A 112,122-nucleotide genomic window follows, 5' to 3' on the forward strand; every position below is an offset into this window, starting at 1 on the left:
TCACCTTCAAGTCCGCGCCGTCACGCAGGACGAGGGATGCGCTCGACGAGGAGGCATTCGTCAGCCGCACTTCTTCGAAGCCGGCGAACTGCGACAAGCCAGCGAGGTTGAAGCTTCCCGAGCCAGACAGCGACAACACATCGTAGCCTGAACCAGCATCGAGCGCATCTGAAGGGTTGAGGGAAAGCGATGTTGCACTGACAACGAGATCATCGACACTTGAAATAACGGTGTCTTCCCCCGATGTCAGGGCTCGGTTCGTTGCCATCGTTCGCGCTCTACACCGATTTTTATAGTTAATATTCCACCATTTTATACTCGCAAATTGCCGCGTGGCTGTAGCGTGGAGGCAACTACGCAATTTTTATGTAAGTCACTGCGGTCTATGGATGCTTCAAAATAAAATTGTCTGTCGTCAGATGATTTGAGAGGGTTCTTGACGCTCAGGATCAGAGGCTCAAGTCCATCTAAGTGGAGAGGTTAGGCGGTCTGTGCGTGATGGCGCAAGCGGCGATCGGCTAGGGCCTGACGCTTAGAACGTCTAACAAAACCATCGTTCGATGAAGCGCCAGACGATGAGGGCGGCCGCCAGCGTCGAGAAGGCGAGATGGATGTCGGCCCGTCGCTCGTAGCGGATGGCGAGGCGACGGAACTGGGCGAACCACGCCAGGGTCCGCGCGGCGACCCACCTGTGACGTCCCAGCCGCTGGCTGCTCTCGATCCCGCGCCGGGCGATGCGGGGCTGGATGCCGGCGGGTCAGCGCCTGACGACAGCGGCGGTGGTCGTAGGCCTTGTCGGCGTGCAGCTTCGAGGGCCGCTTGCGCGGCGGTCCCCAGCATGAGCAGATCGGCGGGACGGCATCCACGACCGCCTCCAGCATTCGGCTGTCATGAACGTTCGCGCCCGTCAGGTTCAGAGCAAGGGGGATGCCCTTCGCATCGGTGACGATGTGGCGCTTCGTGCTCGGCTTGCCCCGATCGGCCGGGTTCGAGCCTGTCGCTGGGCCCCCCTTTTGGCGGCGATCGAGGCGCTGTCGAGGGAAGCTCGACTGAAGTCGATGCCGTTCTGGCGGCCGAGCCGGTCGAGAAGCGCGTGCTGCAGTTGTTATCCAGGTGCTGAGCTATAGGAGAGCTGTTGCGCCAAGCGGCAGGGCGGCCTGATGTCGAGCTCGTCGCGGAATGCCAGTTCATCAATCCTAGCAAAGCTACTGCCGTGCATGGCGACGGACGTGCCTTCGACGATGGGATACAGATCCCCGAGGGTTCGCAGCGGATCGGCCCCTTCTCGCTTGGCAACATCGACGATTATCAGGCGGTTTACGCAGACATGGAGCGTGGGGTCTGGCACGCTCTCGGCCTTCGGGTTGCGAACACGATCTCCTTCGAGATGGACCGCTGGATGGCTGAACTGAGAGGCTCCTGACACGCCGAAGGGGGTGACGTGACCGGTCCCATCATTGACCCCTACGCCTATCCTGACGCTATCACGGCGTGATGCGAAGCCAATCGAGTTGGACGGGCCGACCGCAGAAAAGCTGCGCAACGAGCTGGACGCCTACGCGATGGTCACGGTGTGGAACGGCGTCGAATGATGTCCCCTCCCACAAGCCCACTTAAATCATTGCAGCATCATCTGAAATGCGCTGATAGGTGGGGTCACAATCGGCGCCGATCGTGACCCCACCCAAAATGCGATTTTTTGTGTTCTAACAACTCGTTAGCGAGACGTTTGCCGGGGTCATGGTTCGACGCCGATACACACCTAGGCCGCGTCTCCGCAAGCCAGGAGCCTGCTGCGCTTGCGGCGGCGAGGTCTCTCAGAACGACGAAGCCCGATGGCTCAATTCCTCAGTTTGTTCGCACCCTCCTGGGCGCACGCAATCTGAGACTCCCTGAAGGACAGCGGATCCGCCTACGGCTCAATTCCCCAGTTTTTGTGCACCCCGCGGGGCGCGACAAAAATTGGACCCTAACCCTTCCCCTCAAAGACGCCCGGCAAGCAGCTGAAATCACGCCGTCAGGCGCAAGCGCGCCCGTCGGATGAGCTCACCGCCGCCCCAAGCGCGACACGCTCCCCAGCCCGGATTTGCGCGCCCCGCAAGAACGATCCCTACCGCGCCATCCGGATGCCTGAGCATCGATGACATTGGAGAATCGATCATGCCTGCGCATAGGATCGAGCATGGAGAAAAAATCGAGATCTGAGCTTTAGCGATCTCTCGGCGCTCGCCCAAGGCAGCACGTGAGATGAAGCGAAAATAGGGAACGTCGGCTTTCAACGACAAACCCCACCAAGGACGGAACCAAGAGTTTGCGGCGAGTAAGTCGGCCCCCGCGATTTCAGGAAATGACGGTGAGCCCCGCCTTTCACCCTTACCCAACGTTTAAAAAATCCCAGAAGACCCAGACCTCCAATGAGACAGCACCTTTTCCAGCCCTACGCGTCGCTTTGGCGCAAAGGGCGTCAATCCCATGCGGCCGCGCCGCCGGGAATTTCACCTCCGCCGCCTGAGGCGGCTGCGGGCAAAGAGCGGGTGGACGAGTTGCAGGATGAAGATCGGCGCCGAATGATGGTTCTTCCGCACTTTCGGTGCTGAAGGTTTGGCATCCGATCAAGCTTCGCCGATCCCGGCTCATGCAGCATGCAGGACGCGTTGGTGCAGGAGATCGAAACCGGCGCGACCGTACATGCTCCGCTTGATCAGCTTGAGGCGGTTGACCTGCCCCAAGACGAGGCCGTTGCTCCAGGGCTCGATGATAGCGGCACGCACGGCTGGTTCGTCCTGCCGGAGCTCGATGACGAAGCCGCCGAGATCGATCGCGGCTGCAGCTTCCAGCCAGGGCGTCAGTCCGGTGGGATCGTTCTGGCGCAGGAGGTCGGTGAAGGCGCGTATATCCTTGGCGCCATGCTTTAGCTTCGGCGCGGCGCTGCAGAGCGCTTCGGTGAAGGCGCGATCCTCCCGAGACAGCGCGGTCGGGTCGGCGGTGAGCCAACGGGTGATGCGGCGCGTCGAGGGGACCCGGGCGGACGGTGATCGCGCGGGCGCATCCTGCCTCCGTCGTGAGGCCCCGCGCCGGACGATGTCGTAGCTGCCGATGAGGCCCTGCGCGTGCAACTCGTGGTGGAGGACAATGGCGCTGTGCTGGCCCTCCCGCCAACGTGCCTCGACGAAGGGGAGATAGCTATCGAGCAGGTTCGAACCCGGTGCGCGGCGGTAGGGCATGAACCGGCCCGCCCGCACCCAGCGGCGCACGGCGTTGCGAGATGCGCCGAGACGGCGAGCGATCTCCTTGGTCGGCAGACCTTCGCCGTAAAAGCACAGGGCCGCCTCGCAGCGGTCGCGTCGCCGGCTGCTCACGTTCGTCGGCGCTGTCTTCGCCAGATTAGGGGAGCCGGCGGGGTCGTGCACGGCGCGGTGCGCCACGTCTCGGATCTCGGACTGGTGCCGCTCGACGATGCCGCGTAGGGCCTCGGAAGCGTTGACGAGCAGGTGCCAGCGATCCGCGACCTGCGTCGCTGACGGTGCTCTGGTGCGCGCGGCCTCGGCGTAGGGTCCCGAACGGTCATGGCTGACGACGGTCACGCTCGGATGGGCGGTGAGCCAGTCCCGCACCGGTGCCGACGAGCGGCCGGGCAACAGATCGATGACGCGCCGCCGCTCCAAGTCGCGCACGATGGTGCCGTAGGACCGTCCCCGCCGCCAGGCCCAATCGTCGATGCCGATGACCCGCGGCGGCGGGGACGGTACGGTCCTGCGACGACGGATCAGGCGCAGGACGGTGCCGCCGCTGACAGGCATGGCCAGCCGCCACGACAACCTTGCGCCGGCCTCACCACTCAGCACCATGCCGATGTCGGTCTGCGCCGCGGCCAGCCGGTCGCTGCGGCGCGCCTTGCGCGCCCCCAGCTCCGGCACGCGTTCGGCAAATATCCGCCCCGGGCAATGGCCGTATCGGAAGCGGCGCACCTGCACCCGCCACGTCATTGACCGGTCCTGCCAGGGCAGGTCGTCGAACGTCCGCCAATACCTGCTGTGCACTCGCACTGACGCACGCCCTCAGACCCGACAGCAGGCTTGGGCTGCCGTGGTTCGGGCGGTGATCAGCAACCCGGACGTGTCCAGCGTCAGACCATCGACGTGCAGGCCGTCTAGGACCGACGGCAACGACAGGTTCGAGATCGGCATCGCACTGGCCTCGGGCCTATATGCGAATCAACGTCCAAACAACCGCTCAGCACCGAAAGTGCGGAAGAACCATGGTTCGACGCCGATACACACTAGTAAGTGACGGCGAGGATACTTGCGGACGAGATCCCTATGTTTGGCGGACGATAAGAAGGAAGATCAGCGGTCACTCGTCACGCGATAGCCGATGAAGGAGCATTAGAACGAAAAAGGGTGTCGATTATCCGACGCAAATCCCGAGAAGGACGAATCAGGGCGCCAACGCGCCAGGATCGCCGCGCTCGCTCCGCTCCCCCCATGTCAAGGAACACCATCATGACCATCATTGTGCCTGTCGGCGCGCAGGATCCCGCACTTCCATTAGCGTCCGAAGAAGGGCTGGAGGCGCTGCTACAGATCATGCCGGACCGGGCCAAGCCGGGCATCCGAGCTCTGCTGTCCGGAGTTGACCCTGGCGCTCCAAAATGGGCACACATCTTTCTCCGGGAAGACTGGCTCACATCCCTCGGCTGTCTGCTCGACCTCGCCCCGATCAACAACCGACCGGGTGAGCCCGTCCCGATCCGCATCGAGATCGATAACGATGCCCGGCTCGGGCCACGCCTCATCGTCTCGGCGAGTGACTGGCCAACCCCGGACCAAGCTGCAGCGGATGCGCAATTGCAGCAAGACCTCGAGCGCCAGGGCCTGTGGCGACGCGGCAGTATGCCAAACAAGCTGCGCCAGCTCGTCGCCGTTTTCCCCCGGGGCGGCGGGGTGCGCTGGGAAGCGCTGGCGCCGGGGCTCATGACACGCCACCAGAGCCGGATCACCCATCTCGCGGCGTATGAGGTTGATTTCGACGACCTTGATGCCGTCCAAGCTGCTCTGCGCGACGCTGCAGAGTATGTGACCTGGGCCGGCGCAGATGCCGTCCTGATCGTCACCGGCGACCGGCGGATCGGATCCCGCACATTCAGCGATCGCCGAGTTGTCGAGGCGGCATGCGCGATCGGCGCACCGCTGCTGACGCTGGCCGGCCCCGTGCCGACGCCGATCGATCGGCTCGCTTGGCGATCGTCGCCAATCCCTGGCGTCGTCGAATCCGCGATCATGGAGATCCTGCGCGGTGAACTCGAACGCGCCGACCGTCCCCGCCTCAATCGCATCGCTGCAGCCATCGTTCAGGGCCGCCCGGACGACGACGCCACCGCCGACGCGCCATTCTGATCGGTCTTGGCCCGGACGTCCGCGTCCGGGCGGACCTCGATGCAGTCATCCCATCCCGATTGTCTTTCCCTCAACTGATCCGACTTGTCTCATGCGCATCCATCTCTTCGACACCTCTCGACTCCCCCCGGCCGATCCCCCATCGGACCGACCGACGGACGACACCTCGCCACCACCCGATCGCGCCCCACCAATCCTCGATGTCCGCGAGGTCTGGGCGCGGGCTGGAAGTGCAGTGCGCACCAGCCTGCCGCGCTCCCTGCAACTCACCGCTACTGTTACGTGGATGCAGTTGCGCGGTCACAACAGCTGTGAGCTCGAACTCAGTCCAAGCCATGGTGTCGCCAGCAATCTCTCGCTGCGCCTGCGCGCTCACCTCAGCGTCGCAGCCTATGACGCGATCACCGTCAAACTCGGCCGTTTGCTGGATCTGACGCAGCTCGTTCACCGCGACATCACACTGACGTGCACCCCCGTCTGGTTACCCGACGGACGCATGCGCCTCACGGTGACAGACATTGGCCCCAACTGGCGGGTGAGCGCCGTTGAGCTACAACGTGCTCAGGGCTTGGACGCTCTGGCGCGAGCCGGTCTGCTCGACGCACAGCGTCGCTTGCCGCAGCCAACTCATCTCGAGAGGATCAGCGTCCTGCATCCCCCTGGCCAAGGCTGGGAAGATGTCGCCGGGACGCTGACCGCCCTCGAAGGAGCTGGCCTCCTGCATGTCGACAGCCTTCCCTGCCCATTTGACGGACAGGGGGCGGTCGCGCAGGTGGTGGAACGCCTCGATGCAGCCGATGCGCTGCACCGTGGGCGGGAGGATCGGGGCCTGGTCTTGATGGTGCGCGGTGGCGGAAGCCCGGCCCGAGCCCTCGATGCGAAGGAGGTCGCCGGGGCGATCGGTACCCTCACCGTCCCGGTCGCGGTCGCGGTTGGCCATCGGACCGATGCGCCGACACTGGCCGACCTGACCGCGTGGGCAAGCCTTCCGACGCCAAGCGAGGCCCGTCATCTCATCCTGACATTGCTGGAGGGATCGGCGATGCGCGCCGAGGAGGCTTGGAGGCGCCTGATGGCGTCCCTCGATGATCTCGACGCGAGACTCCGTCGGACGATGACCGACCGATGCGAGGCTGTCGCAGACGAAGCCGAGGCGTGTCTAGCGGCGGCCGAACGACGTGCAGAAACGGCGTCGCTCGGCCTCGAGCATGGCCTGGAACGAGCTTTGGCCGCACTCATGCCCGCGTGCAACTCGGGCGTCGTGCCGCCGGCACCGAGACCGGTGCAACCGATCCCGTCGCCGGATGGGCTTGTTCGGCTCACCGACCAAGCCGGCCGACCGGTCGCCGACGCCGCGACGGCATCCGGCCTTCTCACCCTCACCTTTGGCGACGGCCGGTCGATCTCGGTCCGCGTCGAACCTCTCGATCCCACCACCCTGCACTGACCCTGGAGAATGCGATGACCTCTGAGATTGAAACGACTGAACCGCTGTCATTCTGCGCGGCTCTGGTACGGCTGGACGAGCTTGCGCAGGACATGCGCTTGGGGAACCTCGACGAGCGCCTCGCCCGTCTGGCCGAGGATGTCGCTGAAGCGCATCGGCTCAAGCACATCTTGCTCGACCGGGCGGCCGAGGTCCGCGAAGCGGTCGCTTCCCTACGTGGTACCGCTCGGCCGCCGCGTCCGTCCTAAAGATTGTAACGGACTGCAGCGAAGCTTTCGGCCCTGCGGAGGAGCAGGACGCCGAAGGCGACGAGCTGCAGTCCGGACAAAGCGGCGGGCAAGCGTTCGTGGTACTGAGCCAACAGCGCCCATCCTTCATCACTGGCATTAAACGGAAAGGCGCAACGGGATTGCATCCATTAAAAACTGGCTCAGCCATACGTCCGTCGCAGCCTCCAACTTCGGAGGCGCCACCCTCTTAGCGAGACGTTTTCAGACTGCGAGAGAGCCAAGAAGCGAGCGCGCTCCCTGATCGCGCGCCGGTTGTTTACGCAAACAAACCCGAAAAGAAGCTCGGCATCCCAAGATCCGCACTCCCTTGGAGGGAATCTCGCTCAATCCCGCTTACTCTAAGGAATTGCGCGTCCTCCTGCTGCGAGCCAGCAAGCGTTGCTCGCACTCCGCGAGGTCGAAGCGAACGTCATTGCCGATGGCAATGCACGGATAGATGACGCCGTCGCGGTGATACCAATTTTTGACTGTCGAGCGTGACACCCCGAAATGAGCGGCGAGGTCGTCGATCGTCACAATTTTTGAGGTTTGAGACGCGCTGTTGTCACGCTTGGCCATATCCGTATCCGCGGGCGTGCGTCCACTGCCCACAAGAGCGAGCATCAGACGACAGGGTGCCAGCAGACTACGGGTGGCTGATACGATCCTGCCGGATCGCTCCGTAGAATAGCCTCGGGTCGCGGCTTAGGAATTTATCCGCAATACCGATTTTGTCTCGCACGCTACCAGGTGCCTTTTGCTGAGGCACCCCGAGAAACGGCCACATTGAGCAAGACATCATATGGCCTCCATCGCATATTACGATAGATAAGCTCTGTTGCCTTGATCGTGGTTCGTAACAGCAGGATTGAGGGCCGCCATGCCTCCAGTTCAGCGATTCCGCCGTATCACGTTCCCCGTTTGCCTAGCGGTCACGTGACACTGTAGTCACTTCCAATAGCTAGAGCTTATGGGAATTTGTTAACCAGTCAAGCTGCTGCCGGGCGAGAGCGCATGGCGGGGCCTATCGGACTTCTACGTAGGGTATCAGAGCGGTCGCCGGCTTCTGACCTCGTCCAGCACACTTTGTGGCACGACCTCGCCCTGGATGACGAACGGATTGCGCTGCGGGTTGATGCGACCTGCCAAGTAGTCCGCCCAATCCGTCATGAGACGCCGTCGCTTCTCTAGGAGATGGCCGCGGTTGTACGCTCTCACCGTTTCATCACCCACGAGATGGCCCAGGGCTTTTTCGGCCAGTGCCGCCTCGTGGAAGGTTACCGAATCCACCCACGTCCGGAACGTCGCACGGAAACCATGGGTCGTGACGTACACCCCCATGCGCTCACGGCAGTGCTCAAGCGCCGTCAGCGACAGCGGCCGGAGCCTCAGGCCGGGGAACAGAAGCTCATCGTCAGCCTTCGCGATTCTTAGGCCTTCGACCCGGTCAAGGATCTCAATGGCTCGGTCGCAAAGTGGAACGATGTGGTCTTCGCTGGTGTGTCGAGCGCCCTTACGCCCCTTCATTCGCTCCGCAGGGATCGTCCAGGTTCGCGCGCTTCGGTTCACCTCGCCCCACGTGGCGGTGACGCCGACGGTGGGGCGTAATGCGGTGAGGATGATCCACTCAAGTGCGAGGGCGCTCATCGAGTCCGTCGCGCGCAGGCGGGTCATGAACGAGGGGATCTCGGCATGATCCATCGCCTTGAAGTGCCCACGGACGAGCTTGGGCTTGGCGGGGAAGACGTTATCCAGATTATCCCGCCAGGCAGCAGGGTTCTCCCCTGTTCGGAAGCCGCGAGTCTTGGCCATGGACAGGATCGCCTCGATCCGCCCACGGACGCGCTTCAATGTTTCGGGCAGTTGATGCCAGATCGGATCAAGGACTGCGATCACCGCATTCGCATCGATGGCATCCACGCGCTGATCCATCAAGGAAGCCGCATGGGTCTTCAGGCTCGCGCGCCATTGCGGTGCGCTCTTGCGGCTCTTCCATAGCTCCTCAGTGCGAGCGATGTGGTCGTCCATCGCTTCTCGGAATGTCGGAATCCTAACCGCCTTGGCTGACGCCTCTCGCTGATCGAGCGGATCTAGCCCCTGTCGAAGTTGAGCGCGGACGCTTTCGGCCGAGGTACGAGCTGCGGCGAGGGAGAGGCCGTGGGGGCCGGCACCGCCCAGCCCGAGTTCACGCTGTCGGCCACCGAAGCGATAGCGCATGACCCATTGGCGCGATCCGCCTGTCCGGACGGAGAGATAGAGGTTGCCGCCATCGCTATGAAGGCCGACCGGCAGGGAGACGATCTGCTTGGCGGTCAGCTTATTGATCGCGGCCATGGCGGGGCTCCAGCGGACTGTGCCCAAGCGAATGCCCACGCACGACGCGTGTCCTTAGCGATCTCGTTGTGACCGCTCGTAACCGCGCTGCTGGAGAATATGGTGCTGTAACAAGGACTTCGGCAACGGGCGAAGCCGCGCGTGTCCCCACATGTTAGGGGAGTGGCGGAGACGGAGGGATTCGAACCCTCGATACCCGATTAAGGGTATGCTCATTTAGCAAACGAGTGCCTTCAGCCTCTCGGCCACGTCTCCGGCAGACCGGCTCTAGGACGTCCGGCCGGAGCGGTCAAGACGATCCCGGTGGCTCGCGAGGCGGCGGCGCTCGTAATGCTTGGCGATCCGTAAGTGACGCGAGATCGCGTAGTTCATCGCCGTCAGGAACCCGTAGGTGCCGCGGGCGAAATGGCGGCGGCCGAAATAGGCCTTCAGGAAGTTGCCCGGCAGCTCCACGAACACCCGCCAGCTCGGGATCACCACCCCCCGCGCCTCCAGGTCGTCCGCCTGCTGGTCGGAATAGCGGTTCAGCTTGTCGAGCTGGTCCCCCAGGGACCGCACCGAGAAATGGTGGATCTTGGTTTTGAGCCGCCCCGCCGTCGCGCCGGGCTCCAGGTCCACCCGGTCGAAGACGGGCGACGACGAGTAGCGGCCCCGGTCCTTCCGGTAGAGCCGCACCGGATGGAGCGTGTAGGCGAAGGGGTGCGGCTTCGCCTCGCCGGGGAAGATCTCCGCGATGCCGATGCGCCAAGCCGGATGGGCCGGCTCGCCCGTCGCGAACAAGGCGCGGAGCTCCGCCGCCAGCGTGTCCGGCACCACCTCGTCCGCGTCGAGGTTCAGGAGCCAGGGGTGGCGGCATTGCTCCTCGGCGAAGCGCTTCTGCGGGCCGTAGCCCGGCCAGTCGTGGTGGATCACCCGCGCGCCGAGGGAGTCGGCGAGCGCCTGCGTCCCGTCCGTCGAGCCCGAATCGACGACGATCAGGTCGTCGGTCAGGTCCCGCACGGCGCGGATCGTGGCGCCGAGCCGGTCCGCCTCGTTGCGGGCGATGATGAAGACGGAGAGCGGTAACACGCCGGTCGAGGCCCCGATGCCGCCGGGTCAGCCGAGCCAGGCGGGCATGCGGTCGAGGGCGATGATCGCCTCGACCTCCTGGCGCGGGCGCACCACGGCCGCCTCGGCCCCGCGCACCAGCACCTCCGGCACCAGGGCGCGGGTGTTGTAGGTGCCCGCCTGCACCGCCCCGTAGGCCCCCGCGCTCATCACGGCGATCAGGTCGCCGGGGGCGGGTTCGGGCATCTCGCGGCCCTTGGCGAAATAGTCGCCGCTCTCGCAGACCGGGCCGACCACGTCGGCCACGAGGCGCGGGGCCTCGGCCGCCGGCTCGGTGACGGGCCGCAGGGCGTGGAAGGCGTCGTAGAGGGTCGGGCGGATCAGATCGTTCATCGCCCCGTCGACGATCACGAAGGTCCGGCCCTCGCCGCGCTTCACGTAGAGCACCTTGGTCACGAGGATCCCGGCATTGCCCGCGATCATCCGGCCGATCTCGAAGACCGGGCGCAGGCCCAGCGGGGCGAAATGCGGGCGCAGGGTCGCGGCGAGCGCCGCCGGGTCCGGGGGAAGGGCGTTGTCGTCCCGGTAGGGGATGCCGAGGCCGCCGCCGAAGTCGATGTGCTTCAGGTCATGCCCGTCGGCCATCAGGTCGCGGGCGAGGCCGCAGAGCCGCGCGGCGGCGTCGGAGAACGGCGTCAGGTCGGTGATCTGGCTGCCGATATGCATGTCGATCCCGTGCACCGCGAGGCCCGGCAGGGCGGCGGCGCGGGCATAGACCTCGCGGGCGCGGGTGATCGGGATGCCGAACTTGTTCTCGTAGGTGCCGGTGGAAATCTTGGCGTGGGTCAGCGCGTCGACGTCGGGGTTCACCCGCACCGAGACCGGCGCCACCGCGCCGAGGCTCACGGCGACCTCGGAGAGTTGCGCCAGTTCGGGCTCGCTCTCGACATTGAAGCACAGGATGCCGGCCTTCAGCGCCGCCGCCATCTCCTCGCGGGTCTTGCCGACGCCGGAGAAGACGATGCGTTGCGGGTCGATGCCGGCGGCCAGCGCCCGGGCGAGTTCGCCGCCGGAGACGATGTCCATGCCCGCGCCGAGGCGGCCCAGGGTCGCCAGCACGGCCTGGTTCGAGTTCGCCTTCATGGCGAAGCAGACCAGCGCCCCGTCCTGCGCGAAGGCGTCGGCGAAGACGCGGTAATGCCGCTCCAGTGTGGCGGTGCTGTAGCAATAGAAGGGGGTGCCGACCTCGGCCGCGAGGCGCGCGAGATCGACCTCCTCCGCGTGGAGGCGGCCGCTGCGGTAGTGGAAGTGGTGCATCGCGCCTGTCGCCGTCGCTGCGTGTTCGGGGTCCGTCTACAGCAGCGGGTCGAGAATGAAAGGCTCCTTGGGGATCCGGTATCCGCGCTTGGCACCCTTCGAGGTCTGGATGGGGGCTTCGGTCCCGGCCGGCGGAACCGCGGAGGAGGGGAGTTCGTCCCCCGCCCGCACCGCCTCGGGCTCCGGCTCGGCCTGTCCGCCGCCGAGCCCGATGCTTTCGGGCAGGATACGCGCGGTCTTCACCGAGGAGGCGTTGTTCGTGGGCGCCACGGTCGAAGCCGGGGCGGCGGCCGTGGGCGGGGGCTCCAGGGAGCCCCGGCGGCCGCATCCGGCGAGCGCGAGGGCCGACAGGCCGGCGGCGAACAGGATCTGAAGGGCGGAACGGGGCAACATCACGCGCGGGTCCGGCGGTCCCCGGCGGGCACCGTGCCCGTCCGGAGCCTTACCTTAGCCGTTAGGCGGGCGCGGGGCGAGCGCCGATCGGCCACAGCCGCGACGCCCGCAACGCTGGGCGCGCGCCTCAGCCGCGCTTGCCGTCGCGCTTGGCGCCGCCCTGGCCGCCCTGGGCCTCGTAGGCGTCGATCGCCCGGCGGCAATTCTCGGAGAGCTGCTTCCAATTCTTCTGCATGCAGGCGTCGGTGGCCGGATCGTCGGGGGCGAGGTTGCCGCAGTAGGAGAGATAATCGCCGGTGCAGTACTTCTTCAGCGTCTCGTTGCCCCGCTTGGATTGCTGCGCGGCGGCCGGGAGCGTGAGGGCGAGCGCCGCGACCGCGGCGGGAACGATGTGCTTGAGGCGCATTGAGTACGCTTTCCGTGTGCTCGTCTTCAAAGGTGTGGCGCTGCGATGATGCCTCCGCGTGGTCGAAACATGGCGACCGCGAGAATTCAGCACTGCAGCCCCGTGGCGTCTGCCCTGCGAGGGAGGCGGGGGGCTTCAGACCCGCTCCGGCTCCGGCTCGGGCACCGCGAAGGCTCCGGCCCGCGGGAGGCGGGCTTGGCCGATCACGGCGTCGGCGACTTCGGTAATGCGGCGGCGCAGGTCCGCGTTCTCGCGCTCGGTCGCTTCGTCGCGTCCGGACCCTCCGGCCAGCGCCTGCTCGGCGGCCTCCAGGCTTGCCACCAGGGCGGCCGTGTCGGCGCCGCGCACGGCGAGAAGGCTGTCGAGGAGGTCGGCATGGGCCTCCTCCAGGGCGCGCAGGGTGGCGAGGCTCGCCGTGCCGTCCTCGTGGGATTGGGCGAGGGTGGCTTCGAGATTGCCGTTGGCGAGGCGGACATCCGCCAGCTGGCGCTCCAGCGCCTCCAGGTCGCGGCTCAGGCTCGCGACCTTCATCGTGCCCGCGCCGATCGCCGCCATGTCCGCGTGGCGCTTGGCCCGGGCCGCCTCGACGGCCCGTTCCAGCCGCCGCTCGCGGATGGCGAACTGGGCGCGCAGGAAATCCCGCTCGGCCGCGATCTCGCTGGGGGAAAGGGGAAGCCGGGCCTCCGCCTTGCGCCGGGCGAGGTGCGCGGCGCGCGCGTTCACCGCCGGCAGCATGAGGAGGGCCAGCAGGCTCGCGACCAGGAACCCCAGCGCGAAGATCATCGCCGTTTCGATCAAGAGGAACCGCTCGCGTCCCCGGCCGGACGGTCCGGCCCTGCTTCACATTGGGCTTCTAGCGCAACTCTCGAGCAAGTCCGAGCCCGTCTTGCGCGGAGCGGGGGCGCATCCGGCCTCAGAACGGGTTCCAGGTCGCCTGATGAGTGAACTTCAGATAGCCGACATTCACGCCGAGCCGCGCGCCGACGCCGCTGCGGATCGGCACCACCACGATGCCGCCGTCGGTCATCGCCGTGAAGCCGAAGCCGCCGATGAAATAGGCCGAGCCGTCGATGCCGCCGAAGCGGCGGAACAGCGCGCGCGTGCCGGGCAGGTTGTAGACGAGCATCATCGTCCGCGCCCCCTCGCCGCCCACGTCGAAGCCGAGGGAGGGGCCCTGCCAGTAGATCCGCTGCTGGCCGGTGTTGCGGGTGTAGAACGTGCCCTCGCCGTAGCGCAGGCCCGCGACGAAGGCGCCGGAGCCCTCCTGGCCGAGGATGTATCCGTTGGGCTGGCCCCAGCGGCGGCCCGCCTCCTCGACGGTGAGGGCGAGCCCGCGCGAGACCGTGCCGAAGAAGCGGTGGCCGGAATCGACCAGCTCCTCGGCGCGGAAGGTTTCGGGGTCGGCGTTCGAGGGCAGGTTGCCCGCCCAGGCCGAGACCGGGCCGCCGACCGCGAGGCCGAGCCCGGCGCGCAGGACCTGCCGCCGTGGAAGGCCGGAAGAGACAAATGACGTCATGGGCTTCCTCCGCCGATGAGCGTGGCCGCGCCCCGTGCATCGCGCCGGCCGCCCCGCCCGGCGCCCCTTGCGCATTCGGGCCGGATGTGCGGCAACGGCTCCCGCGCCGGGGCCGGGAGTGGGATCAGCATTGGGCCAAATTCGCAAGATGGGGTTAACGGGGCGTCACCGCGGCCGATCGCGGCGCTCGGTCGTCGCCGGGCTTCTGGCGGTCCTCGCCTCCGGTGCGCAGGCGGCGCCGACGCGGATCGCCCCCCTCGCCCTCAACGGCTACGACCCGGTGAGCTACTTCCTGCCGGAGGGGCCGCAGCCCGGCGCCGCGCGGTTCGAGGCGCAATGGGACGGGCGCGTGTGGCGATTCGCCCTCGACGGCAACCGGGCGGCTTTCCTGCAGGCCCCCACAATCTACGCGCCTCGCCTGGGGGGATACGACGCCGCCGGCATCCTCGACCAACGGATCGTGGATGCCGACCCGGCCCTCTTCGCGGTGCTCGATGGGCGGCTCTACCTGTTCCGGGACAACGAGCGCCGGGAGCGCTTCCTCGCGGATCCGGCCCTGGCGCGGCAGGCCGAGGCGATCTGGCCGAGCCTGACCCGGCTCCTCGACGACCCGGATGAGATCAGGGGCGCGGCGCGCTGATGGGCCGTTCGCAGGAGAAGCCCCGCGCCAGGACGATGTCGGCGGCGAGCGCCGGATCGCCCAGGGCCGCGAACGGCCCGTTGCGGTAGCCGTCGCCGAGGCGGCCGTAGCGGATCGGCCCGCCATCGGGGACGATGACGCAGCCGCCCGCCGCTGTCAGGATCGCGTCGCCCGCCGCCGTGTCCCATTCCATGGTCGGGCCGCAGCGGACGTAGACATCCGCCTCGCCGGAGGCGAGCAGGCCGAACTTCAGGGCCGAGCCGGTGGTGCGCACCTCCATGACGGGGAGGGCGGCGAGGCAGGCGGCGGTGTCCGGGTCGCCGTGGCGGCGGCTGCCGAGGGCGAGGAGGCCCGCCTCCGGCGCCCCCCGCGCCCGCACCGGCCGCGCCGGGCCGGGGCGGCCCTCGACGATGGGCGCCTCGTAGGCGTCCCGGCCGGAGAGCCAGACCCGTTCGAGCCCCGGCGCGGCGAGCGCCGCCGCCACCGGCCGCCCCTCCGCCACCAGGGCGATGTTGACCGAGTAATCGGGCGTGCCGGCCAGGAAGTCGCGGGTGCCGTCGAGGGGATCGACCAGAAAGAACAGGTCGCCGGCCGGCAGGTCGCGGGCGCTCTCCTCCGCGACGATGGGGATTCCGGGAAAGCGGGCCGTGAGGGCCTGGAGGATCAGCGCCTCGGCTTCGAGGTCGGCCGCGCTGGAGGGCGAGCCGTCCTCCTTCGTGACATGCGGACAGTCGGCGCGGTGCCATCGCCGCAGCACCGTTCCGGCGGCGCAGGCGATCTCGGCGAGCACGTCCGCGCTCTGCCGGGCCTCGGCTTCCGTCATCGTCGCCGCTCTGCCCATGAGGCCGCGATCCTCCCGCCATAGGGATGCCCCAGCCGGCAACGGATGTCGATTCCGCAAGTCCTGTCGCAAGTCTTGCCGAGCTCGAATCGGGTCTCCGCACAGCCGGTTAACGCTTTGCAAAGGGGCGTTGCGCGTCTATCCGTGCGCACCGTTTCGCCCCGGAGTTCCCGATGCCCACTCTCACTCTCGACGGCCTGGATCTCGCCGCCCTGCTCTGCTCGCGCGTCTGCCACGACGTGATCAGCCCGGTCGGCGCGATCGTGAACGGGCTTGAGGTGCTGGAGGACGATCAGGACGAATCGATGCGCGAATTCGCGCTGGAGCTGATCGGCAAGAGCGCCCGGCAGGCCTCCGCCCGGCTCAAGTTCGCCCGGATCGCCTTCGGTGCGGCGGGTTCGGCCGGGGCCTCCATCGATCTCGCCGACGCCGAGAGCGTGGCCAAGGGCATGTTCGCCGACGAGAAGACCAAGCTCGAATGGCGCGCGCCGCAGGCCCTGTTCCCGAAGAACAAGGTGAAGCTGATCCTCAACCTCGTGATGGTGACGACCTCCGCGATCCCGCGCGGCGGCCTCATCGACGTGACCGTGACGGGCGACGGCGAGGCGCCGACCTTCGTGTTGAAGGCCAAGGGCTCCCATGCCCGCATCCCCCCGCATGTGGTGGAGCTGATCGCGGGCGAGCCCGAGAGCGGCACCGTCGATGCCCACGGCATCCTGCCCTTCTATGCCGGCCTCGTGGCCCGCGCGGCGCGGATGGATGTAAAGTTCGCCATCGACGGTGATGAGGTCACCGTGACGGCAGAACCGTCCGTGATTGAACAGACGCCGGAGAGCGATGCTGGGAATTCAGGCACCGAAATCGCCTGATGCGCTTAAAATAGCACTGCGGAACCAAACGGGCGCAACTCTTCGATAACGCCCCATCGTCATCATCGCCGGTGCGAGACGTTTCGCACGTAACGAGTATCGGCGATGGACGACCTGCTGCGTGAGTTTCTGACCGAGAGCGCGGAGCATCTCGATACGGTCGACACGGAGCTCGTCCGTTTCGAGCAGGATCCGAACAACGAGACGATCCTGCGGAACATCTTCCGTCTGGTGCACACCATCAAGGGCACCTGCGGGTTCCTCGGCCTGCCGCGCCTCGAAGCCCTGGCGCACGCCGCCGAGACGCTGATGGGCCGCTTCCGCGACGGGATGCCGGTCTCCTCCGCGAGCGTCACGCTGATCCTCGCCACCCTGGACCGCCTCAAGGCGATCCTGGCCGACCTCGAAGCCACCGGCTCCGAGCCGACGGGCGCGGATTCGGATCTGATCGAAGCCCTGGAATACATGGCGGAGCACGGCACCGGCGCGGCTCCCGCACCGGCGGTGATCGTTCCCGAGATCGTCCTGCCCGAGCCCGTGGTGCGGGAACTGAAGCCCGGCGAAGTCACCCTCGACGATCTGGAGGCGGCGTTCCTGGCCGCGCCGGGTCCCGACGAGTTGGATTTCGGCTCCGTCCCGGCTCTGCCGGCCCCCGAGCCCATGAAGGCCGAAGCGCCCAAGGCCGAAGCGCCCAAGGCCGAGGTCCCCAAGGTCGAAGCCAAGGTTGAAGCGAAGCCCGAGGTGCATGCGCCCGTGGCCGCCGCCGAAGGCGAAACCAACCACAACAACAAGGTGCAGACGATCCGCGTGAACGTCGACACCCTCGAACACCTGATGACGATGGTCTCGGAACTGGTGCTGACCCGCAACCAGCTCCTCGAGATCGCCCGCCGTCACGAGGATTCCGCCTACAAGGTCCCGCTGCAGCGGCTGTCGCACGTCACGGCCGAGCTGCAGGAAGGCGTCATGAAGACGCGCATGCAACCCATCGGCAATGCGTGGCAGAAGTTGCCCCGCGTGGTCCGCGACCTGTCGGCCGAACTCGGCAAGCAGATCGAACTGGTGATGCAGGGCGCCGAGACCGAACTGGACCGGCAGGTTCTGGAGGTCATCAAGGACCCGCTGACCCACATGGTCCGCAACTCGGCGGATCACGGCCTCGAATCCACCGCCCAGCGCGTCGCCGCCGGCAAGCCGGCAAGGGGCTCGATCCGCCTGTCGGCTTTCCACGAGGGCGGCACGATCACCATCGAGATCGCCGACGACGGCAAGGGTCTCGACCTCACCGCCATCCGCCGCAAGGCGGTGGAGCGCGGCCTCGCCAGCCAGGCCGACGTCGATCGCATGACCGACGCGCAGGTCGCGAAGTTCATTTTCCACGCCGGCTTCTCCACCGCCGCCGCCGTCACCTCGGTCTCGGGCCGGGGCGTGGGCATGGACGTGGTGAAGACCAACATCGAGACCATCGGCGGCGTCATCGACATCGCCACCCAGGCGGGCAAGGGCACCGTCTTCACCATCAAGATCCCGCTCACCCTCGCCATCGTGGCGGCACTCATCGTCCGCGCCGGCGAGCAGCGCTTCGCCCTGCCGCAGGTGGCGGTGCTCGAACTGGTGCGGGTCGGCGCCAACGCGCAGCCCGTGGAGTACATCAACGGCTCGCCGGTCCTGCGCCTGCGCGAGCGGCTGCTGCCGATCGTGTCGCTCACCGGCCTGCTCGGGGCGGAGGCGGCGGCCGAGGCCACCGGCTTCGTCGTGGTGGCCCAGGTCGGCCGCCAGCGCTTCGGCATCCTCGTGGACGAGGTGTTCCACACCGAGGAAATCGTCGTGAAGCCGATGTCGGCGAAGCTGCGCCATATCCCGCTTTTCGCCGGCAACACCATCCTCGGCGACGGCGCCGTGGTGCTGATCGTGGATCCGAACGGCGTCGCCAACCAGGTGGCGCAGGGCGCCCAGGCCACCGCCGGCCAGGCCGAGGCCGAGGCCGAGGCGGCCGACGCCGCCGAGGCGACCACCACGCTCCTCGTGTTCAAGGGCGGCGGGGGCGGCTTCAAGGCCGTGCCGCTGTCGCTGGTCACGCGCCTCGAAGAGATCGAGGGCGACAAGGTCGAGTGGCTGGGTGGGCGTCCGCTCATCCAGTACCGCGGCCGCCTGATGCCGCTGGTGCCGGCCGACGACGGCATCGCGATCAAGAGCGAGGGCCGTCAGGCGCTCGTCGTGTTCTCCGATGGCGAGCGGGCCATGGGCCTCGTCGTGGACGAGATCGTGGACATCGTGGAGGAGCGCCTCGACATCGAGATCGCCGCCGACCGCTCCGACCTCATCGGCTCGGCGGTGCTGCGGGGCCGGGCGACCGACATCATCAACATCGCCCACTTCCTGCCCATGGCCTACGACGACTGGGCGCGGGGGCCGCGCAAGGCGCAGAAGCAGGCCTCGACCCTGCTCCTCGTCGACGACTCGGCGTTCTTCCGCGACATGCTCTCGCCGGTGCTCAAGGCGGCGGGCTTCCAGGTCGTCACCGCCGGCAGCGCGGACGAGGCCATGGCCACCCTCCAGGCCGACCCGCGCATCTCCGTGGTCGTCACCGACCTCGACATGCCCGGCCGCAGCGGGTTCGACCTCGTCGGCGCCATGCGCCACGGCGGCGAGCGCCTCGCCGGGATGCCGGTGGTCGGCCTCAGCGGCTCGGTCGGGGCCGAGGCGGTGGAGCGTGCCCGCACCCTCGCGATCACCGACCTCGTGGCGAAGTTCGACCGGAGCGGCCTGGTCGCCGCCCTGGGTGAGATCGGTGCCTCGGCCGAAGAGGCCGAGACGCAGAACGGCGTGGCCCGCGCGGCCTGATCGGAACGGTTGTAGCGTATTCCGGAGTGGGTGAGATGAAGGCTGCGAACGCCAACGGCGCCGAGACCGGCCCGACAGAAGACTTCGTGACGGTCCATGTCGACGGGGTCCTGTTCGGCCTCGCCATCGAGCGGGTGCACGACGTGTTCGTGCCCTCGGGTGTGACCCCCGTCCCCCTGGCGCCGCCGGAGATCGTCGGGCTCCTGAACCTGCGCGGGCGGGTGGTGACGGCCTTGTGCCTGCGCCGCCGGCTCGGCATGGCCCCGGCCGCCGCGCGGACCGAGGGCGAGGCCATCGGCACCGACCGGGGCATGGCCATCGGCCTGGAGCAGGGCGGCGAGACCTTCGCCCTCATCGTGGACGGGGTCGGCGAGGTGCTGAAGCTCGGCGCCGATACGCGGGAGAGCGTGCCGATCAACCTCGATGCCCGCTGGCGCGACCTGACGACCGGCGTCCACCGCCTGGAAGGGCGCCTGCTCGTCATCCTCGACGTGGATTCGCTCCTCGATTTCGGCGCCAAGGACTCGCGCGGCGCCCGTGGCGCCGAGGCGGCGTAAGGTTGGCCAACATGAGCCCGCGCGAGACGACCTGCCTCGTCGTCGACGATTCCGCCGTGATCCGTAAGGTCGCCCGGCGGATCATCGAGGATATCGGCTACGTGGTCGTGGAGGCCGAGGACGGCGACACCGCCCTCGAACTCTGTGCCGAATCGATGCCGGACGTGATCCTGCTCGATTGGAACATGCCCAACCGCGACGGCTACGCCTTCCTGCAGGAATTGCGGCAGAGCGAGGCGGGGCGGCAGCCGAAGGTCATCTTCTGCACCACCGAGAACGATGTCGGCGCCATCGCCCGCGCCCTTCACGCCGGCGCCGACGAATACATCATGAAGCCGTTTGATCGCGACATCTTGACCGCGAAGCTCGAACAGGTTGGCGTTTCGGCGAAAGCCGCCTCCAATCTTATTTAATCTCTTACGCTTAGTCTCGGATATTCACGCTGTACCGGCCCCGGGGTGGGCGCCGCCTCCTCCCCGCCAACACGGGTGAGGTGCGGCGCCTTCGGGGCCCGGATCGGGTCGGCGAGGGGAGAGGACAAGGTCATGGCTTCGAGTCCTGCGGCGGCGGCGCCGCGCATGCCTGCCTCAACGCCGAGCAGCCCGGTGCGCGTCTTGATCGCCGACGATTCGGCGGTGGTCCGGGGCCTCGTCGCCCGCTGGATCACCGAGGCCGGGTTCCAGCTCGTCGGCACCGCCTCGAACGGCAAGATCGCCCTGGAGATGATGTCGCGCCACGACCCGGACGTGGTGCTCCTCGACATCGACATGCCCGAACTGGACGGCACGGAGGCGCTGCCGCGCATGCTCGCGGCGAGCCCGACCCTCCAGGTCGTGATGATGTCGACGCTGACCACGCGCAACGCCGACATCTCCCTGAAATGCCTCGCGCTCGGCGCGGTGGACTACATCGCCAAGCCGGAGAGCAACCGGGGCGTCACCACCTCCGACGCCTTCCGCACCGACCTGATCGAGCGCGTCCGCGTCTTCGGCGCCGCCCGCGCCCGAGGCCGGCGCACCACCGCCGCGCCCACCACGCAGACCTCCACGCCGGTCCCGGCCGCGCCCGTCGCGGCGGCCAAGCCTGCCGCCCCCGTCGTCCTGCGGCCCCGCGCCCGCGTCGCCACCACCCCCCGCGTCCTGCTCATCGGCTCCTCGACCGGCGGCCCGCGCGCCGTGGGCGAGGCCCTGGCCGGAATCGGCGCGGCGGCCTTGAGGCGGGTGCCGACGCTCATCGTGCAGCACATGCCGCCGGTCTTCACGGCGGTGTTCGCCGAGCACCTCTCGGCGCGGGTCGGCCTGCCGGCCGCCGAGGGCAAGGCCGACGAGCGCATCGAGCCGGGCCGGATCTACGTCGCCCCCGGCGGGCGTCACATGGGCCTCGCGGCGGTGGCCGGCGGCACGGTGATCAAGCTCAACGACGGCGCCCCGGTGAATTTCTGCCGCCCGGCAGTGGACGTGCTGTTCAAGGACGCGGCGGCGATCTTCGGCGCGGCGACGGCCTCGGTGATCCTCACCGGCATGGGCTCGGACGGGACCAACGGGGCCCGCGCCCTCGTGGAGGCGGGCGGCCCGGTGCTCGCCCAGGACGAGGCCACCAGCACCGTCTGGGGCATGCCGGGCAGTGTCGCCCGTGCCGGCCTCGCCGAGGCCATCCTGCCCCTGCCCGAGATCGGCCCGGCGCTCCGGGCCATGATCACGGGTCAACCGGCATGACAGAGCTCGATTTCGAGTTCCTGCGCGCCTACCTCAAGCAGCGCTCCGGGCTCGCCCTCACCGCCGAGAAGCGGTACCTCGTCGAGAGCCGGCTCGCCCCGGTCTGCCGGCGCTTCAACTACGCCACCCTGCGCGACCTGATCGGAAGCCTGAAGATCGGCCACGACACCGCCATCGAGCGCGCCGTGGTCGAGGCCATGACGACGAACGAGACCTTCTTCTTCCGCGACCGGCTGCCCTTCGACCTCTTCCGGGACGTGGTGCTGCCGGAGGCGCTGGCCCGCAACGCCGCCCGGCGGCGGTTGCGAATCTGGTGCGCGGCGGCCTCGACGGGGCAGGAGCCCTATTCCATCGCCATGCTGCTGCAGGAGGCGGGCGTTAAGCTCGCCGGCTGGCAGGTGGACATCGTGGCCACCGACATCTCCAGCGAGGTGATCGATAAGGCCAAGCTCGGGCTCTACAGCCAGTTCGAGGTGCAACGCGGCCTGCCGGTGCAGTGGCTGCTGAAGTACTTCACGCAGATCGGAGAACAGTGGCAGATCGCGGCCTCGCTGCGGTCGATGGTCGAGTTCCGCCAGTTCAACCTGCTGCACGGCTACGAGGGGCTCGGCACGTTCGACGTCATCTTCTGCCGCAACGTGCTCATCTACTTCGATGCGCCGACCAAGTCGGAGATCCTGGCGCGGTTCGGCAACAGCCTCGTGCCCGGCGGCGCGCTGCTACTCGGCGCCGCCGAGACGGTGATCGGCCTTACCGACCGCCTTGCCCCCGATACCAAGCACCGGGGCCTGTACGGTCACGCGCCGGTGCCGACCCCGGCCCTGAGGGCGGCGGCGGGATAGGGTCCGCGGGCGGTGGCCCGTAACCCCAGTGCCAGCTCCTCACGGCGCCGTTCAGCGGCGGCGTGAGCCGGCTCGGCATGGGCTCGCGGCTCGCATGAATGTCCTTCCACCCGAGCTTGACCTCCGCCAGCTTGTAAAAGAACGCCTCCGCATCGAGCCAGGGCGACGTGAGGTCGAGGCCGTAGGGCCCGGCCGAGTGGAACTTGAAGGAATACCACCTCCGTCCCGTCGCGCAGACGATGATGGTGTGCCGATAGACTTGATTGACGGTCGCTTCATCGACGAGATTGAAAGACTTGTAGCCGTTCGCGCAGAGCAGGGCGAACACCTCGACGGAATGGCTCTCCGCCGAGAGGAAGGCGGGCCTGATGCCGGCTGCGAACAGGTTCCTCAGGACGTTCTGATCGAAGCCCTCGAGGTCGATCTTGATGTAGTGCGGCGTGCCGTGCCGGCGCACGATCGTGGCGGCCGGGATGCTGGGCAGCCGGACCCGATCGAACTCGTCCCTCTGGCCGGGGCGCGGAGCCGGGAACTGGCTCAGGACATGGTTCGTCTTGTGGATGTAGAAATCCACCTCGCCTTCGTCGTCGGCGTCGGTGATGACGGCGTTGAGGATGGTGAGCCGCCCGGATTGCAGCTCCACGGCGAAACGCGCCCCGCATTCTTCGCACAGGGCGGGATTCGCTTCGACGGCGACGACGTCGTGACCCTTCGCGAGATAGTACTCGACGTCGTCGCCCTGGTTCATGCCGAAATCGTAAACGATCGCTCTGGCCATCGCGGCGCCTTGAAGCTTGGGCTTTCAGTCCTGAGGCGACGGGTCTACCATGATCGTGTGTGATTTAGGCAGTGAATATCGCTGTATCCCACTGAATCAAGATAACTACTTTCGGTTGTCTCCGCAGATCAATATAGAGCGCCGCGCGAAGTGACGCGCGGGGTCAGCCCCGCTGGGAGGGCGGTGGCGCGTAGATCCGCAGGATCTTCGGCATCACCTTGAAGTGGGCCGGGGTGTGGGTGGTCAGCTCGCCATCGGTGTTGATCGGCCGGGGCTTGCGGGTCGTCAGGCGGATCTCCCGCGTCTTGAAGGCCCGCACGTCCGCCGCCTTGCCGTGCGTCCCCCGGCGCAGGGCCGGCAGCAGGGCCAGGAGGCGCCACCAATGGGCGACCTCCAGGCTGTAGAAATCGAGGTTGCCGTCATCGACGGCGGCTTCCTGCTCCACCGTCATGCCGCCGCCGTAATGGCGGCCGTTGCCGACGGAGACCTGGATGGTCGTGACCTTCTCCACCTTGCCGTCGTGCTCGATGGTGACGCCGAAGGGGCGCACCCGGCGCAGCACCCGCACGGCGGCGACCGCGTAGCCGAACACGCCGAAGCGCTTCTTCGCCTCCGAGGTGAGTTCGCCCGCGAGTTCGGCCGAGAATCCGATGCTCGCGACGTTGAAGTAGTAATGGCCGTTGACCCAGCCGAGATCGACCGGCTGCGGCTGCGCGCTCGGGATGAACTTCGCGGCGGCCAGCGGGTCGAGGGGAAGGCCGAGGGACCGCGCGAGGTCATTCGCGGTGCCGAGCGGCAGGATCGCCAGCGGCAGGCCGGTCTCCACCAGGGCCTCGGCGGCGGCGTTCATGGTGCCGTCGCCCCCGCCGAGGATGACGAGATCGACCTCGCCCGCCATCGACCGGATCGCGGCGCAGGCATCGCCGTCGCCCGGTGGATCGACGGGCTCGATGCCCCCGGCGCGCAGGACGGCGCGCACCTCGTCCAGCGAGAGGCTGCCGTTGCGGGCCTTGGCGTTGCAGCAGAGCAGCGCCCGACGGGTCTGCGCGGTCATCGGGAGACCGTCATGGGGTTGCGCATCGTTCTCCGCCGGCTGTCGCCACACGTGTTGCTTTTCGGCACTTGGTCGTCAGACGCGTGAACTCAACCCCATCATCCCCGGAATTCGCCACTGGTGAGTCGGGTCGGCACCTGCGATGCCTGTTCTTCGCCCGGAACCCATGCGGCACCCGGGTGCGTTTTTCTCCTAGAGCCTCCCCCCTCGCTTCGGTCGGGCCGGTCCCATGCGCGCCACCCCCATTCCCTTCCGCACCCTGGCCACGGCCCTCGGGCTCGTGCTGCCCCTGCTCGCGCTGCCGGCCTCGGCCGATCCACGCGCCTGGGTCGATCCGCCGAAATCCGCCCCGGTCGCGCCGAAGCCCGCTCCGGCGGCCGAGGCGCCCGCGAAGGCCGCCCCCGAGGCGCCGCCCACCAAGGCCGCCGCCGCGCCGGCTGCCCGTCCCAAGCGCCCGACGCGTCAGGCCGAGGTCGAGCGCCCGGCGCCGCGCCACCGGCACGCCCGCCGTGCGACCCGCCTCGCCGACACCCCCGCCGCAGGCCCGGTCGCCGCGCCGATGGCGCAGGCCCCCGCGCCCGCCGGCCGGGTCGAGGCCGCCCAGGCGCTCGCGATGGATTACCTCTCGGTGGTCTCCTCGTCGGGCGATGAGATGGTCGGGGCCACGCCGCGCTTCTACGGCACCCGCGTCCGCTTCTACGGGCGCCCGACCACGCTGGCCGGGCTCCTCGACGAGAAGCGCGGCTTCGTGCGGCGCTGGCCGGAGCGGCGCTACGCGGCCCGCGCCTTCAGCACCCGCTGCACCCCGGACGGGGCGACCTGCATCGTGCGGGCCATCGTCGATTTCCGGGCCGCCAACCCGCAGCGAGGCGCGGTGTCGCGGGGCGCGTCCGAACTGGTGCTCGAAGTGAGCTTCGCCGGTCAGCGCCCGGTCATCGTCGCCGAGAGCGGGCGGGTGCTGCACCGCGACGGCGCCGGACAGGCGCGGGCCGAGACCCTGGCCCCGTCCGCAGGCAGGGGCTAAGAGCCTCCCATCGTTCCCCGCCCGCCCTCCCGGCCGGCGGGAGCAGCAGGCAGGGGCGGATGACGGCTTCGACAGTCGCGGCGGATCAGGAGAAGGCGGCGGCGCATCCCCGGCTCGACGCGCCGGAGCGCGCCGCCCTGCGCGAGGTCGTCCTCGCCGAGATCCGCAAGGCGCGGCCGCATCCGGTGGCCGAGCGCACCCTGCTCCTGATCCTCCAGGCGGCCCTGGAACCGCGGGAGGGCACACCCGGCTATCGCGTCCTCGACCGCCACGGCGCCCCGCGCGTTCACGCGGCGGGGGAGGGGGCCGAGCCACGCCCCTTCACCCTGGCCGACCTCATCGCCGAGCAGCGCACCAAGCATCCCGGCCTGTTCCTGGCCCCCGAGCCGGAGCCGGCCCCCGAGCCCGAGGCCAAGCCGGCGGCGGAATCCGCCCTCGCGGCGCAGGCCTCCGAGATGCGGGCCGCCACGGCGCGCTTCATCGGCTCGCAATCGGAGCGGGCGCGCTCGCTTGCCGAACATTCCTCCGTGCAGGGCCGGGCCCTGGCCCGCTCGGCCGCCGGGGCGTTCGCGACCCTGAGGGGCCGCCTGCAGCGGGACGGCGAGGCGGGCGGCAGCGTCCGCGAGGCGCTGGGTGAGCGCGTCGGCTCCCTGCGCGACCGGATCACCGCCGGGGACGCGGACGGGCATCGCGGCCGGTTCTGGCTCGGCGCCGCCGCCGTGGCGACGGGCGCCATGGTGCTCCTGGCGGTGATCGTGAGCGCCCCCCGCTCGCCGGAGACGGCGCAGACCCCGGCCACCCGGCAGGCCCAGACTGCGCCTGCGCCCACCCCGGCGCCGGAGCCGACCCCCCAGCCGGCCCAGACCGCCCGTACCCCCTCGGTGCCGGACAACGTGACGCCGCCGCCGGAAGGCGACGGACGGGGCGATCCCGAGCCCGACGCCCCGCCCCCCGCCGCTAACGCCATCACCGGCACGGTGCAGGTGATCGACACCGCGACTTTGAAGGTCGGCGGCAAGCTGCTGCACCTGTTCGGCGTCGAATGGGTGCGCGGCGGGCAGGCGGACGAACTCGCCCGCTACATCGGCGGGCGGGCGGTGAGCTGCCAGCCCGCGCCGGGCAGCGAGAACATGAACTGCACCGTCGATGGCCGCGACCTCTCGGAGGTAGTGCTCTACAACGGCGGCGGCCGCGCCTCCCCCGAGGCGAGCCCCGAACTCGTGGCCGCCGAGGACCACGCCCGCAGCGAGCGCCTCGGGGTGTGGAAACGCTGACCGCGCGAGGCCACGCGGGGCGTTGACGCAGGCTGATTCTCCAGCCTAGTGAAGATCCATGCGCAGGCCCTCAGACCGATCGGCTCGATGCCGCGCGGTCATCACGGTGGCCGCGCTCTACGGCCTGCTGCTTCAGGTCTTCCTCGTCTCCATCCAGCCCGTTCCGACGTTCCTCAACGCCGATGGGGTGATCTGCGCCGCCCATGAGGGCGTACCGGCCGACGAGGGCACGCCTTGTCCGCAGCAGCTCTGCTGCCTCGCGGCCCATCTCGCCCAGCCCCTCGTTGCGCCGGTCCCGCAGGCCGTCGCCCTCGTCGTCCCTCCCCGTCGCCACGTGGCGCCGGTCTGGCGCGTCGCCGAGCGGCCGCCCGTGCGCGGCCCGCCGAACCGCGCCGTCTCGTCCCGAGGTCCGCCCGTCGTCTGACCGATCCGCCCCCGATCGCTCAGTCACGGACCCATTCCCATGTCGCTCTCGCTTTCCGGCAGCGCCCGCCCGCTCGGCGTCGCGCAGGCCGCGCGCGTCTCGCGTGATGCCGTCTATCGCGCCGTCTGGCGCTGGCACTTCTATGCCGGGCTGCTCTGCCTGCCCTTCCTCGTCACCCTCTCCGCGACGGGGGCGTTGTACCTCTTCAAGGATGAGATCAACGCCACCGTCTTCGCGGGCCGCAGCATCGTGGCGCCCAGTGCCACGCCGCTGGGGCCGGACCGGCTGATCTTCGAGGCGATGCAGGCGGTCCCCGGCGGCACGCCGCTCTCCTACACCGACCCCGCCCGGCCCGATGCCTCCGCCGTGGTGACGCTGGCCGAAGGGCCGCGCCGGATCCTCGTCTCCCTCGACCCAGCAGACGGCACCGTCCTCGACACGGTGGACCGGGATTCCGAGTTCTTCACGGTGGTGAAGCGGCTGCACAGCCTCGCCTATTTCGGGCCGCTGGCGAACGGGATCATCGAGATCGTCGCCGGCTTCGCGATCATCCTCGTGCTCACGGGCCTCTACCTGTGGTGGCCGCGCGGGCAGGAGGGCGGGGTCGTGACGATCCGCGCCACGCCCCGCCGCCGGGTGTGGTGGCGGGATCTCCACGCCGTCATCGGAATCGTCGCGGGGGGCGGGCTGCTCTTCCTGGCGCTGACGGGCCTGCCCTGGTCGGTCTGGTGGGGCGACCAGCTCCGCCACTGGTCGAACGCCGCCGGTCTCGGCCAGCCGACGATCCTCTGGGCGAGCAAGCCGGTCTCGACCGTCCCGATGGGACAGGTGCTCGACTCCACCGGTTGGACCATGCGGGACGCGCCGGTCCCGCGTTCCACCGCTGGGGGTAAGCCCATCGGCATCGACGAGGCCGCCGCGATCCTCGGCCGGCTCGGGATGCCGCGCGGCTACGAACTGTCCCTGCCGATGGGTCCGCAGGGGGTCTACGCGGCGGCGGTCTATCCGAAGGATGTCGCCCGCCAGCGGGTCATCTCCCTCGACCAATATTCCGGCAAGCCCCTGGTCGACGTGCCCTTCCAGGAACTCGGCCCCGTGGGGCGGCTGATCCAATACGGGATCGGCATCCATCTCGGCCAGTATTGGGGACGCGCGAACCAGTTCGCCATGCTGGCCTTCTGCCTCGCCACGATCCTGCTCTCCATTACGGCGGCCACGATGTGGTGGAAGCGGCGGCCGAAGGGCGGACTCGGCGCCCCGCCCTGGCCCCGCGACAGGCGGGTGATGGCGGGCGTCACCGCCCTCGTGATCGGGCTCGGCGCCCTGTTTCCGCTCACCGGCCTCGCGATCCTCGTGATGCTCGGCCTCGACCTCGCCCTCCGGCGCGTCGTGGCCCGCCGCGCCGCGCCGGCCGTGCTCCTCTGCGGCGCGTGCCTCGTCGGCGCCTCGCCCGCGCGGGCGCAGGAGGCGGTGACGCTGGACGAACTCTCCGTCACCGGCGAAGGCGGCCCGGCCACCGTCCGGTCCTTCGGCGTCGCCGCCCCGCCCAACAGCTCATCGGTCGTGATCGACCAGCCGGTGGGGCAGGTCGTCACCGCCATCGGCCGCGCGAACACCATCGCCGACCGGCCGGCGACGAGCATCGGCTCCGTGCTCATCAACAGCCCCGGCGTGACCGTGCGCCAGGGCAACGGCGCGCGGGACGTCATCGTCTCGATTCGCGGCAACAACGCCCGCTCGACCGGCGTCATCAAGAACATGGTCGTGCTGGAGGACGGGTTCATCGTCACCCAGCCGGACGGCGCCTCGCGGTTCGACATCACCGATCCACGCGCCTACAGCCGGATCGACGTGTTCCGGGGGCCGCAATCGGCCCTGTTCGGCAATTATGCCACGGGCGGCGCCATCGCCTTCCGCACCCGCACCGGCCGGGAGATCGACGGCTACGAGTATGGCGTCGATGCCGGCTCGTTCGGCTACCTGTCGAACTACTTCACGGTCGGCGGGGTGAGCGGCCCGTTCGAGATCAGCCTGTTCGCCAGCGACGTGCGCGGCAACGGCTATCAGGACCACTCCTCCTACGACACCCAGACCATCAACCTGCTGGCGAGCTACACCCCGACGCCGGACAACCGCTTCACCCTGAAGGTCATCAACAACGAGTTGCACGCCAACCTCGCGGCGCGCTCGTCCCTGGCGCAGTACGGCATCAACCCGTACCAGTTGGGCTGCGCCTCGGCGCTGAACGCGGCACCGGGCTGCACGACCTACAATTACTTCGTGAACGGCGCCTTCGGGCGCACCGTGGCGGTGACGGCGACCGAAGCCTCGCTTCAGCGCAACGACCGCCGCACCATCGTGGGCCTGCGCTACGAGCACGATTTCGACGCCAATACGACGTGGCGGACGCAACTCGGCTTCGATGAGCGCAACTTCGACCAGCCGTTCTACACGACCTCCTCGACCGGCTCGTACCCGTCGTGGAACTTCCTCACCGACCTGACCCGGCGCGGCGACCTCTTCGGACTGCCGGCGGTGGGGTACGTGGCGCTGGCCTACAACCGCATCGACAATCACATCGCGACCTACAATCGCGCGCCCTATAACGGCCCGAGCCTCGGGGGGCTGATCGGCGACCAGAGCGCCGTGCAGGACAATCTCGGCGGGCGGGCGCGGATGGAGCTGGCGCTCACCGACCGGCTGACGGCGGTGGCCGGGATCAGCGCGGAATCGACCCGCATCACCGGCCGCAACCTCGCCTACAGCTATGCGGCCAGCGGCATCACCCGCACCGTGGCCAATACGGACCGGCAGTTCCTGAACACGGCGCCGGAACTGGCCCTCGTCTACCGGGCGAGCGAGGCGTGGCAGCTGCGCGCCCGCGCGGCCACCGGCTACACCACGCCGGCCGCCTCGAACCTGTTCATCACCCCGGCGGGCCTGCCTGGCAACAACACCCAGTTGAAGACGCAGGAGAATCTGGGCTTCGACCTCGGTGCGGACTGGACCCCGCAGCCGGGCGTCACCGTGAGCCTCACCGGCTTCTACGAGTTCTTTCGCAACGAGCTGGTCTCGCAATCCCCCGGCGCGGGGCTGCTGGCCTACACGTTCAACGCGCCGGCCTCGGAGCATCGCGGTATCGAGTTCGGGGCGGATTGGGCCTTCGCCCCCGGCTGGCGGGCCTATGCCGCCTACGGGTTCAACGATCAGATCTACACGCGCTACGTCGAGCAGATCAGCGCCGGGAGCCTCACCCGGTTCTTCGACCGGGCCGGCAACACCATCCCCGGCGTGCCGGCGCACCAGCTTCTGGCGCGGATCGGCTACGACGTGCCAACCGGCTCGCTGGCCGGGCTCGGCGCCTTCGTGGAGACCGTCTTCCAGGACGATTTCTACATCGACAACGCGAACCTGCTGAAGGCGCCGGGCTATGCCATCGTCAACGCCAACGTCCATTACGAGACGGCGCTGACCGGCGGCTACGCCAAGCGGCTGAACCTCTATCTCGAAGTCCGCAACCTGTTCGACACGGTCTACGTCGCCTCGGCGCAGAACCTCGCGAACACGATCAGCGGGACGACCGGGTTCCAGAACGGGGCGGGGGTGCTCGCGACCACGACGGGCTCGGTCTATGCCGGCGCGCCGCGCACCATCACCGGGGGGATGAAGCTGTCCTTCTAAGGCCCACCCTCACGAGGGGCGGCAGGTTCCATCCGCCGCCCCGTCCCAGAGGCTGACGCCGCCGCCGGGATGGCATTGGCCGGGGAAGGCCAGGGTGATCAGCTTGGCGAGGGCGGAGGCCTCCTCCTCGTTGTAGCCGATCTCGCCAACGACCTTGCCCGTCCGGTCGAAGAGTTCGACGGCCGCGCTGTGCTCCAGCGTGTAATCGCCGTCCTTGCCGGCGATGCGCTTCACATGGACGTGGAAGAGGTCGGCCATCCGGTCGACCTCGGCCTGCGTTCCCGTGAGGGCGCGGATGCGCGGATCGAACGAGGTCAGATAGTCACGCACCACGTCCGGCGTGTCGCGGGTCGGGTCGAGGGTGACGAAGACGACGTTCAGCTTGTCGCCGTCCTTGCCCATTCGGCCAAGGGCGTTCGTCAGCGTCGAGAGGGTGGTGGGGCACACGTCCGGGCAACGGGTGAAGCCGAAGAACAGGGCGGTCGGCTTGCCCTTCAGGTCCGCCTCCGTCACCGGCTTGCCGTCGAGGTCGGCGAGGGTGAACGGCCCGCCGACCCGGCGCGGATGGCTGAAGGACGAACCCTGCTGCAGCATGATCGCGCCCGTGCCCGCCGCCACGAGGGCAAGCATCACACCGGAGGCGAGGACTGCGAGCGGGGTCGAGATCACGGGCGGCATCCGAAGGCGGCGCAGGAGCCTTCTTCAGATAAAGGCGCGGGCGCGGGTTTGCCACCGCCCCCCCTCATCCCATTCACTCCCCTCATCCTGAGGTGCGGCGCAAGCCGCCTCGAAGGAGGGCTCCAGAAGGCTCCGCGATCCCTGGAGCCCTCCTTCGAGGCCCGCTGGCGCGGGCACCTCAGGATGAGGTCGATTGCTGGAAAAGACGGCGTATTCCGTCCTAGCTCGCCGACACCTGCCGCTGCGGCACGAGGTCGTTGGCGATGATCTCGCCGAACGGACCGTCGTTGCGGGCCTTGCTCGCGGCGCGGCCGGTGGTCTCGCGTAAGGGGAGCTTGGGGAAGACCAGTTCCGCGAAGCGATAGGCCTCTTCCAGATGCGGGTAGCCGGAGAGGATGAACCGGTCGATCCCGAGGTCGATGTATTCCTTCATCCGGTCGGCGACCTGATCGGCCGAGCCGACGAGGGCCGTGCCAGCCCCGCCGCGCACCAGCCCGACGCCGGCCCAGAGGTTCGGCGAGACCACGAGCTTGTCGCGCTTGCCCCCGTGCAGGGCCATCATGCGGCTCTGCCCGACGCTATCCTGGCGCTTCAACGTCTCCTGCGCCTTGGCGATGGTGGCGTCGTCGAGGCGGGAGATCAGCCGCTCGGCGGCCTCCCAGGCCTCGGCCTCGGTCTCGCGGACGATGACGTGCAGGCGAATGCCGTAGGAGAAGGTCTTGCCCTTCGCGGCGGCGGCCTCCTTCGCGGCGGCGATCTTCTCCGCGACCTGCGTCGGGGGCTCGCCCCAGGTGAGGTAGACGTCGCAATGCTCGGCGGCCACCGTCATGCCGGCGGGCGACGAGCCGCCGAAATAGAGCGGCGGATAGGGCTTCTGGACGGAGGGGAAGATCACCCGCCCGTTCTCGACCCGCAGGTGCTTGCCCGCGAAGCTGACCGTCTCGCCGGAGACAAGGCCGCGCCAGATGTGCAGGAACTCGTCCGTCACCGCGTAGCGCTCGTCGTGCGAGAGGAACACGCCGTCCCCGGCCAGCTCCACCGGATCGCCGCCGGTCACGACGTTGATGAGCAGGCGCCCGTTCGAGATCCGGTCGAGGGTCGCGGCCATGCGCGCGGCGGCGGCGGGCTCCTGCAAACCGGGCCGCACCGCCACGAGGAAGCGCAGGTCCCGCGTCAGGGGGGCGAGGGCCGAGGCCACCACCCACGAATCCTCGCAGGAGCGTCCGGTCGGCAGCAGCACGCCGAAATAGCCGAGCTCGTCGGCGGCCTGGGCGATCTGCCGGAGATAGGGGAGGGACACCTCCCGCGCACCCTCGGCGGCGCCGAGATAGCGCCCGTCGCCGTGGGTCGGGAGGAACCAGAGGACGTCGGCGCGCCCGTCATGCGGTTGGGTCATTTTGCTTCGTCCTTTCTCAGGCAGCTTGGGGCGCGCCGAGGAGATGGTCGAGGATGCGCCCTTCCAGGCGTGCAAGGTCCGGCTCGCCCCGGCGGCGGGGGCGGGGCACGTCGACCCGCAGGTCGAGGGCGACGCCGCCATCCTCCATCACGAGGATGCGGTCGGCGAGCGCCACCGCCTCGCTCACGTCGTGGGTGACGAGGAGGGCGGTGAACCCTTGGGTCCGCCAGATGCGCTCGATCAGGTCCTGCATCCCGATCCGCGTCAGGGCGTCGAGGGCGCCCAGCGGCTCGTCGAGGGCGAGCAGGCCCGGCCCGCTCACCAGGGCGCGGGCCAGGGCGACGCGCTGGCGCTGGCCGCCGGAGAGGGTGGCGGGCCATTGTCCCGCCTTGTCCGCGAGGCCGACCTCGGCGAGCGCCGCTTGCGCCCGGTCGCGGCGCTCGGCGCGGGTGCCGAGCCCCGTCAGGCCCACGGCGACGTTGTCGAGCACGCTCGCCCAGGGCAGCAGGCGCGGTTCCTGGAACATGATCCGCCGGGGCGGGGCCGCGCGGGCCGAGGCGGCCGAGGGCGCCTCGACGGTGACGCGGCCGGCGCTGGGGCGCTCCAATCCGAGAATGGTGCGCAACAGGGTGCTCTTGCCGCAGCCGGAGCGGCCGACGATGGCCGTGAAGCTGCCGGCCGGGAGGAACAGGTCGAGCCCGGTGATGACGGGGTTGCCGTCGAAGCTCTTGTGCAGGCCGTTCACGGTGACGGAGAGGCCCCGCCCGGCGGGCCGGGGAGGCGGTGCCGTGCGGGGGGCGGCGGGGGCGGAGGCGGGGAGCGCGTCCCGGCTCACGGCGTCGAGCAGCAGCATCAGGCGCTCCTGTAGGCGGGGTTCCAGGACAGGCAGCTGCGTTCCAGCGCCCGGGTGAGGGTGTCCGCGAGCTTGCCCAGCGCCGCGTAGATCAGGATCGCCAGCACCACGACGTCCACGAGCATGAACTCGCGCGCCTGCATCGCCATGTATCCGAGGCCGGAGGAGGCCGAGATCGTCTCGGCGACGATTAGCGTCAGCCACATGATGCCGAGCGCGTAGCGCAGGCCGACGAAGATCGAGGGCAGGGCGCCCGGCAGCACCACCCGGCGGAACAGCTCGGCCCGGGACATGCCGTAGACCCGGCCCATCTCCACCAGCGCCGGATCCACCGAGCGGATGCCGTGCAGCGTGTTGGCGTAGATCGGGAAGAACACGCCGAGCGCCACGAGGAACAGCTTCGCCTCCTCGCCGATGCCGAACCACAGGATCACCAGGGGGATCAGCGACAGGTGGGGCACGTTGCGCACCATCTGCACGGAGGTGTCGGTCAGGGTCTCGGACAGGCGCGAGAGCCCGTTGGCGAGGCCGAGCGCGAAGCCGATGCCGCCGCCGACCGCGAAGCCGGCCAGGGCGCGCAGGGTGCTGACGCCGAGGTTCGTCCAGAGTTCGCCCGTCCGCGCGGCGTCGTAGCCGGCGCGGAGCACGTCGAGCGGGGCGGGCATGAAGCGGTTCGAGACGAGCCCGGTGGAGACGGCGGCCTGCCACCCGACGATCAGCGCCGCCGGCAGGAGCCAGGGCACCGTGGCGTCGCGCAGGCGCGACAGGGTGAGGGCGCGGCTCATCGGCTGGCGGCCTTCTTCGGGGCGGTCCACACCGCGTCCGCGACGCGGATGGGCTTCGGCAGCAGGCCCAGCGCGTGGAACGCGTCCGCCACCTTCTGCTGGTCCGCCACCGCCGCCGCGTCGAGGGGCGCGACGCCGTAGGACAGGCGCTCCAGGGCCACGCGCAGCACCGGCGCGGGGATGCCGACCGAGGGGGCGAGGTCGGCCGCCACCGTCTCGGCATGGCCCTCTGCCCAGGCATCGACCTCGCCGATCGCCTTCAGCACCTCCGCGACGATCGCGGGGCTCGCGTCGGTGAAGCCGCGCCGGGAGAGGTAGAATTGCCGGTTCGGCGCCAGACCCTGGCCGTCGGCCAGCACCCGCGCCCCCGTGGAGCGCTCGGCGGCGGCGAGGTAGGGGTCCCAGATCGCCCAGGCATCGACGGCGCCGCGCAGGAAGGCGGCGTTGGCGTCCGCCGGGGCGAGGAAGGCGAGCTTCACCGCGTCGTAGGGGATGCCGGCCTTCTCCAGGGCGCGCACCAGCAGGAAGTGGACGTTCGAGCCCTTGTTAAGGGCGATGGTCCGCCCGCGCAGGTCCGCGAGGCCCTTGATCGGGCTGTCCTTGGGCACGAGGATCGCCTCGCCCCGCGGGGCGGGCGGCTCGGCGGCGACGTAGCGGAGTTCCGCGCTCGCCGCCTGGGCGAAGATCGGCGGCGCTTCGCCGGCCGAGCCGAAATCGATGGCCCCGGCGTTCAGCGCTTCCATGAGCGGCGGGCCGGAGGGAAATTCCGACCATTCGACCGCATAGCCGAGGGGCTTCAGGGCCTGCTCCAGGGCGCCGCGCCCCTTCAGCAGCACGAGGGAGCCGTATTTCTGGTAGCCGATCCGCACGGTGCCGCCGGCCGCGCGGGCGGGGCGCAGGGCGAAGCCGGCCGCGAGCCCGAGGCCGGCGGAGAGGAGCAGGCGCCGGCTCGGGCCCGCATCGGCGCTGGGAGACAGGGCTTTCGTCTGGGTCATCGGGGTCAGCCGTTGCGGTCGGGCGCCGTCCACACCGCGTCGGCGACGCGGATCGGGCGGGGGATGAGCTTCAGGGCGTGGAAGCGGTCGGCGATGGCCTGCTGCGCGGCGGTGACGCGCGGGTTCATCGGGCCGATCACGTAATCGGTGCGGTCCACCGCCCGCCTCGTGGCGGGCAGCGGCACGCCGGTCCCCTGCGAGAGCAGGGCCGCGACCTCGCCCCGGTTCCGGGTGCACCATTCGGCCACCCGGCCGAGGGTGGCGATGGCGGCGGACAGCACGGGGGCCCGCTCCGTCGCGAGGGCGCGGCTCGCCAGGAAGAAGTTGTTCTGCGGGGCGATGTCGTTGGCGGTGGCCAGCACCCGCACGCCCTCGCCCGCCTCCGCGATGGCGAAGTAGGGGTCCCAGATCGTCCAGGCGTCGATGCTGCCGCGCGAGAAGGCGGCGGCCGCGTCGGCGGGGGCGAGCGTCACGGGCTCGATGTCCGCGTAGGACAGCCCGGCCTTCTCCAGCGCCGCCACGGTGAGGTTGTGCGCGCTCGACGCCTTGGCGAAGGCGACGCGCTTGCCCTTCAGCTCCGCGAGGCTCCCGATGGTCGAGCCCTTCGGCAGCAGGATGCCGGAGCCCGAGCCGCCCGATTCCTGCGCGGCGGCGTAGACGAGGGTGGATTTCGCGGCCTGCGCGAAGATCGGCGGCGCGTCGCCGGTCTGGCCCAGATCGATCCCGCCGAGGGACAGGGCTTCGAGGAGCGGCGGCCCGAAGGAGAACTCGACCCACGTCACCGTGTGGCCGAGGGGTTCGAGGGCGGCCTCGATCGCCCGCTGCTGCTTGGCGACGACGAGGATGCCGTTCTTCTGGTAGCCGATGCGCAGCACGCCCGGTTCGGCCGCACGGGCCATGTTGAGGGCCGGCAGGGCGGCGAGCCCAGCCAGCAGGGTGCGCCTGTGCAGGGTCACGGCGCTCACCGGGCCGCGGCGAGGGAGAGGGGGGCATCCGCCGCCGCCCGGTGCGCCAGCAGGTCGGCGAGGAGGCTGCCCGCGAGCCCGACGCGCTCGCGCACCCCCTGGTCGGTCAGGGCGCCGTCCGTAAATTCGGAATCCGAGGCGTAGACCGTCACCGGCACCTGCAGCGCGCCGAAGAAGCCGAAGAGCGGCCGGAACGAATGCTCCACCACCAGCGCGTGGCGGGGGCCGCCCCCCGTCGCGGCGATGGCGACCGGCTTGCCCGCCAGCGCGGCGGGATCGACCAGATCGAACAGGTGCTTGAACAGCCCGGTATAGCTGCCCTTGTAGACCGGCGAGCCGACGACGAGCCCGTCCGCCTCCTCGATGGCCTCCACCAGCCGCCGTGCGGGGAGGGAGAGCTGGTCCCGCGTCCAGGCGGCGCCGAGGCCGGTGCCCGCATCCACGAAGTCGAACACGCGGGTCTCGACGGGGCCGCGCGCGGCGGCCTCGCGGACGATCAGGTCGACCAGGGTGCGCGTCTTGGAGGGGCGCTGGACGTTCGCGCTCAGGCCGACGAGTCTCGGACGTGTCATCGCGGGATCTTTCTGGTGGGTCTGGCCGCGACGACGCGTATTCCGCGCCGGGCATGCCAAGGTGTCGCCACAAAGAGTGGCGCCGGGCGGCATTCCCGTCAATGAAATGCCTTTTCAAAGATCGCCGTCGCGCCAGACGATATTTCCGGCTTTGCCCGAAGAGGCAGAAAAAGCCTCGCCGCGTGGCGGGACATGCAGGCGAAATGTTCGCCGTACTCATCTTTTGCGCAATGGATATTTGGAAGAACTGTGTCGCCGTGCGAGCGGCGCGGCGAAGAAAATCGCCCCGAGGCGGCGTCCCGGAGAGGAAAACCGCCTCGGGGCCGGCGGCTCAGGACGAGACGCGCACCACGAGCTTGCCGAAGTTGCGGCCCTTGAGCAGGCCGATGAAGGCCTCCGGCGCCTTCTCCAGCCCCTCGACCACGTCCTCGCGGTACTGCACGCGGCCGTCCTTGATCCACGCGCTGACCTCCCGGCGGAACTCCTCGGCCTGGGATGCGAAGTCCCAGACGATGAAGCCCTGGATGCGCAGGCGCTTGGTCAACACCATGCGCATCAGCGCCGGCTGGCGGTCTGGCCCCGGGGGCACCTCGGTGGCGTTGTAGGCCGAGACGAGGCCGCAGACCGGCAGGCGGGCGAAGTCGTTCAGGAGCGGAAGCACCGCGTCGAACACGGCCCCACCGACATTCTCGAAATAGACGTCGATGCCCTTGGGGCAGGCGCGGGCGAGGGCGTCGGCGAAGTCCGGGGCGCGGTGATCGACCGCCGCGTCGAAGCCCAGTTCCTCGGTGAGGTAGCGGCACTTGTCCGGCCCGCCCGCGATGCCCACCGCCCGCGCGCCCTTCAGCCGGGCGATCTGCCCGACCATGGAGCCCACCGGCCCCGTGGCGGCGGCGACCACGACGGTCTCACCCGCCTTCGGCTGGCCGATGTTGAGCAGGCCCGTATAGGCCGTCATGCCCGGCATCCCGAGGACGCCCAGCGCCGTGGAGGGCGGGGCCTGCGCCGGGTCGATCCGGCGGGAGCCCTTGCCGTCCGTGACGAAGTATTCCTGCCAGCCGGCGAAGGCGGTCAGCAACTCGCCGACCTTGTAGTCGGGATGGTTCGAGGCCACGACCTCGCCGACCGTCTCGGCGGTGATCGGCGCTCCGATCTCCACGGGGGCGGCGTAGGATTTCGCCGCGCTCATCCGGCCGCGCATGTAGGGGTCGAGGGAGAGCCATTTCGTCCGAAGCAGCACCTGCCCCGGACCCGGCTCGGGCACGGGCACCTCTTCGAGGCGGAAATCGTCGGGCTTGGGTTCGCCGTGCGGGCGGGAAGCCAGGACGATGCGGCGGTTCATGGCGGCCATGGGGGACCCCGGATGCGCGAGAGGTGGACTGGGCCCCGGATCTGGGGCGTACGGCCCGCCGAAGCAAATCGGCAACGACCGGGACGCGGGCGCGTTGGTCTTGTCCTGCGACGGGAGATGAGGAATGCGCGCGTTCGTGGCCGGTCTCTGCCTGGCGGCCCTGGCCTTCGGGGCCTCGGCGGCCCGCGACCCCCTGGCCGCCCAGCGCTGGCGCTCGCGCATCCTCGTGGTCTCGGCGCCCAGCGCCGGGGATGCCGGGCTTAAGGCCCAGCGCGCCGCCCTCGGGCCGGTGCGGGACGGCCTCGCCGAGCGGAACCTCGTCGTGATGGAGGCGGTGGGCACCGGGCCGGAGGCGACGGCCCTGCGCAAGCGCTTGCGTCTGCCGCCGGAGGCGTTCCGCGCCGTGCTGATCGGCAAGGACGGCGGATCGAAGCTCGTCTCCGAGGAGCCGATCCCGCCGCAGACCCTGTTCGCCACCATCGACGCCATGCCGATGCGGAAGGACGAGATGCGGACCCGCTCGAGCGGCCCGTGATCCGGGGACGGGGCCTACGCGACACGAACGGTTAAGCCTACCCGCCTATCACCGGGAGGTGCCTGGCCGCCCGTCCGGCCGTCCTCCCGATCCTCCGCGAAGACGCTCGACCGATGACCCGTGAACAAGTCGCCACCGCACTCCGCCGCCTCGTCGCTTCGCAGGTCGAGGATATCGAGCGCGCGGTCCGCGATGGTCACAAGACCATCGCCCTCAACGAGCTGGCCGACCTCAACCGCCAGCTCAAGGCCTTCGCCGCCGCACTGAAGAAGGCGCCGGCGCGGATTTGATGTCCCGCCGCCGGACTCGCTAGGATAGTGTCCCAGAGCGCGCAAGACGCGGCCTGATATTCAAGTATCGAGCGTACTATTTGCCTCTTTATTGAGTCGATCTGCACGAATTTCGAGACGTTGACTCCCGATCCGAGAAAAATGTAGATATCGATGCCGGTGGCGAATGCTATGTCGGCTCATCACGGCCGGGTTGTGTTTGTTCGATACTTCTACAACCGGCCGACCAGCTTGGGAGTTTCCCATGAGCTTTGGCCAAGATTTCGACTTCAGCTACGACTCGATCTACAATCACGTCCAGTCGGAGCTGTCGCACCTCGCGCAGTTCCTGCCGCCGGAGGTGACGGTCCCGACCTTCGACGATGTCGCCGAAGACGTCGCCTTCCTCGACGACCTGGATGCGATCGCGCGGGAGATCCCGCAGGTCGAGGTCCCGACCCCGTTCACCCTGCCGCATGACGGTACGTTCGATTTCGGGGGCGTCCAGCCGCACCGGGTCGAGCAGCACGGCCCCGACTTCTCGACCGTGACCGAGACCTGGAACTACGACACGTCGAGCCATACCGGCACCGGCTCGCAGGGCTGGTCGAATTCCGGCTCGTTCGCGGATGCCTTCCCGAAGCCCGTCTCCACCAAGACGGCCTGAAGTGACGGCGCCGGTCGCCCGCTCGCGGCGCGGCCGGCGTCCTGCCTACTTCTGCATCGCCTCGGCCTCGCACTGGGCGTAGGCCGAACTCGCCTTCACGTAGGCGTTGAGTTTCTGGAGATAGGCCTCGGCCAGGGGCCGGAACGCCTGGGCCTGGATGTTAAAGACCTTCACCGCATCGTTGTAGCTGTAGGCCTCCCAGCCGGGGCAGCCCTCCTTGGCGTCGAGGCAGGCGGGCTTCTGCGGCAAAGCCGGCTTGACGGGCCGCTCGCCGATCGCGGGCGGCGTGGGCACCGTGCAGGTCGTCGCGACCGGCGCGGGGGCCGCCTGGGCCGGCGGTGCGGGCGGCTTGGCCGGGGGCGCCGCCAGCGCCGCAGCGGGCCATAGGGCGCCCGCAAGGAGGAGAAGCAGGCCGCGCGTCATCCGGAACACTCCGCCATCGCCCCGCCGGGAGGGCGGGGGAGCCGGCGGGTTCTGCGATATCAGGCGCGCGGCGACAAGCGCGGCGCCGCGCCCCGGACGTCGGCGGCGGCCCGCGAGGTCCGCACCAGGGCCGTGACCGGCAGCGCGAGGCCCACCGCGAGCACCCACCACGCCGGCCGGATCGGGCCGGAGAAGTCGAGATTCGCCGCCAGGACGAGGCTCGCCGGCACGCCGCTGGCGAGCCCGTACCACGCCGCCTCCAGCCCTGCCGTCAGCAGGGCAGCGGCGATGGCGAGGAGCAGCAGCGCCCAGGGCCGCTCGGGCAGGCGGAACTTGCGCATGATCCGCCAGCCCATCAGCAGCAGGAACACGCCCGTCCAGAAGACCGGCGCGGAGACGTCGATCTTCGCCTGCAGGAAGTAGTGGACGAGGCCCAGCACGGTGATCGTGTAGACGAGCCGGTGCAGCCGGTGCCAGTTCGGGCCCATGTTGCGGATCGCGGCATCGGTCGAGGTGGCGCCAAGCGCGATTAGCCCGGCCAGGGCGACGAAGCCGATCGTCAGGTAGATCCGCAGGGCGATCTCCGAGACGACCTTCACGAGGTCGAAATTCTGGTCGGCGACGTAGAGGGCGAGGTGGGCCAGGGCGTAGGCCATGGTGGTCACGCCGAGCATCCGCCGCACAAGGATCAGCTTGGGCCAATCCGCGATGCGCCGCAGGGGCGTGATGGCGAGGCCCGCCAGCAGGAAGCGCACGGCCCATTCGCCGGTCCCGTGGATCAGCGCGGTGACGGGCTTCGCCCCGAGCGCGTCCAGCCGGTAGGCGATGGCGAGTTCGCAGGCCGGCGCGAGACAGGCGAGGAACAGGACGAGCTTCAGCCAGGAGAGCCGGCCCGCCCTGTCGAGCCAGGGCCAGATCCGGGGAGCCGGGCGGGGAGCCAGGGATGCGGTGCGCGTCATCGGGATCGGTTTCTGGGACACGGAGACGGTAACGGCGGGGCGGCCGTTCCGTCCCCTCGCGGGTCAGTTCGCCGCGCCGCCGCCCCCGGTTACGCCGCCGGCCGGTTGACGCGGGGAGAACACGGCCGACATTGGGCCGTCGCGAGAAAAGGACCATCGCCGCCATGCAGTACCGCCGTCTCGGCCGCTCCGGCCTCAAGGTCTCGCCGATCTGCCTCGGCACGATGATGTTCGGTGGCCCGACCGACGAGGCCGATGCCGGCCGGATCGTGTCCCATGCCCGCGAGACGGGGGTGAATTTCATCGACACGGCGAACGTCTACACCGAGGGGCGCTCCGAGGAGGTCACCGGCCGGCTCATCGCCGCCGACCGCCATGCCTGGGTGCTGGCGACCAAGGTCGCGACGCCGACCGGCAAGGGCCCGCAGGAGGGCGGCCTCTCCCGCGTGCACATCATGAAGGCGGTCGAGGACAGCCTGCGCCGGCTCGGCACCGACTTCATCGACATCTACTACCTGCACAAGGAAGATCACGGGACGCCGCTCTCCGAGACCGTGCGGGCGATGGCCGACCTCGTCCGGGCCGGCAAGATCCGCCATTTCGGTGTCTCGAACCACCGCGCGTGGCGCGTCGCGGAGATCTGCCGCCTGTGCGACGAGGCCGGCATCGACCGCCCGGTGGTGAGCCAGCCCTATTACAACGCCTTCAACCGGATGCCGGAGACCGAGCACCTGCCGGCCTGCGCCCATTACGGGCTCGGGGTGTTCCCCTATTCGCCCCTCGCGCGCGGCGTGCTCACCGGCAAGTACGATCCCGATGCCCCGCCGCCGCAGGAAACCCGCGCGGGCCGGGCCGACACGCGCATGATGCAGACCGAGTGGCGGCCGGAATCCCTGAGGATCGCCCGCCTGTTCCGCGACCACGCGCAGGCGCGGGGCATCACCGCCGGGCAGTTCGCCACGGCCTGGGTGCTCAACAACCGCCTCGTGACGGGGGTGATCGCCGGGCCGCGCACCTTCGCGCAATGGGAGGAATATGTCGGCGCCCTCGCCTACGCCTTCACGGCCGAGGACGAGGCGCTGGTGGACGCGCATGTGGCGGTGGGCCACCCCTCGACGCCCGGCTACAACGACCCGGCCTACCCGATCGAGGGGCGCCTGCCGCGGTCGGGCGAGGGCTGACGGCCGCTAGGACGCCTTGGCGATCGGCGCGCGGAGCGCCGGCAGGAGGCTCCGGCTCGCCTCCTCGAAGGTGGTGAGCCAGTCCTCGACCACGATCACCCGCTGGTCGGCGGCGTGGGCGCGCTCCTCCGCCCGCTGTACGCGGGCATCGGCACGGGCCTGGATCGCGTCGATCCGGGCCTCCGCCAGGGCCTGGATCTCGCGGGCCTTCGCCTCGGCCTGGGCCTGCGCCTGGGCGACGAGGCCCTTGTAGCGCTCGACATCGTCCAGGGCGCGCCTGAGATCGCCCGCCAGGACCTCGTAGGCGGCATTCCGCTCGCGCAGCCGCTCGTCCTGCACCTGCGCGGCGGCCCCGGCCGCCGAGATCGTCTCCACGAGCCCCGTCCAATCGGAGACGTGGTGCCGCTCCGCCTGCACCTCGATCATCGACGCGGGTCGCGACACCCGCGCCGGGTTCGAGGAGGCCTGCGGGGGCCGGAGGCGCCGCGGCGCCCGGACGATGGTGGCGGCGATGCGGGCGTCGAGCTGGTCCCAGAACCCTTCGTCTATCCCTGGCATGACGGTCCCCTGTCCCCTGCGGACCGTCACGCCACGGCGGCGCGGCCGATGCTGGAGCGGATCGCGGCAGCCTCGTCGGAACCCGGCGCGAACTCGGACTCGATCGCCTCGGCGATGCGGCGCAGCCAGCCCTCGGCGGTCTCGGCCCGCTCCTCGGCGACCCGGGCGCGGTCCTCGGCGGCCTTGATCAGGGCGTTGGCCTGGGCCTGGATCTCCCGCGTGCGCTGCTCGGCCGCCTGCACTTGGCTGCGGGCGGCCTGCATGTCGGCGCGCACTTGGTCAAGCAGTTCCTGGGTGCGGAACTCCTGCTCCTGGGCCCGGTCCTCGACGTCGCGGATGTAGCTCGCCGCATCGCGGACCCGGTCCAGCAGACCAGCCATCTTCTCCGAGTTCGGGAACCCGTCGAAGGTGCCCCGCTCGGGGGAGGACTTGCCGGCCGTGTTCAGCAGCAGGATCTTCTTGACCTGCTCGGCGTTCGCGAACTTCTTGCCCTTGTCCATCAGGGAGCTGACCGTGGGGTTCTGATCGTTGTTGTGGTCGTCCATCGGTCCCTGTCCCGTTTCGTCCCTGTTGCGGTAGTCCCCGGCACGGGCCGGGCACGGTGAGAGCGAGCGGCTCAGACGCCGGTATGGACGCCGGTCAGAAGGTTCTTGGCGGCGTTGTCGATGCGCTGCAACCACTTCTCGGCGGTCACGGCGCGCAGGTTGGCGGCGCGGGTCTTCTCCTCGGCGATCTTCACGCGGCCGTCGGCCTCGTTGCGGATCGAGCGGATCTGGGCCTCGGCGGCGAGCCGGATGTCCTGCACCTGGGCGTCGGCCTCGGCCTGGATCCGCTGGACGCGGGCATCGGCCTGAAGCTGCGTCTCGGCGGCCTGCTTTTCGAAGAGACGCAGGCGCTGGTGGACGTCGCGGAGTTCCTTCTGCAGGTCCTGCAGGGTCTCCTTGTACGACTTGGCCTGCTCCTTCACCCGCGAGCGCTGCTCGTCGGCGTAGCCGGCCATGCCGTTGATGATGTCGAGGGTGGCCGTCCAGTCGGACAGGTCCTCGCCGGAGGCCGGGTCCAGCTCGGCCGCCGCCGCATATTGCGCGGCGTACTGGGCCGAGGCCGCGATGGACGCCTGCGCCGTCGCCTGGGGCGCGACCGGGGCTGCCATCTGGGCCGTCACCTGCGGCCGGATCGCCTCCGCCGCCACCTCCACCGCGTCCTCGTCGCGAGACGCGGCCGGGTTATCGAGACTGGACTTCAACACAAGAATTTCGGCGCTCCTTTGATCAGGTATAGCGTCGAGCCCTTCCGCAAACTGGTTCAAGATTTGCGACCAGGGAGTGCGCGCAGTCACCGCCATGTTTCTGCCCTCCACACGAAAACTTAATCTAATCGTATGTGGACCATGGCCATGGTTAATGCGCAGTTAACATGCAGTTGCCGGGTAAGCCTTTTCTAATCTGTCCTGCCGCGGATTAACATGTGAGCGGCAGTTTTTGCCGGGTCGAGCGCATAGCTCAGTCGATCGCGCTGCGTTGCACTGTGCTGGACGATCCGCCCACGCCAGGCAGTATCGCAACCCCCGGTGGTTCAATCGCTTTAGGATCAGAAGCAAGCCGGAAGAAATACAACCCCGACTGGCATCGACGCCCCCGCGAAGACCCAATGGGCAGATTTTCACAAGGGCGAGGGGTGCCGGGGAATGCTTGCGCGGGGCGAAGAAGTCGCTCCCGCGTTCCGATGAATACTGGCCGGGGCGTGCGTTCGAAAACGCCCCGGCCGCGTTAAAAAATCACCGGGTCCGGTGGCCGGCGCCCTGCGCGCGGGTGGCGAGCCAGACGACATGACGCGCCCCGCGCCGGCCACCGGAGCGGGGGCGCACCTCGTACACCGCGAAGCCGCCGTTCTGCAAGCGCGCCTTGAACTTGCGGTCCGGCCCGCCCGACCACACGCCGAGCACGCCGTTCGGGCTCAGCGCCCACAGGGCGCGCTTCACCCCCCAGCTGTCGTAGAGGCGGTCGTTCTCCCGCCGGGTCAGGCCCTCGGGGCCGTTGTCGACGTCGAGGAGGATCGCGTCCCAGGCGCCCTCGCCGGACTGGATCAGGCGGTTCACGTCGGCCTCGTGCAGGGCGAGGCGGGGATCGTCGAGGCAGCCCTTGAACACGCCGGTCAGGGGGCCCTTCGCCCAGGCGATGACCTTGGGCACCAGTTCGGCGACCGCGACATGCGCGTCGGGGCCGAGATTCGCGAGCGCGGCGCGCAGGGTGAAGCCCATGCCGAGCCCGCCAATCAGCACGCGCGGGGCGCGCATCCCGGCCAGCCGTTCGCAGGCGAGGACGGCCAGCGCCTCCTCCGAGCCGCCGCGGAAGCTGTTCATCAGTTCGTTCGATCCGGCGAAGATCGAGAACTCATGGCCGCGCTGCATCAGCCGCAGGGGCGCCTCGCAGCCGGGGACGGGGCCGGTGTCGATCTCGATCCAGGGAAGCACGGGTCACTCTCACGCCGCGCGAAGGCGGCTCCGGGTCAGGCCGCGCGGCCTGCCTCACAGACGAGGTAGATGCTCGCGCAGAGGTCGGGATAGACCTGACCGAGCGCATAGCATCCATCGAGGTAGTCCTGCGAGACGATATCCGTCTCGAGCAGCGCGTCCCACTGGAAGTTCGCCAGCGCCTTGAAGAAGATCCCGGAGCGGTGGACGACGCGCAGGCCCGCCGCCACGGCGTCGCGCTCCAGGGTGTCGAGGGCGTAGGTGCGGCGGTGGCCGTGCTGGCGCTCGGCCTCGGTGACGGCGCTGTGGTGCGGGATCAAGCCCATCCGCACGGCGATCTGCCGGGAGGGCGCGTTGGCGTTCGGGCAGGCGACGAGGAGGCGCCCGCCCTCGGCGAGCCATTCGTCGTTCACCCGCCGCAGGACGCCGACCGGGTCGTCGAGATGTTCGAGGACATGGGTGAGCACCACCGTGTCGAAGCGACCGGGGAGGGCGGCCTCCTCGAAGGTGGCGTGGGTGATGGTCGCCGCGTCGCCGAGTCGGTCGCGCGCGGCCTCCACGGCCTCGCCGGAGGCCTCGACGCAGGTGATGTCGGAGAAGTGTGGTGTCAGCCGCTTGGTGAAGTCGCCCCGGAAGCTGCCGAGTTCGAGCAGCCGGCCCGGCCGGAAGAACGGCGTGAAGGCGCGCACCATGTAGCCGTGCATGACATCGAAATCGAAGTCGTAGGCGTAGCGGTGCCCCTGCACATCCTGCGCCTCACGGTCGAAATCGCGTGGTCCGGTCATGGTCCGTTTCCCTGATCCGGCGCCCCGTCACGGGACAAGCCGCGCCGCGCCGAAACCGAATCGCCCGAACGCATCGCCGTTGTAGAGGAGGTACGTGGCCCCGTCGCAGGTGAAGGCGTTCGGGTAGCATTGCATCGCCCCGTCCCATTCGCCCGCCACGCCCGGCAGGCCGAGCATGGCATCGTCCCGCGTCCAGGTGGCGAGGTCGTCGGACCACGCATGGCCGAGGCGGTAGCCCCGCGACGGATCGGTGCGGAAGCCGATCTGCTCGCGGTAGCAGAACACCATGTGGTGGCGCCCGTCCCGGTCGAAGACGGTGGGCAGCGCTTGGCACTCCGTGGGGCCGAGGCGGTCGGGTACGATCCGGCGCCCGTCCTCCTTCACCCAGGCGATCCCGTCCGCCGAGGTGGCGTGCCCGATCTTGTAGACCCGTTCGGCCTCCGCGCCGGGCGCTGGCCGGGTCCACTCGGTGCCGAAAATGTACCACATGTGGAACCGGCCGCCGATCACCCGCACGATCCCGTCGCCTACGAGGAAGGGCTCGTTCAGGGTGGCCGAGAGCACCGGCCCGGTCCCGTGCCGGGTGAAGGTGAGGCCGCCATCGGTGCTGATGGCGAGGCCGATTCCGGTCTCGACGGAGACCGAGACGCGGCGGCTCCATCCCGTCGTGTAGCCGAAGACCCGATCCCCATGAGCCAGCACGGTCATCGGGAAGATGCCGTGCTCATCGAAGGTGCCCAACCCGCCGGGCTCGATCACCGGGCTCTGGCTGACGCCGAGGACGGCCGAGAGATCGCGGGTGAAATCCGCGAAGGCGACGAGGCTGCGGTACTTCCCGTCCGGATCGCGGCTGCGGGTGGAGAAGTAGACCCGCACGCGGTCGTCCAGCACGAGGGCCTGCGGCCCCTGCGCGAATGCGCCGATGCCGAAGGGCAGCGGATGCGCCGTCAGGTCGAAGACGAGGCCGAGCCTGTCCCAGCGCATCGGCCTCACCCCATCGGCCCGTCGAGGACGGCGAGGCCGAAGCCACCGCGCCCGACATCGTTGCCGAGATAGGCGAGGTAGGTGCGCCCATCGACGGCGAAGACGTGCGGGTAGCTCACCATCTGCGCGTCCCACCCCTCCGCCGAGACGTCGAGGCCGGCGCGCTCGTCCGCGCGGGTCCATGTCACGAGGTCGTCGCTCCAGGCGTAGCCGATGCGGTAGCCGCGTTCATGGCCCCGGTAATCGGTGCTGTACCGGTAGCAGAAATGCATGTGGTAGCGCCCGCCCGCGAAGAAGACGTCGGGGCTCGCCTGCGCCTCGTCGGGCTCGATCCGGGGCGGGATCAGGTCACGGCCCGCCTTGGTCCAGGTCAGCCCGTCGGGCGAGGTCGCCATGCGGATGCGATAGACCGGCTCGGCCCGGCCACCATGCATCTTCCAACTCCGGCCGGCGATGTAGAACAGGTACCAGACGCCGCCGAAGATGCGGACCTTGGGGCCACTCATCACGAAGGGCTCGTCCGGGCCGTAGGGCAGGATCGGCCCCGGTCCCAGACGCTCGAAGCGGATGCCGCCGTCGCGGCTCACGGCGCAGCCGATGGCCGTGTTGAAGGGCACCGATTCGCAGCGCGTCCAGCCGGCGTAATAGGCCCGCACCTCGTCCCCGTGACGGATCACCGAAACGGGATAGACGCCGAACTCGTCGAAGGCGCCGGTCTGCCCCAGGGGCAGGATCGGTGCCTCGGCCACGGCGCGGATCGTGAACAGGTCGGCCCGGTCGAGATCGACATAGGCGCTGTGACTCACGTATTGCCCCGCCGCGTCGGCGGGCGGGCGGCAGGAAAAGTAGATCCGCACGACGTCGCCGCAGATCAGGGCGCTCGGCGCCTGCGCGAACTCCTTCAGCCAGGGCCTGTCGTGGACCGCCATGGGGTCGAAGACCCGTCCGAGCTTGCGCCAATGCGGCACGTCGTTCCCCCATCCCGCGATGGCGCAGACTACCCGCGCAGCCCTTGCGGCGGAAGGCGAATGCCCGTAAGTTACGCGCAACATTTCTGATGGCAGTCGCGAGGCTGCGGTTTGGAGTGGGCCCCCGGGCCCGCTCTTTTTTTTGGCCGCAACGTCGCCTCTGAAGCGGGCTCTTGCGCGAAACCTCCATGGCCGACATTCCCTCCGATCTCGCGGAACCGCGCCTCACCGGCGAGACCGGCGTGGGCGCCCAGGTGGCGCGCGTCATCGAAGGCCCGCTGCAGGGCCTCGGCTATCGGCTGGTGCGCGTGAAGGTCTCGGCCCAGAACGGCTGCACCGTGCAGATCATGCTGGAGCGGCCGGACGGGACCTGCACCATCGACGATTGCGAGGCGGCGAGCCGCGTCCTGTCGCCGATCCTCGACCTCGACGATCCGGTGGGCGGCGCCTACAACCTCGAAATGTCCTCGCCGGGCATCGACCGGCCGCTGGTGCGGGTCTCGGACTTCGCCCGCTGGGCGGGGCACGAGGCGAAGCTGGAACTGGCCGTGCCGCTGGACGGACGCAAGCGCTTCCGGGGCATCCTCGGCACGCCGGATGCCCAGGGCAAGACGGTGCCGGTCGACCTGCCCGACGTGAAGGAGGGCCTGCCGAGCCGCATCGCGGTGCCGCTGCGCGACCTTGCGGAGGCCCATCTCGTCCTCACCGACGAACTGGTGCGCGAATCCCTGCGCCGGGGCGGCCCGCCCGCCGACGAGATGGATGATGTCGAGGAGGAGGACGAGGCCCCGCCGCGTCCGGCTCCGCGCAAGGCCGCCTCACCGAAGGCCAAGTCGGGGGCCAAGTCGCCGGGCAAGGCGCCCGCCGGCAAGACGACCAAGTTTCCGGCCAGGAAGCCGGCCGCCGAGAAGTCCGCGCGGAGCGGGCCGAAGGGGCCGGTCATCACCAAGGCCGCCCGGCTCAAGGGCCAGGACGAACCGCTCTAGAATTCCCGTTTGAGAAGAAGGACCTGAACCCATGGCCGTCGTCAGCGCCAACAGGCTCGAACTCCTCCAGATCGCCGACGCGGTCGCCCGCGAGAAAGTGATCGACCGCAGCATCGTCATCGAGGCGATGGAGGAGGCGATCGCCAAGGCCGCCCGCTCCCGCTACGGCGCCGAGACGGACGTGCACGCCGAGATCGATTCGAAGAGCGGCGCGCTGCGCCTCTCCCGCCACCTGCTGGTGGTGGAGCAGGTCGAGAACGACGCCCGCGAGATCACGCTGGATCAGGCCCGCCGCTTCAACCCCGGCGCGCTGGTGGGCGATGTCATCTCCGACACCCTGCCGCCCTTCGATTTCGGCCGCGTCGCCGCCCAGTCGGCCAAGCAGGTCATCGTCCAGAAGGTCCGCGACGCCGAGCGCGCCCGGATGTTCGACGAGTACAAGGACCGCATCGGCGAGATCCTGAACGGCGTCGTGAAGCGCGTCGAGTACGGCAACGTCATCGTGGATCTCGGCCGTGGCGAGGGCATCGTCCGCCGCGACGAGATGATCCCGCGCGAGACCTTCCGCCCCGGCGACCGCATCCGCTCGTACCTGTTTGACGTGCGCTCGGAAGTGCGCGGGCCGCAGATCTTCCTGTCGCGCTCGCACCCGCAATTCATGGCCAAGCTGTTCGGCCAGGAAGTGCCGGAAATCTACGACGGCATCGTCGAGGTGAAGGCGGTGGCCCGCGATCCGGGCTCCCGCGCCAAGATCGCCGTAATCTCCCGCGACGGGTCCATCGACCCGGTCGGCGCCTGCGTCGGCATGCGCGGCTCCCGCGTCCAGGCGGTGGTGGCCGAGCTGCAGGGCGAGAAGATCGACATCATCCCGTGGTCGGAGGATCAGGCGACCTTCATCGTCAACGCCCTCCAGCCCGCCGAGGTGGTGAAGGTGGTGCTCGACGAGGAGGCCGACCGCATCGAGGTGGTGGTGCCGGATGACCAGCTCTCGCTCGCCATCGGCCGTCGCGGCCAGAACGTGCGCCTCGCCTCGCAGCTCACCGGCTGGGACATCGACATCCTGACCGAGGCCGAGGAATCGGAGCGCCGCCAGAAGGAGTTCGCCGAGCGGACCCAGACCTTCATGGAAGCCCTCGACGTGGACGAGACCGTCGGCCAGCTGCTGGCGGCGGAAGGCTTCCGCTCGGTGGAGGAGATCGCCTTCGTCGAGACCGGGGAGCTGTCGAACATCCAGGGCCTCGATGAGGAGACCGGCGCCGAGATCCAGGCTCGTGCCCAGGATCACCTCGCCCGGATCGAGCAGGAGTACGATGATCGCCGCCGTGAACTCGGCGTCTCGGACGACCTGCGCGAGCTCGAGGGCATCACCACGCCGATGATGGTGGCGCTCGGCGAGAACGACGTGAAGTCGGTCGAGGATCTGGCGGGCTGCGCCACGGACGACCTCGTGGGCTACACCGAGGGCCGTGGGCCGGAGGCCGTGCGCCACGCGGGCTTCCTCGACGGGTTCGAGGTGTCGCGGGCCGAGGCCGAGGCGCTGATCATGGCCGCCCGCGTCCATGCGGGCTGGATCGAGGCTCCGGCCGAATCGGAGGAGCAGGCCGACGGTGAGGCCGAGGGCGAGGACGCCGAGGGCGAGGCCGAGCCGGCCGAGCAGCAGGCCTGAGCGAGGGGGCCGGGCGCCGCAGCATGAGCGAGGCCGTGGACGACACGACGGAGGCCGGGATCGAGGATGCCCTCGATTCGGGCCCCGACCACGCGGGCCCCGGCCGCCGTGCGCGCACGCGCACCTGCATCGTCACGCGGGTGGCCCAGGCCCCCGACGCGATGATCCGCTTCGTGCGCGGCCCGGACGGGACCGTCGTGCCGGACCTGCGGGGCAAGCTGCCCGGCCGGGGCGCCTGGATCAGCGCCCGGCGCGAGGTCGTGGCGACGGCGGTGAAGAAAAACCTGTTCTCACGGGCGTTTAAGGGGCCGACCACGGTCGGGGCCGATCTCCCCGACCGACTCGGCGAGGCCTTGCGCGCCGAGTTGCGGCAGGCAATTGCGATGGCCAACAAGGCGGGCAGCATCGTCGCCGGCTTCGGCAAGGTCGAATCGGCCATCGGGGCGGATCCCGGCGTCGCGGCGGTGATTCACGCCGCCGAAGCCAGTCCGGACGGGCGCAGGAAGATCGCTGCGGCCTTGATGCGAAGGCATGGACAAGCCATATCGGGTATCCCGATCGTCGATGACTTGTCCGAAGACGAATTGGACATGGCTTTGGGTCGGGATCATGTGATACACGCTGCGCTCGTCGCAGGAGCCGGAGCTGCCGGCTGCCTGTCGCGTTGGCGTCGGCTACGCTCGTTCGAGGGCGCCGCCACGGCGACCGAGGAGCCCGAGACTGCCTGACACGGCGGGATCGTACGAGCCCCACGAGACGATACGAGATTGACTGCGCAGCCGGCGCCACCGGGGCGCAGTCCACGGCACGAATGGAAACCCCCAGGGTTCTGACTGGATGAGTGATACGAACAACCCGGGCGACAAGACTGCGGAGCGGGGCCCCCGCAAGCCGCTTTCCTTGAAGCGTCCGATCGAACAGGGCGTGGTGCGTCAGAGCTTCTCCCATGGCCGCACGAAGCAGGTCATGGTCGAGACTGTGAAGCGCCGCGTCGGTGCCCCGGCGAACCCGGCTCCGACAACGCCCGCACCGCGTCCCGCCGCCAATGCCCGCCCCGCCGGGGCGGCACCGGCCGGATCGCAGCGTCCGCCGCAGCGTCCCGCTGCCGGTGGCGTCGTCCTCCGCACCCTGAGCGAACAGGAAAGTGCGGCCCGCGCCGCCGCCCTGGCCGACGCCCAGCGTCGCGAGGCGGATGCCCGCCGCAAGGCCGAGGAGGATGCCGCTGCCCAGCGCGCCGCCGCCGAGGCCGAGGCCCGCCGTCAGCGCGAGGAGGCGGAAGCCCGCCGCCGCGCCGAGGAGGAGGCCGCCCGTGCCGCCGCCGAGGCGAAGGCCGCCGAGGAGGCTGCCCGCAAGGCTGCCGCCGAGGCTCAGGCTGCCGCCGCCGCGCAAGCCGCCGCCGCGACCCCGGCTCCGGCCGCTCCCGCGCCTTCCGCTCCGGCCCCCGCTGCCCCGGCGCCCGCCGCGTCCGCTCCGGCCGCCGCCAGCCCGGCTCCCGCTCAGGCGGCCGTCCAGGCTCCGGCCCCCGCCGCTCCCCAGACGCCGGCCCCGGCTGCCGTCCAGGCTCCGGTCTCCGCGCCGCGTCAGCTGGCCGCTCCGGCGCGCCAGCCGTCGGCCGCGCGTCCGGCCGGTGCCGGCCGTCCCGCCGCTGCGGCGGGTCAGGCTCCGCGTCCGTCCGCCCCGCCGGCTCCGCGCCCGGCGTCGAACGAGCCGCGCAAGATCCTCACGGCCGACAACCGCAAGCCGCGTGACCTGAACTTCATGGCCCGCCCGGCGCCCGCGCCGGAGCCCGAGAAGTCGGCCACGCCCACCACGGCGGCCCGTCCGGCCGGTGCTACGGCGGCCCGCCCGGCCGCCGGTCGCGGCGCGCAGACCAACGAGGACGAGTCGGAGACGAAGCGGGTCATCCGCCGTCCCGGCATGCCGCTTAAGATCATCACCCCGCCCAAGACCCCCAAGGGTCCGGGCGGCGACCGCAACCGCGGCCGTCTGACGATCGCCAACGCCACCGCTGGTGAGGACGAGCGTACGCGCTCCGTCGCCTCGTTCCGCCGCCGCCAGCAGCGGATGAGCGGCCGTGGCCAGGTGGAGCAGAAGGAAAAGCTGTCCCGCGAGGTGACGATCCCCGAGACGATCACCATCCAGGAGCTCGCCAACCGCATGTCGGAGCGGGCGGTGGATGTGATCCGCATGCTGATGAAGCAGGGCCAGATCCACAAGATCACCGACGTGATCGATTCGGACTCCGCCCAGCTCATCGCCGAGGAGATGGGCCACACGGTCCGCCGCGTCGCCGAGTCGGACGTCGAAGAGGGTCTGTCCTCGGACGAGCCGGATCTGGAGGAGGATCTCGATCCCCGTCCGCCGGTCGTCACGATCATGGGCCACGTCGATCACGGCAAGACCTCGCTGCTCGACGCGATCCGCAAGGCCAACGTCGCCGACGACGAGGCCGGCGGCATCACGCAGCATATCGGCGCCTATCAGGTGGCGTCGCCCTCCGGCGACCTCATCACCTTCATCGACACCCCCGGCCACGCGGCCTTCACCTCCATGCGCGCCCGTGGCGCCAAGGTGACGGACATCGTGGTGATCGTGGTGGCGGCCGATGACGGCGTCATGCCCCAGACCATCGAGGCGATTCAGCACGCGAAGGCGGCGAACGTCCCGATGATCATCGCGATCAACAAGATCGACAAGCCGGACGCGAACCCGCAGCGGGTCCGCACCGAGCTGCTGCAGCACGACATCCAGGTCGAGTCCATGGGTGGCGAGACCCTGGAATTCGAGGTGTCGGCCAAGACCGGCGACGGTCTGCCCGACCTCCTCGAGGGTCTGCAGCTCCAGGCCGAGATCATGAACCTCCGCGCCAACGAGAAGCGCGATGGCGAGGGCACCGTGATCGAGGCGCAGCTGGATCGCGGCCGTGGTCCCGTGGCCACCGTGCTCGTGCAGCGCGGCACGCTCTTCACCGGCGACATCGTCGTGGCCGGTGCCGAGTGGGGTAAGGTCCGCGCCCTCATCGACGACCTCGGCGAGAACGTTCAGTACGCCGGCCCGTCGGTGCCGGTGGAGGTTCTGGGCTTCAACGGCACGCCCGATGCCGGTGACCGCGTGATCGTGGTCCCGACCGAGGCCCGTGCCCGCGAAGTCACCGAGTACCGCGCCCGCATCAAGCGCGAGCGCATCGCGGCCCGCACCGGCGGTGCCAACCGCTCGCTCGTCGACATGATGCGCGAGGCCAAGGAAGGCTCGCTCCGCAAGGAACTGCCCGTCCTCATCAAGGGCGACGTGCAGGGCTCGGTCGAGGCCATCGTGGGTGCCCTGGAGAAGCTTGGCAACGACGAGGTCGCGGCCCGCATCCTGCTCTCGGGCGTCGGCGGCATCACCGAGTCGGACATCACCCTGGCCCAGGCCTCCAAGGCGGTGGTGATCGGCTTCAACGTCCGCGCCCACAAGGAGGCCCGCGAGGCCGCCGAGCGCGCGGGTGTCGATATCCGCTACTACAACATCATCTACGACCTCGTGGACGACATTAAAGCCACGCTGTCGGGGATGCTCCCGCCGACGCTCCGCGAGGAGCGCCTGGGCGAGGCGACGATCCTGCAGGTCTTCGAGGTGTCGAAGGTCGGCAAGGTCGCCGGTTGCCGCGTCACCGACGGTGTCGTGGAGCGCGGCGCCCATGTCCGCCTCGTGCGCGACAGCGTCGTCATCCACGAAGGCAAGCTCAAGACCCTCAAGCGTCTCAAGGACGACGCGAAGGAGGTCACGAGCGGCCAGGAATGCGGCATGGCCTTCGAGAACTTCGAGAACATGCGCGCAGGCGACGAGATCGAGTGCTACCGGGTCGAAGAGATCCGCCGCACGCTCTGATCGTCCGGACGAACCGTCCGGACCGGGCGGCCGCGGCACATGCCGCGGCCGTCTTTTCTTTTTCGAGGAGGCAGGGCCCCCCTCACGGCGGGGCCTTAGCTCACGGACATGGCACAGAAACCCACACCGACAGGCCCTACCCAGCGCCAGCAGCGCGTCGCGGAGCTCATCCGCCATGCGCTCGCCGAGGTGCTGCAGCGGGGCGACATCCAGGATCCCGTGCTCGGCTCGCATGTCGTGACGGTGCCGGAGGTGCGGATGTCTCCGGACCTGAAGCTGGCGACGGCCTACATCATGCCGCTCGGCGGGCAGGATGAGGCCCCGGTCATCGCGGCCCTGGAGCGGAACCAGAAGGTCCTGCGCCAGGAGGTGGCCCGGCGGGTGAACCTGAAATTCGCGCCGGAGCTGCGTTTTCGCCGCGACGAGACCTTCGACGAGGCCGCGCGGATCGACCGCCTGCTCCGCGACGACCGGGTTCGGCGCGATCTCGACGAAACGGATCACGAGTCGGATCATTGATCCGGGAGTGACGCAGGGCGCCGCCCTGCACCCGCAAAAGGACCAAGTCCTTTTGAAACCTTGTTTTTCACGTTCCAGGGCACAGAGGGACATGACGGTTTCCACCGACGATCACGCTCCGGCGCAGCCGGTCGCCGGCCTGCCGGGCGAAGCCCGCAGCCACGACGGGCGCCGCCCTCAGCAGCGCGGTCCCCGGCCCGATCGCCCGAAGCGTAAGGACGTGTCGGGCTGGGTGATCCTCGACAAGCATGTCGGCATGACCTCGACCCACGCCGTCGCCGTGGTGAAGCGCGCCTTCAACGCGAAGAAGGCGGGCCATGCCGGCACCCTCGATCCCCTGGCCTCCGGCATCCTGCCGATCGCGCTGGGCGAGGCGACCAAGACCGTCCCGTTCGTGATGGATGGCCGCAAGGCCTACCGCTTCACCGTCTCCTGGGGCGTCGAGACCGATACCGACGACGCCGAGGGCCGTCCCGTCGCCACCAGCGAGGCGCGGCCGGAGCGGGCGGCGGTGGAGGCGGCTTTACCGGCCTTCGTCGGCGCCATCGAGCAGGTGCCGCCGCGCTATTCGGCCATCAAGATCCAGGGCGAGCGCGCCTACGACCTCGCCCGTGACGGCGAGACCGTGGAACTCGTCGCCCGGCCGGTGCAGATCGACCGCCTGGAGGTGGTCGGCCACGAGAACGGCCAGACAATCATCGAGGCCGAATGCGGCAAGGGCACCTATGTCCGCGCGCTCGCCCGCGATCTCGGCCGGATGCTCGGCTGCTTCGGCCACGTCGCCGCCCTGCGCCGCACCCGCGTCGGACCCTTCGCCGAGGCGGAATCCTGCGCCGTGGCGACCCTGACCGACCAGGGGCCGGAGGCGGCTTTGGCCCATCTGCGCCCGGTCGAGACCGCCCTCGACGCCATCCCCGGCATCGCCGTCTCCCGCGACATGGGCCTGCGCCTGATGCGCGGCCAGCCGGTGATCCTGCGCGGGCGCGATGCCCCGGTCTCCGGCAAGGCCTTCGCGACCTGCTCCGGCATCCTCGTGGCCGTGGGCGACGTGGAGCGCGGCGAGCTCGTGCCGCACCGCGTCTTCCACCTCGGCGGGACGGCCCCCGGCCGCGCCTGAGGCGCGTCGGCGCACCCGGAACGCGGGGCGATTCAGCCCTGTTGGCTCCCCGTTGCGACAAGCGGGGCCTGGATGCGCGAACGGGAATGCGACGTGGCGGTGATCGGGGCGGGAACCGCCGGTCTCGCCGCGTATCGGGCGGCGCGCGCCAAGGGGGCCCGCGCCATCCTCATCGAACGGGGCCCCGGCGGCACCACCTGCGCCCGCGTGGGCTGCATGCCCTCCAAGCTCCTCATCGCGGCCGCCGAGGCCGCCCATGGCGCGCGCGGCACCGATCTGTTCGGCATCCGTGTCGAATCGGTGCGCGTCGATGGCCCGGCCGTCCTCACCCGCCTGCGCCGGGAGCGCGACCGCTTCGTCGGCTTGGTGCTCGACGGCGTCGCGGAGATCCCCGAGGACGACCGCATGGCCGGGCAGGCCTGCTTCCTCGACGGCCGTACCCTCGTGATCGACGGAGAGACGCGCCTGCGCTTCGGCGCTGCCGTCATCGCGACGGGGTCGAGCCCGGCCGTGCCGAAGCCCCTGAGGGAACTGGGCGACCGGCTGTTCACCACCGACACGATCTTCGAGATTGCGGACCTTCCGCCCTCCCTCGCGGTGCTCGGCCTCGGCGCGGTAGGCGTCGAACTCGCCCAGGCGATGGCGCGCCTTGGCGTGCGGGTGACGGCCCTCGATTCAGGCGACACCATCGCCGGGCTGACCGAGCCCGGCCTCGTGGCCGAGGCGGCCAGGATCTTCTCCGACGAGTTCACGCTCCATCTCGGGGCGCGGGTCGAGGGGGCGGAGCGCGTCGGCGACCTCGTCCGCCTCGATTGGACCGACAAGAACGGCGCACGCCAATCGACCGAGGTGAGCCACGTGCTCTCGGCGGCGGGGCGGCCCCCGAACGTGTCCGATCTCGGTCTCGACAGGACGGGCCTGTCCCTGGACGAGGACGGGATGCCCGCCTTCGACACGCGCAGCCTCGTCTGCGAGGGCGCACCCATCCTTATCGCCGGGGATGCCAATGCGTGGCGTCCGATCCTGCACGAGGCGAGCCGCCAGGGGCACATCGCGGGCGAGAACGCCGCCGCCCTCGTCGCCGGCTGCCCGGTCGAGGCCCCCGAGACTTGGCCCGCTCTGGCGATGGTGTTCACCCACCCCCAGGCCGCCAGCGTGGGCGCCCCCTTCGACCCCGAGGCAGAGGATCGGATCGTGGCGCGGATGAGCTTCGCCGATCAGGGCCGAGCCCGCACGGAGGGCGTGAACCGGGGCGGCGCGTGCCTCTGGGCCGCGCCGGATGGTCGCCTGCTGGGCGGGGAGCTTCTGGGCCCGGCGGTGGAGCACCTGTCCCAGATCCTGTCGAACGCCCTGCGCGACACCTTGACCGTCCATGCCATGATGGACCGGCCCGTTTACCATCCGACTGTCGAAGAAGGGCTCAATACGTTATTGTCCGAAATGATACAAAGGATCGAGGATGCTCGAAGGGGGTGAGGGACTTCGCAGCATCGCGGGTACAACACGGGACGTGCAAGCATTGCACTTCGCGGATAGCCCCGGCATACCGTCTCCGATGATCCGGTCTCGTGCCTGATGCCGCCGAGCGAGCCTCCCCTGGAGAGCCGCGAGGGCGGTGCCGACCTCGATACCCTCGCCCCCGACGAGCTCGACCGCCTGGATGCAGGCGTGATCGCCCTCGACGGCGCGGGGACCATCGTCGCGTTCAGTGAAGGCGCGAGCGCGCTGCTCAAGCTTCCTCGGGACGCAGTGCTCGGGCGCGATTACTTCCGGGACGTGATGCCGGCCGCCAACGTGCCGGCGTTCCGTGGCCGCTTCCTCGCCGGGGCCCGGCGCGGGGACTTGGACGAGCAGTTCGAATACGTGTTCGGCCGCCTGCCGCAGCCCCTGCGGGCGCAGGTGCAGATGAAGCACGGCCGGTACGACGGTGCGCCGGTCACGTGGCTGCGCATCGACCCCCTGGAGAGCCTCGGCTACGGCGCCTCGCGGGATGCGGTGGTCTCCGCCATCGGGCGCCGGGTCCGCGCCGAGCCGGTCGATCCGAGCCTGTGCGAGCGCGAGCCGATCCACATTCCGGGCTCGATCCAGCCCAACGCCGTCCTCTTCGCCGCCGACGCGGCGACCCTCCTCGTCACCGCCTTCTCCACCAACGTCACGGAGGTGGTGGACCCGGCCGAGCCGCCGCTGCTCGGCCGCCCCCTCGGTGACGTCCTGCCGCCCGCCTTCATCGAGGCGGTGAAGGCGCGGCTGGCGAGCGGGACCCTGGACGAGGGCCGCTCGCTCCGGCGGCGGGTGCGGTTCCCGGATCGCTCGGAGGCGAATTACCTCGCCGTGGCCCATGTCCATGCCGAACGCCTGATCGTCGAGATCGAGCGCGAGCCCGACCTCGCGGACGATTTCCGGCTGGCGAGCCAGACCGACACCGAACTCGCCGTGGCCCGGCTGCGCGCCGCCGAGACCCTGGCCGGTGCGGCCCGCGTCGCCGCGCTGGAGATCCGCGCGCTCACCGGCTTCGAGGCCGTGCTGGTCTACCGCTTCGATTCGGATTGGAACGGCGAGGCCGTCGCCGAGGACAAGACGCCGAAATGGTCGCGCAGCCTCCTCGGCCTGCGCTTCCCGGCCTCCGACATCCCGGCCCAGGCCCGCGCCCTCTACACCAAGGCCAAGAGCCGCTTCGTGATCGACCGCGACAGCGTGCCGGTGGCGCTCGTCGGCGCGCCGGGGGGCGCCAACGCGCCCATCGACCTCACCTTCGCGCAGCACCGCTCCCTGTCGCCGATCCATCTGGAATATCAGCGCAACCTCGGCGTGAACGGCTCCATGTCGATCTCGATCATGGTGGACGGGCGCCTGTGGGGGCTGATGATCGGCCATCACCGCCGGCCGCATTACGTGCCGCCGGAGACCCGCGCGGCGGCGACCGTGCTGACCGACGCCTTCGCCATGCGGGTGCAGGAGATCGAGTCCCGCCGCCTTTGGGCCGAGCGGCAGGCGCATCTCGACGTCGAGGGACGGCTGGTCCGCAGCCTCACCCGCTCGGACGATTTCGTCGCCGCCCTCACCGGAGGCGTCACGACGCTGCTGCACCTGTTCGAATCCACCGGAGCGGGCATCGTCACGGGGGACCGGGCGACGCTGATCGGCCGCGCGCCCCCGGAAGAGGCGGTGGTGCAGATCGCTGCGTGGCTGCGCGAAACCTTGCCCGAGGGCGAGACCCGGTTCGAGAGCAGCCAGTTCACTACGGTCTACAGCGAGGCCGCGCCCTATCGCGAGGTGGCGAGCGGCCTGCTCGCGGCCTTCGTGGACGATTCCCGCGAGACGCTGCTGGTGTGGTTCCGGCCGGAGATGCCGAGCACGGTCACCTGGGGCGGCGACCCGCGCAAGCCGGTGCTCGCCGGCAGCGGCTCGGTGGCAGTCCTGCCTCGGCGCTCCTTCGAGCGCTGGGTCGAGGAGCGCACCGGCCACGCCAACCCCTGGGCGGAATGGCAATCGAACCTCGCCACCTCCCTCGCGGAGGCGGTGGAGGGCGTGGTGCTGCGCCAGCGCCGGAAGATCGACGAGCTGACCGGGCTCCTCGCGGAGAAGGAGCGCCTTCTCGCGCAGAAGGACCTGCTGACCCGGGAGATCGACCACCGGGTGAAGAACTCCCTGCAGATCGTCTCGGCCTTCCTGCAGATGCAGCGGCGGCAGATCGCCGACGCGGCGGCCCGCCAAGCCTTCGCCGAGACCTCGGCGCGGGTGATGAGCGTCGCCCGCGTGCACGACAGCCTCTATCAGGCCGAACGGGTGGACGAGGTCGATCTTGGCGTCACCATCGAGAGCCTGTGCAAGGACCTCGCCGGGCTCGCCGGGGACGGGCATTCCGTCGATCTCACCGTCGAGCGCGGGATGATGGTGCCCTACCGCAAGGCGGTGGCGCTCTCGCTCATCGCCACCGAACTCGTGACCAACGCGTTCAAATACGCCACCACGGCCACGGGGGGCGGGCGGGTCGAGGTGACGGTCTCGTCCTCGGACACCGAGGGCGGCGTGCAGCTCAAGGTCTGCGACGACGGCGCCGGCCTGCCCGACGACTGGGCTGAGCCGAAGGGCAGTGCGCAGGGCTCCGGCCTCGGCATGAAGCTGATCCGGGCGATGCTCGACCAGATCAATGCGCGCCTCGACGTCGTGAACAACCCCGGCGCCTGCTTCACCATCACCGCCTGACCATGTCCGACTCCACGCTCCACCTGAGGCTGAGGACGGCCACGGCCTCGGCGCACGAGGCGCTGGAACGCGACCTCGGCTGGGAGGCGCGCGTCGCCACGCTGACGGGCTACCGCGATCTCCTCGGCCGCCTGCACGGTTTCCACGCCACCTGGGAGCCGGCCATCGGCACGGCGCTGGGCGATGGGGCGTTCTTCGATGACCGCCGCCGCGTCGTGGCGCTGACAGATGATCTCGCCTTCCTCGGACTGACGGGACGGGAGATCGGTGCGCTGCCGCAGGCCCGGCCCATCGTGCTTGCGGGGCCCGCCCAGGCGATGGGCGCGCTCTACGTGCTCGAAGGCTCGACGCTGGGCGGACGGGTGATCGGCCGGCACATCGCGGCGGCGCATGGCCTCGGCGGGGAAGGGCTCGCCTATTATTCCGGCCACGGCCCCCGGACCGGGGCCATGTGGTCGGCCTTCCGCGCCCGCCTCGATGCGTTCGACGGCGAGGGCGAGACGGTGGTGGCGGCGGCGAACGCGACGTTCGACGCCATGCGCCTGTGGCTGAACCCGGCCTAGGCCCCGTCGCCCTCGGCCAGCAACCCGTCCACGAAGGCCGCGAGGCCGGTGCGCCGGGTGCGCTTCAGCCGCTCGGCGGCGAGGATGCCCTGTAGGGATTTGAAGGCCGCCTGCAGGTCATCGTTGACGATGACGTAATCGTACTCGCTCCACCGCTGGATCTCGGTGCGGGCGTTGGCGAGGCGGCGCTCGATGGTCTCGGCGGAATCCTCGGCCCGGCGCTCCAGGCGGTGGCGCAACTCGGCCATGCTCGGCGGCAGGATGAACACGCTCACCACGTCGCCGGAGAGCTTGCTGCGCACCTGACGGGTGCCCTGGTAGTCGATGTCGAAGATCATGTCCCGGCCGGAGCCGAGCACCTTCTCCACCGGCCGCCGGGGCGTGCCGTAGAAGTTGCCGTGGACCTCGGCCGATTCGAGCAGGTCGTCCCGGGCGCGCAGGTCCTCGAAGGCCTCCCGCTCGATGAAGTGGTAGTGCTGCCCATCGATCTCGGACGGGCGCCGCGCGCGGGTCGTCACCGAGATGGACAGTTCGAGCGCCCAGCTCGAATCCCCGGCGATGGCGCGGGTCAGCGTCGTCTTGCCCGCGCCCGAAGGCGAGGACAGGATGAGGATCAGGCCCCGCCGCGCAATTCTCGTCTCGTCGATCACGGGTCAGCCCGGCTCCGGTTTGGGTGAGGCGTCACGGTAGCCCGCGCACCTATTCGATATTCTGAACCTGCTCGCGGAATTGTTCGACCACGGCCTTCAGGTCGAGGCCGATCCGCGACAGGCCGATTTCCCCGGCCTTGGCGCAGAGGGTGTTCGCCTCGCGGCCGAATTCCTGGGCCAGGAAATCGAGCCGGCGGCCGATGGGCCCTCCGGCGGCGAGCAGGTCGCGGGCGGCGGCGCCGTGGGCGCGCAGGCGGTCCAGTTCCTCGCGCACGTCGGCCTTGGCGGCGAGCAGCACCGCCTCCTGGTGCAGGCGCTCGGGGTCGAGGCCGGTGTTCGACAGGGCCTCCACCGTCGCGTTCAGCCGCGCCCGCACCGCCTCGGCGTGGCGGGAGGGCTCGTCCTCGGCGGCCTGGGTGAGGGCGGCGATGCGCGCGACCTGACCGGAGACCACCTCTTCCAGTTGCCGCCCCTCGGCCCGGCGGGCCTCCACGAGGTCGGCGACCAGCCGCACCACCCCCTCGGTGAGGTCGCGGTTCAGCGAATCGGTGTCGGAGGACGCTTCCTCCTCGGCCTCTACCACGCCCCGGATACCGAGCAGGCCGTCCATCGTGGCGGGGGCGACGCCCTCGGGCCGGGGCACCCGCGCCACCGCCTGGGCGAGGCTCGCGAGCAGGGTCTCGTTGATGCGCACCTTCGGCGCGCCTTCGCTGCGCGTGAGGTTCAGCGAGAGCTGGATCTGTCCCCGCGAGAGGGTCTTCTGAAGGGCGGTGCGGGCGGTCTCGCCCACGGCTTCGAAGCCGGTCGGCACCCGGACCCGCACGTCGAGCCCGCGCCCGTTCACGCTGCGGACCTCCCAGGCCCATTGCACCGCGCCCGTCGTGCCGGCGGCGCGGGCGAATCCCGTCATGCTCGCGATCTGGGCCATGGGCGGTGCCGTCGTCCGGAGGGACGGCGGCTGTAGCACGGATTCCGGCGGGGGAAAGAGGGCCCGACCCTACCGCTTCGGCTTCTGCTTCAGGCTCGGCGGATCGGCGAGCACCGGGATGCTCTTGGGCGAGCCGAGATCGTAGGTCTTGTTCTTGAGCGGGTCGAGGCGGGTGCCCTCGGAGGCGTCGAAGGCGCGCGAGCGGGCCTCCGGCGAGGCCGGGTCGAGGAGCGCCGCGTTGGTGCCGGCGGTCGGTGCCGCGCCCGACGTGTCGGAGGTGGCCGGCGGGTCGGCCTTGTCCACCGCGTCCGGCGGGGATTGGCGGCTCTTCTCCACGGCGCGCCACCGGGCGACGTTGCGCTGGTGCGCGTCCAGGCTCTCGGCGAAGGCGTGGCCGCCGGTCCCATCCGCCACGAAGAAGAGGTCGCGGGTGCGCGACGGATTGGCGGCGGCTTCGAGGGCGGCCTTGCCGGGGTTGGCGATGGGCCCCGGCGGCAGGCCTTCGATCACGTAGGTGTTGTAGGGCGTCGCCCGGTCGATCTCGGAGCGAAGGATGCCCCGCCCGAGGGTGCCGCGCCCGCCGACGAGGCCGTAGACGATGGTCGGATCGGATTGCAGCTTCATCCGCCGGTTCAGGCGGTTCGCAAAGACGGCGGCGACGCGCGGGCGCTCGTCGGCGCGGCCGGTCTCCTTCTCCACGATGGAGGCGAGGGTGACGAGTTCGGCCGGGGTCTTCACCGGCACGTCGGCGCTGCGGCGCTGCCAGATCTGGTTCAGCACCTCGCGCTGCTTCGCCTTCATCAGGTTGACGATCTGCTGGCGGGTGGCGCCCCGCTCGAACTTGTAGGTGTCCGGCAGGAGGGAGCCCTCCGGCGGGACCTCGCCGATTTCGCCCGAGAGCACGTCGTTCTCGTTGAGGCGGGCGACGATCTGCTCCGAGGTCAGCCCCTCGGGGAAAGTGATGGCGTGCTGGACCTGCCGGCCGGTGGCCAGGGTGTCCAGGGTCTCGCCGATGCTGGCATGGGCCTTGAACAGGTACTCGCCGGCCCGGAGCGGTGGGCGCCCGCTGAAGCGTGCGGCGAACTCGAACAGGCCGGTGTGCTGGATCACGCCCTCCTTCGCGAGGGTTTCGGCGATCTCGGTCGTGCCGCTGCTCCGCGGGATCACGACGACCTTGTCGGCCGCCAGCGGTCCCGGCTCCTGCACGTTGCGCTGGTAGATCGTGAGCGTGACCATCGCCGCGAGGGCGGCGGCGACCGCGAAGGTCAGGAGCCCGCTGACGAGGCCGATGAAGCTGCCGCGCTCGCGCTCGGGGCGCTCCGGCGGCGGGGGGGCGGCGATGGGCTTGATCGCCTCGCTGGGAGAGCGCGGCGACAGGCGCTGGGGCAACGGCGTCTCATCGTCGTGCCCGTCGTGATCGTGGCCGCGATCGACCACCTCCTGTCCCTCACCGGGCTTTGTCTTGGAACGGCGAAAGAACATCGGGATCCTCGGCGGTCCGGCCGAACCGTTCCGCGAACGGGTTGGGGTCGGCCGCCCACATCAGGGTGTCGCGTCGTGGGCGCGACCCTAGCCACTTTTGTGGCGAAATTGCCGCTCCGCAACGCGAGGTCGTGCCGCTTCGGCCGTGGACGGCTGGCAGGTGGCGCAGAAAAAGGTGGAGCGGCCCGCCTGGACCATCCGCGCCACCGTGCCGGTGCAACCTGCGCGAGTGCAGGTGAGGCCGAATCGGTCGTAGACCCGGAAGGCATGCTGGAAGCCGCCGGCGGTGCCGTCGGTGCGGGCATAGTCGCGGAGCGTCGAGCCGCCGGCCTCCACCGCCTCCGTCAGCACGGCGACGATGGCGCGGGCCAGCGCGTTGGCGGGGGCCGTGGGGCGCCCGTCCGGCTTGGCGAGGGAGCCGGCCGGCGCCTCCGGGTGGAGCTTCGCCCGGTGCAGGGCCTCGCAGACGTAGATGTTGCCGAGCCCGGCGATGAGCCGCTGGTCGAGGAGGGCGGCCTTGAGCGGGGTGATCCTGCCGCGGAACAGGCTCGCGATCACCGCGCCGGTCAGCCCGTCCAGGGGCTCGACGCCCATCTTCGCGAAGTGGCGGCAGGTGTCGAGGGATTCGCTCGGCACGAGGTCCATGAAGCCGAAGCGGCGGGCGTCGTTGTACGTGATCGTGGCGCCCGAGGACATCGCCATCACCACATGGTCGTGCTTCGGCACGCCCTGCGCGCCCTCCAGATAGAAATCCCCCGGCGAGAGGTTGCTGCCGTCCGGCATCGCCACGTCGAAGCGCCCGCTCATGCCGAGATGCATGATCAGCGTCTCGCCGCTGTCGAGGTTCGCGGTCAGGTACTTGGCCCGGCGGGCCAGCGCCGTGACGGCGCGCCCTTCGAGCCGGGCGGCGAAGCGGTCGGGGAAGGGAAAGCGCAGGTTCGGGCGCCGGAGCGTCACGCGGCTGAAGCGGGCGCCGACCATGGCGGGCTCCAGGCCCCGGCGCACGGTCTCGACCTCGGGCAATTCGGGCATGTCGTCCTGCGTCTCGCGTGGTTCCGCCGATATCGGCGCCCCGGCGCCGGGCCGCAATGCGCCGTGCGGGCGCGGGTTTCAGTCCATCGGCGCGCCGCGCAGGCGCTTGGTGACGCCGCGCTTGGTCTTCTCCTCCAGCCGGCGCTTCTTCGAGGCGAGCGTCGGGCGTGTCGCGCGGCGGGGCGTCGGCGGTACGGCGGCCTCCGCGACGAGGGCGGCGAGGCGTTCGCGGGCGTCGGCCCGGTTGCGCTCCTGCGTGCGGAAGCGCTGCGCCACGAGGACGAGCACCCCGTCGTCGGTGAGGCGCCGCCCGGCGAGCCGCATCAGCCGAATGGCCACGGCGTTGGGCAGGGACGAGGAGCGGCGCACGTCGAAGCGCAATTGCACCGCCGTCGAGAGCTTGTTGACGTTCTGGCCGCCGGGGCCGGAGGCGCGCACGAAGGTCTCGATCAATTCCGCCTCGGGGATGGCGATCTCCGGCGTGCAGACAAGGGTCACGGCCGGAGGCCTCCCATCACGCGGCTTCGGCCGGGGTGCGCGCGCGCATCGCCAGGGCGTGGAGGCCCCGGGCGAAGGCGGGATCGAGCAGCCCGTTCACGATGCGGTGGCGCTCCACCCGGCTCTTTCCCTCGAAGGCGGCCGATACGATATCCAACCTATAGTGGGTTTCGCCCCCCGGCCGTGCCCCGGAATGGCCGGCATGGAGGTGCGATTCATCGATCACGTCGAGGTGTGCGGGCGCCAACTCGCGGCGCAGCTGCATCTCGATCCAGTCCCGAAGCGTTTCGGCCATCTCGCGTCCTGCGTCGCTTTCCCCGTCAAGCCCGATCCCGCGCATGCGTCATCAGGCCCAGCGCCCTTGTGTTGGCGATACGCCCCCTCATAATCGGCCCGTCATGGATCTCAACTCGCGCCTGTTCGACAGCATCCGCATCAAGCCGTCCTGCGACGAGCCCAAGGCCGCTGCCGACACGGCGTGCGAAGCGCCCGGCTGCACCAATCCGGGTCTCTACCGCGCGCCGAAGGGCCGCAAGGCGGAGGGGCAGTACTACCGGTTCTGCATGGACCACGTGCGCGCCTACAACGCCTCGTACAATTATTTCGACGGCATGAACGACGCCGCCGTTCAGGCCTTCCAGAAGGATGCGCTGATCGGGCACCGCCCGACCTGGGCCATGGGCGTGAACCGCACGGCGGACGCCAAGCCGGAACAGGAGGCAGGCCGCGACTGGGCCTATGTCGATCCGCTGGGCATTCTGCGCGCTAACGGCGTGGGCGAGAAGGGCCGGCGCGCCAAGCCGGAGGAGCCGGAGCGGCCCCGCCGCTCGGCCGCCGTGCGCAAGGCGCTCGACGTGCTCGGCCTCGACGACACGGCCGACACCGCCGCGATCAAGGCGCAGTACAAGACGCTGGTGAAGCGCTTCCACCCGGACGCCAACGGCGGCGACCGGTCGTTCGAGGAGCGTCTGCGCGACATCATCCGCGCCCACGATGTGCTGCGCGCCGCCGGTATGTGCTGAGGCGGCACGAAGGATGCACGTTGCCCCGCTCGAAGCGGAGGCCGGTCGGCTCTATATGAGGGGTCTCGTTCTCACGGTGGCGAGTCCCCGCGCTGCCGTCTAAGGTTCCGCGTCTTGCGGAATCCGCTCCCAAGCGTCTCCTGCGCGGATGCGGCCTTCCGGGCTGCCCCGCGCTCCAAGAGGTCCCGAATGCTCTCTGACGATACGCCCGCCCGGCTCCCCGATCGCACCGTCAACGTCCGCGACGTCTTCGGCATCGACCTCGACCTCAAGGTGCCGGCCTTCGCCGAAGCCGAAGAGCACGTGCCCGATCTCGACCCGGACTACATCTTCGACCGGGAGACCACCCTCGCCATCCTCGCAGGCTTCGCGCGCAACCGCCGCGTGATGGTCACGGGCTATCACGGCACCGGCAAGTCGACCCATATCGAGCAGGTCGCGGCCCGGCTGAACTGGCCCTGCATCCGCATCAACCTCGACAGCCACGTCTCGCGCATCGACCTCGTCGGCAAGGACGCGATCGTGCTGCAGGACGGCAAGCAGGTCACGGCCTTCCAGGACGGCATCCTGCCCTGGGCCCTGCAGAACAACGTCGCCCTCGTCTTCGACGAGTACGATGCCGGCCGCCCGGACGTGATGTTCGTGATCCAGCGGGTGCTGGAGGTCTCGGGCCGCCTGACGCTGCTTGATCAGAAGCGGGTCATCCGCCCGCATGCGGCCTTCCGCCTGTTCGCCACGGCCAACACGGTCGGCCTCGGGGACACGTCGGGCCTGTATCACGGCACGCAGCAGATCAACCAGGGCCAGATGGACCGCTGGTCCATCGTCACCACCCTGAACTACCTGCCGCACGACCGCGAAGTGGACATCGTCCTGTCGAAGGCGCCCCACTACAAGGGCGACAGCGGGCGCGACATCGTCAGCCGCATGGTGCGCGTGGCCGACCTCACCCGCAACGCCTTCATGAACGGCGACCTCTCCACCGTCATGAGCCCGCGCACGGTCATCACCTGGGCCGAGAACGCCGACATCTTCCGCGACATCGGCTTCGCGTTCCGCGTGACCTTCCTCAACAAGTGCGACGAGCTGGAGCGGACCCTGGTGGCCGAGTTCTACCAGCGCGCCTTCGGCAAGGAACTGCCCGAGAGCGCGATGAACGTCGCCCTGAGCTAGCCGATGGAGGAGTTCTTGGGCCAGGCCGTTTCGATCCAGGATGGAAGCGAGGACGCTTCACCTCAGTCGGGCCGCACCCGTTACGAGGACGATCTCTACACCTGGGTACGCGAGCAGGTCGCCTTGCTCCGTGCCGGCCGGGTTGACGCGCTCGACCTCGACAATATTGCCGAGGAACTGAGCGACGTGGGAAGCTCGCAATATAGTCAAATGGAGAGTACGCTCCGCGTCCTCATCATGCACATGCTCAAGTGGGATCAGCAGCCCGAAAAGCGCACGCCGAGCTGGATCTATTCCATTCGGGAGCAGCGGCGGCGTTACGTGAAGATCCTCAAGAAGAACCCCGGCCTGAAATCGCAACTCGATGAAATACGGGCCGGCATCTACCCGGTGTCTCGGGACTGGGCGTCGGACGAATGTCACCTTTCGCCGGATGAGTTTCCGCCGGAATGTCCATACGACTGGGACGATCTGCTTGAGCGCCCCTTCGATTTCGATTCCTTAAAGACCTGAAGCCCGCATGTCCCTGTCCAACCGCAAGCCCGGCGAGCGGCGCGAGCCTGTCGCGGAGCCCCTGAAGCGCTCCGTGGCGGGGTGCCTGCGCGCCATCGCCCGCAAGGCCGAGATCGAGGTCACCTACGCCACCGACCGGCCGGCGCTGACGGGCGACAAGGCCCGCCTGCCCGAGCCGCCGCGGAAGATGTCGGCGGGGGACGTGGCGGTGCTGCGCGGCAACGCCGACGCCATGGCGCTGCGCCTGGGCTGCCACGATGTGAGCCTGCACCGCCGCTTCGCCCCCGAAAACGCCCCGGCGCGGGCGATCTACGACGCGGTGGAGCAGGCCCGCGTGGAGGCGATCGGCTCCCGGCGGATGTCGGGCGTGTCGAGCAACATCGCCGCGATGCTGGAGGACCGCTACCACCGGGGCGGCAAGTACGAGACGATCACCGACAGGGCCGACGCGCCGCTCGAGGACGCCGTTGCCCTCATGGTGCGCGAGCGACTGACGGGCCAAGCCCCGCCCGAGGCGGCCAGCAAGATCGTGGACCTGTGGCGCTCGCACATCGAGGAGAAGGCCGGGCCGAACCTCGACGGGCTCATCGGCTCCATTGAGGATCAGCGCGCCTTCGCCCGCTCGATCCGCGACCTCCTCACCTCCCTCGACATGTCGGACGAGACGCCCTTCGACCCGGAGGACGACGAGAACGACGACGAGAACGACGCCCAAGACGACGAGCAGAACCCGAGCGAGGGCGATTCGGAGGAGAAGTCGCAAGGGGACCGCGCCGAGATCGAGACCTCGGAGGAAGCCTCCGACGACATCGAAGAGGGCGCGCAGGAGCAGGCCGACGCCCCCTCCGGCGAATTGCCCGACGAGGCCGAGGACGCCGAATCGGATGAGGCCGCCGAAGGCTCCCGTCCGCCGCCGCGTCAGGCGAACGAGGCGCGCGGCCCCGAATACAAGGTGTTCAGCCCGAAGTTCGACGAGGTGATCCACGCCGAGGACCTGTGCGACGCGGACGAACTCGCCCGCCTGCGCAGCTACCTCGACAAGCAGCTCTCGCACCTGCAGGGCGTCGTCGGGCGGCTGGCGAACCGGCTGCAGCGGCGCCTCCTCGCCCAGCAGAACCGCGCCTGGGACTTCGACCTCGAAGAGGGCCAGCTCGATCCGGCGCGCCTCGTGCGCGTGGTGACGGACCCGTTCCAGCCCCTCTCCTTCAAGCAGGAGAAGGACACGAACTTTCGCGATACGGTCGTCACCCTGCTGCTCGACAATTCCGGTTCGATGCGCGGGCGCCCGATCACCGTGGCGGCCACCTGCGCCGACATCCTGGCGCGGACGCTGGAGCGCTGCGGCGTCAAGGTCGAGATCCTGGGCTTCACCACCCGGGCGTGGAAGGGCGGTCAGAGCCGTGAATCATGGCTCGCCGCCGGCAAGCCGGCCTCGCCCGGCCGCCTGAACGACCTGCGCCACATCGTCTACAAGGCGGCGGACGCTCCGTGGCGCCGGGCGCGGAAGAACCTTGGGCTGATGATGCGCGAGGGTCTGCTGAAGGAGAACATCGACGGCGAGGCGCTGGATTGGGCGCACAAGCGCCTGCTCGGCCGCCCCGAGCAGCGCAAGATCCTGATGGTGATCTCGGATGGTGCGCCGGTCGATGATTCGACCCTCTCGGTCAACGCCGGCAACTATCTGGAGCGGCACCTGCGCTGGATGATCGAGGACATCGAGACCCGCTCGCCGGTGGAACTGCTCGCCATCGGTATCGGCCACGACGTGACGCGCTACTACCGTCGCGCGGTGACGATCATCGATGCCGAGGAACTCGGCGGCGCGATGACGGAAAAGCTGGCGGAGCTGTTCGAGGAGGACGGCGCGGCGGCCCCGATCCGGCAGCCGGTGCGGATGGCGGCGGGCGGGCGGCGCTAGGCGCCGCCCTGTCTCTCACAGGCCGAGGTCGCTCAGCGACGGATGGTCGGCCGGGCGGGGGCCGGAGCGGTCCCAGTGGAACAGGCGCTGGTCCTCGCGGATCGGCAGGTCGTTGATGCTGGCGTGCCGCGCCTGCATCAGGCCGTTGGCGTCGAACTCCCAGTTCTCGTTGCCGTAGGCCCGGAACCACGCGCCCGACGCGTCGTGGAATTCGTAGGCGAATCGCACGGCGATGCGGTTCTCGTGGAACGCCCACAGCTCCTTGATCAGCCGGTACTCGTGCTCGGCCTTCCACTTGCGGGTCAGGAAGGCGACGATGGCCTCGCGGCCGGAGAAGATCTCCGCGCGGTTCCGCCAGCGGCTGTCGGCCGTGTAGGCGAGGGAGACCTTCTCCGGGTTGCGGCCGTTCCAGCCATCCTCGGCGGCGCGGACCTTCTTCGCGGCGCTTTCGGCGGTGAAGGGCGGAAGCGGCGGACGGCTCTCGGACATGATGGATCCTGGACACACGAAAGCGACCGGCGCCTTGTGAGCGCCGGTCGCTTTCAGATCAATCCGAAAAGGGCCTCAGGCCGCGGCCGGAACCTCGGCGAGCTTCTTGTGCAGCTCGCGCTTGAGGAGACGGGCGGTCTGCGACAGGTCGCCTTCCGAGGCCTTCACGAGGAAGGCATCGAGCCCGCCGCGGTGCTCGACCGTGCGCAGGGCATGGGCGGTGATGCGCATCCGCACACGCTTGCCGAGGGCATCGGACTGGAGCGTGACGTTGCACAGGTTCGGCAGGAACCGGCACTTGGTCTTGTGGTTCGAGTGGCTCACGAGGTGGCCGACCTGAACAGCCTTGCCGGTGAGTTCGCAGCGGCGCGCCATGACTTAAACAATCCCGTTTCGTTCCGCCGCGGGCCAGATCGCAGCCTGCGCAAACCTTTGCGCCGCGGGCCGCGCCCGTGCGTCAAACCAGGTCCGGCGGAGTCCTGTTGAAGGCGCGGGCTATAGGCGACACAGGGCCGTCCCGTCAAGGCTCGACCGGTGATGCCGTCGTCCGAACCCTCTGTTAACCATGGCACGGGGATAACCAAGGCCCATTCCGCGCGGCCCGGCCGGCGCGGTCCAGGATTTCGAGCCGGACCATGCGTATCACGATCCCGGTCAGACCCCTCCTGGCGGCGACCCTCGCCGCCGCCCTGGGGCTGCTTCCCCCGCAGGCGGAGGCGCGGCCCCGCAAGGCGAAGGTCGCCGCCGCCGCAGCCTCCCTTTCCATCGATTACGCCATCGCGCTGGCCGGCCTGCGGATCGGCACCGCCCGGCTCGCCGGTGCCTTCGAGCGCGATTCGTACCGGATGGACGTCTCCGCGACGCTCACCGGCCTCGTCGGCGCCATCACCGGCGGCCAGGGCTCCGCGCGCTCCTCGGGGAGCGTGGGCGCCGGCCCGCTGCCGGACGCCTTCTCCATCGCCACCCGCACCGCCAGCTCCGGCATCGCCGTGCGCATGGCGCTGGCCCACGGCAACGTGGTCCAGACCGAGATCACTCCGCCGCTCGTGGACATGCAGGACCGGGTGCCGGTCACGGCGGCCATGAAGCGCAGCATCATGGACCCGGCGAGCGCCCTCGTCATGCCGGTGAAGGCGGGCGCCGCCCCCACCGACCCCGCCAATTGCGACCGCACTCTGCCGCTCTTCGACGGGGCGACGCGCTTCGACGTGGTGCTGAGTTACGCGGAGACGCGGGAGGTGCAGAAGCCCGGCTATGCCGGCCCGGTCCTCGTCTGCAACGCCCGCTACCGGGCGATCGCCGGCCACCGACCCGACCGGCCGGGGGTGAAGTTCATGGAGGACAACCGCGAGATGTCCGTGTGGCTCGCGCCGGTCGAGGGCACGAAGGTCCTCGTGCCCCTGCGCATCTCCGTGCTCACCGAGATCGGCACGAACATCATCGAGGCGACCCGTTGGACCCGTGCGGGCGAGACCGAGACCGCCGGACGCACGGGAGACCCGGCCCTCGCCCAGGCGAGCCTGCCCGGCCAGTGACGCTTCCCTTCGGTGCGGGGCGGCCCTATCCCGGTGGGGCGGCCGAGCCCGCCCCAGGAGACGCCATGGCCAAGGGATACATCATCGTCCGCATGACGGTCACGGACCCGGAGGCGTACAAGGATTACGCTGCCATGGCCTCCGAGGCGATGAAGCTCTACGGCTGCAAGCCGCTGGTCCGGGGCGGCCGCAGCGAAGCCCTGGAAGGCGAGGCCCGCCCGCGCAACGTCGTGCTCGAATTCGAGTCCTACGAGGCGGCCCGGACCTACTATTATTCGCCGGAATACCAAGCCGCCGTCGCCAAGCGCCTGCCCGCCGGAACCGGCGAAGTGGTGCTGGTCGAGGGCGTGGACTGAAGGCTCCCCCATGCTGTCGCGCCTGCCCGTCCTCGTCACCCTCCTGAGTGCCGCCCCGGCGCTGGCGCAGCCCCTCACCGCAGGCTCGCCCTGCGGCGGCGATGCCTTCTCCTCGGCGCAGGTGATCGAGCACCGGCCGCCCCGGCGCGGGCCGATCACGGCGGTGCCGGACACCCTCTGCGCCGATGTCGAGCCGCAGCATCCGCAGGCGGATGTGCAGATCGACGCCTACCCCGTCATCGTGCCGCAGGTTGGCAGGGGCGGGCGCAGCGTCCCATATTAGGGGCAGCCGGTCGTCCGACCGCAGGAACAGCCGATCATCGACGCCCTGCTTCGCCCCACCCAGCGCTCCCTCCGCCGCGACGCCCGTGCCCGCGGCGTGACGGCCGTCCTGGGCCCCACCAATACCGGCAAGACGCATCTGGCCATCGAGCGGATGCTCGCGCACCCGACCGGGATGATCGGGCTGCCCCTGCGGCTGCTCGCCCGCGAGGTCTATCTCCGCGTCGTCGCCAAGGTCGGCCCCGAAAAGGTCGCCCTCGTGACCGGCGAGGAGAAGATCAAGCCGGACCGGCCGCGCTACTGGATCTGCACCATCGAGGCGATGCCGCGCGATCTCGACGTGGCCTTCGTGGCCATCGACGAGATCCAGCTCGCCGCCGACATGGATCGCGGCCACGTCTTCACCGACCGCCTGCTCTACGTGCGCGGCCGGGAGGAGACGCTGCTCATCGGCTCCTCGACCATCCTGCCGCTGGTGCAGGACCTGATCCCGAACGTCCACACCACCACCCGGCCGCGCCTGTCGCAACTGACCTTCGCGGGCGAGAAGAAGCTGTCGCGCCTGCCCCGGCGCACGGCCATCGTCGCCTTCTCGGCGGAGGAGGTCTACGCCATCGCGGAGTTGATCCGCCGCCAGCGCGGCGGCGCGGCGGTGGTGCTCGGCGCCCTGTCGCCCCGCACCCGCAACTCCCAGGTGGAACTCTACCAGAGCGGGGACGTGGATTACCTCGTCGCCACCGACGCGGTGGGGATGGGGCTGAACCTCGACGTGGACCACGTCGCCTTCGCCGCGAGCTGGAAATACGACGGCACCCGCTTCCGCCGCCTCACCCCGGCCGAGATGGGCCAGATCGCCGGCCGGGCCGGGCGCCACCTGTCGGACGGCACGTTCGGCTCGACGGGCCGCTGCAAGCCCTTCGAGGCCGAACTGGTGGAGCGCCTGGAGAACCACGATTTCGATCCGCTGCGCATCCTGCAATGGCGCAACCCGGATCTGTCGTTCGGGAGCCTGGAAGCCCTCCAGACGAGCCTCGACGAGCACCCCCGCGAGGCGGGCCTGACCCGCGCGCCCATGGGGGAGGACCAGCAGGCGCTGGAAATCCTGATGCGCGAGGACGACATCCGCGACATGGTGCGCGGCCCCTCGGCGGTACGCCGCCTCTGGGACGTCTGCGGTGTGCCCGATTACCGCAAGGTGCACCCGCAGGTTCACGCGGACCTCGTGGCCGAGCTCTACCGCTTCCTGATGAAGGGCATGGCCGGGCGCATCCCGGACCAGTGGTTCGCCGAGCATGTGGCGTCGATCGACCGGACGGACGGGGACATCGACACCCTGTCCCGGCGCATCGCGCAGGGGCGCACCTGGACATTCGTCGCGAACAGACCTGACTGGCTTCGCGACCCCGAACATTGGCAGGGCGAAACGCGTCGGGTAGAGGACAGACTGTCGGACGCCCTCCACGAACGCCTTGCGAGCCGCTTCGTTGACCGGCGCACCAGCGTCCTGATGCGACGCCTACGAGAGAACACGATGCTCGAAGCCCAAATTACCCCCGACGGGGATGTCACCGTCGAGGGTCAGCATGTCGGCCAGCTGAACGGCTTCCTGTTCGTGCCCGATGCGAGTGCGGAAGGCCACGAGGCCAAGACGCTCCGCAGCGCGGCCGAGAAGGCGCTCGCCAGCGAGTTCGAATCACGGGCCGAGCGGTTCGCTTCGACGGCGGACTCGACCCTCGTGCTCTCGCATGACGGCACGATCCGCTGGACCGGCGCCCCGGTGGGCCGCTTGGTGCCGGGGGACAAGCTGTTCGCCCCGCAGATCCGCGTCCTGGCCGATGACAGCCTCGACACGGCGGGCCGCGAGAAGGTCCAGGCCCGCCTTGAGGCATGGCTGAAGGCGCATGTGACGCGGCTCCTCGGCCCGCTCATGGAGATCGAGACCGCAGCCGACCTCACCGGCCTGTCCAAGGGCATCGGCTATCAGGTGGTCGAATCGCTCGGCGTGCTGGAGCGCTCGAAGGTCGCGCAGGAAATGCGCAGCCTCGATCAGGACGGCCGCGCCGCGCTGCGCCGCCACGGCGTGCGCTTCGGCGCCTACCACATCTTCCTGCCGGCCCTGCTGAAGCCAGCGCCGCGCACCCTGGCCGCCCAGCTCTGGGCCCTGCGCAACGGCGGCCTCGACCAGCGCGGCCTGGACGAGATCGCCCATCTCGCCGGTTCCGGCCGCACCTCGATCAAGGTCGACAAGGAAATTGCTAAGGGCCTCTACCGGGCGGCCGGCTTCCGCGTCTGCGGCGAGCGGGCGGTGCGCGTCGATATCCTCGAACGCCTCGCCGACCTGATCCGCCCGGCCATCGCCTACCGCCCCGGCACGACACCGGGCGCCCCGCCGGACGGCAGCGCCGACGGCGACGGGTTCGTCGCCACGGTCGGCATGACCTCCCTGGTCGGCTGCTCGGGCGAGGATTTCGCCTCGATCCTGAAGTCCCTGGGCTACGCCAACGAGTCGCGCCCCGGCCCGGCCATCACGGTGCCGCTGCTCGCCGCAGCGCCGACCGAGCCGGCCAAGCCCGTCGTCGCCGCCGAAGCGCCGGAGGAGGCCCCCGAGGCCACCGCCGAGACCGCGACGGAGGAAGCCCCCTCCGACGAGGCGCCCGCCGAGAGCGCGCCGTCCGACGATCTGGTCGCCGAGACGGAGGTCGATCCGCTGATCGCCCAGGCGGAGACCCCGGTTGCGCCGGAGCCCGAGACCGCGCCCGCCGCTGTCGAAGCCGAGGCTGAGATCCCGGCCGAGCCCGAGCAGGCCGGGTCCGTGGACGCCGAGCCGGTCGCGGAGGCCGCTGCCGAGGGCGAGACAATCGCCGAAGCGTCGGACGAGGCCCCCGCCGAGGAGGAGGCCGCGCCCGCCGAGATCGCCCAGGTCGAGGTGTGGCGGCTCCAGCGTCACCAGCGCCCGGCCAATGCCCGCCCGAACAACCGTCCGCGCGGTGGCCGCCGCGACGGTGCCCCGGCCGGAGCTTCCGATCAGCCGCGCCGGGCCGAAGGCCAGGGCCAGGGCCAGGGTCAAGGCCGCGACGAGCGTCGTCGCGACCGTCCCGAGGGTCCGCGCCCCGAGCGGCGCCGAGACGAGGGCCGTCCCGACCGCCGGCCGGAGCATCGCGGTGAGGGGCGGCACGATCCGCGCCAGGAGCGCCACGGCGGGCCGCGTCCGGACCAGCGTCCGCCCCGGCGCGAGCGTGCGCCGGATCCCGATTCGCCCTTCGCCAAGCTCGCGGCCCTGAAGGCCCAGCTGGAATCGGGCGGCGGCGACAAGCGCTGATCGGCGGGAGGCGCGATGCGCGAGGGGCGCCAGCGCCTCGACAAATGGTTGTGGTTCGCGCGCTTCGCCCGCACGCGCACCCTGGCCGCTCGCCTCGTCGATGACGGCTATGTCCGGGTGAACGGGGCGCGCTGCGACAACCCGGCCAAGGCGCTGGGCCTCGGCGATGTGATCACGGTCGCGGCGGCGCACGCCACCATGGCCGTGCGGGTCGCCGATCTCGGCACGCGACGCGGCCCGGCCGAGGAGGCGAGGGGCCTCTACGAGCCGATCTCCGGCGAGCCGGGGTGATGACGCGCTGCCACAGGTGAGCGTCCTGCCGGGGGAGCGGCGTCGGCGCGCTTGTCAGTGGGGGAGGCAGAGTCTAGAGCCCTTCCCAACAACGCTTACCAACAGCGCCTGCGCGCCAGCGCAGCCCCGGATGCGCGGGCCGTGTGCCCCATCCGGATGATGCGGGACCTGAGGACCTAGAGAGCCGATGACCTACGTCGTCACCGAGAACTGCATCAAGTGCAAGTACATGGACTGCGTGGAAGTCTGTCCGGTGGACTGCTTCTACGAGGGCGAGAACATGCTCGTCATCCATCCCGACGAGTGCATCGATTGCGGCGTCTGCGAGCCGGAATGCCCAGCCGAGGCGATCAAGCCCGACACCGAGTCGAGCCTGGAGACGTGGCTGAAGCTCAACGCCGACTACGCGAAGAGCTGGCCCAACATCACGCAGAAGAAGGACGCCCCCTCCGACGCGAAGGAATGGGATGGCGTCTCCGGCAAGCTGGACGCGCATTTCTCGCCGAACGCCGGCACGGGCGATTGATCGCCTTCTGATCTGTGTGATTGACCGAACCCGGCGCGCCGCCGCATGAACCGTGCGGGATGGCTGTGCGCTGCGGGAAGACCTGCCCTGCATCGCCACCCTAGGCGGGCGGGCGTGCCGGTGTAAAACCCTGGACGCAGGTGCCGTGGGCACTCGCGTGCCTTCGAGCGAGCTTTGATTCCGGCGCGGATTGTGGTACACAATCCGCCTGCCGTCGCTCGCGTCAGACGTGCCTACTCCGCGCCGAAACGCATTTCCCTCACTGGGGTTGCATGTGTTCGGCCGCCGGGTCTCTCCCGGCGGAAGGCAATGTCGCGTGCCCGGCTTCGCGAGTGTTCCGGGGTCGCGCTCTTCATGCGCCGGTTCCGGGAAGTTGCGATCCGACCGGGTGTCGTCCGCCCGGGAACAGCTTTTCGCGCGAGGCGCCCGCCGTGTCGCGCGTCAGTGGAGGCCCTTCTCGCATGACCACAGCCAAGAAGACGACCGCAGGCCGGCAAGGCTTCAAGACCGGCGAGGCCGTCGTGTACCCGGCCCACGGTGTCGGTCGGATCACCGCGATCGAGGAACAGGAGATCGCTGGATACAAGCTTGAGCTGTTCGTCGTCTCCTTCGAGAAGGACAAGATGGTCCTTCGGGTGCCGACCGCGAAGGCCAACTCCGTCGGCATGCGCAAGCTCGCCGAGCCGGAAGTGGTGAAGAAGGCCCTCGATGTCCTGACCGGCCGCGCCCGCGTGAAGCGGACGATGTGGTCGCGCCGGGCGCAGGAATACGAGGCGAAGATCAATTCGGGGGATCTGCTGGCCGTCACCGAAGTGGTGCGCGACCTGTTCCGCTCGGAGGCCCAGCCGGAGCAGTCCTACAGCGAGCGTCAGCTCTATGAGGCGGCCCTGGATCGGATCGTCCGCGAAATCTCCTCGGTGAACCGCATCACCGAGACCGAGGCGCTGAAGCTCATCGAGCAGAGCCTCGCCAAGTCGCCGCGCCGGGCCAAGGCGGAAGCCGAGGCTGAGAGCGAGGGCGAAGCCGAGGGTGACGACATCCAGGAGGAGGCGGCCTGAGAGGTCGTTTCACCTTCTAATTGAGTTGAGGAAAAGCCCGGCCGTGATGGCCGGGCTTTTTCGTTGCACACACGCGAAATGGTTAACCGCGTCACTTTTCCCCCTGGACTTGTCTTTCGACTCTGGAAAGCGGCGCGAACCGACCCATCTTTCGGAAAGTTGATCGCGATTCTTGTCCGGCCGAGCATCATTCCGAGATGCAGGCGCGGAACTTTCGTGTTTGCGCTGCCGTTACCGGTTGCTTGGCGTCGCTCGGACTGACGCCTTGCGCGCCGGACGATTGGGACCGGTGCCGCACAAGCACTCGGTTCTAGAGAGGCAGGCGGGATGGCGGAAATCGCGGGAATTCGTCGACAATTCATCCGGACTGCGATGGAGGCGCCCTTCCTCGCCCGCGAAGAAGAGCGCGACCTCGCCGTCCGCTGGAAGGACAGGCGCGACGAGCGTGCCCTTCACCGTCTGATCTCGGCCCATATGCGTCTCGTCATCGCCCTGGCGGGGCGCTTTCGTCATTATGGGCTGCCGATGGCCGACCTCGTTCAAGAGGGGCATGTCGGTTTGATGGAGGCGGCGGCCCGCTTCGAGCCGGAGCGGGAGGTGCGCTTCTCCACCTATGCGACGTGGTGGATCCGGGCTTCGATCCAGGATTACATCCTGCGCAACTGGTCGATCGTGCGCGGCGGGACGTCCTCGGCGCAGAAGGCCCTGTTCTTCAACCTGCGCCGCCTGCGCGCCCGGTTGATGCAATCCACCGAAGAGCATGTCGGCGACGAGATCCACCGCCGGATCGCCAGCGCCATCGGTGTCTCGCGGGACGACGTGGCTCTGATGGATGCCCGCCTCTCGGGGCCGGACATGTCGCTGAACGCCCCCGTGGGCGAGGACGGCGATGCCGCCTCCGAGCGGATGGACTTCCTCGTGGATGGCGCAGCCCTTCCAGATGAGACCGTCGGTGCGGCCGTGGACGGCGAGCGCCGCCTCGGCTGGCTGCAGCAGGCGCTGGGCGTCCTCTCCGAGCGTGAGTTGCGCATCCTGCGCGAGCGTCGCCTCGCCGAGGATCAGGCGACCCTCGAAGCCCTGGGCCAGCGCCTCGGCATCTCGAAGGAGCGCGTGCGCCAGATCGAGAACCGCGCCCTGGAGAAGCTCCGCCGCGCCTTGGCCGACCGCTTCCCCGCCGAGACCGGCAGCCCCTACGTCGGCTAATCCCCCGCGCGACGCGCACCAGAAGGCCCGGCCCCTCGGCCGGGCTTTGTCATGTCAGGCCGGCTGGTTCTGGTGGGAGGCGCGTCGCTCCCGGCGCTTCCGGCGGCGGCCGGGCTCCGGCGTCGCATCGAGCCAGATCACGAGGCCGAGGGCGAAGAGGGCCGGCACGCCGAGGGCGAGGAACGCCCCGGTCCAGCCGAACCATCCATAGGCGAGGCCGCCGTACCAGCCCGACAGGGCGCCGCCCACGCCCTGAACCGCGTTGACGCTGCCGAGGGCCGTCTGGGTGCGGCCCGAGCCCCAGGTTAGGTCAGCCACCACCACGGGCACCGCGACGCCGACGATGCCCGAGGCGATGCCGTCGAGCACCTCCGCGCCGATGAGCCACCATGGATCGTCGATCAGCCCCGACATCACCGCCCGCAGGGGCAGCACGGCGAAGGCGACCATCAGCAGGAGTCGCCGTCCGCGCCGGTCGGCCAGGGACCCCGCGAACAGGGCGACCGGCACCATCACGAGCTGCGCCACCATCACGTAGCGGGCGGTCCAGACCGTCGCGTCGCCGGAGGTCGCCACGAGCTTCTGCCCGAGCAGGGTCAGCATCCCGCCATTGCCGAGGTTGAAGAGGGTGAGCGCCACGGTGAGCACCAGCAGGCGGCGGTTGCCGAGCACCTGCCGGATGCCGGAGCGCTCGGGCTCGTCCTCCTCGTCCTCCGTCCAGCCTACCGCCCGGCGGTGGTTCCAGGCGTTGGCGGGGGTCGTCACCGTCGCGACGATGGCGGCGAGCGCCATGGCGCCGAGCACATAGAAGGCCGTGGCCGGGCCGAAGGGGGCGCCGAGGCTGATGATGCCGGCCGCCAGCAGGATGCCGAGATGGTTGAAGGCCTGATTGCGGCCCTGCTGCTTCGGAAACCCGTCCTTGCCGACGATGCCCAGCGTCAGCGCCGCCACGGCGGGCAGGAGCAGCGTGCCGCCCGCCGCCGCCAGGAGCTGCGCGGTGAACACGGCGAAGAAGCTGCGGGCCGGGAGGAGGAGGAGCGTGCCGGCGAGGATCGCGGTGCAGGCCCCGCCGATCAGCAGCCGGGGCCGGGGCACCCGGTCCACCAGGGCGCCGAAGGGACCGCTCAGGAACAGCGTACAGAACCCGACCAGGGTGACGACGAACCCGACCCGCGCCGGGCCCCACTGGGCCGATTGCGCCAGCCATGTCCCGAGGAAGGGGCCGAGCCCTCCCTGGATGTCGCCGATGAAGAGGTTGATCAGGGAAAGGTGGGCGGTGGGGGGCATGCTGTCCGGCTACCGTGGGGCCGCCCGCATGGGCTGCGCCGACGGTGCGGTCAAGCTCCCTCACGTCGTCTCCGGCGGACCGTATTGCATGGCGCCCTCGCCGAACGACCAGTTCTCCGGGACAACCTCGACAAGGTTGATGAAGACGTTCCCGGGGCGAACACCGGGATCGTCGGCGAGGTTGCCGGCGATGGCGCGGTAGAGCGCCCTCTTCTGGCCGGTGGTCCGGGTGGCGTTGGCGGTGATCTGGATCAGCACGAGGTCGTCGTCGCGCGGGATGCCCAAATAGGTTCGTCCATAGGCGAAGCCGGCTGCGTCATGCTCGTGCACGATGGCGAAAAGGTCGTCCTCCGGCACGGCGAAGGTCTCGCGCATGGCCCTGTAGACGCCACGGATCAGGGCGGCGCGATAGTCCGGGCTCTTTCCGGCGCGCAGGGAAATGCGGGTCAGGGGCATCGGGATCTCCTCAGAGGCGAGACGTGGCATCGCGCAGGTCCGCGAGGCCGGGGGAAGCGAGGTGCAGGATCTCGCCGTCGCCGGCCGCCGGCTCGCCTGCGCGCAGGACGAAGCGCGTCACGCGCCACGACGTGGGATCGAGCCCGCACAGCACGGCGAGAACGTCCGGCTCCGCGCGGAGGGAGGCCCCCCACGCGGCGTCCTCGCGACGTTCGGTGCCGAGATCGGCCTCCGGTGGGAGGGTCCGGTGGGTGATGGCGAGGCTACGGGCTTGGGCGGAGGGGCCGGTCTGGATGGCGAAGGGCAGCCACAGGTCGGTTCGCGGGCGGCCGAAGGCCTGCAAGACGGCGGCAAAGCCGGAACCCGCGAAGAACGCTGCCGCCGCGCCGGCGTCGCGCCAGAGGTAGAAGGAGCTGTAGGCATTCTCGGATGCGCCACGGCTCCGGTCTTCGAGGGTGAACGCCTTAAAGATCAGGTCGGGCGCGGTGTCCCAGGTGGGGCCGCGGGCGGCGATGCGTGCGCGGATGAGGCTGAGGTCGTAATCCGCAGGCAGGCGGTGGCGGTACCGGGCGAGAATCATCCTGTCCTCCGAGGGGTGCGAAGACAGGATTGCAACGATCGTCGATTAAAGAAATATATTCGAGTAGATATCTCTCATAACGGATCGCTATGATGACGCCGGAGCCGGAATCCAGCCTCGATCTCGATGGGGTGCGCGCTTTCGTGCGGGTGATCGATCTGGCGAGCTTCACGCGGGCTGCCGAATCCCTGGGGACGTCGCAGGCCGGCGTCAGCCTCCGCGTGAAGCGCTTGGAGGACCGCCTTGCCGTCCGCCTCGTGGATCGCACGCCCCGCCATGTGGCGCCCACGCCCCGGGGGGCGCGGTTTCTCCCCGCAGCGCGACGCCTCCTCGAAGCGCATTCCCGCGCCCTCGCGGATCTGGCCGACATGCCGCCGCCGCGCCTCAGCCTCGGCATCAGCGAACATGTGGCCGGGCCGGGCCTGCCGGATCGCCTCGCCCGGCTAGGTCTCGACGGCACCGGGCTCGTGCCGGAGGTGGCGATCCTGCCGTCCCGCGAATTGGTCACGGCCTTCCTGGCGGGCCGTTTCGATGCGGTGCTGGTGCGAGCGGATGGGGCGGAGCCGGATGAGGGCCAGGATCACGGCGTGGTGCTCGCCGTGGAGAGGCTCGGCTGGTACGCAGCGCCGTCCTTCGTCTGGGCGCCCGAGGCGGGGCGACCCCTGCCCGTCGCGACCCTGGCGAAGCCCTGCAACGTCCGGGCGGTGGCGGAGGTCACCCTCGACGCGGCGCCGCTGCCCTGGCGGGAGGTGTTCGTCGGTGGAGGCGTCGCGGCGGTCGGCGCCGCCGTAGCCGCCGGGTTGGCCGTGGCGGCCCTCGCGCCGGGCACGGCCCCCCCGGGGGCGGTGGAGTCCGGACAGCGCCTCGGCCTGCCCGAACTGCCGCTTACGCGGATCGTCCTGCACGCGCGCCCCCAGCGGGGGGCGGCAGCGGAGGCGTTGCGCGCCCTGTCGGCCGCCTATCGCGGTCCGGGCGCGCCGTGACCCATCAGGAGGCGAGCGGACCCGTGGCGCCCTGCTGCTCCATCATCTTCTGCCGGTAGAGGCCGACGAAGTCGATCGGGTCGATGTAGAGGGGCGGGAAGCCGCCGTTGCGCACCGCCTCGGCGACGATCTGCCGGCCGAAGGGGAAGAGCAGGCGCGGGCACTCGATCATCACGGCCGGATGCATCTGGTCTTCCGGGATGTTCAGCATGCGGAAGATGCCGGCATACTTCACATCGAAGGCGAACAGCACCTCGTTGTCCATCTTAGCGTCGCCTTCGAGGGTCAGCTCGACCTCGAAATCCGTCTCGCTGAGCTGCGAGGCGTTGACGTTCACCTGGATGTTGATCTGCGGCGAAGCGCCTTCCTTCGGCTGAAGGGAGCGCGGGGCATGCGGGTTCTCGAAGGAGAGGTCCTTCACGTACTGCGCCAGGGCGTTGATGGTGGGGGCGCCCTGCGGCATGCCGCCGCCGTTGCCGTTGGCTGCCGGGGAATCGGCCATCGGATTCATCCTTCTCGATCTGACGTCCGGCGCGGACGGCGGAAGATTGTCTTGGCACGGGCCGCCCAAGGCCCTTACTCCGGCGCGGCTATCACGCCCGCAGGGAACCGACAAGCGACGCTGCGGGGCGAGATCGGCACAGGATTCAACCACCGGTCGCGCGGGTTCGTCGCATCACAAACGGGACTGCCCGAACAACCGGCTCGATCCGAGCGCGTTGGTCGGATAAGGGTGAACGTACGACGCGCTACGGCAGGGCCCAGACGCGCGGGGCGACAGACGCGCGGACGGCCGCAATCGGATCGGTGATGCAGGACGGTTTCGACTTAACGACGATCATCTTCCTGGCGCTGGCCGTGTTCGTCATCTGGCGGTTACGCTCGGTCCTCGGCCAGAAGACCGGTGCCGAGCGCTCGCCCTTCAAGCCCGTGGAGCGCAGCCGCACGGAGCCGCAGAACCGGGGCGGCGACAACGTCGTGCGCCTGCCGGGCGTCGACCGCGTGGCCCAGCCGGCTCCGGCCGCTGCCCCGCGTGACTGGCGCGGCATCGCCGAGCCGGGCTCCGAGGTGGCGCGCGGCCTGGAGGCCGTGGTGCAGCTGGAGCCGAACTTCGAGCCGCGCTCCTTCATCGAGGGCTCGAAGGTCGCCTACGAGGCGATCATGATCGCCTTCGCCAAGGGCGACCGGAAGACCCTGCGCTCGCTGCTTTCGAAGGAGGTCGGCGAGGCGTTCGAGCGGGCCATCGCCGAGCGCGAGCGCAACCGGCAGACGCTGGAGACGACCTTCGTCTCCATCGACCGGGCCGAGATCGTCGCCGTGGACGTGCGCAACCGCGTCGCCCACGTCACGGTGCGCTTCCTCTCCAACCTCATCACCGCCACCCGCGATGCCAACGGCAAGGTCGTGGACGGCAGTGCGGAGACGGTGGTCGAGGTGCCGGATGTCTGGACCTTCGCGCGCACCCTCGGCTCGCGCGATCCGAACTGGCAACTCGTTGCCACCGAGGCCGGCGCCTGACCGTCTGGTGACGTGCGACCTCCGCGTGCCCGCCTCGGACTCGCCTCCGTCGCCCTAGCCGCGGCGCTTCTGGCGCCGCCGGCCGCCTCGGCGCCCGCCGAGATCGCTGGCGCACGCCTCGAACCCGTCGCCATCGCCGACCTGGCAGGCTTTCCGGGGCCTGACCCAGCCGGGGCACTCGAAGCGTTCCGGCGCGTCTGCGCCGCGCCGATGCCCGCGCCGCCCCAGCGGAACGGCGTCACGGGGAACGTCGTCGATCTCATCGCCGCCTGCGCCAAGGCGCTGACCGTGCCGCCGCAGGGCGCCGCCGACTTCTTCCGCCGCGCCTTCTCCGCCTATCGCATCGTGCGGCCGGACGGGACACCGGGCTTCCTCACCGGCTATTTCGAGCCGGAACTGCCGGGCTCCCTCACACAGGCGCCGGGCTTCACGACGCCGATCCTCGCCCGGCCGGACGATCTCGTGAATCTTGGCCCCGGCGAGACGCGCCCCGGCCTCGATCCGGCCCTGCGCGCCGCCCGCGCCACGGCGTCGGGGTTCGAACCCTATCCCGATCGGGCCGCCATCGAAGACGGGGCCTTGGCCCAGCGGGCGCGGCCGATCCTGTGGCTGCGCGACGGCGTCGATCTCCTCGTGCTGCAGGTCCAGGGCTCGGGCCGGATCCGCCTGCCGGACGGCCGGGCGGTGCGGGCGCTCTATGACGGGCGCAACGGCCGCGCCTATACGGCGGTGGCGAAGCTCATCGTGCAGGAGGGGCACCTGCCCCTCGAAGGGTTGACGCTGGCCCGCTGGACGGGCTGGCTGCGCGACCACCCGGACGAGGCCAAGCGGCTCATCCGCCGGAACGCCTCCTACATCTTCTTCCGCCTCGCGGAGGTCGAGGAGCCCACCCTCGGTCCGCCGGGGGCGGCGAACGCGCCGCTCTCCCCCGGCATCGGCCTCGCCGTCGATGGCACGCTGTGGCGCTACGGCCTGCCGTTCTGGCTGGAGGGCCGCCTGCCGGGCGCGCGGGAGGGCGAGCGCGGACGCCTGACCATCGCCGCCGACACCGGCTCGGCCATCGTCGGGCCGGCGCGGGGGGACCTGTTCGTCGGCAGCGGCGCGCAGGCCGGTATCGCCGCCGGCAACCTGCGCGATCCGGTGGGCTTCGTCGTCCTGCTGCCGCGCCACGGGGGCGGGTCGTGAAGTCGCCGCGCCGCTCCCGCGGCCTCACCTCCGGCGACAGCCGCCTGTGGCGCGAGGTCGCCAAGCGCTTCACGCCGCTGCAGGGCCGCCCGATCCCGCAGGCCGAGGAGCCGATCCCCGCGCCCTCCGCCGCCACGATGCCGGAGCGCCTGCCCGGCCCCCAGGCGACGCCCTTCAAGGGCGCGCCCGCCAAGGCGCCGCCGGCCTTCGTGCCGCCGCCGCCCCGCGTGGCGACCGCTGCGCCCTATCAGGCGCCGCCGCAGAACCCGATGCCCCATGCGGGCCTCGAAAGGCAGGCGCGGATCGCCCTGAAGCGCGGGCGCCAGCCCATCGAGGCACGCCTCGACCTGCACGGCATGATCCAGTCCGAGGCCCATTCGGCGCTGACCGGCTTCATCCTGCGGGCGCGGGCAGCGGGGCACGGCTACGTCCTCGTCGTCACCGGCAAGGGCGGGGAGACCTATGCCGACCCGTATCGCGAGCGCGGCGTGCTGCGCCGGAACGTGCCGCACTGGCTGCGCTCACCGGAATTGCGCGGCATCGTCCTGGGCTTCGAGGAGGCCGCCCGCCACCATGGCGGCGGCGGCGCCCTCTACATCCGGCTGCGGCGGCGGTAGGGCTCGGGCTCCGGCTCGGGCTGGCTCTCCGCCTCCGGCAGGAAGGGCAGGCGCAGCCGCGCGGCGTAGGGGTAGATCGCCGGCAGGACCACGAGGGTGAGCAGCGTCGCGGAGACGAGGCCGCCGATCACCACCGTGGCGAGCGGCCGCTGCACCTCCGCCCCCGCGCTGGTCGAGAGCGCCATCGGCAGGAAGCCGAGGGTCGCGACGAGGGCCGTCATCATCACCGGGCGCAGGCGGGATTCGGCGGCCTCCGTCGCCGCGTCGCGGGGGCTCAGCCCCTCGCGTTCGAGGTCGTGGATGGTGTTCGTGAGCACGACGCCGTTCAGGATCGCGATACCGAAGGTCGCGATGAAGCCGATGGCCGCCGAGATCGAGAAGGGCAGGCCGCGTAGATAGAGGGCGAGGATGCCCCCCGTCGCCGCGATGGGCACGTTCAGGAAGATCAGCCCGGCGAGGCGGATGTCGCCGAACATCACCACGAGCAGCACGAGGATCGCGGCCAAGGCCGCCGGCACGACGAGGATCAGCCGGGCGGTCGCCTCCTGCAGGTTCTGGAACTGGCCGCCCCATTCGAGGGAGTAGCGCGGCGGCAGCGTCACCTGCGCCTTCACGGCGGCCTGGGCCGCGTCCACGAAGCTCTGCACGTCGCGGCCGCGCACGTTCGCCTGCACGGAGATGCGTCGTTGCAGGCTGTCGCGGCTGATTTGCGCCGGGCCGGAGGCGACCTCGACGCTGGCCACCATGGAGAGCGGCATCATCCTCTTGCCCGAACCGCCCACCGGCAGGGTGCGGATGCGCTCGATGTCGCTGCGGTCGGCGGGATCGAGGCGCACGACGATGTCGGTGATGGAGTTGTCGTCGCCGTAGACGACGCCGCTGGTGCGCCCGCCGATGCTCCTCACCACGTCGAGCACGTCGGAGACGTTGATGCCGTAGCGGGCGGCCTTGGCGCGGTCGACCGCGACGGTCAGGGTCGGCATGCCGGCCTGGGCCTCGGCCTTCACGTCGGCGGCGCCGGGCACGGCGGAGACGACCTTCACGATCTCGTCGGCCTTGCTCGCCAGAACCTTCAGGTCGTCGCCGTAGAGCTTGATCGCCACGTCGCCGCGCACGCCCTGAAGCAGGTCGTCCATGCGCATCTGGATCGGCTGCGAGAAGGAATAGGCGACGCCCGGCACCTCCGCTTGCAGGCGCTTGTCGAAGGCGGCGACGAGCCCGTCCTGGCTGTCGGCGGTCGTCCAGGTGGCGGGATCGGTGAGGGTGATGAAGCTGTCGGTGGATTCGACGCCCATCGGATCCGTCGGGATCTCGGCGCTGCCGGTGAGGGAGACGACCTTCTTCACCTCGGGGAAGGATTTCAGCACCGCCTCGATCCGGTGCACGATCTTGAGCGAGGCGTCGAGGTTGATGCCCGGCAGCTTCTCCGAGGTGATGACGATGGAGCCCTCGGCCAGTTGCGGCAGGAACTCGCCGCCGAGCCGCGTGGCGACGAAGCACGAGCCCGCGAAGAGCGAGAGCGTCAGCAGCAGGGTGATCCCGGCATGGCGCTCGGCGAGCCGCAGCACCGGGGTGTAGGCGCGGCGCATTCCGTGGACGAGGCGGGTCTCGTGCTCCCCGAGCCCCTTGCCGGACAGGAAGAGCGCGGCCAGCGCCGGCATCAACGTCATGGTGACGATCAGCGAGCCGCCGAGCGCCAGGATGACCGTGAGCGCCATCGGCACGAACATCTTCCCCGCCACGCCCTGGAGCGCCAGGATCGGCACGTAGACGACGATGATGATCGCCACCGCGAACATCACCGGCTTGGCGACGGCGGCGGCGGCCTCGCTCACCACGGCGAGGGGCGGCCGGTCGGGATGGGCGCCCCGCGCGCGCAGCACGTTCTCGATCATCACCACCGAGCCGTCGACGATCAGCCCGAAATCGATGGCCCCCAGACTCATCAGGTTGCCGGAGAGGCCGATCAGCCGCATCCCCGCGAAGGCCATCAGCATGGAGAGCGGGATCGCCGCCGCCACGATCAGCCCGGCCCGCAGATTCCCGAGGAGGAGCAGCAGCACCACGATGACCAGGGCCGCCCCTTCGAGGAGGTTGTGCGCCACGGTGTGGATCGTGCGGTCCACCAGGGCGCTGCGGTCGTAATAGGGGACGATCGAGACGCCGGGCGGCAGCTCGCTTCGAAGGGAGTCGATGGTTGTCTTGACGCCCTCGACCACGGCGCTGGCATTCTCGCCGTACTGCATCAGCGCGATGCCGACGACCGTCTCGCCCTGCGCGTCGTGGGTGACGGCGCCGAGGCGGACCTTCGGCGCCTGCACCACCTTGCCCAGCGTCGAGACCAGCACCGGGATGCCGCCGGCGGCGGTGGTGACGACGACGTTGCCGAGATCCTCCGGCCCCTTGGCGAGGCCGAGGCCCCGGATCGTCAATTGCTGGTCGTTGTGCTCGATATAGGCGCCGCCGCCGTCGGCGTTGTTGTCCTGCAGTGCCGTGTAGACCTGGGCGAGGGTCACGCCGTAGCGGCGCAGGGCCTCGGACGAGACCTGCAGCTCGTAGGTCGGCAATTGGCCGCCGTAGATGTTCACGTCCACCACGCCCGGCGTCAGCTTGAGCTTGGGCGCGATGGTCCATTGGAGGATGCGCTTCAGCTCCATCGGCGAGGTGGCGGGGCCGCGCAATTCGAACTGGTAGATCTCCCCGAGGCCGGTCGCCATCGGCCCCATCTGCGGATCGCCGACGCCCGCCGGCATCATGCTCTTGGCGAGCGCCAGGCGCTGGAACACCTGATCCCGCGCGTCGCGGATCGGCACCGCGTCGTGGAAGGTCACGTAGACCGCCGAGATGCCCGCCCGCGACACGGAGCGGACGCCCTCCATGCCCGGCGCCCCGGCCATGGCGTTCTCGACGGGGAAGGTGATCAGCCGCTCCACCTCCAGGGGGCCGAGCCCCGGCGAGAGGGTGAGGACCATCACCTGCTTGGGCGAGATGTCCGGCACCGCGTCGATGGACAGGCCCCGGAGGTTGGCGATGCCCCCCGCCGCCCCGGCGAGCGCCAGGACGAGGACGAGGAGGCGGCGCCGCACGAGCATCGCGAACCAGCGTTTCATGGCGCGGCGCTCAATCGGTGGAGCCGAGGAGGCTGCGCAGCAGGATCGCCTTGAGGGCGAAGCTGCCCTGGGTCGCGACGGTCTCGCCCTCGGCCACGCCGCCCTCGACCTCCACCCAATCCGCGCGGCGGATGCCGAGCGTCAGGGCGCGGCGGACGAAGGTGTCCGGCCCGGTGCGGACAAAGGCGATGGGGCCCTGCTCGGTCTCCTGCACCGCGGCGGCGGGGATCGTCACGCCGGAGCGGCCGATGTCGGCCGCGATCGTCACGGAGACGAACATGTTGGCGCGCAGCGTATCGCCGGGGTTGGCGATCTCGATCCGCGCCGGGGCGGTGTTGGTGGCGGGGTCGAGGGCGGCGTTGATCGCCCCGACCGTGCCGGCGAACCGCTCCGAACCGGGGATCGGCGCCGCGATGGTGGCTTGGTCCCCTGTCTTCACGCGGGCGATGTCGGGGCCGTAGAGGTTCGCCAGGACCAGCATCCGCGACGGGTCGGCGACGGTGATCGCGTTGCGGGCGGTGTCGATCACGTCGCCGATGGTGATGCCGACGCTCGTCACCACGCCCGCGATGGGCGTGACGATGGCGCTCGTGCCCGGCGCCGCGCCCTCGGCGGGGGCGAGGCGTTCGTATTGCGCCCGGTACATGTCCGTGTTGGCCTGGGCCGACTTCACCGCCGCCTGCGCCTTGGCGAGATCGACCTGCCGCCGCTCCACCTCGGCCTTGGCGACGCCGCCGAAGGATAATTGATCCTGCCCTCGCTTCATCTGCAGCGCGGCGGCCTGCTCCGAGGCGACCGCCTCCCCCAGGGCGGCATTGGCCGAGGCGAGGCCGTTGCGCGCGTCGAGGATGCCCGCCGCGTCGAGGGTGGCCAGCACCTGCCCGGCATGGACGCGGTCCCCCGGCTGCACCGCGAGGCTCAGCACGCGGCCCTGTGTGCGCGGCTTGAGATGCGTCACACGCCGCTCGTCGAAGGCCACCGTGCCCGGCGCGCGGACGGGCAGCACGATCCGGCGGATCACCGCCTTGCCCTCCCTGACGCCCGCCCGCGTGCGGCCCGTCTCGTCGAGGGTCACGGTGTCGGGATCGCCCTCGGCCGGCTTGTCCTTGGCTTGCGCGGCGGGCGCCTCCGGCTTGTCCCCGTAGCCGGCGAAGGACATCAGCGCGTCGCGCTCGATCCAGCCGGCGCCCGCGAGCCCGGCGAGGAGCAGGAACCCGAGCGTCCGGCCCCACCCGCTCCGGCGGCGCGGCGCGCTCACGGACGCGGAGGAGGGCGTCGCGCTTCGCTGCGGCGGCTGGCGCGAGGCGGGGTTCGGCCCGTACCGGAGGGAGGGCGCGTCACGCATCGAAGCCCGACGGCATAACCGCCTCGGTGACGTAACGGCCGCTCTCGACCTCGCGCACGATCACGTCGAATCCCTCCGAGCGCCACATCTTGAGTTGCTCCACGCAGACGTAAGCCCCGGTCGTGACGTCGTAGAGCCGGGTCTGCCCGTAGCGATTGATCAGGCGCCGTGGGCGCCGCTTCCTGGCCACGATCCGCACCCCCAATGCGGTCAACCCGACCGGCTACCTCCGCCAAACAGGCGGATGCCGTCGGGTTGCGGTACGATTTAGAGTTATTCCAGATTGTGGTGCGGCGACCGCGCCGCGCCATTAAATTCGGGTTCATGCGGTGCAGTGCGGCGCGACGGACCCGCGCCGTTGCGGCACAGAGACCGCCGAAGGGGGGCAGCGTGGCACGCCTGCTGTTGATCGAGGACGATTCCGACACGGCCGCCGACGTCCTCGCCGATTTGCGCGGGCGCGGGCACGAGGTCGCCTGGGCCGAGACCGGGCCGGCCGGCGCGCGGGCGGCGGGGGAGGGCGGCTGGGGGGCGATCATCCTCGACAGGATGCTGCCCGGCCTCGAAGGCCTGCGCCTGCTGCAGGACCTGCGGCAATCCGGTGATCGGACGCCCGCCCTAGTGCTGAGCGCGCTCGGCGACGTCGACGAGCGCATCCGGGGTCTGCGGGCGGGCGGCGACGACTACCTGACGAAGCCCTTCGCCCTCGGGGAACTCGCGGCGCGGATCGAGGCGCTGCTGCGCCGCCCGGTGGAAACGCCGGAGACGGTGCTGCGCGTTGGGAGCCTGGAACTCGACCTGATGGCCGGGCAGGGCCGGCGCGGCGGTCGTGACCTCGACCTCTTGCCCCGCGAACACAAGCTCCTGGCCTACCTGATGCGGCGGCCGGGGCAAGTCGTGACCCGGGCGATGCTGTTCGAGGAAGTCTGGAGCTACCGCTTCACCCCGAAATCCAACCTCATCGACGTCCATGTCGGCCGGCTGCGGCGCAAGCTCGAAGCCGGGGGCGAGGCGCCGATGATCGCCAGCGTGCGGGGCATCGGCTTCACCCTGCAGGCCGATGACTGACCTTGTCCGCTCCACCGCTTTCCGCCTCGCCTGCGGCATCGCCCTGTGGTCGGTGCTGTTCGCCCTCGCGATCTTCGCCTTCGTCTACTGGCAGACGGCGGGCCTCCTGCGCGAGGAACTGGCCGAGACCCTTCGCCTCGAAATCCGCGCCGTGACGAGCGATCCGACCGGGGCCGCCCGGCGGGTCGATACGTGGATCGCCATGGATCCCCATGCTCGCCACTATGCCGGGCTGTTCGGGCCGGGCGATACCCGCCAGGCAGGCAACCTCGACAGCCTACCCGCCAGCCTGCCCCCGGACGGCGATGCCTACCGCGTGGCGGCCAAGGTCGAGCTGGGGCAGCGGACGATCCGCGACGAGATGTGGGCGGCCTCCCTCGCCCTGCCGGATGGCAGCGTCGCGGTGATCGGGCACGATTCCGACGAACTCGACCGGGTGCGGGACATGTCGGTGCGGGCGCTGGGCCTCGGCCTCGTCCCGACGCTGGTGCTGTCCATGGCGGGGGGCCTGCTCCTCGCGGGCCGGGCACGGCGGCGCCTCGCGGCGACGGAGGCGGCCCTCGACCGGGTGATGCGCGGCGACCTGCGCCAGCGCCTGCCGGTGGACGGACGGGGCGACGAGTTCGACCGGCTCGCGGGCAACGTGAACCGGATGCTCGACAAGATCGAGCACCTGATGGGCGAGATCCGCAGCGTCGGCGATGCCGTCGCCCACGACCTGCGCACGCCGCTGACACGGCTGCGCGCCCGGCTGGAGCGCAGCCGCGATCACGCCGCCACGGTGGCCGAGTTCCGCGAGGCCGTGGGGCAGGGCCTCGCCTGGATCGACCAGACCCTCGCCATGGTGACGGCGGTGCTGCGCATCGGCGAGATGGAGGACGAGCGCCGCCGCGCCGCCTTCGGCACGCTGGACCTCAAGGATTTGGCGGAGGAGGCGGTGGACCTGTTCGAGCCCCTGGCGGAGGAGCGCGGCATCCGCCTCCAAGCGCGGATCGCCCCGGTGCCGGCGATCCATGCCGACCGGGACCTTTGCGCGGAGGCCCTGTCGAACCTCATCGACAACGCCCTGAAGTTCACGCCGGAGGGCGGCACCGTACTGGTCGTCGTCGCCCGGCGGGACGGGATGTGCCTGCTCGCCGTCGAGGATACCGGGCCGGGCATCCCGGCCGCCGAGCGGGAGCGCGTGTTCGGCCGCTTCTACCGGGCGGAGGCGGCCCGCGCGACGCCCGGCAACGGGCTCGGCCTCGGGCTGGTGGCGGCCATCGCCAAGCTGCACGGCGCGACGGTCGCGGTGACGGAGGCGCCGGAGGGGGGCTGCCGGATCGCGTTAGCGTTCCCGGAGGCGGGCGTCATGCCCGCGTGAGCCGCATCACGCCTTCGCCGCGACGGTGCCCCACCGTCGTGACGGCGATGTCGACCGCGCGGCCTTCCGCGATCAGCGCCGCCGCGAGGGCCGCGCCGAACGGGGCGACGACTTCGAGCCCATGGCCGATCAGGTCGCCGAGGGGATGGATCCGCGCCTCGGGCGCGAGGCGGCGGAGGGTTTCGGCCTCCTCCGCCGTGATCGGCGCGACGCCGGTGGCGCCGGAGATCACCGCATCGGGGGCGGCGGTCACGGCCTCGCCCCAGCGCGCGGCCAGGGACTCCGCGACGGCGCCGGGCTCGCGGTGGCAGCGGCCGCTCGCCACCGGGCCGAGGCGCGCGAGGGCCCGGGCGCCCCGCGCCTGCGCGTGCTCGGCCGATTCCAGCATCAGGAACGCGGCGCAGCTCGCCAGGATGAAGCCGCCCGGTGCCGCGCGGTCGCGAACCGGCGCGTAATCGCCCTGCTTGGCGAAGCCGCCCATGGCGTGGACGAGGAGCGCGTCCGGCCGCTCGGCGCTGTAGGAGCCGCCGACCAGCATCGCCTCGTTCTGGCCGGAGGCAATCCGCGCCTGGGCGATGCGCAGGGCATCGACGCCCGCCGCCTCCTCGCCCATGAAGGTGCGCGAGGCGCCGGTCACGCCGTGGACGATGGCGATGTTGCCCGCGAGCAGGTTCGAGAGCTGCGCCAGGAAGAGGGTCGGCCGCAGGTCGTTCTGCAGGCGCTCGTTGAGGAAGGCCCCCGGATCGGCCGCGTCGCGCAGGCCGGTGAGGATCGCGCCGTCGGCCGCGTAGTCGCGCTCACCGCCGCCCGCCGCCACCACGAGGTGCAGCGCCTGCTTGAAGGCGGCATCCTCCTTCACCCCGGCCGCGTCGAGGGCGAGGCCGGCGGCGTAGACGCCGAGGCGTTGCCACGCCTCCATCTGACGTTGGTCGCTCTTCTTCGGGATCTGCCGGTCCCAGGCGATGGCGGGGGCCGGGTGAACGGGGTAGGGCGCGAAGCTGTCCGCGTCGGTGCGCGGCGGGGTGCCGGCCGCAAGCGCCGCGAGATGCGCCGCCTCGCCTTCACCCGCGCAGGAGACGAGGCCGATACCGGTGACGACGACCGGACGCGTCATGTTGAGGCTCCGTCGCCGATCCCCGCGAGGTGGAGGAGGCCGCTGGTCCTAGCGCGCTCGCGCATCGGCGCGTCGAGACCTTCCGGGAAGGGCATGGTGCGGAAGCGAAGCTCCGCGTCGCAGATCGACTTGCCCTCGTGGCGGATCGCCGCCTCGGTGACGGCGTAGCCCGATCCGTCGTGTTCGAGCTTCGCGGTCACGGTCAGCACCGCGCCGGGGCCGACGAAGCTGCGGAACCGCGCCTTGTCGACGCCCGTCAGGAACGGCATCCGCTCGAAGCCGAGATGGGCGAGGATGAGATAGCCCGAGGCCTGGGCCATGGTCTCGGTGAGGAGCACGCCCGGCACCAGGGGGTGGCCGGGGAAATGCCCCTCGAAGACCGGGCTCGCGTCCGGCACCTTCGCCACGGCCTCGATGGTGCCGGCGGTACGGTCGAGCCGCACCACGGCATCGATCATCTCGAAATATTCAAGACGCATGGCGAGCTGGGCGCATCGGGTCGCGGGGCCGTCAGACCTTGGCGGCCTTCTCGGCGACCAGGGCGTCGATCCGGGCGCAGAGGTTCTTCAGCACGAAATACTGCTCGGCCGGGACCTTGCCCTCGTTGACCTCCTGCGTCCACCGCTCCAGCGGCAGCTTGATGCCGAAGGCCTTGTCCACCGCGAAGGCGATGTCGAGGAAGGCGAGGCTGTCGATGCCGAGGTCGTCGATGGCGTGGCTCTCGGGAGTGATCTTGTCCCGCTCGATGTCGGCCGTCTCGGCAATGATGTCGGCCACGCGCTGGAAGGTCGCGCTGCCGGTGGCGGGATCGTCGGACATGTCTTCTCGTGGGCTCTGAACTGGTTTCCGGTTCGGCGGCGGGAGCCCCCTCGCGCCGGGTGCCCGGCGTCCTATCCCTCGCTGCCATGAGGCGCGGGCGGCGGGCCCGGAATCCCGAACCCTCCGCTCGGCGCCGACGGATCGGCGGACCTCTACACGAGGGGGTCGGGTGCGGCAACCGCAACACGACGCGGGGCCGTTTGCCGGCATCGCGCGTTCACGACCCGGTCAGCCGAGCGCCCTCGCGGTGGCGGAGGCGCGGGGAAGACCTATCTGCGGCAGGCCACTGCCACGCTCGGCCGCGCCCGAATCAGCCCGACAACCCGAATCGGAGAAGGCGGATGAAACCGTCGCCCCCCTCGACCCTCGACCCGACCTTCGCCGCGCCCGTACCCCCCGCCCGCGCGCTTGCGGAGGCGCGGCCGGGCCATCCCGCCATGCCTCCGGCCGAGCGCGCCCCCTCGCAGGGCGCGGCGCGGGTGATCCTCGTCCTCGCGCTGGGCGCCCTCGGGATCTACATCCTGCGGGAGTTCCTGCCCGCGCTCGCCTGGGCCGTGGTGCTCGCCATCGCCCTCGGGCCGCTCTACGCCAAGATCGAGCGGCGTTTCCCACCCGGCCGGCACAACATCGTCCTGCCGAGCCTCGCGGTGCTGGCCGTGGCCCTCGTGTTCCTGGTGCCCCTCGTCGTCCTCGGCGTGCAGGCGGCGCGGGAGGCCCACGACGTCGCCGAGTTCGTCCGGAAGGCCGAGGAGAGCGGCATTCCCGCGCCCGAGTTCCTCAACCGGCTGCCCTACGGCGCGGCCCAGGCGACGGCGTGGTGGAACGACAACCTCGGCCATGCCCAGGCGGGGTCGGAGATCCTGCACCGTTTCGACAACGGCAAGGTCCTGGGCGCGGGCCGCAACATCGGCCGCGAGGTGGTTCACCGGGTGGTGCTGTTCGGCTTCAGCCTCGTGGCGCTGTTCTTCCTGTTCCGCGACCGCGATACGGTCGCGCGGCAGGCGCTCAGGGCCTGCGACCGCCTGTTCGGCCCGCGCGGCGAGCGGGTCGGGCGCCAGATGGTCGCCTCGGTCCACGGGACCGTGGACGGCCTCGTCCTCGTCGGCCTGGGCGAGGGCGTGATCCTCGGCATCGTCTACTACTTCGCGGGCGTGCCGCACCCGGTGCTCCTCGGCGCCTTCACGGCGGTGGCGGCGATGATCCCCTTCGGCGCGGCCTTGGCCATCGCCATCGCGGCGTTGCTTCTCCTGTCGGCGGGGGCGGTCAAGGCGGCGATCATCGTCGCCGTGGCGGGCCTCGTCGTGACCTTCGCGGCCGACCACTTCATCCGGCCCGCGCTGATCGGCGGCACCACCAAGCTGCCCTTTCTCTGGGTGCTCCTCGGCATCCTCGGCGGCGTGGAATCCTTCGGCCTGCTCGGCCTGTTCCTCGGGCCGGCGGTGATGGCGGCGCTCGTCCTGCTGTGGCGGGAATTCACCGAAGGCCGGGACGTGAAGGCCTGATGGGGAAGGGCGCCCACGCAACCGTGCGGCGATCCCGACCTTGCCAGCCCCCTGAAGCCGGCCCACACTCTCGGGCTCTGCGGATCTCTGTCCGCGGAGCCTCAGGGAGACGGACACCGGCATGATCCAGGCCGCCAGCCAGGGCACGAGCCCCGCCACCAGCCTCGATGACGGCATCGTCGCCACCGCCGAGAGCTGCCTTGCGGCGGTCGGACAGGCTCGCGAGGCGATCCACGGGGTCATCTTCGGGCAGGAGAAGGTCGTGGACCTCGCCCTGGTCACGATCCTCGCGGGCGGCCACGGCCTCCTCGTCGGCCTCCCAGGTCTGGCCAAGACCAAGCTGGTGGAGACGCTGGGCACGGTGCTCGGCCTTGATGCCCGCCGGGTGCAGTTCACCCCGGACCTGATGCCCTCCGACATCCTCGGCACCGAGATCCTGGAGGAGGACGCCGAGCGCCGCCGCGCCTTCCGCTTCGTGAAGGGCCCGGTGTTCACGCAATTGTTGATGGCGGACGAGATCAACCGCGCCAGCCCGCGCACCCAGTCCGCCCTGCTCCAAGCGATGCAGGAGGGGCACGTCTCGGTGGCCGGCGAGCGGCACGACCTGCCCCGTCCGTTCCACGTGCTCGCCACCCAAAACCCCATCGAGCAGGAGGGCACCTACCCCCTGCCGGAGGCGCAGCTCGACCGCTTCCTCCTCGAGATCGACGTCGGCTACCCCGACCGGGCGGCCGAGCGGCGCATCCTCATCGAGACGACCGGCGCCGACGAGGTCCGCCCCACGTCGGTGATGACCACCGACCAGTTGATGACCGCCCAGCGCCTCGTGCGCCGTCTGCCCGTGGGTGAGGCGGTAGTGGAGGCGATCCTCGATCTCGTCCGCTCGGCGCGCCCCCATGGCGGCGACGCGCTGGTGAAGGACAAGCTCCTCTGGGGGCCCGGCCCCCGCGCCAGCCAGGCGCTAACTCTCGCCGCCCGCGCCCGCGCGCTGATCGAGGGCCGCGTCGCGCCCTCCGTCGCCGACGTGAAGGCGCTGGCCGAGCCGGTTCTGAAGCACCGCATGGCGCTCAACTACGCCGCCCGCGCCGACGGCGAGACCATCGAGGGTCTGATCGCCAAGCTCGCGGAGAAGCTCTGACCTTGGTCGCGACACAGGCCCTCGCCGCGCAGACGCGCCATCCGGGGCGCCGCGAGACGGAGGGCGCGGCGGCGCTGGCCGCGACGATGCCCCACCTCGTGCTGGAGGCGCGGCGGGTGTCGAGCCTGCTCGCCCACGGTCTGCACGGGCGGCGCCGGGCCGGGCCGGGCGAGAGCTTCTGGCAGTTCCGCCCCTTCGTGACCGGCGAGGCCGCCGCCCGCGTCGATTGGCGCCGCTCGGCCCGCGACGACCGGCTCTACGTCCGCGAGCGGGAATGGGAAGCGGCCCACAACATCTGGTTCTGGATCGACCGCTCGGCCTCCATGGCCTTCTCCTCGGACCTCGCGAGCGCGTCCAAGGTGGAGCGCGCGCTCGTCCTCGGCCTCGCGCTCGCGGATGCCTTCGTGGATGGCGGCGAGCGGGTCGGGCTGCTCGGCCTGACGCGGGCGCGGGCTTCGCGGGGCATCGTGGAGCATCTGGCCCAGGCCCTGGTCGCCGACACGGCGGGGCTCGACCGCGACCTCCCGCCGGCCGCCCAGCCCGCGCGCTTCGACGAGGTGGTGCTGATCGGTGATTTCCTCACCCCGCCGGAGCGGATCGCGGAATCCATCGGCGGCCTCTCGGCGGCGGGGAGCCGGGGCCATCTGCTCATGGTGGTCGATCCCATCGAGGAGACCTTCCCCTTCACGGGGCAGGCGGTGCTGCACGACCTCGAAGGCGGACCCTCCCTCGCCATCGGCGATGCCGGCTCCTGGGGCGAGCGCTACCGGGCGCGGATCACCGCCCACCGGGAGCGGTTGCAGGAGATCGTGCGCGGGGCGGGCTGGACGCTGACGCTCCACCGCACCGACCGTCCCGCGAGCGAGGCGGCCTTGCGCCTCGCGACCCTCGTCATCGCCCGCGGCGGCTGAGGCGACCATGTTCGGCTTGACCTTCGCCGCGCCCCTGGCGCTCGCCGCCCTGATCGGCCTGCCGGCCCTGTGGATCCTCCTGCGGGTGACGCCGCCGCGTCCCCGTCGGATCGACTTCCCGCCTCTGAAGCTCGTGGCGGACCTGATCCCGCAGCGCCAGACCCCCGCGCGGACACCGCCCTGGCTGCTGATCCTGCGCCTGCTCCTGGCCGCCGCGCTCATCCTGGCGGTGGCCGGTCCCGTCTGGAGCCCCGGCGGCATCGGCGCGGGCGGGGGCAAGAAGCCCCTCCTCGTGCTCCTCGACAACGGCTTCGCATCCGCGCACGATTGGCGCGATCGGATGCGGGTCGCCACCGATACCGTCGAGGGCGCCGCCCGCGACGGGCGCGCGGTGGCGCTCGTCGGCCTCGCGGAGCCCGTCGCCGCCGTCGAGGCGAAGTCCCCCGCCGCCACCCTGGAGCGGCTGCGTGCCCTCGCGCCGAGGCCCTACCTGCCGACCCGCGACGCGCATCTGCAGGGCATCGGCGCCTTCCTCGACAAGAACCAGGGCGCCGGCCTCGTCTGGATCACGGACGGGGTCGCGGGCAGCCCCGACGAGCGCTTCGCCAAGGGCCTGAACGACCTCGCGACCGGCGCCGGGGCGGCGCTCAGCGTGCTTAAGGCCGACAGGCCGCCGGCCCTGGCGCTCACCGTCTCGGAATCCGGCGGGCGGCTCACCGCCCATGTGCTCCGCGCGGCCGGCAACGGCCGGGATGCCGGGGTGATCCGGGCGCTGGACCAGAAGGGCCTGCCGCTCGCCGAGCGCGACTTCACCTTCGCGGGCGATGCCCTGAGCGCGGATGCCGTCTTCGACATGCCCACCGAATTGCGCAACGGCATCAGCCGGATCGAGGTGGCGAACGAGCACTCGGCCGGGGCGGTCTCGCTCATGGACGAGCGCGGCAAGCGGCGCCGGGTCGGCCTCGTGTTCGGCGGCACCCTCGACCAGTCGCAGCCGCTGCTGGCGCCGCTCTACTACCTCTCCCGCGCCCTCGAACCCTTCGCGGACGTGCAGCAGGCGCGCGGCGCGGCGAGCCTTGCGGACTCGATCAACCAGCTCCTCGACAACCAGGTCTCGGTGCTGGTGCTGGCCGATGTCGGCGCCCTGGACGACAAGACGGCGGGGCGCATCGACAAGTTCGTGGACGAGGGCGGGCTGCTCCTGCGCTTCGCCGGGGCGCGCCTCGCCGCCGGTCACGACACCCTGGTGCCGGTGCGCCTGCGCCGGGGCGGCCGCAACCTCGGCGGCGCCCTGTCCTGGGACGCGCCGAAGACCATGGCGCCGTTCCCGCCGGAGAGCCCCTTCGCCGGCCTGACCCCGCCGGCCGATATCGGCGTGCGCCGCCAGATCCTCGCGGAACCCGATGGCGACCTGCCGGGCAAGACCTGGGCGTCGTTGCAGGACGGCACGCCCATCGTCACCGCGCAAAAGCGCGGGCAGGGGCGGATCGTGCTGTTCCACGTCACCGCCGACACGACCTGGTCGAACCTACCGCTCTCCGGCCTGTTCATCGACATGCTGCGGCGGGTGGTGGCGCTGGCGGGTGCCGGCCCGGCCTCGGCCGAGGCGGGCGCCAACCGCGCGAAGGTCGCCGTGCTGGCGCCCCGCGTCACCCTCGACGGGTTCGGCGCGCTCGGCTCGGCACCGGCCTCCGCCACCGCCGTCCCGGCCGATTACGCCGACCGGGCGAGCCAGGAGCATCCGCCGGGCTTCTACGGCCCACCGGACGGAGGGATCAGCGTGAACGCCCTCAAGCCCGACGACCGGCTCGCGCCGGTCGACTACGCGCCCCTCAACGGGGCCGCCCTCGGCTCCCTGGCCGGGGCCTCCACCGTGGACCTAAGGCCAAGCCTGTTCACGGCGGGCCTGCTGCTCCTCGTCCTCGATACGCTGGCCGGGCTGTGGCTCGGAGGCTTCCTCGGACGCCTCAGGGCCCTGCGCGCCCGCCCCGCCGCACTCATCTTTGCGGCCCTGGTGGCATCGAGTGTGCCGGTGCGGGGCGTGCGCGCCGAGGAGCCCCCGGCCAACCGGCCGAACGGCATCGAATCGGCCCTCATCACCCGGCTGGCCTACATCATCACGGGGGACGCCGCCGTGGACGAGGCGAGCCGCGCCGGGCTCTCCGGCCTGACGCAGATGCTCGCCGCCCGCACCGCCCTGGAACCGGGCGAGCCGGCGGGGCTCGATCCGGCGAAGGACGAACTCGCCTTCTACCCGCTGATCTACTGGCCCATCGCGCCGAACCGGCCGCAGCCCTCGGAGGCCGCGATCCGGAAGATCGACGCCTTCATGCGCAACGGCGGCACGGTGCTGTTCGACACCCGCGACGCCCTCACCGCCCGGCCGGGCAGCCCCCCGAGCCCGGAGGCGACCTACCTGCGCAAGATGCTGGCGACGCTGGAAGTGCCCGAACTGGAGCCGGTGCCGGCCGATCACGTGCTGACCAAGGCCTTCTACCTCGTAGACAGCTTTCCCGGCCGCTACGCCACCGGCCAGACCTGGGTCGAGGCCCTGCCGCCGGCCCCTGAGGGTGGCGAGCGCCGCCCGGCGCGGGCGGGCGACGGGGTGAGCCCGATCATCATCACGAGCAACGACCTCGCCACCGCCTGGGCCATCGGCCGACGGGGCGAACCGCTCTATCCCATCACCGGCGGCGACCAGCGCCAGCGGGAGATGGCGTTCCGGGGCGGCGTCAACATCGTGATCTACACCCTGACCGGCAACTACAAGGCCGATCAGGTCCATGTGCCCGCGCTTCTGGAGCGTCTGGGGCAGTGAGGGAAAAGGCCCCGCCATGCTGAGCCTCAGCTTCACGCCGCTCCTGCCGTGGCCGGTCCTCGCCGTCCTGGGCGTCGTCGCGCTGGCGATGGCGGTGCTGGCCGTCCTGGCGCGGGGCCGCACGGCGCTGCTGCGCGCCCTCGTCCTCGCTCTGGTCCTGGCGGCGCTCGCCAACCCCGCCCTCGTCCACGAGGACCGGGAGCCGGTGAAGGACATCGCCGCCGTGGTGATCGACCGCTCCGGCTCGCAGGGGCTGGGCGACCGGCCGCAGGTGACGGATCAGGTCCGCGCCGAGTTGCAGCGCCGCTTCGGCTCGCTGACGAATATCGAGCCGCGCTTCATCGACGTGCCCGATGCCGGCGAGGGCGACGACGGCACCAAGCTCTTCGCCGCCCTGGGTCAGGCGCTGGCCGACGTGCCGCCCGAGCGGCTGGCCGGCGTCGTGATGGTGACGGATGGCGTCGTCCACGACATCCCGCCGAACCTCGCCCAGCTCGGCATCAAGGCGCCCCTGCACGTCCTCGTCACCGGCCATGCCGACGAGCGCGACCGGCAGATCAAGCTGATCGAGGCCCCCCGCTTCGGCATCGTCGGCAAGGACCTGACGATCCGCGCCGAGGTGATGGAGCGCGGCGGCACCGGCCACGCGGTGGTCGTCACCCGCCGCGACGGCGAGGAGATCGACCGGCGCGACGTGCCCACCGGCCGCCCCTTCGACCTCTCCACCCGGATCGAGCATGGCGGCCAGAACGTCGTCGAGATCGAGGTCGAGCCGCTTCCCAACGAGCTGACGACGGTCAACAACCGCGCGGTCCTGCCCATCGAGGGCATCCGCGAGAAGCTGCGCGTGCTCCTCGTCTCCGGCGAGCCTCACCAGGGCGAGCGGACGTGGCGCAACCTCCTGAAGTCCGACGCCAACGTCGACCTCGTGCATTTCACCATCCTGCGCCCGCCGGAGAAGCAGGACGGCACGCCGATCTCCGAACTGTCGCTCATCGCCTTCCCGACGCGCGAATTGTTCGTCCAGAAGATCAAGGATTTCGACCTCATCATCTTCGACCGCTACGCCAACCAGAGCGTGCTGCCGCAGGCCTATTTCGACAACATCGTCCGGTATGTCCGCGAGGGCGGGGCGCTGTTGATCGCCGCCGGGCCGGAATATGCCGGCGCGGCGAGCCTCGCCCGCACCCGGCTCGCGGGCATCCTGCCGGGCGATCCCGACGGGCGGGTGGTCGAGCGGCCCTACAAGGCGACCCCGACCCAGACCGGCAAGCGCCACCCCGTCACCCGCGACCTGCCCGGCTCCGACGCCTCGCCCCCCGCTTGGGGCGACTGGCTGCGGATCGTCCAGGCGCGGCTGCGGCCCGGCATCGAGCCGATCCTGTCGGGCGCCGACAACCTGCCGCTGCTCGCCCTCTCGCGGGAGGACAAGGGCCGCGTCGCGCTGCTCCTGTCCGACCATGCCTGGCTGTGGGCGCGGGGCTATCAGGACGGCGGTCCCTATCTCGACCTGCTCCGGCGCCTCGCCCATTGGCTGATGAAGGAGCCCGCCCTCGAGGAGGAGGCCCTACGCGCGCAGACGACCGGCCACGGCCGCGAGGTCCGCGTCGAGCGCCAGACCATGGCCGACACCGCCGAGCCGGTGACGGTCACTGGGCCGACCGGCAAGGTCACGACGCTCACCCTCAAGCCCTCCGAGCCCGGCCTGTTCACCGCGACCTTCGACGCGCAGAGCCTGGGGCTGCATACCCTGCGCTCGGGCAACCTCGTCGCCTTCGTGAGCGTCGGCCCGGCCAACCCGCGCGAACTCGCCGACGTGTTCAGCGACACCGAGCGCCTGCGGGCCGTCTCCGAGGGCTCGGGCGGCTCCGTGCGCCGCCTGTCCGACGCGTCGGGGGCGTTGCAGGTGCCGCGGCTCCAGAGCCTGCGCGGCGGACGCCTGTCGGGCGGCGACTGGATCGGCTTCCGGCCGAGCGACAGCGCCAACATCCGGGGCGTCGAGGTCTATCCCCTGGCGCTGGGGCTCGCCGCCCTCGCGGCGCTCGCCGCCGCCGTGCTGGCGATGTGGCTGGTCGAGGGGCGCCGGGGCCAGGGCCGCGCCTGACGCGCACCCGCCCCGACGAATTTCCCTTTGGCCAAGGTTGCTTACGAATGGAAACGTCCGTATCAGAATCAGTAGTATAGGGGATCGTCACGTTTCCAATTGAGTAACTATCACTGCTCTAGGTGATAGGCGCCTGAGGGGCACGAGGCCGGTCTCCGTCGCTTTGTCTGCTTCTGAACTGAGGGGTTTGCTGCTCGTGGCCACCGAGGTGGATAACGATTGCCGCGAGTCGTTCGAAGACCTGCGCTCCGCCCTCGACGCCTCCGGCGTGGTCGGAACCTGGGACTGGGACATCGTGCGCCGCACCGCCCGGTACGACCGGGGCGCCGCCAACCTGCTCGCCCTCGATCCTGACCTCGCCGGCCAGCCGTTGCAGGGCGAGGCGGGGATGGTCGGCATCCATCCCGACGACCGTGAATGGCTGGTCCAGGCGCTCTGGCGGGCGCTGGCCAACGGCCGGCTGTTCCTCGCCGAGTACCGCGTCGTCACGGCCGATCGCGGCATCCGCTGGATCCTCAGCCGGGGCCGCATCTACCAAGACGATGTCGGCCGTCCCGTCCGGTCCAAGGGCATCATCATCGACATCACCGAGACCCGCGAGGAGGGCAACGGCTTCTTCACGGAGACCGATGCGCAGGGCCGGCATGCCCTCGACCGGGCGGCGGCCTCGCTCCTCGACGCGCGCAAGGCCATCGACGAACTCGGTGACGACGCGGACAACCACCTGCGCGTGATCCTCGACCTCGCCCTGTTCGAGGTCGGAACGCACCTCGCCCGCCGCGCCCGACACTGACTCTGCCCACCCGGCGCCGTGACGCACGGGGCGCCCGCGCACTCGACGCGACCCGGGCGCCGTCCTAAGACCCCCGGAGGGTCGGGGGCCGGAATGCCCCGCGACCGCGAGGACCGGAGGCAGCCCAAGCGTGACGCAGCCCGTGACCCGCCGCCTGTTCAATGGCACCCTTCTGGGCACCCTCCTGGCGGCCAATACGGTCGGCCGGGCCGGCGCGCAGCCCACGCCGCCCGATGCGAACGGGCAATGGACCCACGCGATGACGCTGATGGGCCAGCCGAAATACGGGCCCGACTTCACGCATTTCGACTACGCCGACCCCAACGCCCCCAAGGGCGGCCTCGTGCGGCTCGGCTCCCAGGGCGGGTTCGACAATTTCAACATCGTCGTCTCGGGCCTGAAGGGCGACCTCGAGGGCGGCGTCCAGCAGATCTACGATACGCTGATGACCGAATCCTCGGACGAGCCCTTCACCTCCTACGGGCTCCTCGCCGAGGCGGTGCGCATTCCCCCCGATCTCGGCTCCGTCACCTATCGCCTGCGCGAAGGCGCCAAGTGGCACGACGGCAAGCCGATCACCCCCGAGGACGTGGTCTGGTCCTTCGGCGTGCTGAAGGCGAACTCGCCCTTCTACGCCGCCTACTACCAGACCGTGGACAAGGCCGAGGCGACCGGCCCGCGCGAGGTGACGTTCACCTTCACCGAGAAGGGCAACCGCGAGTTGCCGCAGGTGATCGGCCAATTGCGGGTGCTGCCCAAGCACTGGTGGGAGGGCAAGGACGCGCAGGGCCGCCAGCGCAGCCCCACCGAGACGAGCCTGGAGATCCCGCTCGGCTCCGGCCCCTACCGGCTGGAGAAGTTCGAGCCCGGCCGCACCGCGACCTATGTCCGCGTCGCCGATTACTGGGGCAAGGATCTGCCGGTGAATGCCGGCCGCAACAATTTCGGCACCGTCCGCTACGAGTATTTTCGCGACGGCACCGTGCTGGTCGAGGCGCTGAAGGGCGACCTCTACGATTTCCGCGTCGAGAACATCGCCCGCAACTGGGCGACCGCCTACGACGACTTCCCCGCCGTGAAGGACGGGCGCCTCATCAAGGAAGCCTTCCCCGACCGGGGCACGGGTATCATGCAGGCGTTCGTGTTCAACACGCGCAAGGACAAGTTCAAGGACCCGCGCGTGCGCCGGGCGTTCAACCTCGCCCTGAACTACGAGGAGATGAACAAGTCGCTGTTCTACGGCCTCTACAAGCGCATCAACTCGTACTTCTTCGGCTCGGAACTCGCCTCCTCCGGCCTGCCCGAGGGGCGTGAGAAGGAGATTTTGGAGGGCCTGAAGGACAAGGTCCCGGCCTCGATCTTCACCACGCCCTACACCAACCCCGTCAACGACAGCCCCGAGGCGGTGCGAGCCAACCTGCGCGAGGCGGTGCGCCTCCTGCGCGAGGCCGGCTACGAGCTGAAGGGCGGCCAGATGGTCGACAAGGCGGGCACGCCGCTGACCGTCGAGTTCCTGGAGTTCCAGAACACCTTCGAGCGGGTGATCCTGCCCTTCTCGGCGCAGCTGAAGCTCATCGGCATCGGCGCCACCCTGCGGGTCATCGATCAGGCGCAGTACCAGAACCGCATCCGCAACTTCGATTTCGACATCACCACCACCGGTTGGGGCGAATCGCTCTCGCCGGGCAACGAGCAGCGCGAATATTGGGGCTCCAAGGCCGCCGACACGCCCGGCTCGCGCAACCTGATCGGCATCAAGGATCCGGCCATCGACGCCCTGATCGAGAAGGTGATTTTCGCCCCCGACCGGGAGGGCGTCATCGCCGCCACCCGCGCCCTCGACCGGGTGCTGCTGGCCCACGATTACGTCGTACCGCAATGGGCGTCCGACCGGCAGCGGACCCTGCGCTGGAACCGCTTCAGCCATCCGCCGGTCCTGCCGCTCTATGCGAATTCCGGCTTCCCCACGACGTGGTGGTACGACGAAACCCTGGCCGCCAAGACGGGGGCGCCCCGTTGAGGGCGACGCGGCGCGGCCTCGTCCTCGGCGGGCTGGCCGCCGCCCTGCCGCTCCCCCGGCCGGCCTGGGCCGCCGACGAAGAGCGGCACGGGCTGTCGAGCTTCGGCGACCTGAAATACCCGAAGGACTTCCGCACCTTCGATTACGTGAACCCCATGGCGCCCAAGGGGGGGCGGTTCTCGGGGCAGATCTCCGGCACGGTGGGCAACCAGTCGCTCGGCACCTTCGACACGCTGAACATCTACGTGCTGCGCGGCTCCGGCGCCGCCGGCCTCGAGTTCACCTTCGACAGTCTGATGACCCGGGCGCTGGATGAGCCGGACGCGATCTACGGCCTCCTCGCCCGCTCCGTGAGCGTCAGCCAGGACGGGCTGACCTACACGTTCGAACTACGGCCCCAGGCCCGCTTCCACGATGGCTCCCGGCTGACCGCGCAGGACGTGGCGTTCAGCCTGAAGATCCTGCGGGACAAGGGCCATCCCGAGATCGCGGAGACGATCCGCGACATGACCGACGCCCGCGCCGAGGGCGAGGGGCGCCTCGTCGTCACCTTCGCGCCGGGCCGCGCCCGCGACCTGCCGCTGATCGTGGCGCAATTGCCGGTGTTCTCCGCCGCCTATTATGCCCAGCGCGACTTCGAGGCCTCGACCCTCGACGCGCCGCTCGGCTCCGGTGCCTACCGCGTGGCGGCGGTCGATCCCGGCCGCTCCATCGGCCTGGAGCGCGTGACCGACTATTGGGCCGCCGACCTGCCGGTGAATGTCGGGCGGCACAACTTCGACAGCCTGCGCTACGAGTATTTTCGCGATCGCACGGTGGCCTTCGAGGCGTTCAAGAGCGGCGCCTTCACCTTCCGCGAGGAGTTCACCGCGCGGGTCTGGGCGACAGGCTACGATTTCCCCGCCGTGGCCGAGGGCCGGGTGGTGCGCGAACGCGTGCCGGACGCGCGACCCAGCGGCACCCAGGGCTGGTGGATCAACGAGCGACGGGCGAAGTTCAAGGACCCGCGGGTGCGCGAGGCCATCGGCCTGTGCTTCGATTTCGAATGGGCCAACCGCAACCTGATGTACGGGGCCTATACCCGCACGGCCTCGTTCTTCGAGAACTCGGACCTCAAGGCCACGGGCGCGCCGTCGCCCGAGGAACTGACGCTTCTCGAACCCCATCGCGAAAAGCTGCCCGCCGAAGTGTTCGGCGAACCCTGGCTGCCGCCGGTCTCGGACGGATCGGGCCAGGACCGGGCGCTCCTGAAGCGCGCCGACGCCCTGCTGCGGGAGGCGGGCTGCACCCGCACCGGCAGCGAGATGCGCCTGCCCGGCGGCGAGCCGCTGACCCTCGAATTCCTGGACGACGACCCGGTCTTCCAGCCGGTGACGCAGCCCTACATCCGCAACCTCGGCCTCGTCGGCATCCGCGCGTCGAGCCGCATGGTCGATCCGTCGCAATATCAGGCGCGGCTGAAGGATTTCGATTTCGACCTCACCGCCCGGCGCTATTCCGGTGGCGTCACCCCCGGGGCGGAACTGCGCGACCTCTACGGCTCCCGCGCCGCTGCGACGCCCGGCTCCAACAACATGGCCGGCATCGCGGATCCCGTCGTCGATGCGCTGCTCTCGGCCATCGCCGGGGCGGAATCCCGCGCCGCGCTGACCACGGCCTGTCGCGCCCTCGACCGGGTGTTGCGCGCCGGGCGCCACTGGGTGCCGATGTGGTACGGCGACCAGCACCGCCTCGCCCTCTGGGACGTGTTCGGACGCCCGGCCACCCCGCCGAAATACGATCTCGGCGCCCCCGCGACCTGGTGGTCCGACGCCGACAAGGCCCGGCGGATCGGGCGGGAATGACCTGATGCTGAGCTACATCCTGCGCCGGATCGGCCTGATGATCCCGACCCTGTTCGGCATCATGCTGATCACCTTCGCGATCGTGCAATTCGCCCCCGGCGGCCCGGTGGAGCAGGTGCTCTCGAAGATGCAGGGCCAGAACGAGGGCGCGCTCTCCCGCGTCACCGGCGGCAACGGCGACCTCGGCGGCGGATCGCGCGGCGGCGGCAGCGGCGGGGGCGCTGCCAACTCCCGCTATCGCGGCGCGCAGGGCCTCAGCCCGGAATTCATCGCCAAGCTCGAAAAGCAGTTCGGTTTCGACAAGCCGGCGCCCGAGCGCTTCGCGATGATGATGTGGAACTACATCCGCTTCGATTTCGGCCGCAGCTATTTTCGCGATGTCAGCGTCATCCAGCTCATCCGCGAGCGGCTGCCGGTCTCGATCTCGCTCGGCCTGTGGATGACGCTCCTGTCCTACGCGATCTCGATCCCGCTCGGCATCCGCAAGGCGGTGAAGGACGGGGAGCGGTTCGACCGCTGGACCTCGGCGGTGGTGATCGTCGGCTACGCGGTGCCGGGCTTCATGTTCGGGCTGATGCTCATCATCCTGTTCGCGGGCGGCTCGTTCTACCAGTGGTTCCCGCTGCGCGGCCTCACCAGCGAGGGCTGGGACAGCTTCACCCCCTGGCACAAGGTCACGGATTACGCGTGGCACATGGCGCTGCCCCTCACCGCCCTGGTGATCGGCGCCTTCGCCACCTCGACCCTCCTCACCAAGAACTCGTTCCTCGACGAGATCCGCAAGCAATACGTCCTCACCGCGCGGATGAAGGGCCTGTCCGAGCGCGGGGTGCTCTACGGGCATGTCTTCCGCAACGCGATGCTCATCGTCATCGCCGGCTTCCCCGGAGCCTTCATCTCGGCCTTCTTCACGGGGTCGCTGCTGATCGAGACGATCTTCTCCCTCGACGGGCTGGGCGAACTCTCGTTCCGGGCCATCGTCGGGCGGGATTACCCGGTGGTCTTCGCCACGCTCTACATCTTCTCGCTGATCGGGCTTGCCGTGAACCTGCTCTCGGACCTGATCTACGTCTGGATCGATCCGCGCATCGATTTTTCGGCCCGCGCCACCTGAATCAAAGCACGGCCGCCTCCGGCTCCGGCGTGGGGATGCCGAGGAGGCGGGCGACCTCTTTGCTCTCCGGGCCCCCGAGCAGGTCCGCGAGGGTGTAGCCGTCGAGGACGGCGAGGAACGCGCCGAGCGCCTCGCCCAAGGCGTGCTTCAGCCGGCATGGCGCGGTGATGAGGCAGGCGCCCGAGGCGAAGCATTCCACGAGGGCGAGGTCGTCCTCCGTCTGGCGCACCACCTGCCCGATCACGATCCGCTCCGGCGCCATGCCGAGGCGCAGGCCGCCGCCGCGCCCGCGGATCGTGCGGATCAGCCCCAGGCGGCCGAGCTGGTGCACCACCTTGGTGAGGTGGTTCTCGGAGATGCCGTAGGCGCGGGCGATCTCGCCGATGGAGCTTTGGCCCGGCTCCCGCAGCCCCACGTAGATCAGCGTCCGCAGGCTGTAATCCGTATAGCGGGTCAGGCGCATCTCGATCCCCTCGCGGCTCGACTTATCATCACTCGCGAGCCGGTGCCCCTGGATTCGGAGCTTGGCTCGCGACGCTGGTTTGCCGCCGCGCCCGCACACTGTTACGCGGCTCAGGTTTCCGCGGAGCCGCCCGAGCCGTGACCTCACTCTCCCTCGTCGTCCGCCCCGAGCGGCCGGAGGACGATGCCGCCATCGCCCGCCTGGAAGCCCGCGCCTTCGGGCCCGGCCGCTTCGCGCGCACGGCCTATCGCCTGCGCGAGGGCAACCCGTACCGGCGCGATCTCGGCGTCACCGCTTCGGTCGGCAGCTTCCTCGTCGGTTCGGTGCGGATGAGCCCGGTGCGGGCAGGGGAGGCGGGTGTCCTGATGCTCGGGCCGCTCGCCGTCGATCCGAGCTTCGAGGGGCGGGGCATCGGCTCGGCCCTCACCCGCGCCGCCATCGAGGCCGCCCGCGAGACGGGGGAGGGGCTGGTGATCCTCGTGGGCGACGCCCCCTATTACGCCCGGTTCGGCTTTACGCCCGTGCCGCCGGGGCGCCTGACCATGCCGGGTCCGGTCGATCCGGCGCGGCTGCTCTGGCTCGAACTCCGCGAGGGGTTCGCCGCCGGCCTGTCCGGGGCGATCCTGCCGGCGCAGGGCTGAGGCTCACGCCCGCCGGAGCGACAGCCCCGCGATCAGCCCGGCGGCGAGGAGCGTCAGCGCGACCGGGGCCGCCGAGGTGGCGGGCCACGCCGTCGCGGCGGCGGTGAACAGGGCTCCGAAGGTCATCTGTGTGAAGCCGTAGAGGCTCGACGCCGAGCCCGCCGCGTGCGGATCGACGTTCATCAGCCCGGCCACGGCGTTGGGGCTCAGGAGGCCGACCCCGACCGCGTAGGCGAAGAGCGGGACGATCAGCGTCTCGATCGTCAGGACGCCCGACCGGTCCACGGCGAGCAGGGCCAGCGCCGAGCCGATGCAGATCAGGTTGCCGCTCCGCGCGCCCTGCCGGATCGAGACGCGCCGGGCGATCCGGCTGGCGATCACCGCCCCCGCGACCATGCCGAACACCACGAGCAGGCAATCGAACCCCACCTCCTCCGGCGAGCGCTCGAGGCGGTTGACTAGCAGGAACGGCGCCACCGCCAGGAAGGCGTAGAGGCTCGTGCCCGCGCAGCCCCCGGCGACGAGATAGGCGCGGGAGACGGGCATCCGCACGAGGCGGAGATAGGCGGCGAGCACCGCCGCGAGGCCCGGCAGCGCTACTTTCTGCCGGTTGGTCTCCGGCAGGGTCAGCACCACCATCGCCCCGAGGATGGCGACGAGGGCGGCAAGGACCACGAACACCGACCGCCACCCGAAGGCGTGGCTCACCACGCCGCCGATGGCCGGAGCCAGGGCGGGGGTGAGGGTCATGGCGGTGACGAGGATGGCGAGCTTGCGCGCCGCGTCCTCGCGGGTCGAGACGTCGCGCACCATCGCCCGGCCGATGACGAGGCAAGAGCAGGCACCGAGCGACTGCATCATCCGCGCGACCAGCAGCACGGCGAGATTGGGCGCGGGAATCGCCAGCAGCAGGCCGGCGAGATAGAGGGCGAGCCCACCGATCAACACCGGCCGGCGGCCGTAGCGGTCCGAGAGCGGGCCGTAGACCAGTTGCCCGCCCGCGAGACCGATCAGGTAGACCGTGATCGTCGATTGGATCCCGGCCGCGTCCGTATGTAGGTCGAACGCGGCGGCGGCGAGCGCCGGCACGAAGATGTGCAGCGCCACCGTGCCCGTCATCGTCACGGCCACGAGGAGCGCCAGGGACGCCTGGCGCGGGGCGGGCCGTTCGGGAGGCTCGTCCGGCAACGGCCCTTACTTCGGCGGCGCGTTGTCGTCCTTCTTCGGAACCTGAATGTCCAGTTCCTTGGCCCGTTCGACCGCCTCGGGGTTCGCCTGCGACGGCGGCTCCTTGGTGGCCGGGGCGGACGGCGCGGTCGGCTCCGCCGGGATCACGCTCGACGGCTGACCCGTCTGGTCGCTGTCATGGGCGCTGGCCGGCGGGGCCGGGGCGTTGCGGTCACTGCCGTTGCCGTCGGGGCGCGGGCTGCCCGAGGGCTTCTCGATCGCCGGCTTGGCGGTGCTGAGGTCGGCCGGCTTGGCGGGCGAATCCTTGCCCTCCGAACCCTTGTTCAGGGCCGGCTTCTCGGCGCTCGGCTTCTCGGCGGCGGGCGCGGCCGCCGGCTTCTCCGCCGGCTTGGCGTCCGATGATGCGGCGGCCGGCTGGGCGGCGGGCTTGTCCTCGGCCTTTTCGGCGGCGGGGAGTGGCTTCGGGCTGTCCGACAGGGTGCGCAGGTAGGCGATCACGTTCGCCCGCTCCTGCGGGTTGGCGATGCCGGCGAAGCCCATCTTGGTGCCCTTCGCGTAGACCTTCGGGTTCTCCAGGAACCCGTCGAGGTCGGCGTAGGTCCAGCTTCCGCCCTTCTCCTTGAGGGCGGCGGAGTAATCGAACCCCTCGTGGGCGGCCTTCTTGCGCTCGACCACGTCCCACAGGTCCGGGCCGACCTTGTTCGGGCCGCCCTTATCGAAGCTGTGGCAGGCATGGCAGGCCTTGGTGCCACCCTGGCCCTTCTCGACATTGGCGCTGGCGAGCCGCACCGCGATGGGCTCCACCTTCGCCTCCGCGCCGGCCGCCGCAGGCTTCTCGGCTTCGGCCTCCGGCAGGTCGTAGCCCGCCTTGCCG

106 protein-coding genes, 1 tRNA gene and 3 pseudogenes (1 of these 110 only partly in view) are annotated in these 112,122 nt (G+C 70.3%); 57 read left to right on the forward strand and 53 right to left on the reverse strand.

Annotated features, from left to right (window positions below):
- The coding region (locus AAHF99_RS18620; protein WP_342165994.1) for a hypothetical protein at positions 1-268 on the reverse strand (268 nt) is incomplete at its 3' end.
- A 273-nt stretch (positions 269-541) separates the two neighbouring features.
- Positions 542-1,105, reverse strand: a pseudogene (locus tag AAHF99_RS18625) (IS5 family transposase); the annotation flags it as partial.
- Between the two features lie 30 nt (positions 1,106-1,135).
- Between AAHF99_RS18625 and AAHF99_RS18630 the strand changes: the two are divergent.
- A complete protein-coding gene (locus AAHF99_RS18630) occupies positions 1,136-1,423 on the forward strand; it encodes a hypothetical protein (protein WP_342165995.1) in 288 nt (95 codons plus the stop codon).
- 1,210 nt (positions 1,424-2,633) lie between these two features.
- Here AAHF99_RS18630 and AAHF99_RS18635 read toward each other — a convergent pair.
- A pseudogene (locus AAHF99_RS18635) lies at positions 2,634-4,166 on the reverse strand (ISL3 family transposase).
- A gap of 336 nt (positions 4,167-4,502) precedes the next feature.
- On the opposite strand from AAHF99_RS18635, the gene AAHF99_RS18640 reads away from it, so the two are divergent.
- The 3 genes from AAHF99_RS18640 to AAHF99_RS18650 all read left to right on the forward strand — a co-directional run bounded on the left by AAHF99_RS18640 (position 4,503) and on the right by AAHF99_RS18650 (position 7,091).
- Complete coding sequence (locus tag AAHF99_RS18640) at positions 4,503-5,396, forward strand: hypothetical protein (RefSeq protein WP_342165996.1); 894 nt, start codon at positions 4,503-4,505, stop codon at positions 5,394-5,396.
- A 235-nt stretch (positions 5,397-5,631) separates the two neighbouring features.
- Positions 5,632-6,843: an exodeoxyribonuclease VII large subunit gene (locus tag AAHF99_RS18645; RefSeq protein WP_342165997.1), complete on the forward strand. Its 1,212-nt coding sequence runs from the start codon at positions 5,632-5,634 to the stop codon at positions 6,841-6,843.
- Between the two features lie 14 nt (positions 6,844-6,857).
- A complete protein-coding gene (locus tag AAHF99_RS18650) occupies positions 6,858-7,091 on the forward strand; it encodes a hypothetical protein (protein WP_342165998.1) in 234 nt (77 codons plus the stop codon).
- A gap of 375 nt (positions 7,092-7,466) precedes the next feature.
- Here AAHF99_RS18650 and AAHF99_RS18655 read toward each other — a convergent pair whose 3' ends face one another.
- The 9 genes from AAHF99_RS18655 to AAHF99_RS18695 all read right to left on the reverse strand — a co-directional run bounded on the left by AAHF99_RS18655 (position 7,467) and on the right by AAHF99_RS18695 (position 14,125).
- Positions 7,467-7,691 carry a helix-turn-helix transcriptional regulator gene (locus tag AAHF99_RS18655; protein WP_342165999.1) on the reverse strand — a complete coding sequence of 75 codons (225 nt, stop codon included), beginning with the start codon at positions 7,689-7,691 and terminating at the stop codon, positions 7,467-7,469.
- 468 nt (positions 7,692-8,159) lie between these two features.
- A complete protein-coding gene (locus AAHF99_RS18660) occupies positions 8,160-9,446 on the reverse strand; it encodes a tyrosine-type recombinase/integrase (protein ID WP_342166000.1) in 1,287 nt (428 codons plus the stop codon).
- Positions 9,447-9,609: 163 nt separating this feature from the next.
- Positions 9,610-9,701, reverse strand: a tRNA-Ser gene (locus AAHF99_RS18665).
- 12 nt (positions 9,702-9,713) lie between these two features.
- Positions 9,714-10,514 (reverse strand): glycosyltransferase family 2 protein, encoded by an 801-nt coding sequence (locus AAHF99_RS18670; RefSeq protein ID WP_342166001.1) that lies wholly within the window; start codon positions 10,512-10,514, stop codon positions 9,714-9,716.
- A gap of 27 nt (positions 10,515-10,541) precedes the next feature.
- Positions 10,542-11,810, reverse strand: coding sequence for a diaminopimelate decarboxylase (gene lysA / locus AAHF99_RS18675; protein ID WP_342166002.1), 1,269 nt, complete (start codon positions 11,808-11,810; stop codon positions 10,542-10,544).
- Between the two features lie 36 nt (positions 11,811-11,846).
- Positions 11,847-12,203, reverse strand: a complete 357-nt coding sequence (gene lptM / locus AAHF99_RS18680) for an LPS translocon maturation chaperone LptM (RefSeq protein WP_342166003.1) — start codon at positions 12,201-12,203, stop codon at positions 11,847-11,849.
- Positions 12,204-12,330: 127 nt separating this feature from the next.
- Positions 12,331-12,609, reverse strand: a complete 279-nt coding sequence (locus AAHF99_RS18685; RefSeq protein WP_243953620.1) for a 3',5'-cyclic-nucleotide phosphodiesterase — start codon at positions 12,607-12,609, stop codon at positions 12,331-12,333.
- Positions 12,610-12,744: 135 nt separating this feature from the next.
- A complete protein-coding gene (locus AAHF99_RS18690) occupies positions 12,745-13,392 on the reverse strand; it encodes a hypothetical protein (RefSeq protein ID WP_342166004.1) in 648 nt (215 codons plus the stop codon).
- A gap of 130 nt (positions 13,393-13,522) precedes the next feature.
- The gene (locus tag AAHF99_RS18695) at positions 13,523-14,125 is read right to left on the reverse strand and encodes a DUF1134 domain-containing protein (protein WP_342166005.1); all 603 of its coding nucleotides are present in this window, start codon (positions 14,123-14,125) and stop codon (positions 13,523-13,525) included.
- Between the two features lie 130 nt (positions 14,126-14,255).
- Between AAHF99_RS18695 and AAHF99_RS18700 the strand changes: the two genes are divergently transcribed.
- Positions 14,256-14,765 carry a YHS domain-containing (seleno)protein gene (locus tag AAHF99_RS18700; RefSeq protein WP_342166006.1) on the forward strand — a complete coding sequence of 170 codons (510 nt, stop codon included), beginning with the start codon at positions 14,256-14,258 and terminating at the stop codon, positions 14,763-14,765.
- Here the strand turns inward: AAHF99_RS18700 and AAHF99_RS18705 are convergent.
- Positions 14,746-15,606 carry a 3'(2'),5'-bisphosphate nucleotidase CysQ family protein gene (locus tag AAHF99_RS18705; RefSeq protein WP_342166007.1) on the reverse strand — a complete coding sequence of 287 codons (861 nt, stop codon included), beginning with the start codon at positions 15,604-15,606 and terminating at the stop codon, positions 14,746-14,748. The two genes, AAHF99_RS18700 and AAHF99_RS18705, sit on opposite strands and share 20 nt — an antisense overlap.
- A gap of 173 nt (positions 15,607-15,779) precedes the next feature.
- Here AAHF99_RS18705 and chpT point away from each other — a divergent pair, with 173 nt between their 5' ends.
- The 6 genes from chpT to AAHF99_RS18735 all read left to right on the forward strand — a co-directional run bounded on the left by chpT (position 15,780) and on the right by AAHF99_RS18735 (position 22,433).
- The gene (gene chpT / locus AAHF99_RS18710; RefSeq protein ID WP_342166008.1) at positions 15,780-16,475 is read left to right on the forward strand and encodes a histidine phosphotransferase ChpT; all 696 of its coding nucleotides are present in this window, start codon (positions 15,780-15,782) and stop codon (positions 16,473-16,475) included.
- Between the two features lie 105 nt (positions 16,476-16,580).
- On the forward strand, positions 16,581-19,319 hold the full coding sequence (locus AAHF99_RS18715; protein ID WP_342166009.1) for a hybrid sensor histidine kinase/response regulator: 2,739 nt from the start codon (positions 16,581-16,583) through the stop codon (positions 19,317-19,319).
- A 35-nt stretch (positions 19,320-19,354) separates the two neighbouring features.
- Positions 19,355-19,876: a chemotaxis protein CheW gene (locus AAHF99_RS18720; protein WP_342166010.1), complete on the forward strand. Its 522-nt coding sequence runs from the start codon at positions 19,355-19,357 to the stop codon at positions 19,874-19,876.
- Positions 19,877-19,887: 11 nt separating this feature from the next.
- Positions 19,888-20,289 (forward strand): response regulator, encoded by a 402-nt coding sequence (locus AAHF99_RS18725; protein WP_243953628.1) that lies wholly within the window; start codon positions 19,888-19,890, stop codon positions 20,287-20,289.
- 132 nt (positions 20,290-20,421) lie between these two features.
- Positions 20,422-21,591 carry a chemotaxis-specific protein-glutamate methyltransferase CheB gene (gene cheB / locus AAHF99_RS18730; RefSeq protein ID WP_243953629.1) on the forward strand — a complete coding sequence of 390 codons (1,170 nt, stop codon included), beginning with the start codon at positions 20,422-20,424 and terminating at the stop codon, positions 21,589-21,591.
- Positions 21,588-22,433, forward strand: coding sequence for a CheR family methyltransferase (locus tag AAHF99_RS18735; protein ID WP_342166011.1), 846 nt, complete (start codon positions 21,588-21,590; stop codon positions 22,431-22,433). The genes cheB and AAHF99_RS18735 overlap by 4 nt, the downstream gene beginning before the upstream one ends.
- Here the strand turns inward: AAHF99_RS18735 and AAHF99_RS18740 are convergent.
- Together AAHF99_RS18740 and AAHF99_RS18745 are read right to left on the reverse strand one after the other, a co-directional pair.
- Positions 22,342-23,211 (reverse strand): FkbM family methyltransferase, encoded by an 870-nt coding sequence (locus AAHF99_RS18740; RefSeq protein WP_342166012.1) that lies wholly within the window; start codon positions 23,209-23,211, stop codon positions 22,342-22,344. The genes AAHF99_RS18735 and AAHF99_RS18740 overlap by 92 nt on opposite strands.
- 163 nt (positions 23,212-23,374) lie before the next feature.
- On the reverse strand, positions 23,375-24,265 hold the full coding sequence (locus AAHF99_RS18745; protein ID WP_342166013.1) for a lipid kinase: 891 nt from the start codon (positions 24,263-24,265) through the stop codon (positions 23,375-23,377).
- Between the two features lie 229 nt (positions 24,266-24,494).
- Between AAHF99_RS18745 and AAHF99_RS18750 the strand changes: the two genes are divergently transcribed.
- From AAHF99_RS18750 to AAHF99_RS18770, 5 genes and pseudogenes are all read left to right on the forward strand, one after another.
- Complete coding sequence (locus tag AAHF99_RS18750) at positions 24,495-25,289, forward strand: hypothetical protein (RefSeq protein ID WP_342166014.1); 795 nt, start codon at positions 24,495-24,497, stop codon at positions 25,287-25,289.
- A gap of 59 nt (positions 25,290-25,348) precedes the next feature.
- The gene (locus AAHF99_RS18755; protein WP_342166015.1) at positions 25,349-26,563 is read left to right on the forward strand and encodes a nuclease; all 1,215 of its coding nucleotides are present in this window, start codon (positions 25,349-25,351) and stop codon (positions 26,561-26,563) included.
- Positions 26,564-26,669: 106 nt separating this feature from the next.
- A complete protein-coding gene (locus tag AAHF99_RS18760) occupies positions 26,670-26,987 on the forward strand; it encodes a hypothetical protein (protein WP_342166016.1) in 318 nt (105 codons plus the stop codon).
- A gap of 39 nt (positions 26,988-27,026) precedes the next feature.
- A pseudogene (locus tag AAHF99_RS18765) lies at positions 27,027-28,208 on the forward strand (PepSY-associated TM helix domain-containing protein); the annotation flags it as partial.
- A 135-nt stretch (positions 28,209-28,343) separates the two neighbouring features.
- Positions 28,344-30,668 (forward strand): TonB-dependent receptor family protein, encoded by a 2,325-nt coding sequence (locus AAHF99_RS18770; protein WP_342166144.1) that lies wholly within the window; start codon positions 28,344-28,346, stop codon positions 30,666-30,668.
- Positions 30,669-30,677: 9 nt separating this feature from the next.
- Here the strand turns inward: AAHF99_RS18770 and AAHF99_RS18775 are convergent, their stop codons facing one another.
- The 8 genes from AAHF99_RS18775 to AAHF99_RS18810 form a co-directional block, all read right to left on the reverse strand.
- Positions 30,678-31,337: an SCO family protein gene (locus tag AAHF99_RS18775; protein WP_243953636.1), complete on the reverse strand. Its 660-nt coding sequence runs from the start codon at positions 31,335-31,337 to the stop codon at positions 30,678-30,680.
- Positions 31,338-31,566: 229 nt separating this feature from the next.
- Positions 31,567-32,742 (reverse strand): FMNH2-dependent alkanesulfonate monooxygenase, encoded by a 1,176-nt coding sequence (gene ssuD / locus AAHF99_RS18780; protein ID WP_342166017.1) that lies wholly within the window; start codon positions 32,740-32,742, stop codon positions 31,567-31,569.
- Positions 32,743-32,758: 16 nt separating this feature from the next.
- Complete coding sequence (locus AAHF99_RS18785; protein ID WP_342166018.1) at positions 32,759-33,595, reverse strand: ABC transporter ATP-binding protein; 837 nt, start codon at positions 33,593-33,595, stop codon at positions 32,759-32,761.
- Positions 33,595-34,380, reverse strand: coding sequence for an ABC transporter permease subunit (locus tag AAHF99_RS18790; RefSeq protein ID WP_342166019.1), 786 nt, complete (start codon positions 34,378-34,380; stop codon positions 33,595-33,597). The genes AAHF99_RS18785 and AAHF99_RS18790 overlap by 1 nt, the downstream gene beginning before the upstream one ends.
- Positions 34,377-35,375 (reverse strand): sulfonate ABC transporter substrate-binding protein, encoded by a 999-nt coding sequence (locus AAHF99_RS18795; protein WP_342166020.1) that lies wholly within the window; start codon positions 35,373-35,375, stop codon positions 34,377-34,379. The genes AAHF99_RS18790 and AAHF99_RS18795 overlap by 4 nt, the downstream gene beginning before the upstream one ends.
- 5 nt (positions 35,376-35,380) lie before the next feature.
- The gene (locus tag AAHF99_RS18800) at positions 35,381-36,274 is read right to left on the reverse strand and encodes an aliphatic sulfonate ABC transporter substrate-binding protein (RefSeq protein WP_342166145.1); all 894 of its coding nucleotides are present in this window, start codon (positions 36,272-36,274) and stop codon (positions 35,381-35,383) included.
- Positions 36,275-36,336: 62 nt separating this feature from the next.
- The gene (msuE, locus tag AAHF99_RS18805; RefSeq protein ID WP_342166021.1) at positions 36,337-36,912 is read right to left on the reverse strand and encodes an FMN reductase; all 576 of its coding nucleotides are present in this window, start codon (positions 36,910-36,912) and stop codon (positions 36,337-36,339) included.
- Positions 36,913-37,243: 331 nt separating this feature from the next.
- Positions 37,244-38,263 (reverse strand): NADP-dependent oxidoreductase, encoded by a 1,020-nt coding sequence (locus tag AAHF99_RS18810; protein WP_342166022.1) that lies wholly within the window; start codon positions 38,261-38,263, stop codon positions 37,244-37,246.
- Between the two features lie 124 nt (positions 38,264-38,387).
- On the opposite strand from AAHF99_RS18810, the gene AAHF99_RS18815 reads away from it, so the two are divergent.
- The 3 genes from AAHF99_RS18815 (at position 38,388) to AAHF99_RS18825 (ending at position 39,734) form a co-directional block, all read left to right on the forward strand.
- Complete coding sequence (locus AAHF99_RS18815; protein ID WP_342166023.1) at positions 38,388-38,798, forward strand: DUF4174 domain-containing protein; 411 nt, start codon at positions 38,388-38,390, stop codon at positions 38,796-38,798.
- A 113-nt stretch (positions 38,799-38,911) separates the two neighbouring features.
- Entirely contained in the window at positions 38,912-39,088 is a 177-nt protein-coding gene (locus AAHF99_RS18820) for a hypothetical protein (RefSeq protein ID WP_243930532.1), read from the forward strand.
- A gap of 244 nt (positions 39,089-39,332) precedes the next feature.
- Positions 39,333-39,734, forward strand: coding sequence for a hypothetical protein (locus AAHF99_RS18825; RefSeq protein WP_342166024.1), 402 nt, complete (start codon positions 39,333-39,335; stop codon positions 39,732-39,734).
- Between the two features lie 45 nt (positions 39,735-39,779).
- Here the strand turns inward: AAHF99_RS18825 and AAHF99_RS18830 are convergent, their stop codons facing one another.
- Both AAHF99_RS18830 and AAHF99_RS18835 read right to left on the reverse strand, forming a co-directional pair.
- Complete coding sequence (locus tag AAHF99_RS18830; RefSeq protein WP_342166025.1) at positions 39,780-40,157, reverse strand: hypothetical protein; 378 nt, start codon at positions 40,155-40,157, stop codon at positions 39,780-39,782.
- A 59-nt stretch (positions 40,158-40,216) separates the two neighbouring features.
- On the reverse strand, positions 40,217-41,116 hold the full coding sequence (locus AAHF99_RS18835) for a protein-methionine-sulfoxide reductase heme-binding subunit MsrQ (protein ID WP_342166026.1): 900 nt from the start codon (positions 41,114-41,116) through the stop codon (positions 40,217-40,219).
- Between the two features lie 164 nt (positions 41,117-41,280).
- Between AAHF99_RS18835 and AAHF99_RS18840 the strand changes: the two genes are divergently transcribed.
- The gene (locus AAHF99_RS18840; RefSeq protein ID WP_342166027.1) at positions 41,281-42,297 is read left to right on the forward strand and encodes an aldo/keto reductase; all 1,017 of its coding nucleotides are present in this window, start codon (positions 41,281-41,283) and stop codon (positions 42,295-42,297) included.
- Between the two features lie 6 nt (positions 42,298-42,303).
- On the opposite strand, the gene AAHF99_RS18845 is transcribed toward AAHF99_RS18840, so the two are convergent.
- The 7 genes from AAHF99_RS18845 to AAHF99_RS18875 all read right to left on the reverse strand — a co-directional run bounded on the left by AAHF99_RS18845 (position 42,304) and on the right by AAHF99_RS18875 (position 48,065).
- Positions 42,304-42,855, reverse strand: coding sequence for a hypothetical protein (locus AAHF99_RS18845; protein WP_342166028.1), 552 nt, complete (start codon positions 42,853-42,855; stop codon positions 42,304-42,306).
- A 26-nt stretch (positions 42,856-42,881) separates the two neighbouring features.
- The gene (locus AAHF99_RS18850) at positions 42,882-43,400 is read right to left on the reverse strand and encodes a hypothetical protein (protein WP_243953650.1); all 519 of its coding nucleotides are present in this window, start codon (positions 43,398-43,400) and stop codon (positions 42,882-42,884) included.
- A gap of 71 nt (positions 43,401-43,471) precedes the next feature.
- Positions 43,472-44,104, reverse strand: a complete 633-nt coding sequence (locus AAHF99_RS18855) for an SPFH domain-containing protein (protein ID WP_342166029.1) — start codon at positions 44,102-44,104, stop codon at positions 43,472-43,474.
- 528 nt (positions 44,105-44,632) lie between these two features.
- Entirely contained in the window at positions 44,633-45,328 is a 696-nt protein-coding gene (locus tag AAHF99_RS18860; RefSeq protein ID WP_342166030.1) for a spermidine synthase, read from the reverse strand.
- 35 nt (positions 45,329-45,363) lie between these two features.
- Positions 45,364-46,113 (reverse strand): class I SAM-dependent methyltransferase, encoded by a 750-nt coding sequence (locus AAHF99_RS18865; RefSeq protein WP_342166031.1) that lies wholly within the window; start codon positions 46,111-46,113, stop codon positions 45,364-45,366.
- A gap of 27 nt (positions 46,114-46,140) precedes the next feature.
- Positions 46,141-47,097, reverse strand: a complete 957-nt coding sequence (locus tag AAHF99_RS18870; RefSeq protein ID WP_342166032.1) for a glycoside hydrolase family protein — start codon at positions 47,095-47,097, stop codon at positions 46,141-46,143.
- 5 nt (positions 47,098-47,102) lie between these two features.
- Positions 47,103-48,065: a glycoside hydrolase family protein gene (locus AAHF99_RS18875; RefSeq protein WP_342166033.1), complete on the reverse strand. Its 963-nt coding sequence runs from the start codon at positions 48,063-48,065 to the stop codon at positions 47,103-47,105.
- A 188-nt stretch (positions 48,066-48,253) separates the two neighbouring features.
- Here AAHF99_RS18875 and rimP point away from each other — a divergent pair, with 188 nt between their 5' ends.
- From rimP to AAHF99_RS18920, 9 genes are all read left to right on the forward strand, one after another.
- The gene (rimP, locus tag AAHF99_RS18880; protein WP_342166034.1) at positions 48,254-49,051 is read left to right on the forward strand and encodes a ribosome maturation factor RimP; all 798 of its coding nucleotides are present in this window, start codon (positions 48,254-48,256) and stop codon (positions 49,049-49,051) included.
- Positions 49,052-49,082: 31 nt separating this feature from the next.
- The gene (nusA, locus tag AAHF99_RS18885; protein WP_342166035.1) at positions 49,083-50,717 is read left to right on the forward strand and encodes a transcription termination factor NusA; all 1,635 of its coding nucleotides are present in this window, start codon (positions 49,083-49,085) and stop codon (positions 50,715-50,717) included.
- A gap of 23 nt (positions 50,718-50,740) precedes the next feature.
- Positions 50,741-51,445, forward strand: coding sequence for an RNA-binding protein (locus tag AAHF99_RS18890; protein WP_342166036.1), 705 nt, complete (start codon positions 50,741-50,743; stop codon positions 51,443-51,445).
- 109 nt (positions 51,446-51,554) lie between these two features.
- Entirely contained in the window at positions 51,555-54,587 is a 3,033-nt protein-coding gene (infB, locus tag AAHF99_RS18895) for a translation initiation factor IF-2 (RefSeq protein ID WP_342166037.1), read from the forward strand.
- Between the two features lie 108 nt (positions 54,588-54,695).
- Entirely contained in the window at positions 54,696-55,106 is a 411-nt protein-coding gene (rbfA, locus tag AAHF99_RS18900) for a 30S ribosome-binding factor RbfA (RefSeq protein WP_342166038.1), read from the forward strand.
- A 91-nt stretch (positions 55,107-55,197) separates the two neighbouring features.
- On the forward strand, positions 55,198-56,223 hold the full coding sequence (gene truB / locus AAHF99_RS18905; protein WP_342166039.1) for a tRNA pseudouridine(55) synthase TruB: 1,026 nt from the start codon (positions 55,198-55,200) through the stop codon (positions 56,221-56,223).
- A gap of 72 nt (positions 56,224-56,295) precedes the next feature.
- Complete coding sequence (locus AAHF99_RS18910) at positions 56,296-57,699, forward strand: dihydrolipoyl dehydrogenase (protein ID WP_342166040.1); 1,404 nt, start codon at positions 56,296-56,298, stop codon at positions 57,697-57,699.
- A gap of 99 nt (positions 57,700-57,798) precedes the next feature.
- Positions 57,799-60,429: a histidine kinase dimerization/phosphoacceptor domain -containing protein gene (locus AAHF99_RS18915; protein ID WP_342166041.1), complete on the forward strand. Its 2,631-nt coding sequence runs from the start codon at positions 57,799-57,801 to the stop codon at positions 60,427-60,429.
- Between the two features lie 2 nt (positions 60,430-60,431).
- Positions 60,432-60,992, forward strand: a complete 561-nt coding sequence (locus tag AAHF99_RS18920) for a biliverdin-producing heme oxygenase (RefSeq protein ID WP_342166042.1) — start codon at positions 60,432-60,434, stop codon at positions 60,990-60,992.
- On the opposite strand, the gene gmk is transcribed toward AAHF99_RS18920, so the two are convergent.
- The 6 genes from gmk to AAHF99_RS18950 form a co-directional block, all read right to left on the reverse strand.
- Positions 60,989-61,642 (reverse strand): guanylate kinase, encoded by a 654-nt coding sequence (gmk, locus tag AAHF99_RS18925; protein ID WP_409564646.1) that lies wholly within the window; start codon positions 61,640-61,642, stop codon positions 60,989-60,991. The two genes, AAHF99_RS18920 and gmk, sit on opposite strands and share 4 nt — an antisense overlap.
- A 49-nt stretch (positions 61,643-61,691) precedes the next feature.
- A complete protein-coding gene (locus tag AAHF99_RS18930) occupies positions 61,692-62,570 on the reverse strand; it encodes a YicC/YloC family endoribonuclease (RefSeq protein ID WP_342166043.1) in 879 nt (292 codons plus the stop codon).
- Between the two features lie 69 nt (positions 62,571-62,639).
- Entirely contained in the window at positions 62,640-64,052 is a 1,413-nt protein-coding gene (gene mltG / locus AAHF99_RS18935) for an endolytic transglycosylase MltG (RefSeq protein WP_342166044.1), read from the reverse strand.
- 87 nt (positions 64,053-64,139) lie between these two features.
- Positions 64,140-65,084: a bifunctional DNA-formamidopyrimidine glycosylase/DNA-(apurinic or apyrimidinic site) lyase gene (mutM, locus tag AAHF99_RS18940; protein WP_342166045.1), complete on the reverse strand. Its 945-nt coding sequence runs from the start codon at positions 65,082-65,084 to the stop codon at positions 64,140-64,142.
- 78 nt (positions 65,085-65,162) lie between these two features.
- Entirely contained in the window at positions 65,163-65,582 is a 420-nt protein-coding gene (gene arfB / locus AAHF99_RS18945) for an alternative ribosome rescue aminoacyl-tRNA hydrolase ArfB (protein WP_342166046.1), read from the reverse strand.
- 16 nt (positions 65,583-65,598) lie between these two features.
- The gene (locus tag AAHF99_RS18950) at positions 65,599-65,877 is read right to left on the reverse strand and encodes a BolA family protein (protein ID WP_342166047.1); all 279 of its coding nucleotides are present in this window, start codon (positions 65,875-65,877) and stop codon (positions 65,599-65,601) included.
- A gap of 103 nt (positions 65,878-65,980) precedes the next feature.
- Here AAHF99_RS18950 and AAHF99_RS18955 point away from each other — a divergent pair, with 103 nt between their 5' ends.
- The 4 genes from AAHF99_RS18955 (at position 65,981) to cobT (ending at position 70,208) form a co-directional block, all read left to right on the forward strand.
- Positions 65,981-66,604: a J domain-containing protein gene (locus AAHF99_RS18955; protein WP_243953669.1), complete on the forward strand. Its 624-nt coding sequence runs from the start codon at positions 65,981-65,983 to the stop codon at positions 66,602-66,604.
- A gap of 189 nt (positions 66,605-66,793) precedes the next feature.
- Entirely contained in the window at positions 66,794-67,777 is a 984-nt protein-coding gene (gene cobS / locus AAHF99_RS18960) for a cobaltochelatase subunit CobS (protein WP_243953670.1), read from the forward strand.
- A 3-nt stretch (positions 67,778-67,780) separates the two neighbouring features.
- The gene (locus AAHF99_RS18965; RefSeq protein ID WP_342166048.1) at positions 67,781-68,290 is read left to right on the forward strand and encodes a DUF29 domain-containing protein; all 510 of its coding nucleotides are present in this window, start codon (positions 67,781-67,783) and stop codon (positions 68,288-68,290) included.
- 7 nt (positions 68,291-68,297) lie between these two features.
- Complete coding sequence (gene cobT / locus AAHF99_RS18970; RefSeq protein ID WP_342166049.1) at positions 68,298-70,208, forward strand: cobaltochelatase subunit CobT; 1,911 nt, start codon at positions 68,298-68,300, stop codon at positions 70,206-70,208.
- 15 nt (positions 70,209-70,223) lie between these two features.
- Here the strand turns inward: cobT and AAHF99_RS18975 are convergent, their stop codons facing one another.
- Positions 70,224-70,697 carry a nuclear transport factor 2 family protein gene (locus AAHF99_RS18975; RefSeq protein WP_342166050.1) on the reverse strand — a complete coding sequence of 158 codons (474 nt, stop codon included), beginning with the start codon at positions 70,695-70,697 and terminating at the stop codon, positions 70,224-70,226.
- 75 nt (positions 70,698-70,772) lie between these two features.
- A complete protein-coding gene (rpmB, locus tag AAHF99_RS18980) occupies positions 70,773-71,072 on the reverse strand; it encodes a 50S ribosomal protein L28 (protein WP_243953673.1) in 300 nt (99 codons plus the stop codon).
- A 260-nt stretch (positions 71,073-71,332) separates the two neighbouring features.
- On the opposite strand from rpmB, the gene AAHF99_RS18985 reads away from it, so the two are divergent.
- The 8 genes from AAHF99_RS18985 (at position 71,333) to AAHF99_RS19020 (ending at position 79,267) form a co-directional block, all read left to right on the forward strand.
- A complete protein-coding gene (locus AAHF99_RS18985; RefSeq protein ID WP_342166051.1) occupies positions 71,333-72,232 on the forward strand; it encodes a DUF3108 domain-containing protein in 900 nt (299 codons plus the stop codon).
- Between the two features lie 65 nt (positions 72,233-72,297).
- On the forward strand, positions 72,298-72,588 hold the full coding sequence (locus AAHF99_RS18990; protein WP_243953674.1) for a DUF1330 domain-containing protein: 291 nt from the start codon (positions 72,298-72,300) through the stop codon (positions 72,586-72,588).
- A 10-nt stretch (positions 72,589-72,598) separates the two neighbouring features.
- Complete coding sequence (locus tag AAHF99_RS18995; RefSeq protein ID WP_342166052.1) at positions 72,599-72,871, forward strand: hypothetical protein; 273 nt, start codon at positions 72,599-72,601, stop codon at positions 72,869-72,871.
- A gap of 96 nt (positions 72,872-72,967) precedes the next feature.
- Positions 72,968-76,189, forward strand: a complete 3,222-nt coding sequence (locus tag AAHF99_RS19000) for a helicase-related protein (RefSeq protein ID WP_412759916.1) — start codon at positions 72,968-72,970, stop codon at positions 76,187-76,189.
- A 15-nt stretch (positions 76,190-76,204) separates the two neighbouring features.
- On the forward strand, positions 76,205-76,480 hold the full coding sequence (locus tag AAHF99_RS19005) for an RNA-binding S4 domain-containing protein (RefSeq protein ID WP_342166053.1): 276 nt from the start codon (positions 76,205-76,207) through the stop codon (positions 76,478-76,480).
- A 187-nt stretch (positions 76,481-76,667) separates the two neighbouring features.
- Positions 76,668-77,006 carry a ferredoxin FdxA gene (gene fdxA, locus AAHF99_RS19010; protein WP_243953677.1) on the forward strand — a complete coding sequence of 113 codons (339 nt, stop codon included), beginning with the start codon at positions 76,668-76,670 and terminating at the stop codon, positions 77,004-77,006.
- Between the two features lie 461 nt (positions 77,007-77,467).
- The gene (locus AAHF99_RS19015) at positions 77,468-78,064 is read left to right on the forward strand and encodes a CarD family transcriptional regulator (RefSeq protein ID WP_243953678.1); all 597 of its coding nucleotides are present in this window, start codon (positions 77,468-77,470) and stop codon (positions 78,062-78,064) included.
- A 327-nt stretch (positions 78,065-78,391) separates the two neighbouring features.
- Positions 78,392-79,267: an RNA polymerase factor sigma-32 gene (locus AAHF99_RS19020; protein WP_243953679.1), complete on the forward strand. Its 876-nt coding sequence runs from the start codon at positions 78,392-78,394 to the stop codon at positions 79,265-79,267.
- 54 nt (positions 79,268-79,321) lie between these two features.
- On the opposite strand, the gene AAHF99_RS19025 is transcribed toward AAHF99_RS19020, so the two are convergent.
- From AAHF99_RS19025 to AAHF99_RS19035, 3 genes are read right to left on the reverse strand one after another with little or no spacing between them, the layout of a single operon-like run.
- Positions 79,322-80,554 carry an MFS transporter gene (locus AAHF99_RS19025; RefSeq protein WP_342166054.1) on the reverse strand — a complete coding sequence of 411 codons (1,233 nt, stop codon included), beginning with the start codon at positions 80,552-80,554 and terminating at the stop codon, positions 79,322-79,324.
- Positions 80,555-80,614: 60 nt separating this feature from the next.
- Positions 80,615-81,010: a tautomerase family protein gene (locus AAHF99_RS19030; RefSeq protein WP_342166055.1), complete on the reverse strand. Its 396-nt coding sequence runs from the start codon at positions 81,008-81,010 to the stop codon at positions 80,615-80,617.
- A 10-nt stretch (positions 81,011-81,020) separates the two neighbouring features.
- The gene (locus AAHF99_RS19035; protein WP_342166056.1) at positions 81,021-81,590 is read right to left on the reverse strand and encodes a DUF4865 family protein; all 570 of its coding nucleotides are present in this window, start codon (positions 81,588-81,590) and stop codon (positions 81,021-81,023) included.
- A gap of 92 nt (positions 81,591-81,682) precedes the next feature.
- Between AAHF99_RS19035 and AAHF99_RS19040 the strand changes: the two genes are divergently transcribed.
- Positions 81,683-82,573, forward strand: coding sequence for a LysR family transcriptional regulator (locus AAHF99_RS19040; protein ID WP_342166057.1), 891 nt, complete (start codon positions 81,683-81,685; stop codon positions 82,571-82,573).
- A 4-nt stretch (positions 82,574-82,577) separates the two neighbouring features.
- Here AAHF99_RS19040 and secB read toward each other — a convergent pair whose 3' ends face one another.
- Positions 82,578-83,075: a protein-export chaperone SecB gene (gene secB / locus AAHF99_RS19045; RefSeq protein ID WP_243953681.1), complete on the reverse strand. Its 498-nt coding sequence runs from the start codon at positions 83,073-83,075 to the stop codon at positions 82,578-82,580.
- Between the two features lie 308 nt (positions 83,076-83,383).
- Between secB and AAHF99_RS19050 the strand changes: the two genes are divergently transcribed.
- The 3 genes from AAHF99_RS19050 to AAHF99_RS19060 are packed head-to-tail and all read left to right on the forward strand — an operon-like array spanning position 83,384 to position 85,893.
- Positions 83,384-84,091, forward strand: a complete 708-nt coding sequence (locus AAHF99_RS19050) for a Tim44/TimA family putative adaptor protein (RefSeq protein WP_342166058.1) — start codon at positions 83,384-83,386, stop codon at positions 84,089-84,091.
- A gap of 12 nt (positions 84,092-84,103) precedes the next feature.
- Positions 84,104-85,276, forward strand: a complete 1,173-nt coding sequence (gene mltA / locus AAHF99_RS19055; RefSeq protein WP_342166059.1) for a murein transglycosylase A — start codon at positions 84,104-84,106, stop codon at positions 85,274-85,276.
- On the forward strand, positions 85,273-85,893 hold the full coding sequence (locus AAHF99_RS19060; RefSeq protein WP_342166060.1) for a Smr/MutS family protein: 621 nt from the start codon (positions 85,273-85,275) through the stop codon (positions 85,891-85,893). The genes mltA and AAHF99_RS19060 overlap by 4 nt, the downstream gene beginning before the upstream one ends.
- On the opposite strand, the gene AAHF99_RS19065 is transcribed toward AAHF99_RS19060, so the two are convergent.
- Genes AAHF99_RS19065 through AAHF99_RS19075 form a run of 3 tightly spaced genes read right to left on the reverse strand, consistent with a single transcriptional unit; the run spans position 85,869 to position 90,538 of the window.
- Positions 85,869-89,003 carry an efflux RND transporter permease subunit gene (locus tag AAHF99_RS19065; protein ID WP_342166061.1) on the reverse strand — a complete coding sequence of 1,045 codons (3,135 nt, stop codon included), beginning with the start codon at positions 89,001-89,003 and terminating at the stop codon, positions 85,869-85,871. The genes AAHF99_RS19060 and AAHF99_RS19065 overlap by 25 nt on opposite strands.
- A 10-nt stretch (positions 89,004-89,013) precedes the next feature.
- Positions 89,014-90,348, reverse strand: a complete 1,335-nt coding sequence (locus tag AAHF99_RS19070; protein ID WP_342166062.1) for an efflux RND transporter periplasmic adaptor subunit — start codon at positions 90,346-90,348, stop codon at positions 89,014-89,016.
- Positions 90,341-90,538, reverse strand: a complete 198-nt coding sequence (locus AAHF99_RS19075) for a polyhydroxyalkanoate synthesis regulator DNA-binding domain-containing protein (protein ID WP_342166063.1) — start codon at positions 90,536-90,538, stop codon at positions 90,341-90,343. The genes AAHF99_RS19070 and AAHF99_RS19075 overlap by 8 nt, the downstream gene beginning before the upstream one ends.
- A gap of 200 nt (positions 90,539-90,738) precedes the next feature.
- Here AAHF99_RS19075 and AAHF99_RS19080 point away from each other — a divergent pair, with 200 nt between their 5' ends.
- Together AAHF99_RS19080 and AAHF99_RS19085 are read left to right on the forward strand one after the other, a co-directional pair.
- Positions 90,739-91,416 carry a response regulator transcription factor gene (locus tag AAHF99_RS19080; RefSeq protein ID WP_342166064.1) on the forward strand — a complete coding sequence of 226 codons (678 nt, stop codon included), beginning with the start codon at positions 90,739-90,741 and terminating at the stop codon, positions 91,414-91,416.
- Positions 91,409-92,779: an ATP-binding protein gene (locus tag AAHF99_RS19085; RefSeq protein ID WP_342166065.1), complete on the forward strand. Its 1,371-nt coding sequence runs from the start codon at positions 91,409-91,411 to the stop codon at positions 92,777-92,779. Before AAHF99_RS19080 ends, AAHF99_RS19085 begins: the two co-directional genes overlap by 8 nt.
- On the opposite strand, the gene AAHF99_RS19090 is transcribed toward AAHF99_RS19085, so the two are convergent.
- Genes AAHF99_RS19090 through AAHF99_RS19100 form a run of 3 tightly spaced genes read right to left on the reverse strand, consistent with a single transcriptional unit; the run spans position 92,766 to position 94,712 of the window.
- On the reverse strand, positions 92,766-93,893 hold the full coding sequence (locus tag AAHF99_RS19090) for a beta-ketoacyl-ACP synthase (RefSeq protein WP_342166066.1): 1,128 nt from the start codon (positions 93,891-93,893) through the stop codon (positions 92,766-92,768). The two genes, AAHF99_RS19085 and AAHF99_RS19090, sit on opposite strands and share 14 nt — an antisense overlap.
- Positions 93,890-94,372 (reverse strand): 3-hydroxyacyl-ACP dehydratase FabZ family protein, encoded by a 483-nt coding sequence (locus AAHF99_RS19095; RefSeq protein ID WP_342166067.1) that lies wholly within the window; start codon positions 94,370-94,372, stop codon positions 93,890-93,892. The genes AAHF99_RS19090 and AAHF99_RS19095 overlap by 4 nt, the downstream gene beginning before the upstream one ends.
- A gap of 31 nt (positions 94,373-94,403) precedes the next feature.
- Positions 94,404-94,712, reverse strand: coding sequence for an acyl carrier protein (locus tag AAHF99_RS19100; RefSeq protein WP_243953692.1), 309 nt, complete (start codon positions 94,710-94,712; stop codon positions 94,404-94,406).
- 437 nt (positions 94,713-95,149) lie between these two features.
- On the opposite strand from AAHF99_RS19100, the gene AAHF99_RS19105 reads away from it, so the two are divergent.
- The 9 genes from AAHF99_RS19105 (at position 95,150) to AAHF99_RS19145 (ending at position 108,956) form a co-directional block, all read left to right on the forward strand.
- The gene (locus tag AAHF99_RS19105; protein WP_342166147.1) at positions 95,150-96,214 is read left to right on the forward strand and encodes an AI-2E family transporter; all 1,065 of its coding nucleotides are present in this window, start codon (positions 95,150-95,152) and stop codon (positions 96,212-96,214) included.
- A 121-nt stretch (positions 96,215-96,335) separates the two neighbouring features.
- Entirely contained in the window at positions 96,336-97,352 is a 1,017-nt protein-coding gene (locus AAHF99_RS19110) for an AAA family ATPase (protein WP_243953694.1), read from the forward strand.
- A 2-nt stretch (positions 97,353-97,354) separates the two neighbouring features.
- The gene (locus tag AAHF99_RS19115) at positions 97,355-98,263 is read left to right on the forward strand and encodes a DUF58 domain-containing protein (RefSeq protein WP_342166068.1); all 909 of its coding nucleotides are present in this window, start codon (positions 97,355-97,357) and stop codon (positions 98,261-98,263) included.
- A 7-nt stretch (positions 98,264-98,270) separates the two neighbouring features.
- Entirely contained in the window at positions 98,271-101,081 is a 2,811-nt protein-coding gene (locus AAHF99_RS19120) for a DUF4159 domain-containing protein (RefSeq protein WP_342166069.1), read from the forward strand.
- Between the two features lie 16 nt (positions 101,082-101,097).
- Positions 101,098-103,185, forward strand: a complete 2,088-nt coding sequence (locus AAHF99_RS19125; RefSeq protein WP_342166070.1) for a hypothetical protein — start codon at positions 101,098-101,100, stop codon at positions 103,183-103,185.
- Between the two features lie 196 nt (positions 103,186-103,381).
- A complete protein-coding gene (locus AAHF99_RS19130; RefSeq protein ID WP_243953791.1) occupies positions 103,382-103,978 on the forward strand; it encodes a PAS domain-containing protein in 597 nt (198 codons plus the stop codon).
- 184 nt (positions 103,979-104,162) lie between these two features.
- Positions 104,163-105,998, forward strand: coding sequence for an extracellular solute-binding protein (locus AAHF99_RS19135; RefSeq protein WP_342166148.1), 1,836 nt, complete (start codon positions 104,163-104,165; stop codon positions 105,996-105,998).
- On the forward strand, positions 105,995-107,842 hold the full coding sequence (locus AAHF99_RS19140; RefSeq protein WP_412759917.1) for an extracellular solute-binding protein: 1,848 nt from the start codon (positions 105,995-105,997) through the stop codon (positions 107,840-107,842). The genes AAHF99_RS19135 and AAHF99_RS19140 overlap by 4 nt, the downstream gene beginning before the upstream one ends.
- 4 nt (positions 107,843-107,846) lie before the next feature.
- Complete coding sequence (locus AAHF99_RS19145; RefSeq protein ID WP_342166071.1) at positions 107,847-108,956, forward strand: microcin C ABC transporter permease YejB; 1,110 nt, start codon at positions 107,847-107,849, stop codon at positions 108,954-108,956.
- Position 108,957: 1 nt separating this feature from the next.
- Here AAHF99_RS19145 and AAHF99_RS19150 read toward each other — a convergent pair whose 3' ends face one another.
- Positions 108,958-109,419 (reverse strand): Rrf2 family transcriptional regulator, encoded by a 462-nt coding sequence (locus tag AAHF99_RS19150; protein ID WP_342166072.1) that lies wholly within the window; start codon positions 109,417-109,419, stop codon positions 108,958-108,960.
- 137 nt (positions 109,420-109,556) lie between these two features.
- On the opposite strand from AAHF99_RS19150, the gene AAHF99_RS19155 reads away from it, so the two are divergent.
- Positions 109,557-110,060, forward strand: a complete 504-nt coding sequence (locus AAHF99_RS19155) for a GNAT family N-acetyltransferase (RefSeq protein ID WP_342166073.1) — start codon at positions 109,557-109,559, stop codon at positions 110,058-110,060.
- A gap of 3 nt (positions 110,061-110,063) precedes the next feature.
- Here the strand turns inward: AAHF99_RS19155 and AAHF99_RS19160 are convergent, their stop codons facing one another.
- Together AAHF99_RS19160 and AAHF99_RS19165 are read right to left on the reverse strand one after the other, a co-directional pair.
- Positions 110,064-111,248, reverse strand: a complete 1,185-nt coding sequence (locus tag AAHF99_RS19160) for a multidrug effflux MFS transporter (protein WP_342166074.1) — start codon at positions 111,246-111,248, stop codon at positions 110,064-110,066.
- A 6-nt stretch (positions 111,249-111,254) separates the two neighbouring features.
- Positions 111,255-112,122, reverse strand: the 3' portion of a protein-coding gene (locus tag AAHF99_RS19165; protein ID WP_342166075.1) for a c-type cytochrome. It continues 107 nt past the right edge of the window; 868 of the gene's 975 nt are visible here — the last part of the coding sequence; its start codon lies beyond the right edge, outside the window — the gene reads right to left on this strand; the stop codon is at positions 111,255-111,257.

Origin of the sequence: Methylobacterium litchii (assembly GCF_038442315.1) — a bacterium.
Lineage (GTDB): Bacteria > Pseudomonadota > Alphaproteobacteria > Rhizobiales > Beijerinckiaceae > Methylobacterium > Methylobacterium litchii.

Bases quoted from the DNA above. Each gene is read 5' to 3' on its own strand.
- AAHF99_RS18640 (WP_342165996.1), top strand. From the start codon at position 4,503: ATGACCATCATTGTGCCTGTCGGCGCGCAGGATCCCGCACTTCCATTA.
- AAHF99_RS18650 (WP_342165998.1), top strand. From the start codon at position 6,858: ATGACCTCTGAGATTGAAACGACTGAACCGCTGTCATTCTGCGCGGCT.
- AAHF99_RS18655 (WP_342165999.1), bottom strand. From the start codon at position 7,691: ATGGCCAAGCGTGACAACAGCGCGTCTCAAACCTCAAAAATTGTGACG.
- AAHF99_RS18660 (WP_342166000.1), bottom strand. From the start codon at position 9,446: ATGGCCGCGATCAATAAGCTGACCGCCAAGCAGATCGTCTCCCTGCCG.
- lysA (WP_342166002.1), bottom strand. From the start codon at position 11,810: ATGCACCACTTCCACTACCGCAGCGGCCGCCTCCACGCGGAGGAGGTC.
- lptM (WP_342166003.1), bottom strand. From the start codon at position 12,203: ATGTTGCCCCGTTCCGCCCTTCAGATCCTGTTCGCCGCCGGCCTGTCG.
- AAHF99_RS18685 (WP_243953620.1), bottom strand. From the start codon at position 12,609: ATGCGCCTCAAGCACATCGTTCCCGCCGCGGTCGCGGCGCTCGCCCTC.
- AAHF99_RS18690 (WP_342166004.1), bottom strand. From the start codon at position 13,392: ATGATCTTCGCGCTGGGGTTCCTGGTCGCGAGCCTGCTGGCCCTCCTC.
- AAHF99_RS18695 (WP_342166005.1), bottom strand. From the start codon at position 14,125: ATGACGTCATTTGTCTCTTCCGGCCTTCCACGGCGGCAGGTCCTGCGC.
- AAHF99_RS18705 (WP_342166007.1), bottom strand. From the start codon at position 15,606: ATGGGCAGAGCGGCGACGATGACGGAAGCCGAGGCCCGGCAGAGCGCG.
- chpT (WP_342166008.1), top strand. From the start codon at position 15,780: ATGCCCACTCTCACTCTCGACGGCCTGGATCTCGCCGCCCTGCTCTGC.
- AAHF99_RS18715 (WP_342166009.1), top strand. From the start codon at position 16,581: ATGGACGACCTGCTGCGTGAGTTTCTGACCGAGAGCGCGGAGCATCTC.
- AAHF99_RS18720 (WP_342166010.1), top strand. From the start codon at position 19,355: ATGAAGGCTGCGAACGCCAACGGCGCCGAGACCGGCCCGACAGAAGAC.
- AAHF99_RS18725 (WP_243953628.1), top strand. From the start codon at position 19,888: ATGAGCCCGCGCGAGACGACCTGCCTCGTCGTCGACGATTCCGCCGTG.
- cheB (WP_243953629.1), top strand. From the start codon at position 20,422: ATGGCTTCGAGTCCTGCGGCGGCGGCGCCGCGCATGCCTGCCTCAACG.
- AAHF99_RS18735 (WP_342166011.1), top strand. From the start codon at position 21,588: ATGACAGAGCTCGATTTCGAGTTCCTGCGCGCCTACCTCAAGCAGCGC.
- AAHF99_RS18740 (WP_342166012.1), bottom strand. From the start codon at position 23,211: ATGGCCAGAGCGATCGTTTACGATTTCGGCATGAACCAGGGCGACGAC.
- AAHF99_RS18745 (WP_342166013.1), bottom strand. From the start codon at position 24,265: ATGACCGCGCAGACCCGTCGGGCGCTGCTCTGCTGCAACGCCAAGGCC.
- AAHF99_RS18750 (WP_342166014.1), top strand. From the start codon at position 24,495: ATGCGCGCCACCCCCATTCCCTTCCGCACCCTGGCCACGGCCCTCGGG.
- AAHF99_RS18755 (WP_342166015.1), top strand. From the start codon at position 25,349: ATGACGGCTTCGACAGTCGCGGCGGATCAGGAGAAGGCGGCGGCGCAT.
- AAHF99_RS18770 (WP_342166144.1), top strand. From the start codon at position 28,344: ATGCTCGGCCTCGACCTCGCCCTCCGGCGCGTCGTGGCCCGCCGCGCC.
- ssuD (WP_342166017.1), bottom strand. From the start codon at position 32,742: ATGACCCAACCGCATGACGGGCGCGCCGACGTCCTCTGGTTCCTCCCG.
- AAHF99_RS18785 (WP_342166018.1), bottom strand. From the start codon at position 33,595: ATGCTGCTGCTCGACGCCGTGAGCCGGGACGCGCTCCCCGCCTCCGCC.
- AAHF99_RS18790 (WP_342166019.1), bottom strand. From the start codon at position 34,380: ATGAGCCGCGCCCTCACCCTGTCGCGCCTGCGCGACGCCACGGTGCCC.
- AAHF99_RS18795 (WP_342166020.1), bottom strand. From the start codon at position 35,375: ATGACCCAGACGAAAGCCCTGTCTCCCAGCGCCGATGCGGGCCCGAGC.
- AAHF99_RS18800 (WP_342166145.1), bottom strand. From the start codon at position 36,274: ATGGCCCGTGCGGCCGAACCGGGCGTGCTGCGCATCGGCTACCAGAAG.
- msuE (WP_342166021.1), bottom strand. From the start codon at position 36,912: ATGACACGTCCGAGACTCGTCGGCCTGAGCGCGAACGTCCAGCGCCCC.
- AAHF99_RS18810 (WP_342166022.1), bottom strand. From the start codon at position 38,263: ATGGCCGCCATGAACCGCCGCATCGTCCTGGCTTCCCGCCCGCACGGC.
- AAHF99_RS18815 (WP_342166023.1), top strand. From the start codon at position 38,388: ATGCGCGCGTTCGTGGCCGGTCTCTGCCTGGCGGCCCTGGCCTTCGGG.
- AAHF99_RS18820 (WP_243930532.1), top strand. From the start codon at position 38,912: ATGACCCGTGAACAAGTCGCCACCGCACTCCGCCGCCTCGTCGCTTCG.
- AAHF99_RS18825 (WP_342166024.1), top strand. From the start codon at position 39,333: ATGAGCTTTGGCCAAGATTTCGACTTCAGCTACGACTCGATCTACAAT.
- AAHF99_RS18830 (WP_342166025.1), bottom strand. From the start codon at position 40,157: ATGACGCGCGGCCTGCTTCTCCTCCTTGCGGGCGCCCTATGGCCCGCT.
- AAHF99_RS18835 (WP_342166026.1), bottom strand. From the start codon at position 41,116: ATGACGCGCACCGCATCCCTGGCTCCCCGCCCGGCTCCCCGGATCTGG.
- AAHF99_RS18840 (WP_342166027.1), top strand. From the start codon at position 41,281: ATGCAGTACCGCCGTCTCGGCCGCTCCGGCCTCAAGGTCTCGCCGATC.
- AAHF99_RS18845 (WP_342166028.1), bottom strand. From the start codon at position 42,855: ATGCCAGGGATAGACGAAGGGTTCTGGGACCAGCTCGACGCCCGCATC.
- AAHF99_RS18850 (WP_243953650.1), bottom strand. From the start codon at position 43,400: ATGGACGACCACAACAACGATCAGAACCCCACGGTCAGCTCCCTGATG.
- AAHF99_RS18865 (WP_342166031.1), bottom strand. From the start codon at position 46,113: ATGACCGGACCACGCGATTTCGACCGTGAGGCGCAGGATGTGCAGGGG.
- AAHF99_RS18870 (WP_342166032.1), bottom strand. From the start codon at position 47,097: ATGCGCTGGGACAGGCTCGGCCTCGTCTTCGACCTGACGGCGCATCCG.
- rimP (WP_342166034.1), top strand. From the start codon at position 48,254: ATGGCCGACATTCCCTCCGATCTCGCGGAACCGCGCCTCACCGGCGAG.
- nusA (WP_342166035.1), top strand. From the start codon at position 49,083: ATGGCCGTCGTCAGCGCCAACAGGCTCGAACTCCTCCAGATCGCCGAC.
- AAHF99_RS18890 (WP_342166036.1), top strand. From the start codon at position 50,741: ATGAGCGAGGCCGTGGACGACACGACGGAGGCCGGGATCGAGGATGCC.
- infB (WP_342166037.1), top strand. From the start codon at position 51,555: ATGAGTGATACGAACAACCCGGGCGACAAGACTGCGGAGCGGGGCCCC.
- rbfA (WP_342166038.1), top strand. From the start codon at position 54,696: ATGGCACAGAAACCCACACCGACAGGCCCTACCCAGCGCCAGCAGCGC.
- truB (WP_342166039.1), top strand. From the start codon at position 55,198: ATGACGGTTTCCACCGACGATCACGCTCCGGCGCAGCCGGTCGCCGGC.
- AAHF99_RS18910 (WP_342166040.1), top strand. From the start codon at position 56,296: ATGCGCGAACGGGAATGCGACGTGGCGGTGATCGGGGCGGGAACCGCC.
- AAHF99_RS18915 (WP_342166041.1), top strand. From the start codon at position 57,799: ATGCCGCCGAGCGAGCCTCCCCTGGAGAGCCGCGAGGGCGGTGCCGAC.
- AAHF99_RS18920 (WP_342166042.1), top strand. From the start codon at position 60,432: ATGTCCGACTCCACGCTCCACCTGAGGCTGAGGACGGCCACGGCCTCG.
- AAHF99_RS18930 (WP_342166043.1), bottom strand. From the start codon at position 62,570: ATGGCCCAGATCGCGAGCATGACGGGATTCGCCCGCGCCGCCGGCACG.
- mltG (WP_342166044.1), bottom strand. From the start codon at position 64,052: ATGTTCTTTCGCCGTTCCAAGACAAAGCCCGGTGAGGGACAGGAGGTG.
- mutM (WP_342166045.1), bottom strand. From the start codon at position 65,084: ATGCCCGAATTGCCCGAGGTCGAGACCGTGCGCCGGGGCCTGGAGCCC.
- AAHF99_RS18950 (WP_342166047.1), bottom strand. From the start codon at position 65,877: ATGGCCGAAACGCTTCGGGACTGGATCGAGATGCAGCTGCGCCGCGAG.
- AAHF99_RS18955 (WP_243953669.1), top strand. From the start codon at position 65,981: ATGGATCTCAACTCGCGCCTGTTCGACAGCATCCGCATCAAGCCGTCC.
- cobS (WP_243953670.1), top strand. From the start codon at position 66,794: ATGCTCTCTGACGATACGCCCGCCCGGCTCCCCGATCGCACCGTCAAC.
- AAHF99_RS18965 (WP_342166048.1), top strand. From the start codon at position 67,781: ATGGAGGAGTTCTTGGGCCAGGCCGTTTCGATCCAGGATGGAAGCGAG.
- cobT (WP_342166049.1), top strand. From the start codon at position 68,298: ATGTCCCTGTCCAACCGCAAGCCCGGCGAGCGGCGCGAGCCTGTCGCG.
- AAHF99_RS18975 (WP_342166050.1), bottom strand. From the start codon at position 70,697: ATGTCCGAGAGCCGTCCGCCGCTTCCGCCCTTCACCGCCGAAAGCGCC.
- rpmB (WP_243953673.1), bottom strand. From the start codon at position 71,072: ATGGCGCGCCGCTGCGAACTCACCGGCAAGGCTGTTCAGGTCGGCCAC.
- AAHF99_RS18985 (WP_342166051.1), top strand. From the start codon at position 71,333: ATGCGTATCACGATCCCGGTCAGACCCCTCCTGGCGGCGACCCTCGCC.
- AAHF99_RS18990 (WP_243953674.1), top strand. From the start codon at position 72,298: ATGGCCAAGGGATACATCATCGTCCGCATGACGGTCACGGACCCGGAG.
- AAHF99_RS18995 (WP_342166052.1), top strand. From the start codon at position 72,599: ATGCTGTCGCGCCTGCCCGTCCTCGTCACCCTCCTGAGTGCCGCCCCG.
- AAHF99_RS19005 (WP_342166053.1), top strand. From the start codon at position 76,205: ATGCGCGAGGGGCGCCAGCGCCTCGACAAATGGTTGTGGTTCGCGCGC.
- fdxA (WP_243953677.1), top strand. From the start codon at position 76,668: ATGACCTACGTCGTCACCGAGAACTGCATCAAGTGCAAGTACATGGAC.
- AAHF99_RS19015 (WP_243953678.1), top strand. From the start codon at position 77,468: ATGACCACAGCCAAGAAGACGACCGCAGGCCGGCAAGGCTTCAAGACC.
- AAHF99_RS19020 (WP_243953679.1), top strand. From the start codon at position 78,392: ATGGCGGAAATCGCGGGAATTCGTCGACAATTCATCCGGACTGCGATG.
- AAHF99_RS19025 (WP_342166054.1), bottom strand. From the start codon at position 80,554: ATGCCCCCCACCGCCCACCTTTCCCTGATCAACCTCTTCATCGGCGAC.
- AAHF99_RS19030 (WP_342166055.1), bottom strand. From the start codon at position 81,010: ATGCCCCTGACCCGCATTTCCCTGCGCGCCGGAAAGAGCCCGGACTAT.
- AAHF99_RS19035 (WP_342166056.1), bottom strand. From the start codon at position 81,590: ATGATTCTCGCCCGGTACCGCCACCGCCTGCCTGCGGATTACGACCTC.
- AAHF99_RS19040 (WP_342166057.1), top strand. From the start codon at position 81,683: ATGACGCCGGAGCCGGAATCCAGCCTCGATCTCGATGGGGTGCGCGCT.
- secB (WP_243953681.1), bottom strand. From the start codon at position 83,075: ATGGCCGATTCCCCGGCAGCCAACGGCAACGGCGGCGGCATGCCGCAG.
- AAHF99_RS19050 (WP_342166058.1), top strand. From the start codon at position 83,384: ATGCAGGACGGTTTCGACTTAACGACGATCATCTTCCTGGCGCTGGCC.
- AAHF99_RS19065 (WP_342166061.1), bottom strand. From the start codon at position 89,003: ATGAAACGCTGGTTCGCGATGCTCGTGCGGCGCCGCCTCCTCGTCCTC.
- AAHF99_RS19070 (WP_342166062.1), bottom strand. From the start codon at position 90,348: ATGCGTGACGCGCCCTCCCTCCGGTACGGGCCGAACCCCGCCTCGCGC.
- AAHF99_RS19085 (WP_342166065.1), top strand. From the start codon at position 91,409: ATGACTGACCTTGTCCGCTCCACCGCTTTCCGCCTCGCCTGCGGCATC.
- AAHF99_RS19090 (WP_342166066.1), bottom strand. From the start codon at position 93,893: ATGACGCGTCCGGTCGTCGTCACCGGTATCGGCCTCGTCTCCTGCGCG.
- AAHF99_RS19095 (WP_342166067.1), bottom strand. From the start codon at position 94,372: ATGCGTCTTGAATATTTCGAGATGATCGATGCCGTGGTGCGGCTCGAC.
- AAHF99_RS19100 (WP_243953692.1), bottom strand. From the start codon at position 94,712: ATGTCCGACGATCCCGCCACCGGCAGCGCGACCTTCCAGCGCGTGGCC.
- AAHF99_RS19105 (WP_342166147.1), top strand. From the start codon at position 95,150: ATGCCTCCGGCCGAGCGCGCCCCCTCGCAGGGCGCGGCGCGGGTGATC.
- AAHF99_RS19110 (WP_243953694.1), top strand. From the start codon at position 96,336: ATGATCCAGGCCGCCAGCCAGGGCACGAGCCCCGCCACCAGCCTCGAT.
- AAHF99_RS19120 (WP_342166069.1), top strand. From the start codon at position 98,271: ATGTTCGGCTTGACCTTCGCCGCGCCCCTGGCGCTCGCCGCCCTGATC.
- AAHF99_RS19125 (WP_342166070.1), top strand. From the start codon at position 101,098: ATGCTGAGCCTCAGCTTCACGCCGCTCCTGCCGTGGCCGGTCCTCGCC.
- AAHF99_RS19145 (WP_342166071.1), top strand. From the start codon at position 107,847: ATGCTGAGCTACATCCTGCGCCGGATCGGCCTGATGATCCCGACCCTG.
- AAHF99_RS19150 (WP_342166072.1), bottom strand. From the start codon at position 109,419: ATGCGCCTGACCCGCTATACGGATTACAGCCTGCGGACGCTGATCTAC.